At 63.1% G+C, this 97,088-nt stretch carries 66 protein-coding genes (1 of these 66 only partly in view); 40 read left to right on the top strand and 26 right to left on the bottom strand.

Annotated elements, in window-relative coordinates:
* Positions 1 to 196: 196 nt before the first annotated feature.
* From rpmH to ACERK3_06620, 3 genes are all read right to left on the bottom strand, one after another.
* On the bottom strand, positions 197 to 346 hold the full coding sequence (gene rpmH, locus ACERK3_06630) for a 50S ribosomal protein L34 (GenBank protein ID MFA9477972.1): 150 nt from the start codon (positions 344 to 346) through the stop codon (positions 197 to 199).
* A 60-nt stretch (positions 347 to 406) separates the two neighbouring features.
* Positions 407 to 3,031, bottom strand: coding sequence for a hypothetical protein (locus tag ACERK3_06625; protein MFA9477971.1), 2,625 nt, complete (start codon positions 3,029 to 3,031; stop codon positions 407 to 409).
* Positions 3,032 to 3,144: 113 nt separating this feature from the next.
* The gene (locus tag ACERK3_06620; GenBank protein MFA9477970.1) at positions 3,145 to 5,154 is read right to left on the bottom strand and encodes a hypothetical protein; all 2,010 of its coding nucleotides are present in this window, start codon (positions 5,152 to 5,154) and stop codon (positions 3,145 to 3,147) included.
* Positions 5,155 to 5,368: 214 nt separating this feature from the next.
* Between ACERK3_06620 and rnc the strand changes: the two genes are divergently transcribed.
* The 4 genes from rnc to ACERK3_06600 all read left to right on the top strand — a co-directional run bounded on the left by rnc (position 5,369) and on the right by ACERK3_06600 (position 8,928).
* On the top strand, positions 5,369 to 6,112 hold the full coding sequence (gene rnc, locus ACERK3_06615) for a ribonuclease III (GenBank protein ID MFA9477969.1): 744 nt from the start codon (positions 5,369 to 5,371) through the stop codon (positions 6,110 to 6,112).
* A gap of 235 nt (positions 6,113 to 6,347) precedes the next feature.
* A complete protein-coding gene (locus ACERK3_06610) occupies positions 6,348 to 7,160 on the top strand; it encodes an SRPBCC family protein (GenBank protein ID MFA9477968.1) in 813 nt (270 codons plus the stop codon).
* An 89-nt stretch (positions 7,161 to 7,249) separates the two neighbouring features.
* Positions 7,250 to 8,416, top strand: coding sequence for a zinc-dependent alcohol dehydrogenase (locus ACERK3_06605; GenBank protein ID MFA9477967.1), 1,167 nt, complete (start codon positions 7,250 to 7,252; stop codon positions 8,414 to 8,416).
* A gap of 20 nt (positions 8,417 to 8,436) precedes the next feature.
* On the top strand, positions 8,437 to 8,928 hold the full coding sequence (locus tag ACERK3_06600; protein MFA9477966.1) for a hypothetical protein: 492 nt from the start codon (positions 8,437 to 8,439) through the stop codon (positions 8,926 to 8,928).
* A gap of 10 nt (positions 8,929 to 8,938) precedes the next feature.
* Here ACERK3_06600 and ACERK3_06595 read toward each other — a convergent pair whose 3' ends face one another.
* The 9 genes from ACERK3_06595 to ACERK3_06555 all read right to left on the bottom strand — a co-directional run bounded on the left by ACERK3_06595 (position 8,939) and on the right by ACERK3_06555 (position 19,822).
* A complete protein-coding gene (locus ACERK3_06595; protein ID MFA9477965.1) occupies positions 8,939 to 9,181 on the bottom strand; it encodes a hypothetical protein in 243 nt (80 codons plus the stop codon).
* 240 nt (positions 9,182 to 9,421) lie between these two features.
* A complete protein-coding gene (truD, locus tag ACERK3_06590; GenBank protein MFA9477964.1) occupies positions 9,422 to 10,714 on the bottom strand; it encodes a tRNA pseudouridine(13) synthase TruD in 1,293 nt (430 codons plus the stop codon).
* A gap of 82 nt (positions 10,715 to 10,796) precedes the next feature.
* Positions 10,797 to 11,681, bottom strand: coding sequence for a branched-chain-amino-acid transaminase (gene ilvE, locus ACERK3_06585; GenBank protein MFA9477963.1), 885 nt, complete (start codon positions 11,679 to 11,681; stop codon positions 10,797 to 10,799).
* A gap of 136 nt (positions 11,682 to 11,817) precedes the next feature.
* Positions 11,818 to 12,750: a DUF58 domain-containing protein gene (locus ACERK3_06580; GenBank protein MFA9477962.1), complete on the bottom strand. Its 933-nt coding sequence runs from the start codon at positions 12,748 to 12,750 to the stop codon at positions 11,818 to 11,820.
* A complete protein-coding gene (locus ACERK3_06575) occupies positions 12,743 to 13,201 on the bottom strand; it encodes a GxxExxY protein (protein MFA9477961.1) in 459 nt (152 codons plus the stop codon). Before ACERK3_06575 ends, ACERK3_06580 begins: the two co-directional genes overlap by 8 nt.
* A 65-nt stretch (positions 13,202 to 13,266) precedes the next feature.
* Positions 13,267 to 13,494 carry a hypothetical protein gene (locus ACERK3_06570; GenBank protein ID MFA9477960.1) on the bottom strand — a complete coding sequence of 76 codons (228 nt, stop codon included), beginning with the start codon at positions 13,492 to 13,494 and terminating at the stop codon, positions 13,267 to 13,269.
* Positions 13,495 to 13,510: 16 nt separating this feature from the next.
* Positions 13,511 to 14,542 (bottom strand): AAA family ATPase, encoded by a 1,032-nt coding sequence (locus ACERK3_06565; GenBank protein ID MFA9477959.1) that lies wholly within the window; start codon positions 14,540 to 14,542, stop codon positions 13,511 to 13,513.
* A 29-nt stretch (positions 14,543 to 14,571) separates the two neighbouring features.
* Entirely contained in the window at positions 14,572 to 17,784 is a 3,213-nt protein-coding gene (locus ACERK3_06560) for a VWA domain-containing protein (GenBank protein ID MFA9477958.1), read from the bottom strand.
* A gap of 58 nt (positions 17,785 to 17,842) precedes the next feature.
* Positions 17,843 to 19,822 carry a hypothetical protein gene (locus ACERK3_06555; protein ID MFA9477957.1) on the bottom strand — a complete coding sequence of 660 codons (1,980 nt, stop codon included), beginning with the start codon at positions 19,820 to 19,822 and terminating at the stop codon, positions 17,843 to 17,845.
* Positions 19,823 to 19,965: 143 nt separating this feature from the next.
* On the opposite strand from ACERK3_06555, the gene ACERK3_06550 reads away from it, so the two are divergent.
* The gene (locus tag ACERK3_06550) at positions 19,966 to 21,057 is read left to right on the top strand and encodes a DUF6786 family protein (GenBank protein ID MFA9477956.1); all 1,092 of its coding nucleotides are present in this window, start codon (positions 19,966 to 19,968) and stop codon (positions 21,055 to 21,057) included.
* 156 nt (positions 21,058 to 21,213) lie between these two features.
* Here the strand turns inward: ACERK3_06550 and floA are convergent, their stop codons facing one another.
* The 3 genes from floA to ACERK3_06535 all read right to left on the bottom strand — a co-directional run bounded on the left by floA (position 21,214) and on the right by ACERK3_06535 (position 27,670).
* Complete coding sequence (floA, locus tag ACERK3_06545) at positions 21,214 to 22,200, bottom strand: flotillin-like protein FloA (GenBank protein MFA9477955.1); 987 nt, start codon at positions 22,198 to 22,200, stop codon at positions 21,214 to 21,216.
* Positions 22,201 to 22,507: 307 nt separating this feature from the next.
* Positions 22,508 to 27,016, bottom strand: a complete 4,509-nt coding sequence (locus ACERK3_06540) for a hypothetical protein (protein ID MFA9477954.1) — start codon at positions 27,014 to 27,016, stop codon at positions 22,508 to 22,510.
* Positions 27,017 to 27,088: 72 nt separating this feature from the next.
* Positions 27,089 to 27,670 (bottom strand): SIS domain-containing protein, encoded by a 582-nt coding sequence (locus ACERK3_06535; GenBank protein ID MFA9477953.1) that lies wholly within the window; start codon positions 27,668 to 27,670, stop codon positions 27,089 to 27,091.
* 286 nt (positions 27,671 to 27,956) lie between these two features.
* Here ACERK3_06535 and ACERK3_06530 point away from each other — a divergent pair, with 286 nt between their 5' ends.
* Both ACERK3_06530 and ACERK3_06525 read left to right on the top strand, forming a co-directional pair.
* Entirely contained in the window at positions 27,957 to 28,898 is a 942-nt protein-coding gene (locus tag ACERK3_06530) for an ROK family protein (GenBank protein ID MFA9477952.1), read from the top strand.
* A gap of 231 nt (positions 28,899 to 29,129) precedes the next feature.
* Entirely contained in the window at positions 29,130 to 31,337 is a 2,208-nt protein-coding gene (locus ACERK3_06525; GenBank protein ID MFA9477951.1) for a hypothetical protein, read from the top strand.
* Positions 31,338 to 31,587: 250 nt separating this feature from the next.
* Here ACERK3_06525 and ACERK3_06520 read toward each other — a convergent pair whose 3' ends face one another.
* On the bottom strand, positions 31,588 to 32,766 hold the full coding sequence (locus ACERK3_06520; protein MFA9477950.1) for a Gfo/Idh/MocA family protein: 1,179 nt from the start codon (positions 32,764 to 32,766) through the stop codon (positions 31,588 to 31,590).
* A gap of 290 nt (positions 32,767 to 33,056) precedes the next feature.
* Here ACERK3_06520 and ACERK3_06515 point away from each other — a divergent pair, with 290 nt between their 5' ends.
* Entirely contained in the window at positions 33,057 to 34,403 is a 1,347-nt protein-coding gene (locus tag ACERK3_06515) for a DUF4038 domain-containing protein (GenBank protein ID MFA9477949.1), read from the top strand.
* Between the two features lie 6 nt (positions 34,404 to 34,409).
* On the opposite strand, the gene ACERK3_06510 is transcribed toward ACERK3_06515, so the two are convergent.
* The gene (locus ACERK3_06510) at positions 34,410 to 35,750 is read right to left on the bottom strand and encodes a sulfatase (protein MFA9477948.1); all 1,341 of its coding nucleotides are present in this window, start codon (positions 35,748 to 35,750) and stop codon (positions 34,410 to 34,412) included.
* Positions 35,751 to 36,188: 438 nt separating this feature from the next.
* Here ACERK3_06510 and ACERK3_06505 point away from each other — a divergent pair, with 438 nt between their 5' ends.
* The 5 genes from ACERK3_06505 to ACERK3_06485 are packed head-to-tail and all read left to right on the top strand — an operon-like array spanning position 36,189 to position 45,036.
* Positions 36,189 to 38,615, top strand: a complete 2,427-nt coding sequence (locus ACERK3_06505) for a DUF6785 family protein (protein ID MFA9477947.1) — start codon at positions 36,189 to 36,191, stop codon at positions 38,613 to 38,615.
* 30 nt (positions 38,616 to 38,645) lie between these two features.
* Positions 38,646 to 39,650, top strand: coding sequence for an AraD1 family protein (araD1, locus tag ACERK3_06500; protein MFA9477946.1), 1,005 nt, complete (start codon positions 38,646 to 38,648; stop codon positions 39,648 to 39,650).
* 23 nt (positions 39,651 to 39,673) lie between these two features.
* Entirely contained in the window at positions 39,674 to 40,465 is a 792-nt protein-coding gene (locus tag ACERK3_06495) for a hypothetical protein (protein MFA9477945.1), read from the top strand.
* A 30-nt stretch (positions 40,466 to 40,495) separates the two neighbouring features.
* Entirely contained in the window at positions 40,496 to 44,095 is a 3,600-nt protein-coding gene (locus ACERK3_06490) for a glycosyl hydrolase (protein ID MFA9477944.1), read from the top strand.
* An 8-nt stretch (positions 44,096 to 44,103) separates the two neighbouring features.
* A complete protein-coding gene (locus ACERK3_06485; protein ID MFA9477943.1) occupies positions 44,104 to 45,036 on the top strand; it encodes a hypothetical protein in 933 nt (310 codons plus the stop codon).
* Positions 45,037 to 45,049: 13 nt separating this feature from the next.
* On the opposite strand, the gene ACERK3_06480 is transcribed toward ACERK3_06485, so the two are convergent.
* A complete protein-coding gene (locus ACERK3_06480; protein MFA9477942.1) occupies positions 45,050 to 45,688 on the bottom strand; it encodes an N-acetyltransferase family protein in 639 nt (212 codons plus the stop codon).
* Positions 45,689 to 45,903: 215 nt separating this feature from the next.
* Between ACERK3_06480 and ACERK3_06475 the strand changes: the two genes are divergently transcribed.
* The 7 genes from ACERK3_06475 to ACERK3_06445 all read left to right on the top strand — a co-directional run bounded on the left by ACERK3_06475 (position 45,904) and on the right by ACERK3_06445 (position 53,486).
* Positions 45,904 to 46,710 carry an SDR family NAD(P)-dependent oxidoreductase gene (locus tag ACERK3_06475; protein MFA9477941.1) on the top strand — a complete coding sequence of 269 codons (807 nt, stop codon included), beginning with the start codon at positions 45,904 to 45,906 and terminating at the stop codon, positions 46,708 to 46,710.
* Positions 46,711 to 46,735: 25 nt separating this feature from the next.
* Positions 46,736 to 47,881: a mandelate racemase/muconate lactonizing enzyme family protein gene (locus ACERK3_06470; GenBank protein ID MFA9477940.1), complete on the top strand. Its 1,146-nt coding sequence runs from the start codon at positions 46,736 to 46,738 to the stop codon at positions 47,879 to 47,881.
* A 9-nt stretch (positions 47,882 to 47,890) separates the two neighbouring features.
* Positions 47,891 to 48,733 carry an amidohydrolase family protein gene (locus ACERK3_06465; GenBank protein ID MFA9477939.1) on the top strand — a complete coding sequence of 281 codons (843 nt, stop codon included), beginning with the start codon at positions 47,891 to 47,893 and terminating at the stop codon, positions 48,731 to 48,733.
* Positions 48,734 to 48,774: 41 nt separating this feature from the next.
* Positions 48,775 to 49,695 (top strand): hypothetical protein, encoded by a 921-nt coding sequence (locus ACERK3_06460; protein MFA9477938.1) that lies wholly within the window; start codon positions 48,775 to 48,777, stop codon positions 49,693 to 49,695.
* A 342-nt stretch (positions 49,696 to 50,037) separates the two neighbouring features.
* The gene (locus ACERK3_06455) at positions 50,038 to 51,102 is read left to right on the top strand and encodes a PEP-CTERM sorting domain-containing protein (protein ID MFA9477937.1); all 1,065 of its coding nucleotides are present in this window, start codon (positions 50,038 to 50,040) and stop codon (positions 51,100 to 51,102) included.
* A 106-nt stretch (positions 51,103 to 51,208) separates the two neighbouring features.
* Entirely contained in the window at positions 51,209 to 52,192 is a 984-nt protein-coding gene (locus ACERK3_06450) for a PEP-CTERM sorting domain-containing protein (protein ID MFA9477936.1), read from the top strand.
* Between the two features lie 157 nt (positions 52,193 to 52,349).
* Entirely contained in the window at positions 52,350 to 53,486 is a 1,137-nt protein-coding gene (locus ACERK3_06445) for a Gfo/Idh/MocA family protein (protein ID MFA9477935.1), read from the top strand.
* Between the two features lie 16 nt (positions 53,487 to 53,502).
* On the opposite strand, the gene ACERK3_06440 is transcribed toward ACERK3_06445, so the two are convergent.
* Complete coding sequence (locus ACERK3_06440) at positions 53,503 to 54,393, bottom strand: helix-turn-helix domain-containing protein (protein MFA9477934.1); 891 nt, start codon at positions 54,391 to 54,393, stop codon at positions 53,503 to 53,505.
* Between the two features lie 334 nt (positions 54,394 to 54,727).
* Here ACERK3_06440 and ACERK3_06435 point away from each other — a divergent pair, with 334 nt between their 5' ends.
* Positions 54,728 to 55,483: a type II secretion system protein gene (locus ACERK3_06435; GenBank protein ID MFA9477933.1), complete on the top strand. Its 756-nt coding sequence runs from the start codon at positions 54,728 to 54,730 to the stop codon at positions 55,481 to 55,483.
* Positions 55,484 to 55,610: 127 nt separating this feature from the next.
* Positions 55,611 to 57,647 (top strand): hypothetical protein, encoded by a 2,037-nt coding sequence (locus ACERK3_06430; GenBank protein ID MFA9477932.1) that lies wholly within the window; start codon positions 55,611 to 55,613, stop codon positions 57,645 to 57,647.
* 235 nt (positions 57,648 to 57,882) lie between these two features.
* Here ACERK3_06430 and ACERK3_06425 read toward each other — a convergent pair whose 3' ends face one another.
* Entirely contained in the window at positions 57,883 to 59,001 is a 1,119-nt protein-coding gene (locus ACERK3_06425) for a glycoside hydrolase family 172 protein (protein ID MFA9477931.1), read from the bottom strand.
* Positions 59,002 to 59,324: 323 nt separating this feature from the next.
* Between ACERK3_06425 and ACERK3_06420 the strand changes: the two genes are divergently transcribed.
* The 4 genes from ACERK3_06420 to ACERK3_06405 are packed head-to-tail and all read left to right on the top strand — an operon-like array spanning position 59,325 to position 68,323.
* On the top strand, positions 59,325 to 61,640 hold the full coding sequence (locus tag ACERK3_06420; protein MFA9477930.1) for a beta-galactosidase trimerization domain-containing protein: 2,316 nt from the start codon (positions 59,325 to 59,327) through the stop codon (positions 61,638 to 61,640).
* A gap of 45 nt (positions 61,641 to 61,685) precedes the next feature.
* A complete protein-coding gene (locus ACERK3_06415; protein ID MFA9477929.1) occupies positions 61,686 to 64,028 on the top strand; it encodes a neutral/alkaline non-lysosomal ceramidase N-terminal domain-containing protein in 2,343 nt (780 codons plus the stop codon).
* A gap of 6 nt (positions 64,029 to 64,034) precedes the next feature.
* Complete coding sequence (locus ACERK3_06410) at positions 64,035 to 67,223, top strand: glycoside hydrolase family 2 protein (GenBank protein MFA9477928.1); 3,189 nt, start codon at positions 64,035 to 64,037, stop codon at positions 67,221 to 67,223.
* Complete coding sequence (locus tag ACERK3_06405) at positions 67,220 to 68,323, top strand: class I mannose-6-phosphate isomerase (protein MFA9477927.1); 1,104 nt, start codon at positions 67,220 to 67,222, stop codon at positions 68,321 to 68,323. The genes ACERK3_06410 and ACERK3_06405 overlap by 4 nt, the downstream gene beginning before the upstream one ends.
* 10 nt (positions 68,324 to 68,333) lie before the next feature.
* On the opposite strand, the gene ACERK3_06400 is transcribed toward ACERK3_06405, so the two are convergent.
* Positions 68,334 to 70,826, bottom strand: a complete 2,493-nt coding sequence (locus ACERK3_06400) for a GH116 family glycosyl hydrolase (GenBank protein ID MFA9477926.1) — start codon at positions 70,824 to 70,826, stop codon at positions 68,334 to 68,336.
* A 94-nt stretch (positions 70,827 to 70,920) separates the two neighbouring features.
* Complete coding sequence (locus ACERK3_06395) at positions 70,921 to 71,805, bottom strand: phytanoyl-CoA dioxygenase family protein (GenBank protein MFA9477925.1); 885 nt, start codon at positions 71,803 to 71,805, stop codon at positions 70,921 to 70,923.
* Positions 71,806 to 72,034: 229 nt separating this feature from the next.
* Here ACERK3_06395 and ACERK3_06390 point away from each other — a divergent pair, with 229 nt between their 5' ends.
* Positions 72,035 to 73,564 carry a CoA-acylating methylmalonate-semialdehyde dehydrogenase gene (locus tag ACERK3_06390; protein ID MFA9477924.1) on the top strand — a complete coding sequence of 510 codons (1,530 nt, stop codon included), beginning with the start codon at positions 72,035 to 72,037 and terminating at the stop codon, positions 73,562 to 73,564.
* Between the two features lies 1 nt (position 73,565).
* Complete coding sequence (locus ACERK3_06385) at positions 73,566 to 74,861, top strand: aspartate aminotransferase family protein (protein MFA9477923.1); 1,296 nt, start codon at positions 73,566 to 73,568, stop codon at positions 74,859 to 74,861.
* A gap of 26 nt (positions 74,862 to 74,887) precedes the next feature.
* Here the strand turns inward: ACERK3_06385 and ACERK3_06380 are convergent, their stop codons facing one another.
* Positions 74,888 to 75,970 carry a hypothetical protein gene (locus ACERK3_06380; GenBank protein ID MFA9477922.1) on the bottom strand — a complete coding sequence of 361 codons (1,083 nt, stop codon included), beginning with the start codon at positions 75,968 to 75,970 and terminating at the stop codon, positions 74,888 to 74,890.
* 297 nt (positions 75,971 to 76,267) lie between these two features.
* On the opposite strand from ACERK3_06380, the gene ACERK3_06375 reads away from it, so the two are divergent.
* Genes ACERK3_06375 through ACERK3_06365 form a run of 3 tightly spaced genes read left to right on the top strand, consistent with a single transcriptional unit; the run spans position 76,268 to position 80,473 of the window.
* Entirely contained in the window at positions 76,268 to 77,581 is a 1,314-nt protein-coding gene (locus ACERK3_06375) for a DegT/DnrJ/EryC1/StrS family aminotransferase (protein MFA9477921.1), read from the top strand.
* Between the two features lie 34 nt (positions 77,582 to 77,615).
* Positions 77,616 to 79,166: a trehalase family glycosidase gene (locus ACERK3_06370; GenBank protein ID MFA9477920.1), complete on the top strand. Its 1,551-nt coding sequence runs from the start codon at positions 77,616 to 77,618 to the stop codon at positions 79,164 to 79,166.
* The gene (locus tag ACERK3_06365) at positions 79,163 to 80,473 is read left to right on the top strand and encodes an acyltransferase domain-containing protein (protein ID MFA9477919.1); all 1,311 of its coding nucleotides are present in this window, start codon (positions 79,163 to 79,165) and stop codon (positions 80,471 to 80,473) included. The genes ACERK3_06370 and ACERK3_06365 overlap by 4 nt, the downstream gene beginning before the upstream one ends.
* Here the strand turns inward: ACERK3_06365 and ACERK3_06360 are convergent.
* Positions 80,439 to 81,665, bottom strand: a complete 1,227-nt coding sequence (locus ACERK3_06360; GenBank protein MFA9477918.1) for a XylR family transcriptional regulator — start codon at positions 81,663 to 81,665, stop codon at positions 80,439 to 80,441. The two genes, ACERK3_06365 and ACERK3_06360, sit on opposite strands and share 35 nt — an antisense overlap.
* Before the next feature lie 144 nt (positions 81,666 to 81,809).
* Between ACERK3_06360 and ACERK3_06355 the strand changes: the two genes are divergently transcribed.
* The 9 genes from ACERK3_06355 (at position 81,810) to ACERK3_06315 (ending at position 95,258) form a co-directional block, all read left to right on the top strand.
* On the top strand, positions 81,810 to 83,372 hold the full coding sequence (locus ACERK3_06355) for an L-fucose/L-arabinose isomerase family protein (protein ID MFA9477917.1): 1,563 nt from the start codon (positions 81,810 to 81,812) through the stop codon (positions 83,370 to 83,372).
* A 26-nt stretch (positions 83,373 to 83,398) separates the two neighbouring features.
* Positions 83,399 to 84,370 carry a carbohydrate kinase family protein gene (locus ACERK3_06350; GenBank protein ID MFA9477916.1) on the top strand — a complete coding sequence of 324 codons (972 nt, stop codon included), beginning with the start codon at positions 83,399 to 83,401 and terminating at the stop codon, positions 84,368 to 84,370.
* Positions 84,371 to 84,446: 76 nt separating this feature from the next.
* A complete protein-coding gene (locus ACERK3_06345; GenBank protein ID MFA9477915.1) occupies positions 84,447 to 85,490 on the top strand; it encodes a phosphotransferase family protein in 1,044 nt (347 codons plus the stop codon).
* Positions 85,471 to 86,775 carry a phosphopyruvate hydratase gene (gene eno / locus ACERK3_06340; GenBank protein ID MFA9477914.1) on the top strand — a complete coding sequence of 435 codons (1,305 nt, stop codon included), beginning with the start codon at positions 85,471 to 85,473 and terminating at the stop codon, positions 86,773 to 86,775. Before ACERK3_06345 ends, eno begins: the two co-directional genes overlap by 20 nt.
* 33 nt (positions 86,776 to 86,808) lie before the next feature.
* Entirely contained in the window at positions 86,809 to 88,290 is a 1,482-nt protein-coding gene (locus ACERK3_06335) for an aldehyde dehydrogenase (NADP(+)) (protein MFA9477913.1), read from the top strand.
* A gap of 372 nt (positions 88,291 to 88,662) precedes the next feature.
* Positions 88,663 to 90,852, top strand: coding sequence for a PEP-CTERM sorting domain-containing protein (locus ACERK3_06330; GenBank protein MFA9477912.1), 2,190 nt, complete (start codon positions 88,663 to 88,665; stop codon positions 90,850 to 90,852).
* A gap of 220 nt (positions 90,853 to 91,072) precedes the next feature.
* Positions 91,073 to 92,170 carry a Gfo/Idh/MocA family protein gene (locus ACERK3_06325; protein ID MFA9477911.1) on the top strand — a complete coding sequence of 366 codons (1,098 nt, stop codon included), beginning with the start codon at positions 91,073 to 91,075 and terminating at the stop codon, positions 92,168 to 92,170.
* Between the two features lie 59 nt (positions 92,171 to 92,229).
* Positions 92,230 to 92,616 (top strand): cupin domain-containing protein, encoded by a 387-nt coding sequence (locus tag ACERK3_06320; GenBank protein MFA9477910.1) that lies wholly within the window; start codon positions 92,230 to 92,232, stop codon positions 92,614 to 92,616.
* Between the two features lie 35 nt (positions 92,617 to 92,651).
* On the top strand, positions 92,652 to 95,258 hold the full coding sequence (locus ACERK3_06315; GenBank protein ID MFA9477909.1) for a PEP/pyruvate-binding domain-containing protein: 2,607 nt from the start codon (positions 92,652 to 92,654) through the stop codon (positions 95,256 to 95,258).
* Positions 95,259 to 95,272: 14 nt separating this feature from the next.
* Here the strand turns inward: ACERK3_06315 and gdhA are convergent, their stop codons facing one another.
* Both gdhA and ACERK3_06305 read right to left on the bottom strand, forming a co-directional pair.
* Complete coding sequence (gdhA, locus tag ACERK3_06310) at positions 95,273 to 96,631, bottom strand: NADP-specific glutamate dehydrogenase (GenBank protein MFA9477908.1); 1,359 nt, start codon at positions 96,629 to 96,631, stop codon at positions 95,273 to 95,275.
* 292 nt (positions 96,632 to 96,923) lie between these two features.
* On the bottom strand, positions 96,924 to 97,088 hold the 3' portion of the coding sequence (locus ACERK3_06305; GenBank protein ID MFA9477907.1) for a beta-galactosidase trimerization domain-containing protein. It continues 888 nt past the right edge of the window; 165 of the gene's 1,053 nt are visible here — the last part of the coding sequence; its start codon lies beyond the right edge, outside the window; the stop codon is at positions 96,924 to 96,926.

Below are 97,088 nucleotides of genomic sequence, written 5' to 3'. Positions count from 1 at the left end.
CAGCATGCTGCGTCGCGGATGGTACGGGGTCGTCCGACCCTCACCCTGACCCTCTCCCTGGAAGGGAGAGGGAACCGGACGCGCTGGGATTAACTTGAAGCCGTATAAACTTGTCACTGCGTGCCGGCGGCGCGCATGAAAAACGCCCGCGCGCGGGGCACGGGCGTTTTTGTGTTGTGTTGATGACGACGCGAGCTTAGAAGCGGCGACGTACTTCGAGCGTGCTGCCGATGCGGCGGCGACGGTTCAGCAGTTTGCGGCCGTTCTTCGTCTTCATGCGTGCTCGGAAACCAAACTTGCGGACGCGCTTTCTCAGGCTGCGTCGTTTGGGGTAGTGCGTGGACATTGCGTTCGCTCCTGCTGTCGTTCACCCCACGGAGTCATTCCGTGGGCCTTCATAATCGGGTCAATCCACATCGACCATCACGGCCTCGTGGCGGGTGTTGCCCCGTGCATCCCGCACGCGCAGCGTCACCACATGCTGCCCCGAGTCCAGATTCGGGATTGTAACGCTGAATCGCTCGCGTGTCGAATCGAAGATCAGGTCGTCCGGCAGCACAGGCGTGTACTCGTCCGTATTGTTCACCGCATACGCGATCGACTGGATCGGCGAGAGCGCATCTACCGCCAGGCCCGACACTTTCACGTCGCCGCCTTCCAAGGCCACGTCCAGTTCGTCGAGGGTCGGCGGCGTGTTGTCCACCAGCACGGCGTCGCTGCGGCGGGTGGTGGTTTTGGCCATGTCCGGCGGATTGCTCGGCCGATCGCTGGCGGTCACGCGGATGACATATCGGCCGTCCGGCACGCGACGCGTTTCCCACTCATAACTCGTCTCGCGGACGTCGTCGGCAATGAGAATGTACCGGCTCGAACCGGCGGGCTGATACTCCACCTTGTAGACCAGCTCGTCCTCGTTCGGATCGCTGGCGTCCCATTCGATGTTCATCCGCGTCGACGGCGGGTTGTCGCCCGAACCGCCTCGGCCACGCGCCGCGCCGGGGTACTGGGCCCGCACTGAACGCACACGCGGCGGCAGGTTGGGCATCACATACGCCGTCTCAATCTGGCTGATGACTGGCGTCGCGTCGCGGTTACCCAACAGCGTCAGGCGATACTGCAGGAACCGGGCCGGCGGCGCGTCCACCTTCACCTCGCGCGGCTGAAGCGACGAGGCGTCCGCGTTGTGGCGGAAGGTCTGGGCTTCGGTCCACTGGGCCCACGGCGCCTGGTCGGGGTCGCCGACGTTGCCGCTGCGGGTTTCGACGAGCACGCTCGTGCCCTCGGGGATGTCCGCGGTGAGGCGGAGCGTGCCGAAGAGACTGATCTGCGTGGCGTCGAGCACCTTGCTGGTGTATGTGCCGCGGTTGGCCATGGTGTCGTCGAGGCGGACGAGTTGCGCGGCGTTGGCCGTGCCGAGCAGCAGCTCGCCGTCGTCGGTGACGAGGATGCTGGTGATCTGCTCGGGGGTGAGGTCGGCGATGATGGTGGTCTCTTCGGTCCGCGGGTTGACGGAGTAGAGCTGCCCTTCATTGCCAGTCGCCACGAGCAGGCGGTCGCCGGCTTCGACGATTTTGAAAATCATCACCGACTCGCGGAACACTTCGTTGACGAAGCCTTGCGGGTCGATGCGGTAGATCGCATTGCCGGCCTGCGTGGCCCGACGCGCTTCGGCAGGGCGAGCACGCTGGCTGGTCGGGGCGCGGCGGGCCTGCTGCCTTGGGGCGGCACGCACGCCGGCCTGTAGCGTGCCGGTGTCGCGGGCGTCGCGAAGCTGGCCACGCACCTGCTCACGCATGCGGTCGCGCTGCTCGGCGGTTGGGGTGGCGTCGGGCGTCACCTCGGGGGCGGCAGCCGGGGCGTCGGAATCGGCCGGGGTTTCCGGGGCATCCGGTGCGTTGTTCGTATCGAGTCGGCTTGTCGAGGGCGATGCGGCCAGCGGGCCCGCCTGCCATCGGCGGATCATCGCACGCATCGGGTCCGGCTCGGGGTCGTCGACCACGCCGTCGACGTCGTCAATGGCTTCGTCGCCGTTTTGCGGTTCCGGCTCTCCGGGGGCCTCGACGCCGTCACCATCGGGGTCTTCGATCGGGTCGGCCTCCGGCGGAACGGCGGGGATGTCCTCCGGCTCGGGCATGTCGTCTTCCGCGGGCGGCGCGGGCTCGGGGCCGGCGGGCACGTCCGGTCGGCCGGCCGGGTCGGCGGCAGCGTCTTCGAGTCGGCCTGGACGGGCCTGTTCCGCGTCGGCGGTACCGGCGAAGACCGTGCCATCGTCGAGCACGAGCAATGCCGCCACCTCCGGCTCTGGTGCGTCGTACAGCACGAACGCCTCCCACTCGTCGCCGTTGCGCGGGGTGAGGCGGTAGATCAGGCCATCCGTATCCGTGCCGGCGTACAGCCGACCGTTGGCGTCGGCGGCGAGCGTGAGCACGTTGGTCTGGTTGGCGTCGAGCACCACGGTGGGCTCGCTGAACGTGCCGCCGCCTTCGCGTGCGACGCGGAGCACTTGCCCCTCTGTGCCGGTGGCGAGGTAGATCGCGTCATCGCGTACGACCGTGTCCCAGATGTACTGCACGTCGGGCAGCTCGACGAGCGTGACCAGTTCGCCGTCTGCGTCGAGTGTCGCCAGTCGGCTGCTGGCGCCGCTGACGGCGACAAGCAGCTCGCCGTCGATGCGGTCGAGGGTGAACACCTGTTCATTGGGCAGGGCGATCACCTCGTCGAACTCGCCGTCTGCGTTGAACCGCATGAGCTTCGCTTCGGGGCCGGCGGCGACGTAGATCGTGTCTCCGACGCGCTGGAGGTCGTAGGTGATGCTCGCCTGTTCGGGCATCTCGCCGATGATGTCCGAGCCGGTGGCGAGCATGATGTCGCCGAGGTTGGTGACGACGGTGTCGCGCACTTCGCCGTCGTTGAAGTCGGCTTCGGTGCGGTGGGTCCATCGCTGGGGCTGGACAGCCGAGGCGGTCGCGGTAACGGCCGCGAGGGTCAGTGCGGCGGTGAGCAGGTGTGTCGTCGTCTTTATTGAACGCATGAATCGTTCCGTTTCAAGTTGAAAGTTAGCCGTGAAGCGCAGCGGAGCGCGGTCGGGTGGGGTTCGGCCACGAGCGCGCTCCGCTGCGCTTCGCGGCTAAAGCGGGTTGCGTGTCATTCTTCCGTCGGGCGGTGGCCGTTGTTGCGAACGTGTACGGTAAAGGCGAGCTCGCCCTGAATGGCCATGTCCGTTTCGACGTGGCCTTCGACGGTTTCCATGAACGGCATGGCGACCGTGCTGGTCGGCGTGAAGATCATCGCCCGCCGACTGGAGGGCAGTTGCGGCAGCTCATGTCGGCCGACGGCGATGCCCTGTTCCGGCAGCAGCAGTGTTGCGTGGATGCGGTCCCGCCGAACGGACAGGATGCGCTGCATCATTTCCATCAGGTCGTCCACGGAGGAGGTCATGAACAGGTGCGGCCGGGTGGCGACCATCTGTCCGAGATACGTGTCCGCGCCGGAGACGATGAGTTGGTAGTCGCCTTCGGGCAGTGCCGGCGGTACGCGGACCTGGGTGCGGAACTGCTGCACGGACTGGCCGTACGGCCGCACCCACACCGTCACGCCGATCTGCTTGCCGGGGGCGACCTCGGCCTGGTCCAGTCGCGCGTTGACGATCGTGCCCATGCGCAGCTCGGGGACGACGCGGGTGTTGACTACGACCGATTCGAGCTTGAGCGCTTCGTGGGGGTTCTGCATTGCAGTCGCCAGCGGCGGCAGCAACTCGAACAGCGCGCCGAACGCGCCTTGGCCGGCCATCATGCTATCGAGGTGGATGACATGGCCGCCGGTGAAGCGAAGCTCGCCGTCGAGGTAGATGGTGTGCTCGACGGGCAGGTCCTGCGCGGCGGTGATGCTGCGGAGGGTCGCCAGCGCGGTGAGCGTGGGTGTGAGGCGGGGGTGGTCGACGACGTTGTAGTTGTAGGTCTGCTCGCCGTGGCCGGGCATGGCGACGTTGATGGTCAGCGGCGCGACGGAGAACTGCTGGTCGGGCGTGCCGGCGATGCCGGCGATTTCGTCCTGCAACAGCGTGCCGGCGACATCGAGGCTGCCGCTGACCTTGAAGCTCAGGCTCAGGCGGGGCACGATGAAGTGGACGAACCCGCTGGCCATGGGCAGGTTGATCGGCCCTTCGCCGAACATCCGGTGGCCGAAGGCGAGCACCGTGCCGTCGGGCAGCACGTCGGTGACGGTGCCCGAGGCGGAGAGATCGAGGTCGCCGAACACCAGGGGCACGCTGAGCACGCTGCCGGGTTCGAGCTTGACGCCTTCGACATCCATGCCCAGCGGCGGGGGGCCTGCGATCATGCCGCCGCCGCCCACGGTGGTGATGCCCATCGGTTCGAGCAGCGGCCGAAGCATCGACGCCACATCGGGCGATTCGACCGCCATCGGCAGCAGCATGGGCATGACATCGCCCCGGCCGGCGTGGTCGCGCGGCAGGTCGGGCAGGCGGTCGCGGGCCTGCTCGCCGTCGCGTTGGCTGGTCAGCAGCGGTTCGAGCAGGGCCTTGGCGGCGGTGAGCTGCATGCGGTCGATGTCGGCGACGTTGCGGGCGTCGGCGATGCGTTCGAGCCGCTGGAGCATCTGCATGGCGTCGCGGGCGAGGCCGGCGGTCGAGCCGGCGGCGCGGGCGGAGGGGGTTTCGCGGTCGACGCGGTCGCCGGTCTGCCGCATGTACTCGATGGGCTGGACGCCGACGAGCGGCTCTTTGACCTCGGAATAGCCGAAGGCGAACGCGCCGATGAGTCGGCCGCCCTGGCCGGGGGCCTGTTCCTCGCCATCGTCCCAGAGGAAGATCGGCGAGCCGGACATGCCCTGGACGGGCCCGGATTTTTCGATGCGTTCATCGAGCGCGCGGATCCAGATGATGCTGCGCTGCGGCCCGCTGTGGTTGATGACGCTGACGACTTCGATGGGGAACGGCTCGATGCGCGTACCGCTGAAGACGGTCAGGCCGTAGCCTTTCATGCCGACGCGGACTTCGTCGAGGCCCATGATAGGCGTCGGCTCGTCCGGTGGGCTGGCGAGGGCGGGGCGTGGCATGGCCAGCCCGGCCAAAGCGAAGCACAGCAGTGCGAGGAGTGGTAAACCGACGGCGGGCGGGCGTAGAATCAATCTCATGCTCCGGAGCAGCGTAATCGGCAAGTAGGGCATTGACAACCTTACGCCTGCCGCTGATACTCGGTTCGACGTTTGCCGCTGCCCCAGCGACGTGCTGGCCCGCCCCCAGAACGCCGCCAGGGCACCGGTTATGACCGCGAGCAGGTTGCGCCTCAACGGCAGCAACCGGCTCGCATTTTGCAAGCCACCGGGCGCGGGCTGCAGTAGCTGTTTCATGATCGACCAGATTGAAGACTGCCTTGGGTACCGTTTCAAAGACGAATCCCTGCTGACCGAGGCGCTGACCCATGCGTCGATCGCCGGCGATCGGCTCCAGTCCAACGAAAGGCTGGAGTTTCTCGGCGATGCGATCCTCGGGTTTGTCGTCTGTGAGTATCTTTTCAAAAATTTCCCCGAACTGCTCGAAGGCGAGCTGACCAAGATCAAAAGCTCGGTGGTCAGCCGACGCGTCTGCGCGAAGGTGAGCCTGAAGCTCAAGCTCGCCGAGATGCTCAACCTCGGCAAGGGCATGGCCGGCCGGGGCAACCTGCCCAGTTCCATCGCCGCCGCCGTGCTCGAATCGATCATCGGCGCGATCTATCTCGACGGCGGCCTCGAGCCGGCGAGCCGGTTCATCATCGAAACGATGCAAGAATATATCGACGAAGCCGCCAACAGCGCCCACCAGCATAATTTCAAAAGCGTCCTCCAGCAGCACGCGCAGAAGCACCTGCCCGCCAACCCCAGCTACGCGCTGCTGGATGAGAAGGGCCCGGACCACGCGAAGTGCTTTGAAGTCTGCGTCGAGCTCGCCGGCCGCCGCTTCAGCTCCGCCTGGGCCAACTCCAAGAAAGAGGCCGAGCAGAAGGCGGCGCTGCTGGCGTTGAATGAGCTTGGCCTGGCGGACATCGACGAGGAGGGGCATGTCGGCATGCTCGACACGGACTCCGACGCTTCCGTCGAGTCGACGGCCAGCTGAGGACGTCTAAGCACGTCGCTTCCGCCGCCACATCTCACCGCCGCCGCTACATCTCACCGACCTGCCATATCCCAGCGATGCGCCCGGAATATCGTCGGGGCGATGCTGAGTTTGCCCTTTTTAACCGGGTTACCCTCGGGCCGTTCGTCGGCCAACCGAACCCGGCGCTACACTTGCGTGGCTGGCGTGTGTGATATGGGCTCAAATCGCAACGCGAGGCGGCAGGAGTATCGACATGTCCCCACCTGAAACCGACACAGCGTCACGGCTACCCGGGCAAATCCATCCCACTGCACAGCAAGCGAAGCGCGACGCCGCAGCTCGCCGCGATCAGTCCGCCGACCGTATCAACGTCGGCACACTCGAACGCGTCGGGTCGGGGGTCGTCGGCACGACATTAACGCTGCTGGGCCTGTTGATGCTCGTCCGCCGTGGGTCCTTCCTCGGCGGCACGAGCCTCGCCGCGACCGGCGTCGGGCTGGCTTATCGCGGCGCGACGGGCCATTGCGCCGGCTACGAAGCCGTGGGCGTCACCCATAAGGACGCGTCGCTTACCAGCCATCCACTCGGCCGATCCATTGAGGTCTCGCGACGCACGCGAATCAACCGACCTGTCGACGAGTTGTACGCCTACTGGCGCGACCTGGGCAACCTGCCGCGCATCATGCGCCACGTCCAACGTATCGACACACTTGATGACGGACGATCGCACTGGGTCGTCACCGGCCCGCGCGGCACGGTCGAGTGGGACGCGCAGATCACCGACGACCGCCCCAACGAACTGATCGCCTGGCGCGCCGACCCGAATGCCGACGTGCCCAACCACGGCTACGTGCGATTTCAGTCGTCTGAAGCAAACGACCACGGCTCGATCGTTGAAGTCAGCTTCAGCTACCACCCCCCGGCCGGCGTCGTCGGCGCTGCCTTCGCGTACGCCCTCGGCGAAGCGCCCTCCCAGCAGCTTCACGAAGACCTTCGCCGATTCAAGCAACTGATGGAAGCCGGCGAAATCGCGACCAACCACGGCCAACCGCGCGGCCGATGCTGAGGGCCCAACCCCAGACCGGAAACAAGAAACCCTAAACGAGAAACCCGTTCCCCGCCCCGCCTTCGCCGGCTCGATCAGGAGCATCCGTCATGAAAGCAGTCACCTGGTGCGGCAAGCAGAACGTCAAGGTCGAACGCGTGGACGACCCGAAGATCATCAACTCCCGCGACGCCATCGTCCGCGTGACCAGCACCGCCATCTGCGGCAGCGATCTGCATCTCTACAACGGCTACATCCCCACCATGGGCAAGGGCGACATCCTCGGCCACGAGTTCATGGGCGAAATCGTTGAGCTCGGCCACGACGTTCACAACCTGGCCGTGGGCGACCGCGTCGTCGTGCCCTTTACCATCTCATGCGGCAAGTGCTGGTTCTGCGAACAAACCCTCTGGTCGTTGTGTGATAATTCCAACCCCTCGCCCGAAAAGGCCGAGGCGATGTACGGCTTCGCGCCCTCGGCGCTGTTCGGCTACTCGCACTTGTTCGGGGGCTACGCCGGCGGCCAGGCCGAGTACGTCCGCGTCCCCTTTGCCGACACCGGCCCCATCAAAGTGCCCGATGACCTCAGCGATGAGCAGGTGCTGTTTCTCTCCGACATCTTCCCCACCGGCTATCAGGCGGCGGAACAGTGCAATATTCATAAAGGCGACGTCGTCGCCATCTGGGGCGCGGGGCCGGTGGGGCAGTTTGCCATCCGCAGCGCGTTCATGCTCGGGGCGGCGCGCGTGATCGCGATTGATCATTACGTCTCTCGCCTGTCCATGGCCGAGCAGGCCGGCGCGGAGACGATCGACTTCAGCGACGAATATGTCTTCGACCGCATTATGGACATGACCGCCGGCCGCGGCGCCGACGCGGTGATCGACGCCGTCGGCCTCGAGTCGCATGGCATCACGCCCGACGCGCTGTACGACCGCCTCAAGGCCGCCGCCTACGCCGCCACCGACCGCCCGCACGCCCTACGCCAGGCCATCCACTGCTGCCGAAAGGGCGGCACGGTCTCCATCCCCGGCGTCTACGGCGGCCTGCTCGACAAGTTCCCCCTCGGCGCGGCCTTCGGCAAGGGCCTCACCTTCCGCATGGGCCAAACCCACATGCACCGCTACCTCCAGCCACTGCTCGATCGCATTCGCAACGGCGACATCGACCCGACCTTCGTCATCACCCACCGTTTCAAACTCGGCGAAGCGCCCAAGGCCTACGATCTGTTCAACGAAAACAAAACCGAATGCATCAAGGTCATACTCAAACCCTGACACCCACGGCGACAACCCCTATGCAAGGCAACCTCACAACCGCGGCATGGATCTTCGGCGGAGCAATGGTGGTCGCAAGCCTCGTGCTCGTGATCGGCATTTTCTTCAGCGTGAACATGGCGATGAACCGCGCCGACGCGACCGCCAGGCAGCACGCCCAGGCCATGGAACGCGCGGGCGTCACCGCTGGCGATAGCGCTCGGGCAACGACCGAAGCGGCCATTGAACGCATCGAAGCGCTCGTCACTGACGATGTGCTCGCCGCGGTCGAGGGGCACGCCAACTCCATCGAGACGGCCGGCCAGACGCTCCGCGAGGCGTTCGAATCGCCGCTGGCCGTCAGCGTCACGACCGATGAAGATACGCCGATGACGGTTAGCGTGACCACCGACGACGCCGCGCCGATGACGGTGCAGATGGGCCGACCGCTGGAGATCAATCAGCCTGTCGTGATCGAAGGCACGCATGGCGAAGATCGTGCGCTCTCCGTTCATACGAGCCTGTTTGAGTAATGGCGTCCGCTCACGCCGCCGAGGACGTTGCCGTCGGTGCAGCTATCGCCGACGGAATCGGCGCGGACACCAGCCCGACCTTGGAAGCGTTGTAGGTCACATACCATTGCACGCGCGTCCGCAGCAGCGCGGCGCTGAAGCGATGGCGTCGCGCGACCTCCACCAGGAAGCGGATGAAATCGACATCTCGCTCGGCCAGCACCCGCTGATGATCGCGTGCCACGCCGCGTGCGAATGTGAGAATGTCTTCCATGTCAATGTTCATACTTGAGCCCTCCATGCTGTGTAACCGCCGATTGGCAGGCCTTGCCGCATCACGCGGACAGGCATAACGCAACCGCCGTGCCACAACGCAGTCGGTCGGCTTTAACAGTGTTTAAAGTGTGTTTTGAGGGGTGGGGCGGCGTCCTGCTGCGCACCCACTGGGCAGCGAAAGGGCAAATGCGTTGGGATCAGGCAGAGCGATGCCCACGACATAGTGTCGTGAGGTCAGTCACGCCGTGTCATCGTCATCATCATCGGCCACGTTCTGTTTCATGATCTCGCGCAGCACCACGGTCGCGAACGCGCCGCGTGGCAGTTCGAACGCCAGTCGAATATACGAGCCATGCTCGTCCACGCCGCCGGACAGGTCCGGGTCGCGCAGCGGAATGCGCAGCGGTCGGCGGGCCCCCTCCACCGCCGCGAGGCGATGCCCTTGCAGGTCGGCTTCGCTCAGGCCGAACAACGCGAGCGCCTCACGCTCCATCCGCCCCGGCTCGCCCTCGGCCTGGGTCATGTCAGGCCCCCACATCGGCCCCGAAGGCGACACCGCCATCTGCGGCACGCGACCCGTCGGCCCGTTCTCCAACTCGGCTGTCGCTTCATCGACGCTGAACACCGCCCGGCTGTCATGCTTCCACGCCAGGTCGCCCGGCAGCAGGCGGTCGAACGTGCCCCCCGAGAGCCGTTCGTGCAGCACACGGTTGAACGCCGCGCTCTGCAACGCCGTGATCAAAAACGCGCGCTGGTTGCGATCGATCGCCGCAACCGCCTTCTCCGCGCTGCGACCCTGCCGCAGCGCGTCCAACGCCTGCCGATCAAACCGCAGATGCTTCGGCCAATGCGCCAGCGCTTCGGCATAATCGCCCCGGTCGTACGCAGCTCGGCCGAGTTGAACCGCTTCGCTTTCGTACGCCTCCGGCTTGCCGAGCATCGCATCGAGCACGGCCTGGTGCTCGCCCAGCAGCAGCAGGCGACCCACTTCGTGGTTGTTCTGTCGATAGCCGAACCGCTGCTCGCCGAGGTAGTTCGGCACGCCCGCTGCCGCGAGGCGGTCGAGCACGCGCTTGGCGATCAACGTGTCCCGTGTGGGCTCGATCTCGCGGATGCGAATCACAAACCGATTGCCCGCCAGATGCCCCCGCCGCAGCTTATTGCCATGCCGGTCCGCCCACAGCAGCGTCACCCGGTCATCGCGCGACAGGCTTTCGAGTGCTTCATCCTGCGATGCCTCCGCGTCGGTCATGCGGACGGAAAAGTGCTGCCGACTGATCGCATGCTTGTCTTTCATCCCGGCGAAGCCGACGTCCCGGCGACTTACGCGAAACGCTTTGACCAGTTGCCGAACGACATCGGTCGTGGCGATCTGTCGCTTCTCGATGAACAGGTAGAGGTGCTCGCCTTCGCCGGTCGGCTCATAGAGCGGTTGCTCTTCAACGAGAAAATCATCGGGGCGCAGTTTGATCCGCCCACCCACGCCGGGCAGGTCAGGCGTCAGGTAAGCAAGGTCGTGGATAGGGTTCATGGGGGCGTTTCTAGTTTCGAGTTTCTGGTTTCGAGTTACGAGTTGAGTTTCACAAAGCCAAACTCGAAACTAGAAACTGATTTCAGTCTTCCGGCGCGTTGTTCTGCACCAGCTTGTGGAAGGCGTCGAACAGGCTGAGCGTGACCTTGCCCGGCTTGCCGTCGCCGATGACTCGGCCGTCGACCTTGGTCACCGGGATCACCTCCGCCGCCGTGCCGGTGAGGAACATTTCGTCAGCGGTGTACAGGTCGTACCGCGTCAAATCCACCCGCTCCAAGCACAGGCCCGCGTCACGCGCCAAGCCCTCCACGGCCCGCATCGTGATGCCCTCCAGCACGCCGGCATGCAGCGGCGGACTGTACACCACCGGCTGGCCGTCACGCTTGCGCACGATGAAGATGTTGTCACCCGTGCACTCGGCCACGTAGCCGAGGTGGTTGAGCATCACCGCTTCCATCACCCCGGCATCCAGCGCCTCGATCTTGGCGAGGATGTTGTTGAGGTAATTCATGCTCTTGATCCGCGGCGAAAGGGCCATCGGATGATTGCGCACCGTCGAGGCGGTCACAATCTCCATGCCCTGCTCATACAGCTCGGCCGGGTAGAGCTTGATGCTGTCGACGATGATGAAAACGTTGGGCGCTTCGCAGGTGAACGGGTTCAGCCCCAGCGTGCCCACGCCGCGCGTGACGCAGAGGCGGATGTAGCCGTCCTGCCGATCGTTCGCGGCGATCGTCTCGCGCACCGCCTCGGCCAGCTCGTCGATCGTGTACGGGATCTCCAGCCGAATCGCCACAGCCGACTCGTACAGCCGACGAAGGTGGGTGCGCAGCTTGAACACCCGGCCGTTGTAGGCCCGAATGCCCTCAAATACGCCGTCGCCGTACAGCAGGCCGTGATCGTACACGTTCACCGTCGCCTGCTCAGGCGGGACGAGCTTTCCGTTTAACCAGATCCGTTTCGACAAGGGGCCGACTCCATGGGGCAAAGAGCCGGATTATACCGCCCCCCGCCAAGTGATGCAGTTGGGTTTCTCGTTTCTGGTTTCTGGTCTCTGGTTTTCAGAAAGGACCGCCTCTCCAACCAGAAACCAGAATCCAAAATTACCCCACCAGCCCGCGCTGCCGGAGGTATTTGAGCACGACGGTCTCGAATGGGACGCTCGTGTCGCTCATGAGGTACGCGATGCCTCGGCGAAGGCACTGGTCGCGGACGTGCTGGCAGTAGGCTTGCAGGTTGGCCTTGTATCGCTTGACCAGGGCGGGCGTGATGGAGACCTCCGCGATGTCGCCGTCTTCGACGTCTTTGAGTCGAAGGTCGCCGACGACCTGGCCCTTGACCGGGTCCAGCTCCTGTGGGCTGAGCAGTTGCAGCGCATACGTGTCATACCGATCGCTGGCCAGGTAGCGAAGCGCGTCGCCGAGTTCGCCCTTGTCGAAAAAGTCGCTGACGAGGATGACGATGCCCGGCTGCCGCTGCAGGAGCGCCAGTCGTTTGCAGACGGTTTCGAGATTGCCCGCGCTGCCGGGCGTCGTTTGTGGTTTTGCGATCTGCTGCTGCTGAAGGAAGTCGAGCATGCGCGGGACGGGCCGACGTCCGCGCAGGCCGGGCAGCTGGTCCACCACGGTATCGGTGAAACTGAATAGCGACACGCGGTTGTAGTTCACCAGTCCGATATAGCCGAGCGCCGCGGCGAGACGCTTGGCGTACATGAGCTTGTTGGGTTCGCCGTAGTCCATGCTGCCGGTGATGTCGATCGCGACGCTGACGGCGAGGTCTTCCTCTTCCATGAACAGGCGGAGGAACAGTTTGTCGAGCCGGGCGTAGAGGTTCCAGTCGATGAATCGCAGGTCGTCGCCGACGACGTAGTTGCGATAGTCGGCAAACTCGACGGATTGGCCTTTCTTCTTCGACCGCCGCTCGCCCTGAAGTTTGCCGGTGAGGATCTTGCGCGACATGACATCCAGCCGATCAAGCTGATGCATGAACTCGGGGGTGAGCAGGGTGTCGTCACGGCGGGTGTGCGTTTCACTCATTCGATTCACCGCGAAGGGGCGAAGGACGCGAAGTTCGCGAAGGGGATTGGGGAGTGTAGACCACGCGTTTCAGGCCATCCACGAGCCGAGGCTTCCGGAAATTAATCAGGAGGCCGAGGTTCAGGTTTGTCGCCTTCAGGTAGCTGATGACAGTTGCTTCATGGATCGGCTCGAACCGATCGATGCATTTCAGTTCGAGGATCAGACGCTCTGCAACGAGGATGTCAATGCGCCCTTCACCAACAACCGCACCTCGATAACAAACCTGTGTTGGATGTTGGCAAGCATGGGGGATATTGCGTGAACTCAATTCGATGGATAACGCCTTCTCGTACACGCTTTCCAGAAAGCCCGGCCCCAACTGCCGATGCACCTCAATTGCCGCCCCGATGACCGCTTGCGCAAGCGCTTCAAGCTCCGGGTCCAACTCCTGATACTTCTCTAATCCCATCCCCTTCGCTCCCTTCGTTTCTTCGCGCCTTCGCGGTTCATCGAAAACTCGTGGGCCTTTCCCGTTCAAGTCCACCAGCGCGGCCGTGTGCCGTAAAGCATGATCCACCCGAAGCCCGCAAAAAACAGCACCAATGTTGACGCACCAATCAAAAACATTGACCCTTCCATGTAGACCAACACAGCCAAACTGAAGGGAGCGATCAGCACGATCGGCAGGCATAGCAGCCGAAAGAAGGGCCGAACTTCTGTGCGGCGCTTTTCCACTTCACCCATCGGTTGGTGATCGTTCATGCGCTCGGGGCTCCTCTCACACCTTCGCCGTGGCCTCGGCGGGCAGGTGGTCGACGATGTCGTTCAGCACCATGTCCGGCGTGACGCCCTCGGCTTGCCCTTCAAAGTTCAACAGCAAACGGTGACGCAGCGCGGGCAGCAGCACGGCTCGCACGTCGTCGATGCTCACATGTGCCCGGTTATCGAGTAGCGCACGCACCTTGCCGCCGAGCACCAGCGACTGGGCCGCGCGGGGGGAGCCGCCGACGCGGACGAACTGTTTTGTCAACGCCCCGGCGAACTCAGCGTTCTCCGGGTGGGTCGCGAGCACGGCTCGGATCGCATAGTCCTGCACGTGTGGCGCGATGATGACCTGGCGGATCACCTTCTGGTAGCCGAGGATCTTGGCAGCATCCAGCACGGGCTCGATGTTGGGGTGGTCGGCTCGCGTGGTGCGGTTCATGATCTCATGCAACTCTTCGCGCGATGAGTAGCCTACATCGAGCTTGAAGAAGAAGCGGTCGAGCTGCGCTTCAGGCAGCGGATACGTGCCTTCCTGCTCCAGCGGGTTCTGCGTGGCCATGACGAAGAAGGGCGGGTCCATCTTGTACGTCGTGCCCGCCACGGTGACGGACTTTTCCTGCATCGCTTCGAGCATGGCGGACTGCGTCTTGGGCGTTGCGCGGTTGATTTCGTCGGCGAGCACGATCTGGGCGAAGATCGGGCCCTTCTGGAACTGGAACTGTCGGCTGACCGTGCCGTCATCATTACGCGCCTCGACGACAATCGTCGTGCCCGTGATGTCGGCGGGCATCAGGTCGGGCGTGAACTGCACACGGTTGAACCGCAGCGACAGCGCTTCGCTGAGCGAGCGGATGAGCAGCGTTTTGCCGAGGCCGGGCACGCCTTCGAGTAGGGCGTGGCCGCCGACGAAGAGGCAGGTGAGCACGCCGTCGACGATTTCGTCGTGGCCGACGATCATCTTGCCGATCTGATCGCGGACGGCCTTGTAGTCGCGGCGGAAGTGCTCGGCCTGTTCGAGGATCTGTTGTTCGTTAAGTTCGGACATGGGTGATCCTGTCTGAGAATGTAAGTCAGTCAACGGTTACGGTCGGCGTTCTGTCGAGCCCGACGTTTCGCGGCGAGCAGGCGGTTGGTGGTGTCGTGGGCGTCCGCGTCGGCCTGTTCGCGGTCGGCCTGCTCGCGGGCCATCTGGCTGGCGCCGGGGGTGGGCTGGTCGGTTGCGCCGCCGACGGATTCGTGCAAATCGGCGGCAGGTTTTGCATTCGGGTCGGCCTCGAATTTACGTTTGCGTGCGGGGGCGGGCGGCGCTGCTGAAGCAGCGTCGCCTTCGCTGGAAGCGGCACGGCCTTGCGTGGCGGCGGCGCGGCGGTGCTTGAGGGTTGCGAGGGTGGCTTCGGTCTGTTGATCGTCACGCGCCTGAAACAGGCCCAGCATGGCGTCGGCGCGCGTGCGGGTCCAGCCCCAGATGGCGGGCAGGTCCCAGGCGATGCGTCGGCAGGCGACGTCCAGCAGAAACAGCACGATCAACCAGACCAGCAGCACACGCCATAGCGGACGGATGGAACGCGACTCGAATTCGAACGTCCGCTCGAAGAGATTGGCGGCCTCGGCGTCGGCGGGATCGAACACACGGCCGCCGGTGAGTTCGGCGACTTGTTGCAGCAGGGCGGTATTGGACTCGAAGCGCCGCAACTCGCCGCCGGGCGGTCGATTCGCCCCGCCGTAGACGCTTCTGCGTTCGCCGTCGGGCCCGGGCGCGGTAAGTGAGACGATATAGCTGCCGGTCACGTCGGCTGCGGCGGTGGCTTCAAAAATGCCCGGCCCCGTTTGCTGGAGGTCGATGGTTTCGGTCGTGCCATCGGGGCGGAGGATGGTTCCAAAGACACGGGGTTGTTCACCGTCAGCATCACCGTTGTTCAATGTGAGGATGTCGCTACCGAGGTCGAGGCGGACGTTCAGCGACTGGCCGCGGATGCTGGTGACGAGGTCGGCCTCCTGGGTGACGGAGGGGCGGGCGATGTAGCGCATGGTGCGTGCCCAGAAGTCGGCGTAGCCGTCCCATTGCAGCCAGGGGGTCGCCCAGCGGTTGGTGGCGTCGGAGGTAAACGCAGCCGCCCGGCCGAGGCCGACCTGCCAGTGGGCAAAGACCGGCTCGCCGTCGGGGCCGAGGATGGGGGTGACAACGCGCGGGTCGTCTTTTTCACCGGTGAGCACGAGGCCATGCAGTTCCGGTACGCCGGTGACGTTGGCCATGATGGGCGAGCCGGTGTTCTGCAACTGCGGCGTGAAGGTTTGTTCCTTGACGAGGTTCTGGCGGATGGTGCGGGCTTCTTTGATGAAGATCTGCGGCAGGTCGGCCGGGTTGGTGACGTGGTAAAACTCACCGCCGCCGCGGTTGGCGAGGTCTTCGAGCAGGGCGCCGTCGATTTCGCTGGCTTCACCGATGCCGACGGTGGTGAGGCTGATGTCGTTGTCGAGCATGTCTCGGACGACGCCGGGGTAGTCGCTTTGCAGGCCGGGGTTGTCCATGCCGTCGGTCAGCAGGACGATGTGGCGGACAGCGGCGTCCTGGGGGCTGAGCTGCCGAAGGGCGTTGGTCGCTTCGACGAGGCCGGGGTAGATGTGCGTGCCGCCGCGCGGCTGGATGGAGCGGATACGGCTGGCGATGCGCTGCTGATCGCTGGCGGGTTGGACGTCGACCACCCAGTCGGCCTGGCGATCAAACACAACCACGCCGATGAGGTCTTGCGGGAACAGCGCCTGCAGCGCGAGCACCGCCGCTTCGTTGGCGATCTCCTGACGGTTGTAGCGCGTGCCGGCGACATTGGCGCTCATCGACCCGGAACGGTCGATCACCAGCACCAGCGCCCCGGAGGGCATGACACGCTGGCTGGGGATCTGCGACTCGACCGGCAGCACGCGGTCGACGTGCGTGTTCGCCCAGCCGCCTGCGCCGAAACTCTCCGGCCCGCCGACCATGACCAGCCCGCCGCCGAGGTCGTGCACGTACTCGGCGAGCATGCGATGCTGCGGTGTGGTGAACAGGTCAGCGGGCACGTTCTGCAACACGATGCCGTCATACCGCTGAAGCTGCGTCAACCTTGTCGGCAGGCTGCGCGGTGTGACGATGTCGAGCAAAATACCCCGGCTTTGCAACGCTCGCGGCAGCACCGTGCCGCTGTCGCCGCCGACGTTGTCCACGAACAGCACACGCCCTTCGCCCGCGACGAGGGTGAACGCCTCGGCGCGATTGTTGGCCGTGATCTGATCATGCCCCGATGCCGGGTCGAACACCGCTTCGAATCGGCTCACGCCTGCGTAGTGCAGCGGAATTTCCACGTTTGTCACGGCGACGTATCGGCCGGGCTGCGATGCGCCATTCGACGTGCCCGTATCGTCGACAGCATCACCGTCATCGCCCTCGGCGGTCCAGTCGTCGGGTGTGATGGGCACTCCCATACGATTGCCTTCGGGGTTGAGATTGACCGGCTCGTCATCGTGGAGCAGGTGCAGCGTGCCGCGAGCGCGATGCGTGGAACGCAATACGACGCGCAAAGCCACCGTCTGCCCTTCGCGCACCTCGGTGGGGGCGTAGATGCCTTCGACCATCACTTCGCGATCGAGGCGGTAGCTCAGTGGCACGACGTCGATGGCAATGCCCGCCGCCGCGGCTTCGCGTGCCGCGTCGAGCACTGCCGAGCCGTCGACGCGCCCGGTGGCATCGATCGTGCCATCATTGCCATCGCTCACCCAGAGCATGCGCTGGCCGGTATCGCCCGGGAACAGCGCCAGCGCCGTCCGCAGGCCGGCCGCGGCGTCCGTGCCCTCGACGGGCTGATCGATCGTGCCCGGTGTGATGTTGACGACCGGGCTCGGCAGCGACCGCACGGTGGGGCGACCGTCGTAGGTGATCATGCCGAAGCGGTCGTCCTGTCGTCGGCCGCGCGTTGCCTGGTAAAGCCATTGTTGCTGCCACTGTTCGATCGTGTGATGTTGCTCGGCGGTGGGGCCGGGCCGCTGCGCCGGCGTGGGCGGCTGAGCGAACCGCCGAACCGACTCGCTCTGATCGACCACCGCCATCACGGTCAGGTCGCTGTGTCGGCGTTCGAGTTGAAGCCCTGCCAGCATGAACACCAGCACAGCCAGCACCGCCAGCCGCAGCCCCACCGCCGTCCAGCGGCGCGTCGGGTCCAGCGATGCCAGGCTCCGCCTGCCCAGCCACACGATCGGCACTGCCAACAGCAGCAGCCAGAGCAGTTCAGGTTGATCAAACCGAAAATTCAGCAAGGTTGATGGTTCATCGTTCGATGCGAATCAGTTCGTGTCGGCCTGTAACTGATTCTCATCAAGGTGTGGCCGGCGCTCGTCGCGTTTCATCCGCCGACTCGGGCAGTTGCTTGAAGTATTCGCGGATCGCGCCGTGGTAGCGGCGCGGCACGCGGTCTTCGCTGACCGCTCGCTCGGCATCACTGCGCGCTTCGCTCACCGCCTGGTCGTATTCGATTGTCGGCGCGTCGGCAGTCATCTCACCTTCCTCATGCCACGACGCGATGATCCGCCCCTGGCCGTCGCGTGAGCGGTCGCGTGCTTGCGTTTGGTACTCGCCGATCCGCCTTTCTTCTCCCAACGGCGGGCCGGCCGACCCCGAGCCCGCGCCTTCGCCGACGCCTGCCTGCTGTTGTTGCGATTGATCTTGTTGCTGACCGCCCCCGCCGTCGTCGCCTTCCTGTTGCTGCTGTTGCGAAAGTTGTTGCATCGCATCCTGCAATTGCTGCTCGCTGACGCCCATGTCCTTCAGCGCCTGCTGCATCTGCGAAATCTGGTCCAGTTGCTGTTGGCCTTGCCACGAGCCTTGGTCGAAGCCCTGGCCTTGCTGACCGCTTTGCCCCTGCCCGCCGTCTTGCGCCTGCTGGCCGTTTTGAGCCTGCTGCTGACCTTGCTGCGGCTGGCCGTCCTCTCCCTGCTGGGCTTGTTGCTGTTGGCCGTCTTGTCCCTGTTGACCCTGCTGCTGCCCCTGCGGGTCGAGCGCGTCGGCCATCTGGCTCATCGAACCGCCAAGACCGTCGCACATCTCACCGGCCTGGCTGTCCTGCTGTGATTGTTGCTGTTGCTGCTGCGTCCGTTCGGCTTGCTCGCGGGCCTGCTGCTGCGCCTGCTCGCGGTCCATGTCCTGCTGTTCGTATTCTTCACGCAGCGCATCCTCGACGGCCTGCTGGTCGAAGTTCTGCTGTTGCAAATCGTCAATCTGCTCATCGCTCAGGCCTTGCTCGCGCAACTGCTCACGCATCTGCTCCTGCGTCTGTTCCTGCCGCTGGCGATGCTGCTCGGCGGACTGCTCAAGCTGGTCCGACATGTTCCGTAGCTGCTGCTGCAACGCCTGCTGCTCACTTTCGGAAAGCGAGCCTTCACGCACCGCGCGCGAAAGCTCATCCAACTCACGCTGGGCGCTGGCAAACTCACCGCGACGCAGTGCGTCGGCAAAGCGGTTCGCCGGGCCCGACTGCCCCGGATCGATACGGCTCATCGCGTTGCGCATCGTCCGCAACGTCCGCTCCTGCTGCTCGCGCTCGCTCGCGATTCGGTCCTGCAACCGCGACAACTGCGCTTGCGCATCCCGGCGGATGTCAGGGTTGCGCAGATCGCGCTGCGATAGCTCTGCAAGTTGATTGAGCAGGTCTTCCGCGCGGGCCGCCTCCGCCTCGTCGGTCATCCGACTCGGGTCAGGCATGTGAGCGCTTGCCTCGACGATCCGCTGCTGAGCTTCGTCGGCCTGCGCGTCGTCGGCGGCCTGCTGTGCCTGACGCTGATTCAACCCGAGCACGTCCACCTCCGCGGGCACGAGCAACGCAAGCAGTCCGAACACCGCCACCCCCACCGGCGTCCAGTTCCACGCCCGACCGCCTCGCACGGGCAACGCCTCACGCACCGACAGCCGATCCGCCGCCTGTTCCGCATCCACCATCACCTGCCGGGCGAACGGCTGGTCCGCCATCGCACGCACGTACAACGCCGTGCTCAGCCGATCCTTCAGATGAAGCCGATCGTCGAGCAACTCCGCCACCTGCGCCTGCCCCGGTAACCCTCGCCACGCCAGCACGGGCGTCGCCAACACCACCACGCCCGCCACTATCGCATAGGCCCACCATGCAATCGGCGCGAGGAACAGCCGTTCGGCCAGCAGCAGCGCCGCCGCCGCCGCCAGTCCCGCCAGCGTCAGCACACCCAGCCACCACACTGCTCGGCAAAGCAGCAGGCGTAGCCGGGCTCGTCCGAGGGCCTTGTCGATCGCATGCATCTCGCGTTCTCCCAGCTCAAACTTCAGCATAAAACCGTCTACCTAATCATATCGGCCCGATCAGGCCCGGCCCACCTTTTCGGAGATTTGGTCGGTGGGCGATTTGTGACCGCTCATCCGTTGCCGTACCGTGGTCGCCACTCGCAACGATTAAATAAATGAGGGAGCCCATCATGGCCGACTGGTTGAATCGCCTCGCCGCTTCGCTTGCCGACAACGGCCACGAACCACGAACCTTCACCGCGGGCAGCGGGCAGATCATCGTGCTCGACCACGGTGCACGCGTGCTCGGCTGCACACTGCCCGGTGTCGATGAAAACCTCTTCTGGCATAACCCCCGACTCGAAGACGCCAGCGACGCCGGCACGCCCCTGCACGAAGCCGGCGGACTCATCGGCGGCGACCGGATCTGGATCGCGCCCGAAAACGGCTACATGTGGCCCGACCTCGAAGCCGCCCGCACCGATCCGCAGGGCACGTACCAACTTCCCACACGCATGGACCCCTCCGAGTGGGGCCCCATCGAAGAGGGCGATGACCACGTCGTGCTCGGTACGACGATGGCCCTGACCGACCATCGCAGCGAGCGGTCTGTCTCGCTGAACCTCTCGCGCGAAATCACCATCATCGATCGCCCCCACGGCCTGCCCGACTCGCTCGCCTGCGCCAGCTTCGCCATCCGCAACGACCTGTCACTGATCGAAGGCGACCCCGAAGCCGTCGCCGGCGCGTGGGACATCCTCCAGCTACCGCCCACCGGCACACTCATCTGCCCGACCGTCATGCCCGTGCAGGGCCAACCGCGCAGCTACTACGACCCGTTCGGCGACAAGCATGTGCAGGTCGATCCGCACTGCGTTCGGTTCCTCATCGACAGCCGACGTCGTATCAAGATGGGCCTGCGTGCTGAACACACCAACGGCCGCATGGGTTACTACCGTGCCCTGCCCGACGGCCAGGCGTCGCTGATCGTCCGCGTCTTCCTCCCGCAGCCGGGCGAAGCCTACGTCGACATGCCGCGCATGACCGATGACACCTTCGGCGGCGACGCCTTGCAAGCCTACAACGACGATGGCACCGCCACCGGCGAAGGCCCCGGCCATTGCTTCGGCGAAATGGAATATCACGATCCCGCCATCGTCGTCGGCGCGGGCCCGGCGTTGCGCACCGGCTCATGTGTCACGCACGTGATCGCCGGCGCCGAGGGGCTTGTCCGGCAGGCCGGCCGAATGCTGCTGGGCGTTGACGTCCAACCGATTGCGTAAGTGAAACGGCCCTTATGAAACCAACCGCGTGCCGCGTCCTATGCTCGTCGGGCGCGGGGCGTGAGTTGTGACAGGGTGACAAGGTGACAGGGTGAGCGGGTAGCAAGGCTTCATCACCTTGTCACCCTGTCACCCCCTCACCTTGTCATGTCTTTCCTACTGCTTGCCTTCGTCGTCAGCGATCGAGTCGCGCATCGACGTGTCGGACTGGATGTTCCGCATGCGGTAGTAGTCCATGATGCCGAGGTTGCCCTGGCGGAACGCTTCGGCCATCGCCTTGGGCACTTCCGCCTCGGCAAGCACGACCAGTGCCCGGTTCTGCTGCACCTGTGCGGAATACTCCTGCTCTTGCGCGACAGCCATCGCGCGACGCTTTTCCGCCTCGGCCTGGAAGCGGTGCTTGTCGGCCTCGGCCTGGTCGCCCTGGATCTTCGCGCCGATGTTTTCACCCACGTCGATGTCGGCGATGTCGACGGAGAGAATCTCAAACGCAGTGCCTGAATCAAGACCGCGATCCAGCACCGTCTTTGAAATGCCGTCCGGGTTCTCCAGCACCGCCTTGTGGCTGGCCGCCGAGCCGATGGTGGTGACGATGCCTTCACCAACGCGGGCGATGATGGTTTCTTCCGTCGCACCACCGATCAGACGGGCGATGTTGGCTCGCACGGTCACGCGGGCGCGGGCCTTGATCTGAATGCCGTCCTGCGCCACGCCGTCAATCGTCGTCTTGCCGCTGCTGGCGCTGGGGCAGTCGATGACCTTGGGGTTCACGCTGGTTTGCACGGCGTCGAGAATGTCGCGGCCGGCGAGGTCGATGGCGCACGCGGTGTCCCACGGCAGTTCAATCTTCGCACGGTCAGCGGCGATCAACGCGTTGACCACGCGGGGCACATTGCCGCCGGCGAGGTAGTGCGTCTCAAGCTGGTTGGTGGTCACATTGAGCCCGGCCTTCAGCGCGCGAATGCGCGAGAGCACGATGGTTCGCGCATCAACCCGCCGAAACCGCATGCCGATGATGTCCAGAAAGCCCACCGGGGCCTTGGAGAGCACTGCCTGGAACCAGAGGTTGAAGTACTGAATGACGAACATCAGCACGACCAGTGCGATCAGTGCTGCGATGATCAACACGGCGATCAGCACCATCGTGACAGGGTCGGTCTGTTGCGCCAACGTGTAAAGCGAGGCGAGCGGTTGAATGGGAAGCTCCTTGCAAACCGGGGAGGGGCGAATGTCGGGGTGGCCGACTGCTGGAGGTATTGTACCGCGTTATGGCGCGGAGCGGGTCGAACGTGGCAGCGGGCTGTGGTGCACATCGTATGCGTTTAGCCTCGCCGCCTACGGCGACCCCCGGAAGAACCCCCACGTGGCCGCGGGGCGAAACATGGCACCCGAGCAAAGTAGTTCGCTGCCTGGCAGTGAATGATCGTGGTTGACGGTTCCGGCGCGTTGGCTATTCAAGTTCAAGATGGCCGAAGTCGTCCGGGTTATGCCAGCGGTTGGTCGACGACCAGGAGGCGGGCGGGACGATGTCGTCGCGCATCACGCGATGGAAGTTTACCCGCACGTCGGCGTCCGGCCCGATGCCGAAGACCGCTCGCGGGAGCACGACCTCGGCGGTCCAGACGTTGTCGAGCACTTGAACGCTGGCGTGCCAGTCGGGGATCGGCGTGTAATCACGATCGCCCCCGAGCACGCGTTGGTGGAACAGGAGCCCCTCGGTGTTGAACCCGAGTTGGTAGTAGAGCGGTTCGCCGGCCTGAGGTTGGAGGAAGATGACGATGGCGTCGTCCTTGGCCGGGAAAAACTCGTGCGGCGAGGTCGCGGTGGCCTTGATGTCGTCGACATTCACCTCCGCGGCGACGAAGGCGAGGTAGATATTTTGCTCGTCGTAGGCCGCCTGCACACCCACTTCGGCCAGGCCGGGCGAGCCCTCGGCGGTGGTGAAGTCGGCGGCGAAGGCGCCTTGCTGCCACACGGCTTTGTCGAGGTTGCCGTCGACGTTGATCGGCTGGTCGATGCGCGTGGCGGTGAGGGTCCGTTCTTCGCCGGGGCCGGGCGTCGGCGCGGTGCGGTATTGATCAGGCAGCAGGGCCATGCCGTCCGCGGCCTTTTCGAGCAGGTTCTTCCACAGGCTCCAGAAGCGATAATGCGTCATGCGATGCCACGCGAGCGCGTAACTCCCCTCATCGAGGGCGGTGTTGATCTCAGTCAACGTCGACTCGAGGTATTCCATGTCATCGCTGGGTACGGCCTGCTGAACGGTTGAATCGCCCAACAGTTCGCGTACGCGATCGGCGATGTCGCTCATGTGGGCCCGTTCGTGATCGGTGATCGCACCCGTGTCGAAACGGTCGACCTGCGCGCCAGTGCCGTCAACGACAAAGGCGAACAGGTCGTACGGCTCTAGCCGAATGGCTAGCTCATGCAGGCCGTTGCCCGCGTCGGTCAGTGGCAGCGATTGCGGACTTGCGCCGACTGTCTCGGCGGTGGCTGCGTCGGCGAGGTGCAGCGTGGCGTCGATGTGCCAGTAGCCCGGGTTGACGACGTAGAACCATGTCCTGCCATCGTGTTCGAGTCGGCGGATGGCCAGGTTGGTTTCAAAGCCGGTGTCGGCCACGGGCTCGAACCGCTGCTCGGGCAGGTGGGTGAAGCTGGCGAGCATCGAGCCGAGCTCCTGCTCGTAGCCGACGTTCAGCACCAGGTCGATGAAGGCGCCCATGAGGAGGTTTGGGTCTTTCGCGATGAGCACCTGCGCGAAGGCTTCGCGCGCGTGATAGCCCGAGGGTTGCGGGTGGGCGCGTATTTTCAATGCGTCGAAGATCCAGCCGTCGCGGATGAGTCGGCCCTGCCAGGAGAAGCCGATGACGGTTTCGCCGCCGGTGGTGGCGATGTTTTCGTCCCAACTGTTGCGCACCATGACGTAGCGCGGCTCGCCGTCGGCGAAGGCTTCGTGGATGTTCTCGGCGGTGCGGGGGATCCAGCGGTAAGGGTCTTGCGTGGCGAAGACGGGGAATGTTTCGCGCCAGCTTGTGACGTTCATGCCGAGCTTAAGGCCGTCGGTCTGGTTGATGCGCTTCAGGTCGTAGCCGTAGTCTTTGAGCAGATCGCTGAAGTCGCGATCGCTCTCGGCCCACATGCGAAGGAACTCGGGCTCTTCCAGCGGGACCATGCCGATCAATTCGAGATGATCGCCGTGCTGGCGGACGCCTTCCAGGCCGACCTTGAGCAGTTGGTGGAACTGTCGCGCCCGCCAGTCAACGAAGGTCTGCTTCACGTCATCCTGTTGAACGGCGCGGGCGCGCTGGCTGAAGCGGTCGGGGGCGTCGTCAGCGATGCCGAGGTCGACGCCTGTTTCTGCTTGGAACTGTTCGAACGTGATGTCGTCATAGCTCATCAGGAACGGGTTGTCGAAGTTTTCGCGGTTGGTGAAGCCGGGCGGGTAGTACTCCCATCGCTGTGCGACGGAGGTATAGAAGTGCAGGCCCTTGAAGTGTTCGAGGTGGGCATACTTGCCGGTGAGGTCGGCCATGAAATCCTGAAACTGAGCTTGATTGGTGGGATGCAGCCAGTTGGGAACGATGCTGAACAGCGCGTTGCCGTAGTATTGCTTGCCCTGCGCGTCGATCATCCAGATGGTGTCAGCGCCTTGGGCAACCTGGGCATTGTTGACCACCGTGGCGAGGTCGGCGAACTGGCTCCACTCGACGCCGGCGTGGAACGTGATGCCGTTGGCGTTGAAGGTCTCGGCGAGCACGGTTTCCAGCGAAGGCGACACGCGGGCAGTGTCGATCTCGTAAGGGCGCACGTAGGGCGTGTTGTTTTCGTGGTACTGGTAGACGCCCATGATGTGTGTGTTCTGGCCGACGTAGTTGAGGTACTGCGTGTAGCGGGCGGCGGTTTCGAGCGCCCATTGCAGATCTCGGATCGTGCGTGCCATGATCGAGACGTCGTTCGCCTCGTTCTCGCGGTAGACGCCGAAGCCGGTCGCGACGCCGGAGTTTGGCGCGGTGCGTTCGGAGAAGATGCCGTAGGCCCGGTTCGTGCCCGGCTGGGCGGTGGGGAGATCGCCCCTGATGCGATGGATGCGAAGCGTGCCGGCGGCGGCGCGTTTGCCGTCTTCGACGTTGACCACGTCGATCGAGTGCACGCCGGGGTCGGCCACGTGAATCCAGCGCAGCGTCTGCTCTTCGCCGGTCTGGTAGAACTTGCCGCCCGTTTCGGCTCCGACGCCGGAGCGGGCGTTGGTCCAGACGCTGTCGCGTTTCGTGCCGATCATGACTTCGACGTGGCGGGGGACGTCATCGGGGTAGGTCATCTCGATGAGGTAGAAGTCGCCGGGGTGTTCGAAGCGTTCCAGGCGATAGCTGAAAAACGCGCCGCGCAACGGCTCGGTTTCGCGATACCGCTTTCCGTTGACTTCGATGATGGTCGGGTCGGTGACTTCGATCGCCGGGTCGGAGCGCGTTCGGCCGGGGTAGGCCGCGATCCAGGGGCGGTCGGTGGTCAGGTCGGTGAAGTCGATTTCGGTTTCGAGTTCGGTATCGAGCGACCCGTACCAGTCGTTGTCTTCGATGGGCCGTTGATCGAGTTTGCCGATGACGAGCACGGGCTCGCGCGGGCGACGTTCGATGGTTTCGCCGTCGTTGGCGGTGAGGTCGGCGGCGAGCGTGTACACGCCTTTGTCGTGTTGGCCGACGTTGAAGGTGTAGACGAGCGAGCCGTCGCGACGGGTGAAATCGCTCACGGTCTCTTGTGCGATCGGCACGCTTTGGCCGTCGTTGTCCGTGCTCGCGAAATGCCACGTCAACGTTGGCTGTCGTTCTGCGAGGCCTTCGGGTACGACGACCTCGAACGACACGTCGCGGTCGCTGTTGTAGGTGAGGCGAGCGGCGTCGGGATTTTTGAAATGCAGGTAGCCCTCATATGAGGGGCGAAGCCATGTGCGGTCATTGGACCGGACGTGCACGTTCGGCGCTCGGCCGAGGGAGACAGGCTCCCAGTCGGCGTCGTCGTAGTCGGCGGTCGACCACGCGTCGTCGGCAGTGCGGGTGTAGGTCCATGAGTCGTCCGTGCCGACGCGGATGACTTCGCCGGTGGTCATGATGATGGTTGCCTGGACGAAGAGCATCGGGCTGCTGTTGATGCGATAGCCGTACATGCCGATGGCGTTGGCCTGGCCGGGCTTGAGGAAGGGCTTGATGTCGACGGGGCGGGTGTGTTCGATGTGCAGGGCGCCGGTGCGGTCGACGTATTCGCCGTTGACGTAGAGGTGGTTGAGGACTTTGGCCGAGCGGGACCAGCGATGCCGGGGCTGGCCGGCAACTTCGGCGGTAGCGCGCCAGATTTCGCCTTCCGGCAGGGTGAACTGCTTGCGGATGTAGCCTTCGCGTTCATCCTGTTGAACGTCAATCTGCTGGAGGGTGATGCGCGTGCCGGGCTCGCCGCGGATGACGAACTCAAGGCCGTCCGGCACGGGGATCACCGAGCCGGTGTGGAATGTGAGGGTTTGCTGGTTGCCGGGGGTGAGTGTGTCTTCGCCGAAGTCAGTGCCTCGCAGTTCGATGCGTTGGCCGTCGCCCCAGTAGTGCATCCGCCACTCGGTCGGCGGCGCGTCGTCCTGCGAGGCGATGACGCTGACGTGGTTCGTCTCTTGAAAGAGGCTGTCGATCTCGGCGACGGTTTGTCGGCCGCGATAGTTGCCCCAGCCGATGGTCGCCGACTCTGACGCGAGGGTGAAGTGCATGCGGCCGTCGTCGTAGGTGACGTCTTCGACGCCTTCCATGAAGGTGATGTCGTCGCGTGCGCCGTCGGTGAAGTCGAAGGTCCGCAGATTCGTCTCGGCGGGCAACTGAACGGAATGGGCCCAGAAGTAATCGTTCGGCTGGGGATCGGGCGCCGCGGCGGGCAGCAGTGTGGCGATCAACAACAGCGGCAGGGTGAAGGCGAGGAAATGAGTCATGGCGGCTCCTTGGAATGCGCCGGAAGCAGACGGCCCGGCCGTATTGTTGACGCGGTCGCGATCGGGCGAGGCTCAACGCGCGGGCGATGCGTCGTGTCCCAGTCGTTGTTCGATGCACTGGCAGATGGCATGAATCAGGAGGAGGTGGCCTTCCTGAATTCGGGCAGTGTCGGAAGCGTCGACGAGCAACTCGACGTCGGCGGCGTTTCGCAGCGTGCCGCCATCACGGCCGAGCAGGGTGACGATGCGAACGTTGCGCCGGCTGGCCGATTCGACGGCCCGTTGAACGTTTGTGCTGCGGCCGGACGTTGTGATTGCGACCAGGACATCGCCTGGCTGGGCGAAGGCGTCGACCTGCCGTGCGAAGACATCATCGAAGGCGTAGTCGTTTGCGATGGCGGTCAGATCGCCGCCGTGTGCATTGAGGCAGATGGCGGGGTATGGACGTCGATCACGGCGAAACCGGCTGACGAGTTCGGTGGTCAGGTGACCGGCCTCGGCGGCGCTGCCGCCATTGCCGCAGGCCAGCAACTTCTGGCCGGCGGCCAGGGCGTCGCTGATCAGCTTCGCGGCACGCTCGACAAGATCGTCCAATCCTCGCAACGAAACGAGCATGGCTTCGGCAGCGTCGATGTTCTGCTGTAAGGTGCCCAACCGGCTCTCCTTCGTGCTGCCGAGTGCGTCGCCGTAGGGGGTTCGGGGTATCCTGCTTACGCGTCGCCGTTGTACATGTGCACTATACCTGAGCCGGGTGGATCTGCAAGGGGTGAGCGGCGTAGGATTCATTATACGCGATATAACGTCCTTGTTGATATTCTGGTTCGTGTCGACGGCAGGTGGTTAGTTGTATATATGTACGCTCCTTTCCGGTGTGGCCGGGCCGGCGGTTCAAGGTTTGATTCGTGGTCTGATGTGTTTGAAAGGAAGAGGTGTGGTGGTGATGGAAGCGTACAGCTGTCTTGGGCTGGATATTGGGGGTACGAAATGTGCGGCCGTGGTGGGCGGCTCGGATGGGCGGGTGATCGACCGCGTCGAGTGGCCGTCGCGGGCGGAGCGCGGCCCCGAGGCGATGATGGCGGATCTGGTTCGGCAGGGGCAGTCGCTGCTTGCCCGGTGTGGGGGGGTGCAGGGTGTAGGGGTGTCGATCGGCGGACCGCTCGACGCGGAGCGGGGTGTGGTGCATGGTCCGCCGAACCTGCCGGGGTGGGATGCGGTGCCGCTGGCGGCGCGATTGAGGGAGGCGTTTGGTTTGCCGGTGCGGGTTGAGCATGATGGGTCGGCTTGTGCGCTTGCGGAGTATCGCTGGGGGGCGGGTCGCGGCGCGGAACGGCTTGCCTACCTGACGTCGGGCACGGGGTTTGGTGTCGGGCTGATCTTTGACGGTTTGATTTATCGTGGGGCGGGCGGTCGGCCGAGCGATTTCGGACATGTTCGCTATCGGCCGAGCGGGCCGATCGCCTATGGCGCCGCGGGCTCGCCTACCGCCAAGGCCGGCTGTTTCGAGGCCTACTGTGCGGCCTCGGCCTTGGGCGCGCTGGCGGCGTGGCGTTACCCGGACCGCTGGCCTGCGGCACCCGCGCCGTCCGACGTGGCGGCGCTGGCGGCGGCGGGGGACGAAGCGGCGTGTTCGATCGTCAACATGACCAGCGAAGCCACGGGCGCGGCGTGCGCGCTGTTGGCGGACCTGCTTCACCTCGACGTGATCCTGCTGGGCAGTCTCGCGCGGTATCTCGGGCAGGCGTGGGTTGAGCGGGTGCGAGCCGCCTTTCTTGCTGAGGCTCATCCGCTGGCTCGCGAAAACTGCCGTATTGATGCCGCGGGGCTCGGTAATCGGCTACAGGACTGTTCGGCGCTCGCAGTGGCGTGCATCGCCTTGGAGTGACGCTGGTGGGCGTGGCTGACGAAGGCGCGTTTGATGTGCGTTGAGTGTGTTGTAAAAATGACTTCGATTTTCTGGTAGTCCTTCAGGCGGCATATGGTGGCAGTTCGGCGGCGTTCGGGGTAATTGCCCGGGTAAAACTTTCGAAATTGTATTGATCTGGCTTCGCGCCAAAGTTATTCTGCAACAAAGTGGTTGTATTTTTGACTTTATCTGGTGCTCCAGGAGCTCTGTATGTTGAAGCTGAACGGAATGGGAATGACGGCTGTGGCGGTGGTTGCGCTGCTTGTGGTGACTGCTTCGCACCCGCGGGTGGCGGCGGCGGACGAGCGGAATCGCGACGGCATGGACCAGGGCGTCGAGGCGCTGGTGGAATTGAACTACTACGTCCATGAAGACGTGGCGAACGTGGTCTTCGACCTCGGGCACGAGCCGAGGCCGGCACGCGTGCGCGTACGGGCGGCCGTGGCGGATGCGGGCGTGGAGGTGGAAGAGGCGCTGGCCGAGTCGGGACCAACGGTGCTCGAACTGCCGTTGGCTGACTTGCCTGAGGGTGAGTCGCGCGTGGCGTTGAGTGTGCTGGTGGGCAATCGCGCCGTGTGGGAAGGTGAAGATCGGTTGGTGAAGTTGCCGCCGCCGAACGGCGACGTTCGCATTACGCAGATCGACCGTTACCGGCGCATCATGCTGGTCGACGGTGAGCCGTTGTTTCCGATGGGCGTGTTCGGCGTCTATCCGGAATACCTTCAGGACATCGCTGACGCGGGTTTCAACATGACGCTGCGATGGAAGGGTAAGACGACGGCGAATCGGTGGGATCTCGATCAACCCTGGGACAGCGACTACAATCGCTACTCGGCGGTGCGCGACTACCTTGATGCGATTCATGACGCGGGGCTGTTCGCGGTCGAGACGCCGACGAAGCTTGCGCCGGGTCAGCTGTATCACCGATATCGTGATATGGAGTGGCCGGAGAAATACCCGGTGCACAATGAGCAGATCACGCCGGGCGTCGTGCGGAACGCACGCGATCATCCAGCGGTGATCGGTTATTACAGTTACGACGAGCCGGACAACTTCTGGCAGGACAACCCGGAGCATCCGCACCACCTGATGATGCAGGAAGGTGTTGAAGAGTGGTATCAGATTGTGAAGGCGTTGGATCCGTACCACGCGGTCATGGTGCTGTTTGCGGTGGGGCTTTCGAAGAACGCGCACTGGGATGCGTGGGAAGTTCCGATGCGTGACTTTTACATCTATCGTCGGCAGCACATGAGCCGTGTGTACGACGTCGCGCGGAGTGACGTCAAGGTGTCGTGGGAGAAGAACGAGCCGTTCGTTTACACGCCGTTGTTTGAAAAGTCGTCGGGCCGACCCATACCGTTGAGTCCGGAAGAGCAGCGGGCGCAGACGTACCTGTCGCTGGCGGCGGATGTGAAGGGTTTGTTCTACTGGGACTGGCCCGCGGCGTACGGGCCGAACTGGGAGATGCTCAAGCAGATGGCGGGCGAGGTTGAGGCGTTGTCGCCGATCTTGCTGGAGCGCAGCCCTGCGCAGGACGTGCGTTACGAACGGCCGGACACTGAGAAGTCGGTGAAAGTGCTGGTGAAGAATCACGACGGCCGCAGCTATCTGCTGGTGGTCAGTGCCGAGCCGGCGCCGGTCGAGGTTGAGTATCGTCTTCCGTCACGGTTCCATGGAGAGGCGATGGCATGGTTCGACGATGATCAGGTGAGTTTGAGCCAGGGTGTGTTTCGCGAGCAGCTCGAGCCTTTCGCTCGGCGGGTGTATGAACTGCCCGGTGGTGAATGGGAGGCGGGCGAGGCATTGTCGCTGGCGATTGAGGTTGGCGAAGTGGAAGAGAAGCTCGACCCGATCTTTGAGCCGACGGTTGAGAACCTGATCGCCAACAGTCGTTTCGATTATGACTATGCACGGCTGCCGGGCTGGCCGGCGGCGTGGCATACGATTGACTCGCTGATGGAGTCGGGCTCGGCGGGCACGGAAGACGGCCGGTGGGCGCCGGTGACCGAGACGGCAGTGCATGGCGAACGGAGCATGCGGCTGATCAAGGACGCGCCGGGTATGGCGGGCAGTACGGAAGCGTTCAACCTGCTGGTGACGCCTGCGATTCATCAAAGTGTGCGGTATCCGGAAGGCGGCACGTACACGCTCTCGGTGTGGCTGCGGGCCGACCACCCGGCTCGCGTGTGGGTGATGCACGGCTGGGCGCATAAACAGATCGAGAATGTCGGCAATGACTGGCAGCGGTACGAAGTGACCTTCGAGCAAGGCTCGGAAGGGGGAAGCTTCATCCGCATCATGCTGATGTCTGAAGGCACGCTCTGGATTGATGGCGTGCAGTTGGAGAAGGGCGATCAGGCCAGCGAGTATAAGTATCTTGAGCCGACGGGGTATGAACACGTCGGCCCGGAAGAGTAAGGCCGACGTTTTGAAAGACGGAGTCGCACGAGCAGCGTCGTGGCCGTATTGCGGTCACGACGCTGTTGCTATTGGGGGATGATCTGTCGATGAGACTGGCGCCCACGGATTCAATCCGTGGGCTTCGAGTGCCCTCGAGATGATGTGCAATTCGATTACACGGCTTCAAGTTAATCCCAGCGCGTCCGGTTCCCTCTCCCTGGGAGGGAGAGGGGGTGGGAAAACGCGCTGGAAATAACTTGAAACCGTATTACACGCTTGTTGAGTGTGGGCTTGTTTCGTCGATCTGTTGCCATAGTGGCGTGAGGTCGACCACCTGGCTGTTGGTGCGGGCCTGGTCGATGGCGAGTGCCACGGCGGTGGCGACGATGCCCTCTTTAACACTGGCGAGTGGTGTCTGGCCGCGGAGCATGGTTTCGGCGAGGCTTTCGCCGAGGATGCGGTCGCCGCCGCCGTGGCCGCCTTCGTCGTTGGTGTCGATCTGTTCGCGTGTTGTGTTGTAGCCGAGCGGTTCGACTTCGATGAGGCCGGTGTTGAAGTCGGCGCGAAGGGTGCCGCGGTCGCCGCAGAGGTAGAGTCGGCGTTCGGGGATGGCGGTGGCGCAGTGTGTGTGAAAGGTGGCGCGGGCCTGGTTGTCGAATTCGAGGATGGCGACCTGGTGGTCGACGATGTCCTTTTTCATGGCGAACGGGTCGCCGTCGCGGCGCAGGCCCCAGCCCTGGAAGGCGGGTCGGCCGGATTCATGCTGGCCGATGCGTTCGGCGTGGTTGGCGTTGTCGGCGGTGAACAGGCGGAGGCCGCCGAAGCTGGCGACGCGCACGGGTCTTGCATCGAGCAGCCAGGAGATGAGGTCGATGTCGTGCGAACATTTTTCGAGCATATGGCCGCCGCCGATGCTCGTCAGTCGCCGCCAGGCGTTGCCGTGGATGTGTCCGCCGTGATCGAGCGGGAGCGTTTCGTTGAATTCGAGGCTGAGGATGTTGCCAAGCACGCCGGAGTCGATGATGCGGCGCAGTGCCTGGCCGTGGCGTGTGTAGCGGAGCACGAAACCGAGCGCCAGCGTTCGGCCGGAGGCCTGGTGAGCCTGGCGAATCCGCAGGGCATCGTCGACGGTGGTCGCCAGCGGCTTTTCGCAGAACACGTCCTTGCCGGCTTCGAGCGCGACGATGGCGTGTTCCGGGTGCAGTGCGTTTGGTGAGCCGACGAACACCCAGTCGACCGCAGGGTCGGCGGCGAGTTGTGCGGCGTCGGCGCTGGCCTTGGCGCGGGGTGCGATGTCGGCTTGGAATTCCTGAATCGCGAGCGGGTCGGGGTCGGCGAGTCGGCGGATTTCGATGTTGCCGCCGAGGCCGGGGATGTGTGGCAGCAGTGCCGCCATGCGGTGGCCGCAGCCGACGACGCCGATGCCGATCTGGGTTTTTGTGTTCATGTCTGGCACCTTATTCGATCCAGTGGCGGTTGCAAATATCCACCGATTTGGTTTGGTTGTGCGTTTGCTGGGACTCTCGAAGGCAATGAGAATCTACCGTAAATCGCTTAGGAATCAAGTGTGTCGCGTCAGGGCGGCAGGCGGCCGCATGCCGACGGTGAAGTAATTACTCTGGACAAACATACAACACTCACGTTACCCTGCGAACGCCAGCCGCGAAGGGGCGGTCGGCGGTGCCGGGCGGGGCGGTGCGCCGCGCGGCAATGAGGGACTCCGCAAGGATTTCGAGCATGATGCCTGAACATCATCGTTTGCGTGTGGCTTCCAATGGCCGATACCTCGAGCGGGCGGATGGGAGCCCGTTTTTCTACCTCGGCGATACGGCGTGGCATTTGTGTTACGCGCTGACGCGCGACGAGATGGATCAATATCTTCAGAACCGGGCGGCGAAGGGGTTCACTGTCGTCCAGACGATTCTGGTGCGCGGGTTCAAGGATGTCGACCGTCCAAATGCGCAAGGCGATATGCCGTTCGTTGACAATGACCCCACTCGGCCGAACGAGGCGTACTTCGAACATGTGGATCACCTGGTAGCGCGTGCGGCCGAGCTTGGCTTGTTTGTCGGGCTGCTGCCGTCGTGGGGCAATAAGTGGCGGTACAGCCCTTACAGCACGCCGGGCATTTTTCGGCCTGACTCTGCTGAGTCTTATGGGCAATTTCTGGCAGAGCGGTATCGCGGCAAGCCGGTGATCTGGATTCTCGGCGGCGATCGCAACGTGTTGAACGACGATGAAATGAAGATCATCGAAGGCTTTGCCCGGGGATTGCGCGACGGCGGTGCCGAAGGTGAGCAGTTGATCACGTTTCACCCTTATGGGCCGGGGCGATCATCCGATCGGCTTCATGCGGCCGAGTGGTTGGATTTCAACATGTGCCAGACATCCCACGCGGCGCATGATTACGACAACGGTCTGTTCATCGATCACGACTATGCGCTGAGCCCGGCCAAGCCGACGCTTGATGCCGAGCCGCGCTACGAAAATCTGCCGGTCGGCTTCTACAACAAGCACTGTGCCGGCTATGACCGGTTTGATGATTACGACGTTCGGCAGGCGGCGTACTGGGCGCTGCTGGCGGGCGCGTGCGGGCATGTCTACGGCGATAACAGCGTGTGGCAGATGTGCAAGCCGGGCGTCAATCCCGTTCATCTCGACGCCACGGTGCCGTGGCACGAGGCGGTGGATCACCCTGGCGCGTTTCAGATGCGCCACGTTCGCCGGCTGTTCGAGACTCGGCCGTTCCATCAACTCGTGCCGGAGCAGGGTTGCATCCTCGACGGGCCCGGCGGCGGCGGGGGCAAGGTGCGCGTGGCGCGGGCGGCGGATCGGTCGTTTGCAATCGCCTACTCGCCGCGCGGCGAACAGTTCACGCTCAAGATGGACATCGTTGAAGCGCGTCGCGTGCGAGCGTCGTGGTTCGATCCACGCTACGGCATGACGACGCCGTTCTGCACGTCGCTGCCGCTGCCGATGCAGACCTTCACGCCGCCGACGCATGGCCGGGGCCGGGACTGGGTGTTGCTGCTTGATGACGACGACAAGCAACTGCCGTTGCCCGGGCTGGAGGCGCAGGCGTAAGGCGGGTCAGTTGTGCGTCGCGGCTTCCTGTTTGTCGACGATCAGCCAGGGGTCGTTGGTGCGTTCGCGGAATGCGTGCAGGGTTTTGCGCATGCGGTCGGCCGTGTCGGCGAAGGCGGGGTTCGCCACGAGGTTGGTCGTTTCCGCTGGATCGTTGGCGAGGTCGTATAGCTCTTCGCGATCGTGGTGGAGCACGCGCTCGGTGAGGCGATCGCCCATGTGGGTCAGCGATTGTTTCAGCACGGCCTGCCAGGTCGGCGAGTTGAACAGGTCGCTGGGCATGGGCATGTCGCGGACGAGGTGGCGTACGAACTTGAATCGTTTCTCGCGCAGCACGCGATAGGGGAAATAGTTGGTGATCTCGTGAAACACATGCGAGTAGAAGGTCTGGTCCCAGCCGGGCGGGTCGGATTGGTCGAGGATCGGCAGCAGCGATCGGCCCGGCAGGTCGGCGGGCAGGTCGGCCTGCGGCAGGGCGAGGCTGTCGCAGATGGTGGGGTAGATGTCACACCAGTTGACGAGCGCCTGGCTGGCGTGGGGGCTGGCGTGGGGTGGGGCGATGATCAGGGGGCAGTGGTGGCCGCTGTCGTAGGCCGAGCCTTTAGCGCCGGGGAAGGGCATGCCGTGATCGCTGGTGAGGATGATGGTGGTTTCATCGGCCCGCCCGCTGCGTTGCAACTCTGCAAGCACTACGCCGACGAAGCGGTCGAAGCGGGTGACGAAGGTGTAGTAGTCGGCGAGGTCCTGCCGAACTTCGGGCGTGTCCGGCAGCCAGTTGGGAACGGGGAGGGTCTCTGGCGGATAGAGCACGTCGTCGTCGGACAGGCCGTCGCCTTCGTCATGCGAGCGGCGGAAGTCTCCGCCCGTGCGATGCGGGTAGGCGGAGGCGACGTGGAGGTAGAACGGCCGGTCGCCTGCCGCGGTGAGGAATCGGCGTACGCCCTCGGCCGGGCCGGAGAGGGACCGGGGCTGGCATCGCTCGTCGACGTGGAAGGGGTAGGCGGATTTGGGGGCGATGTGGTCCTTGCCGATCAGTCCGGTGAAGACGCCATGTTTTCGGAGCACAGCGGGGAGGGTCTGGTCGGCGAGGTGTTCGTGGGTGCGGAAGCCGTGGTAGCCGTGGCTGTGGCCGTATTGCCCATGCTGGTGTACGTATTGGCCGGTGAGCAGGTTGGCGCGGCTGGCGGCGCAGCTCGGTGTGGTGCAGAAGGCCTGGTCGAAGCGTGTGGCCCGGCGGGCGAGGGCGTCGATGTGAGGCGTGTGCACGACGGGGTCGTGATAGCAGCCGGCGATGGGTGACCAGTCGTCGGCGATCAGCAGCAGGACGCCGGGGTTTGCGGCTGGCATGGGCGGTGCCTCCTTGGGTGGTCAGGGGTCTTGGCCATTGTCTGTTCGTTCGTCGGCGACGTCGAGTCGCGGTTGGTGGTTTGTGACGTGTCGGTCATCTGGGTGAAAATACAACAAATTTCGCGCCCGTCCCGGGCAGCGGCCTGCAAATCGTGAGGTTTGTTCGAAATATATGTTACTTGTAGGTGATGCGGTCAATTCGACGATGGTTGAGCCGGTATGAAAAAGGACTTTGCGAGGCTCGTTTTTCGCTTGCTCACACGGCATAGAGAGTGTACAAGTACAACGGCAAAAACCGCCGGGACGGCAGTCGACGACGGCTGTCGAGGATAGGGCTGGCGAAGGCATGGTGAATGTGAGAGGCTTGGCACGGCCCCCGCGAGGGCGGTGAGTGTCGGGCGAGGATGATCCCGTGACGGTCCCTGAACAGGCACGTGCATGACGATCCGAGCGATTATCTTGGGATTGGGGCTGGGGATATTCATCTCCGGTTTCACGCACTTCAACGACCTGTTCATGCAGAGCAGTCTGTTCATCAACAACCACCTGCCCATTGCGGTGTTCGGGTTGCTGGTGGTGCTGATGCTCGGGGTGAACCCGTTGCTACGTCTGCTGGGGCCGCGCTGGTCGTTGGGTACAGCGGAGCTGGCGGTGATTGTCGCGTTGGGGCTAACTTCGTGCGGCTGGCCGAGCTTCAGTTTCTATCGGTACTTCATCACAATCACGGCGATGCCGAATCACTGGCAGGGGCCTAAGGCGGACTGGCAGGCGGTGGGTGTTATGCGTTACCTGCCGGGCGGCGACCCGCGGCTGGCGGAGGGGCACGTTCAGGACTGGGAGGCGCTGATCCTGGCGGTCGCCGAGCCGTTGCATCGGCAGGGCGAGCCAGTGCTCGAGCGGTTGTGGTCGCAGATGGACGCGCGGGGGCAGCGGGTGTTTCAGGAGCATCTCGGCGCGGAGGAGGTGCCGATCGGATCGCGTCGTGACGTGGTGCGGGCGGTGAATGTTGCGTTGGTGAGTGGGGATCTGACGCCGCAGCCGCCGCCGCCGACGATGAGCGAACTGCCGCGTCCGATGCGCTTGTTGTTGGGGGAGCATTTGGAGCAGCCGTTGACCGGCCGTGCGCAGGTTCAGCTGAACCGGTGGTGGCTGGTAAGCACGTTGCCGGGCGTGGTGCTGCCTGCGCCGCAGGGGCAGGGCGTGTTGCTGGATACGAGCGCCGGTGGCGGCGAGGTGCTGGACATGTTGCTGGTGGGCAGCTCGGAGCCGTTGGGCTTGACGGAGTTGCCATGGTCGGCGTGGTGGCCGGTGTTGCGTGTGTGGGGGGCGGCGGGGTTGTTGCTGGGGCTGGCGAGTCTTTGCCTGACGGTGATCGTGCATCCGCAATGGTCGCGCCGCGAGTTGCTGCCGTATCCGATCGCGCGATTTGTGAATGAGCTGACGGAGCGGGATGCGACATCTTGGCTGCCGAGCATTGCCCGTCATCAAGCGTTCTGGGTCGGGGTGATCGCGATGGCGGCGGTGCATGGCGTAAACGGGCTGCATGCCTGGTTCCCCGAATTACCGAACATTCCGTTGCGCATGGAGTTTGGGCCGCTGCGTGAGTTGTTCCCGAATTTCGGCCGAATCGGTGCGACGAACGACCTGTTTCGGCCGCATATTTATTTCTCGGTGATCGCCTTCTGTTTCTTCCTCGGTACGCCCGTATCGTTTTCGCTGGGGGCGGCGACGTTAGCGTACGGCATGCTCGGCGCGACCCTGCTCGCGGCAGGTGCGACCTTCCAGGAAGACCGGATGGGCGCGGGGGAAGGCAACCTGTTGCGCTTCGGCGCGTACGTCGGGATGGCGGGCATCATTGCTTACATCGGTCGGCGGTATTACGCGAGGTTGGCCATCGCCGCCGTGGGCGGAGCGCGCACGATTGACACGCCGACGTCGGCGGTGTGGGCGGCGCGCGGGCTGGCGGTGCTGTTTGCGCTGACGGTGTTCGTGCTCTACACGGCAGGGCTCGATTGGCTGATGGCGATCGTGCTCGTGCTGCTGGTGTTGCTGATTTATCTGGTGCTGACGCGGGTGGTGGTGGAAACAGGCATGTTCTTCGTGCAGGCGTGGTGGTTGCCTGCGGGCATTCTGACCGGTCTGCTTGGTTTCGAGGCGATCGGGCCGACGACGTTCCTTGTGTTGGCCGTGGGGAGCACGATGCTTGTGGGTGATCCGCGTACGCTGCTGATGCCTTACCTGGCCAACGCGATGCAGATGGCGGACCGCTCCGGGGCGGGCAAGCCGGGCAAGGTTGCGCCGTGGCTGGCGGTGATGCTTTTGGTGGGCTTTCTCGTGGCCGGCGCGGCGCTGTTCAGTTTGACGCACAATCACGGCGTCGGCGGCGCGGGCGCATGGGACACTGAGGTGCTACCGAACATGCCCTTTGACCAGGCGACGCGGCACATCAGCGAAAGTACCGTGCGCGACACGCTCACGCAGGCCACGGCCGTGGAGGGCCTCGACCGGCTTTGGAATGTGCAGCTTTCATTCGACGCGTGGGCGTGGATGTTCGGCGGGATGGTCTTGCTGATCGCCACGGCGGCTGCACGCTTGCGGTTGCCGTGGTGGCCCATTCATCCGGTGCTGTTCCTGGTCTGGGGGACAATGCCGTCGTATCGGCTCGCGGGCTCGTTCCTGATCGGCTGGATGATCAAACTCGCCGTGGTGCAATTGGGCGGCACGCGTGGGTATCGGCAGGTATTGCCGTTGATGGTCGGCGTCATCGCCGGCGAACTGTTAATGGGCCTGGTCTGGACCGGCGCGAGCGCGGCGTACTACGGCATCCACAACGTCGCGCCGCCGGTGTATCGCCTTTACCCCTGACCTCGTGCGAGGTGACTTGAGAACTGCCAAATGCGACTGATTCAGCTTCAACATCCCCGGCACGGCCGACGCGTTGCGATGGTTGAGGGCGACACGCTTCGCCTGTTCGACACCTTCAAAAGTGTTTACGCCATGGCTGCCGCCGCTATCGACAGCGACGTCACGCTGGCCGATCTTGTCCCGAATAATCTGGGCAAGGAGAGCCTGCCTTACGACGAGATCTATGAAGGGCAGAGCGAGTGGAAGCTGCTGCCGCCGTTCGATCATCCGGACGAGCCGGCGTTCTGCTTCATCACCGGGACGGGCCTGAGCCACAAGAAGAGCGCCGACAACCGCCAGGCCATGCACGTCGCGAACGTCGGCGACGACAGCGTGTCCGACAGTATGAAGATGTACCTCATGGGCATGGAAGGCGGCCGACCCGCGCCGGGCGTCGTCGGCGTCCAGCCCGAATGGTTTTACAAGTGCAACGGCACTCGGCTGCAGGCGCACAACGAGCCGTTGGAGATGCCGCCGTTCGCAATGGACGGCGGCGAGGAAGCCGAGCCGGTCGGCGCGTATCTCGTCGGGCCGAACGGGATGCCGTGGCGCGTCGGGTTTGCCGTCGGCAACGAATTCTCCGATCACGTGCTCGAACAGCAGAACTACCTCTACCTTTCCTCGTCCAAGCTGCGGGCCTGTTCGCTGGGCCCGGAACTGGTCGTCGGCGAACCGTTCGATGACATCGTCGGCGAGGTACGGGTCGAACGAGATGGCAACGTGATTTGGCGCACCGATGTCGCCACCGGCGAAGCCAACATGTGTCACAGCGTGCAGAACCTGGAGCACCATCATTTCAAGTACCCCGAGCATCGTCGGCCGGGCGATGTGCATCTGCACTTCTTCGGCGCTGACGCTTTCAGCTACGGCGACAAACTCAAGCTCCAAGACGGCGACGTGATGGTCATCCACTACCCGAAACTGGGCCGACCACTGCGCAACCCGATGAAAGTCGAGCCCGGGCCGCAGCCTTTCGTTCCCGTGAACGTGCTTTGAGCTTCCCAACGTTGAGCCTTGCCATGAACGCCAACACGCCCGTTTTCGCTGTGCACCTGCTGAACATGGGCATCATGCCCGAATGTCCGACCACCGGCGTGAAGATGCACACCGGCCTGGAAAGCTTTCAGCCTTGGGCTTACACCGGCCTTGTCGCGAAATCCGACGACACGACGGTGGTGATCAACACCGGCTTTCCGCTCGACATGCAGCCGGTACAGGCCTTTTTTGCCGCATGGCATAGCCGCTGCCACGTCGAGCGCAGCGAGGATCGCACGATGGACGGACATCTTCAGCGGTTGGGGATCGCCCCCGGCGATGTCGATCATCTGTTGCTGAGTTGCCTCGGCCCGTACAGCACCGGGCGAGTGGAATTGTTTGAAAGATGTCCGATCCACATCGGCCGGGCTGAGTGGGTTGACTATCACGCGCCGCCGCCGAACTTTCCGCCACAGCCGCGCGACACCATCATCCCGCCGCAGACGCTCAGTCGGCTGGTGTTCGAAGATTGGCCGCGCGTGAACCTGCTGGAAGACGAGGACGAAATCTGCCCGGGCATCCGTGTCTTCCGTACAGGCGGACATCACGCGGGCAGCCTGGCTGTGGCGATCAACACGCGCATGGGCACGTTGATTTACGCCGACACATTGTTCACCTACGAAAACTATGAGCAGAACATACCGATCGGCTTCTTTCGTGATCAGGACGCGTTTCACGCCGCGGTCCGTCGCATTCGCCGAGAGGCGGACCTGATCGTGCCGTTCTTCGATCCTGTCGCGTTCGAGCGATATCCCGATGGTGTGGTGACTCGATGATTCATCCGTCTGCCTTTTGGGAAAAACGAAATGAATACCCTCTCGCAGGAAGCATCGCAGTTCAAGGGCTTTCCGAAGCAGTTCAGTTTCGCTCCCTTGTGGTTCTGGAACGACGAGATGTACGAAGAGGAGATTCTTCGTCAGCTCAAGGAGATGAAGGCCCAGCACGTCAACGAGACGATGATCTGGTGCAACGCCGGCATGAACCAGCGATACCTCTCGGAGGACTATTTCGCGCTGTTCGTCTTCGCGGTGGAGCAGGCGAAGAAGCTGGGCATGCGTGTGTGGATCTACGACGACTGGTCGTGGCCGAGCGGGCTGGCGGGGGGCATCATCAACGAGGTGCACCCGGAGTACCTCATGACGGCCTGCCGGATGTATCGCTACGACGTGTCGGCCGACGGCCCGCGCGAACTGGTGCAACGTCTGCCGCTCGGCCGGGTGGTGCGTGCCGAGGCGGAGCGGGTCAGCGACGGCAAGCGCATCGACCTTGACACGTATTGTGATGACACGTCGCTTCGCTGGACGGCGCCCAGTGGGGCGTGGCGGGTTTATGTCGCGGTAGTGACGAAGCTGCAGAAGATTCTCGATCCGACATGTTCCTCGCGGTGGGGCAACTGGCTGCCGGGCTATCTCGACGTGATGAATCGTGACGCGGTGGCGAAGTTTATCGAGCTGTGTTACGAAGCCCATTACCAGCGCGTGTCCGAGCATTTCGGCAATACGATTCGTGGCTATTTCACCGACGAGCCGGGCATCCGCTACGACCACGACATCTTCGGCGGCGGCGATCATCTCGCCCTGCACCGCGTCGGGTTTCCGTGGAAGGACGAACCACGCGAGCACGCGCATGCCAACCTCCACGGCGTATGCGGGTCCGTGCCCTGGACGGCCGACCTCTTTCATCACTTCCGTGAACGGCGGGGGTATGACCTTCGGCCGCACCTGATCGACCTGCTGCGAGCCGGCGACGAACAACGGAAGGTCTGCTACGACTACTACAGCCTCGTGTCCGACCTGTTCGCAGAGAGCTGGTGCGAGCAGATCGGCCAGTGGTGTGGCGAGCGAAAGGTTGCTTATACCGGCCACTACTGCGAAGGCGTCAACGGCGGTGACTACTATCGGCAGGTCAAGCCGCAGCAAGTGCCCGGCATGGACATCCTCGGCGATCACGGCGTACAGATGAAGGATCTCATGGCGTTGCCGCGCAAGATCGCGTCCATCGGCCGTATGCAGAATCGCGATCGCATCCTGTCGGAAACCTACTCCGACACAAGCTGGGACTTCAATTTACACGACAAGATTCGCGACGCCGACCTGCTGACCGTGCTCGGCATCAACATTCATGCGTCCATCGACTACACCTACAGCTTCCGCAGCATCCGCAAGCACACCACGAACCCGGCCGGCTTCTTCCAGGCGTCGAACTGGAACTACAACAAGCACTTTGCCGACCACGTCACTCGCTTATGTCAGATGACCTGCGCCGGCGAATCGAGTGTGGATACCGCGATCGTCTACGGCAGCCACGCCGCCCTGTCCGACGCACTGATTGATCATGTCGCCAACGACCAGCTTGAAAAGGCGACGGACAAAGCGTTCCGCATGCTCATGGCTGCGCAGATCGAGTCCGACATCATCTACGATACCGGCTTGCCCGACGGCAAGGTCGAGGCGGGTGAGCTGGTCTACCCGAAGGCACGGTACAAGACGCTATTGCTCGCCAACCTGCCTTTCATGCGCAAGGAGCACGCGGAGCTACTCGTTGACTTCGTCCGGACGGGCGGCGAACTAGTCGTCCTCAGCCGATTCCCGCTTCGTGCGCCGGATGGCGAAGACATCACCGCCGTGTGGCAGCAGCTTGCCGATCCGGGCCGGATCGACACGGCCCGCGAGATTGAACGGCTCGACATGGGCAAGGGCAGGCTGACGCTCGTGCCCGATTTCATGCGGGATGTTACGTCTTCCGACGCGCCGCGCACCGGCGATGCGGAAGCGCTGTTCGACGGCACCAACTCGATGGTGGTCTACCCGCGCAGCCCGCAGTGGATCGCGATCGACTTCCGTGAGCCGCTTGAACTGACCCGCTTCAGCATGACGATTGAGGGGATCAAGAAGCATATTGAATATGCGTACACGCTTGAGGTGTCCGACGACGGCCGATCATGGAAGCCGATCGCCGACATTCGGCGGATCGACGAGGTGCATCGCGAGCCGTTGAACAACGTCAAGACGCGCTATTTCCGTCTGCATGTTACTGAGGCGGGCGGGCGATACCTCAGCCTGCACGACCTGTCGCTGCATTATCGCACGGCCGACGGCCAGGAAAAACGCTGGGCGCCGGCGGGCTGTGATCCGCTGCTGATGCAGCAGGTGTTGCCGAGCCATCAGCCGCGACTCGAACTGCTTGGCAAGGATGGCAAGCGTGTCCGCTCGTTCACCACCGCGTGGCGATCGGTCGACGGAGATGATCTTGTGGCGATCGCGAATCGTCACGGCGAAGAGCAACTCGTCACCGCTCGGCTAAACGACGACAAGGTCACCGTCGAAGCATGGGATCTGGATAGCGGCGAGCGGACAGTCGTGCCGGTTGATCACGGCGCGTTTCAGGTGACGTTCGCGCCTTATGAAAGTCATCTGTTCATGCTGCGCCGCAAGTCGACGGACAGCCTGCCTGTCCGCCCGATGAACCGCGAACGCGTGGCACTGACGGAATCGCAGGGGCCCTGGCCGTTCAAGCCGTTGCGACAGAACGCGTACCCGTTCGTGGCTGCCGGGCTGGAGATGTGCGATCCGGCCCACCCGGACAAGTGGTACCCCACGGAAGATGGCAGCATCCCCAAACCGTTGCGGCTGATACCAGCGGCGCAGTTTCGCTGTACGGTTCCGATCGAATCGATCACCGGTGACGAACGACTGCTGTTCGAAGAAGGGTTGATCGACAAGCTGAAGATCAATGGCCAACCCGTTACCGAGGCCGGCTCGCGCGATCGCTATCTGGACGCATTCGGGCTCAGCACCCCCATCGGTGATTTGCTTGTCAAGGGCGACAACGTCTTCACCGGACTGTTTCAGCCGGAGATGTACGAACGGTTGATGGAAGGAACGTGGTATCACTACGACAACATCCAGCCGACGCTGGACGCGTTCATCCTCGGCGACTTCGCGGTCCGTGACGACGCGCTCGTGGCAGCGCCCGCGTCGCTCGACAGCAAAGCGTGGGAGCATCAGGGGTTTAAGTATTTCAGCGGCACGGCGGCGTACACGGTGGCGTTTGACGTGCCGGGCGAAGTGCAAGGCCCCCTCTGGCTGGAAGCCGACGTGCGCGAGAACGTGCTTGAAGTATTTAAGGACGGCCAATCGCTTGGTGTGCGCGTGACTTACCCCTTTGTCATTGATGTGACCGCTCATATCGCGCCGGGGCGCAACGTCTTCGAGCTTCATGTCACCAACCCGGTGGGTTCGCTGCTGTCGGCCCAGAAACGGCACAGCTGGAAGGGGCGTATCGACTTGAACTTCATGTCCGGGTTGAGGTCCGCCCGCCTCGTGCAACCCCGCGACGAGCGGTTTTCGCAATGGGCAGAGCCGCAGTTGGCCGGGACGCGACGGCAGGGCGACGGTGGGAAGTGAGTGGACGCATGATCACACGAACAATCGCGATGTGGTGGCTTTGCGTGCTGGTGGCGGCAGGGCTCGGCTACGCAGACGAAGTCGCGCACGGCGAGGCCGTGGTTCTTCAGAACGAGACGTTGACCGTTGAGATCATGGTCGATGATGCGTCAATGCGCGAGCATCGCGGGCCCCGGTTTGATGAGACGGCGCGCGTGCGGTCGGTTCAGCGTGACGGGCGGGAATACCTGCACCCGTTCGGCCTGTGCGATGAGTTCGGCCTCGAAGGGCTCGGCGCGCTCGGCTTCGATGAGGCAGACGTCGGCGAGGCGTTCATCAAGGTCGGCGTCGGCCTGCTTGAGCGGCATGACCCTCGGCGATACGCGTTCAACCGTGGCTATCCGCTGGTCGAGCCGTTCGCAGTCGACACGGTTGAAGCCTCGGCTGACACGGTCACGGTCACGCAGGCCTCCCCCGAGCTGCGCGGGTATGCGTATCAGCTGACGAAACGGTATCGCATCGAAGGCGCAAAGCTTTACATTGCCTACGCGTTGACGAACGTCGGCGATCGGCCGTTCGCCTTCGAGCAGTACAACCACAACTGGTTTCAGTTCGACGAGCAGCCGATCGGTCGTCACACGTACATCGAGCCGGCGTTTACGTTGCCGCCGCTGCCGTTCACCTGGCTGGTGCCGGAGGGCGAGGCGTGGCGTTTTGACAGGCCGATCGTGCCCGGCGACAACCGGTACTGGGCCGTGTCCGGCGAGATTCCACGCGAGAAAGCCGGCGTTACGGTCGGCGATCGGCAGACCGGCCAGCGCGTGCATGTCAGCGGTGATTTTGCGATGAGCCGGTTTGCGCTCTACGCCGACGCGGACAGCGTCTGCCCCGAGCGGTTTGTGCGGTTTGATGTTGAGCCTGACGAGACGGTGCGTTGGACGCGCGCGTATACGTTCGAGTAGTCGGCTTGTTTCGTCAGAGATACTTGATCATGTAGACGAGGTCGGCACGATCGTCCCACTTTTCTTTGCCGTAGTTGCTCATCACGGCATGCGGGATTCGCCCGACTTCTTTGTAGCCGAGGCGCTCGTAGAGTTGGCATGCCCGGTTGGCCGACGCCATCGTGAGTTCGATCATGACGGCCCCGGCGTTCTTTGATTCGGCCTCGAGGATTTCGAACAGTTTCGTGCCGATGCCCATGCCGCGGGTGGCCTTGGTCAGTTCCAGGCCGAGGTAGCCGATGTCGGCGCCGAAGTTCGGTCCGCCGATCCAGACCCAGCCCTGGCCGACGATCTGGCCCTCGACTTCGACGAACAGGAAGGGGTGGCCTGCGACTTCGACCTTCTTGAGGTTCTCCGCCAGCCGACGCGAGGTCTGCGGCAGGTCGTGCGGCCGAGTGCTGAACCACATCGGCTCCTCAAGGCTTTCCTGGTGGACCTGGTTCAGGTAGGCGTGAAATTGCTTGAGATCTTCCCATCGCGGATAACGGATGACGACTTCGGCGCCGGTGTTCTTGGCCTTGAAGCGGGCCATCTCGCGGCCGTAGTTGCGCAGGGCGAACGCGTCGTCCTGCATCTGTCGCGTTTCGCTGGTGTCGGCGTTCGTGGTGGTCATGGTCGTGAATGCTCGCGAGGTTTACGGATCGCCACTGCCTTTTATTGAATCACATGTGCGCTCGGAATGCGAGCGTGAAATTATGGTTTTTGTACAATTTTTCAAAATCTCCAGTTCGCGTCAATTATCGTGTTGTAATGCGTTTTGGTCTCGATTAACCTGATGTCAGTTTGTGCAATGATACAACGGCTGTCCGGCGGCCGGGAAAGCAGGGAATGGGCATGACTGCAGACGGGACGATCAAAGGCCGGGTGGCGGTGGTTACCGGTGCTGCGACGGGAATCGGCCGGGCCATTGCGGTCGCTTACGCCGAGGCGGGGGCGAAGGTGGTTTGTGTCAGCCGACGGATGGAGACGCTGCGGCCGGCGGTGGACGCGATCACGAATGCGGGGCATTCCGCCCTGGCTGTGCAAGCGGATACGTCCGATGCCGAGCAGGTTGAGGCTGCTGTACAGCAGGCGGTCGACGCGTTCGGCCGAATCGACATCCTCGTCAACAACGCAGGCTTCCTTGATTTCAGTCCGATCATGGACGTCTCGGAAGAGCTGTTCGACCGCACGTTTGCCGTCAACGTCAAAGGCTACTTCCTCTTCTCGCAGGCGGCGGCACGGCAGATGATCCAGCAGGGCGTGGGTGGCAGCATCATCAACATCACCTCCATCTCCGCGGAACAGTGCGGCGAGTTGAAGGTGCATTACTGTGCTTCCAACGCGGCCCGTAAAATGCTGACCAAAGGCTTTGCGCTGGAGTTGGCCAAGCATCAGATTCGCGTCAACGCCGTCGCGCCGGGCGATATCGAAAGCGACATCGTCCGCGACCCGAACATTCAGCACGTATTGGACAGCGTCGACTTCGGCGCGTTCGCACCGCTCGGCCGACGTGGCAAGCCCGATGACATCGTCGGCGCCTGCATCTTCCTCGCCAGCGAGCAGGCAGGTTACATTACCGGCTCGACGTTGCTGATCGACGGCGGGGCGTTCAGCGGTGTCTACTTCCCCCGCGCAGCCGACGCGCCCGCGTAATGCGTTCAATCAGACAGGCCCACGCATGAAAATCACCAACGTTCGCTGCCATCTGCTCACCACGGACCTGCGCCAGGCGACCATCGTGTGGGCGGGCGGCTCGATTCCGTACTGGAATACCGCGCTGATTGAAGTTGAAACCGACGCGGGCGTGTCCGGTCTTGGTGAGGCGTACTACCCCGGCCTGAGTGCGCCAAGGCCGACGCAGGCGATGACGGACAATTTCGCCACGCTGCTGGTGGGCGAGAACCCGCTCGACATCGCACGCCTGTTTCACAAGATGCGGGCCAAGAGTTATGCGTGGGGCAAGGCGGGGCTTCCGCTGATGGTCGCGGGCACGATTGAGAACGCGCTTTGGGACATCCTCGGCCAGGTGCAGGGCGTGCCGGTCTGGCAACTGCTCGGCGGCCGATGTCATGACGGCATCATGGCCTACGCCAGCGGCGGCAACGACGCGCCTGATGCGTTGTTGCAAGACGAGATGCGAAGCTATGTCGAGCGGGGATTCAAGGCTGTGAAGATCCGCATCGGCCGATCGGTGAAAGAGGACGTGCACAAGGTCGCGTTATGTCGGGAGGCGCTCGGGCCTGATGTGCACTTGATGGTCGATGCGGTGATGGGGCACAACCCGCAGCCGCTGACGGCGAAGCAGGCGCTCGAGCGTGCCCGGGCTGTGGAGCCGTACGACATCACCTGGTTTGAAGATCCGGTGAACAATCGCGACTACGCCGGCTGCGCTTTCGTTCGGCAGCAGACGAGCATCCCGATCGCCGCGGGCGAGACGGCGGTGGGGGTGCACGAGTTTCTACCGTTCTTTGAAGCGGACGCGGTCGATTACATTCAGCCCGACCCGACACACTCCGGCGGCATCCTTGAATGCCTCGACATCCGTGCGCTGGCGCGGGCGCATGGCGTGCGGGTGATCTACCATTCGTGGGGCATGGCGCCTTGCCTCTCGGCCAACTACAACCTTGCCTTTGCCGACCCGTATTCGACGTTCGTGGAATATCCGACGCACGGCATGCCGCTGGTCGACGAACTCGCGATCGAGCCGTTTGAAATCGTGAACGGCATGCTCCAGGCGCCGACGCAGCCGGGTCTGGGCGTTCGGCTGACGCCCGAGATCCTTGAGAACTACGCCTATGTTGACGGGTCGATTTTCTGGCCCTGAGTGCACGCAATGATTGTCGACTGTCATACGCATCTGTGGCTGCCGCATGAACTGACGGACGAGCTGGCCATCGAGGCTGGCCTGATCCGCGGCGAGCCGTTGGACCTCAGCGTCACGCCCGAGCAGCACCGTGCCGCCACCGCGGGAGTGGATAAGGCGATCGTCTTCGGTCTGCGTGCGCCGCTGGTGGGCTTCCTGAGTGAGAACGACACGGTCGCCGACTATGTGAAGACCGACCCCGCGAAATACATCGGTTTCGCGGCGATCAATCCCGCGGAAGCCGGTGCGCTTGACGAGCTCGAACGGGCCGTGGCTGACCTTGGCCTGCGCGGGTTGAAGATGACGCCGATCTATTCAGGCTATCACCCGCATGATGAGCGGGCTTGGCCCATTTATGCCCGCGCCGAGAAGCTGGGCTTGCCCATTCTCTTTCACCAGGGCACGACGTTTCCGCGCAAGGCGCCGTTGAAGTATGCCCACCCCGAGCAGTTGGAAGACATTGCGCTGCGCCATCCCGACCTGAAGATGATCATCGCGCACATGGGCCATCCCTGGGAAAATGAAGCCATTGCGCTGATTCGAAAACAGCCCAACGTTTTTGCGGACATCTCCGCTCTCTACTATCGGCCGTGGCAGTTCTACAACATGCTCCGCCTGGCGTACGAGTACGGCGCAACGGGCAAGCTGCTGTTCGGCACGGACTACCCGATCGCCACGTTTGAGGACACGGTGGCCGGCCTGCGTGAGGTGGTGCGATGCTCGCGCGAGCAGTGGCAGGTGCCCGAGCTTCCCGCCGAGCTGCCTGACGAAATCCTTTACCGCGACACGCTCGGCCTGCTCGGGCTTGATTGAACCTGTCCGTGTCAAGCCTTCCTTATTTGGAGAAAAGACTCATGGAAACGCGTGTTCTCACCGTCATGCTCGCCCTTCTGGTTATGGGTGGCAATGCCGCCGCCGACGATGCCCCCCGAACGTCTGCCGACATGGGCCTTCCACAATTTCATACCACCGGCGGTGGCGACTGGCACACCGCGGAGAACTGGTTCGAGGAAAGCACGGGCGAAAGCCGTGTGCCCGGCGAATATGACATCGCCTACTTTGGATACCGGATGACGCCCGAGCCCGCCGTCGTCACCTTCTCCGACGACGCCATCGCCAACCGCATCAAAGTCGAGGGCGACCGCGCCCCCCAGCCGCTCACGCTCGAACTGAACGGCCACACGCTGACCCTCAACGCTCAGTGCGAGATCAAGTCGCCGCTCATCGTCGTCAATGGCACGATCACGAACACGAATCGCTACATCATCGACGGCGGCAGCCTGACCATCGGCAGTGATGCCACGATGACGGCCACGGGCGGCATCGACATGGTGACGCTCAAAGACGGCGGCCTGCTCGAAATCGCCGGCGGACGGCTCCGGCAGAACACCGGCCTGCGTGACGTCCGTGCGGAAGCCGGCACGACGATCCATTTCACCGGCGAGGGGGGTTCGATTCACGGCCGACACGCGGAACTGCAGCCCGACGCCACGCTTCGCTACACGCTGGCGAACGATGGCTATCGCGAAGCGCCGTTCGTCGTCGCCGGCATCCGCAGCCTGGGTACGCTCGAGCTGGCCGTCGCGGAAGATTATGAGCACAACCCCGGCGAGCGGTTCGTGCTGATCGCGTATGGCGACGCCGGCCGCGCGGTGGATGGTGTCGAGCAGACGTTCACCGACCTGCCCGAAGGGGCGGTGTTGGCTGTTAATGGGCACCAATTCCAACTCTCCTACGTCGACCGCGGCGTCATCGCCGTGACCGCCCAGGAATGAGCCGTGCCTTGGGTGGAAGGCTGTTGTATTTTTGAATGGCACATCGTTGCATATATTTTCGGGTCGTCTGGCTGGAAAATAGGCTTGCTTCTCCCCTCGCTGCGTAGGGCGGAAGCGATAGGTGTCGACTTCCCTGCTGTTAAGCCCATAAAAACTGATTTTATTTGCGGTACTGTCGTGCCGGCTCCCCTTTTGCGGTTGAGGAGAATTGTAAAAAAGAAGATGAAGGTGTTGAAGTTTTCTCTTGACATCGCTACTTGCCGTTGTAAATTGGTCAGAGACCTGTCTTTTTTATCTGTAGACCCTATCTCATTCGATAGGCACTCGAACTGGAGGATTACAATGGAAAATGCAATTGCTCGCGGGCTTACGATTTCAGCGTTTGCGCTAGCGCTCGGCGGTTTGGGCGTGTCGTCGGCGTCGGCGCAGTCCGGCTTCATGCACTGGCAGACGCCGGGCGGCGGTGACTACCACACGCCGTCGAACTGGAGCCAGAACGCAGTTCCGACGACCTCCAGCGACGTCTACTTCGGTGCGTTTGGACCGATGGGGACGGACCCGGCGGTGATTACATTTGATGAGGAAGGGTTCGCTCGGCAGATCGTGGTCGATCCGGGATACACCGTCACGTTTGACTTGGACGGCAACACGCTGAACTCGGTTAATCGCGTTCAGCGCATCCGCGGTGATTTCACGGCCATCAACGGCACGATCTGGACAGGCTCTCACTCATGGCTCGTTCACAGTGACAACACGACCGCTCAGCCCACGGCTGTGCTTACCATCGGAGCCGGTGCGAGCGTCGAGTCGCGGGCCAGTTCCGATGCGAGTGCGCAGGTCAACCTGTCGACCTCGGCGACGGTGGCTCTGACCAGTACGGGCAGGCTGGTGCTCGATGGCGGCATCCTGACCAACTCAGGCAGTGGTAGTGGTGACCTGGCTGCGAACGCCGGCGGTGCCGTCCACTTCACTGGCAATGGCGGTGGCATTGTGAACCTGCGAAATCTCGAGATGGAAGATGGCTCGACGATGCAGTTCACCCTGAACAACACCGACTACAACTCCGCCGTGTACCGGTTTGTCGGTGACGTCAACAACCTGGGCGACCTCCTGTTGGACGTGGCTCCGGGCTACACGCACAACCTCGGCGAAGTGCTCTACCTGGTCGGATTCAATAACTCGATCAACGACGAGTTCACCGGCCTTGGTGAGGGAAGCATTGTCTCGGCCGACGGGTACGACTTCGTCATCAGCTATGCTGACGCATGGCAGACTGGCGTGAATGATTTCGGCGACCCGACCTTCCAGAACGCCATCTCCCTGACCGCTGTACCCGAGCCGGCGAGCCTCGCGCTGCTGGGCCTCGGTGGGTTGGCGATGCTTGGCCGAGGTCGTCGGCAGGCCTGAGTCCATTGCGTAGGCAACCATGCTTGATCTTCTGCCCGCGGTAACTTTGCGTTGCCGCGGGCTTTCTTCACATGTTCCACAATTCATTATGGAAGGATGGAGAGTCATGGTGACGACTACGGCGCCCCCTATTCACTTGCGTCAATTGCTAATCGTGGCGGCGGCGTCAGCGGCCATGCTGGTCGGCGGCTCGCTGCACGCGGCTGACATCGAATGGACCGGTAACGGTGCCACCGACAACTGGAGCGACACCGGCAACTGGACGAACGGCGTGCTACCTGGTTACGACGACCGGGGGCTTTTCCCGGGAGGCGGCACGCCCGGTGGACCTAATTTCGCTTACATGGTGGAGTTTACCGAGGACGCTGACGGCGGCATCAACGTCGTTGGTGGCAACACCTGGCAGGGGGCCGACGTTGTCCTCAACATGAACACTTTCACCCTGACGAGTACCTCGCAGCAGTTGGTGGTCGGCGGTGGTGTTAACAGTCTTGGCAGTCTTACTGTAAATAACGGGACGCTGAATCAACGCAACTCCGGTTTCTGGGGCGGTCAAGTCTACGTCAACAACGCCGCGATCAACTTTACGCATGGTGGTTCGTGGAATGCTGGTACGGGGTTGTTCCTTGACAACGGGTCGGTTAACTGGGGGCCAGCCAGGAACTGGAACAGCAATAATGACAGCCAGATGAGCTTCAAAGGCGATTCGACGTTTGCCGCTCATTATGTGAACTTTGCCAATGGCAGCGGTCACGTCACATCGTTTGAACTGAACAACGATGACTACGGCACAGCTCGCATTACGGCCACGCAGACTGTCACGGCCGCCAATCTGATTTCGTTTTCCCTCGCCGCCGGATACACGCACGCCCTGAATGATGTGTTTCATCTCATCGCCACGGACACCTCGATCAGCGGTGAGTTCAATGATTTGGCTCACGGCCAGGTCATCACCGTCGGTGGGTATGACTTTCAGGCCGACTACGGTTCGAATTACCTCAACCTCGTCGCCGTTCCCGAACCCGCCAGCCTCGCGCTGCTGGGCCTCGGCGGGCTGGCGATGCTCGGCCGTCGGCGTCAGCGGGCCTGAGCCTGAGTCATGATGCGAAATGGCTTGATCTGAAACGAACGTTCCCCGCGGCGGCCCAATCGGTCGTCGCGGGGTTTTCTGTAAAATTCGTGACCCGGTCGGCGTCTGTATGGCAATCGTCGGCCTTTTCAATCTCAAAACGGAAGTGAGATCAACTGTGGACGACCTGAAAATCGGAGTGATCGCCGCCGGCGGACGCGGGCGACTGGCTAAGCATGCTCACAAGCCCGGCGAAGGCTCGCGCATCACCGCTATCTGCGACATCGATACCGAGAAGCTGGCGCAGCTCAAGGAAGACTACGGCAGCGACGTCCGTGCGACCACGGACTATCGCGAGATGCTCGAGGCCGACCTCGACGCCATCTTCGTCTGCTCGCCTGACTTTCTGCATGAAGAGCATGCGCTCGCGGCGCTGGACAAGGGCGTTCCCGTTTATCTTGAAAAGCCGATGGCGATCTCCGTCGAGTCATGCGATCGGATTCTGCGCAAGGCACGCGAGCACGGCGACCGCCTGTTCGTCGGCCACAACATGCGGTACATGAACATCATCCGCAAGATGAAAGAGCTGATCGACCACGACGAGATCGGCGAGGTCAAAGCCGTGTGGTGCCGACACTTCATTTCCTACGGCGGCGACGCCTACTTCCGCGACTGGCACGCCGACCGTCGCTACAGCACGGGCCTGCTCCTGCAAAAGGGGGCGCATGACATCGACCTGATCCACTGGTTCGCCGGCGCTTACACGAAGCGGGTCTCGGCGTTCGGCCGACTGAGCGTTTACGACCAGGTGCCTCGGCTCAAGCCCGGCGAGAATACCGATACGCGATGGGATAAGGCGCACTGGCCGCCACGCGATCTGCAGGGCTTTCACCCGGTGGTCGATGTGGAAGACCAGAACGTGGTCAACCTGGAGTTGGCCAACGGCGTGCTCGCGTCGTACCTGCAATGCCACTTCACGCCCGACGCCTGCCGAAACTACACCATCATTGGCACGAAGGGTCGGCTGGAGAACATCGGCGACCGGCCCGACTGCCCCATCTTCATCTGGAACCGCCGTACGGATACGTACAACATGGTCGGCGACAAGGTCTTTCGCGGCGAGAAAGTCGGCAACACCGGCCACGGCGGTGCGGATGGGTTGATCGTCGACAACTTCGTTCAGTTCGCTCGTGGCGGCGACGCGGTGGGAAGCTCGATGCACGATGCGCGCATGGCCGTCGCCGCCGGCTGCATGGCGACCGAGTCGCTTCGTGCGGGCGGCGCGCCGCGTGATGTGCCCGCCCTGCCGGTGTGACAAAAGGCGGCGTGGGTCAAACCACGGCGACGGGGCGAAGGTTGCTTCGCCGATAGTCGTGGGGGGTCTGGCCGAAGAGTCGGACGAACGAGCGATGCAGGTGGCTTTTGTCGGTGAACCCGAAGTGGGTGGCGATGGCCTTGAGGGGCAGGTCTGTTTCGCGCAGGGCGTGGGAGGCGAGATAGAGCCGATGCTTCAGTGAGAACTCGGCGAAGCTCATGCCCATCAGCTCCTGGAATTTCTCGGTAAAGACGTTGCGGTTCATGCCGGCCAAATCGGCCCCTTCGGTCACGCTGAGGCGGTGTGGGGTCTCAAAGACCGCGGCGATGGCCCGGCCGATGTGCTCGTACGTGCCCACGCGGATGGAAGACGTCGCTTCGAAGCCGGGCCAGACCCGGCCCAGCTCGGTGAGAAATCGCATCAGCAGCGGTCGCAGCAGAAGCTGGTCGAAGCGGTCCTGATCCGGGGTCAGGGCGAGGACCTGGCGGGCGATGTCCAGCCAGATGTCGCCGCGGTTGCTGAGTTGTTGCGGCCGTTCCTCGGGCGGGGCGGTGAAGAACGAGAGCCAGTTGCAGTCCGGGTACTCGGGGAACTTCCACTGCGCCAGCATGGGCGGGTAGATGTGGAACATGCACAGTTCGAGGGGCACTTCGGTGATTTCGGCGGAGTGTGGCTCCCAGATGCCGGTCAGCCAGACGTCGCCGGGGCCGAATTCCCCGACCCAGTGTCGGTTGCGATGGGCCATACGGCCGCGCATGACGATGCCGAGCTCGACCTCGTAGTGCATGTCCTGCATGCCGGGCCCGACTTCGGGCCAGAGGTCGTGCTTGGTGACGATGGGCCGATCGGCGGACAGGCCATGATCCAACCGTACCAGGGCGTCGTTGTTGAGTTCCAGTTTGCTCATCCCTCACTCCTGCTGCAACACTTCATTGCAATTGTACAACAAAACTGCTTGCGGTTTCGGCCTCGCATTCGTATTATAAAGACAGATGAAGCTTTCGGCCTGCAGTCACAAGCGTTTTGATGCAACGGGTCATTTTTTCGTGAACCACCGTGGCCAGCGAACCTCGAAGCATCGTAGCGCATCATTTATGCAACCCCCGGTTGCTGGCCGACAAGCTGAAAGTTATGTCACCTCGCTCCCTTATACCGTGCCCGTTCGTGGAGCAGCAAGTGGGAAGGCCTCTCTCAGTCAATTCGGCATAGTTTCGACATCATCTAGTTTAAGGAATGAAACGATGAGTCAATCACAGCAGCATGCATCCGAATGTGGAATGGATTCGTTTCGGCTGACGCGGCCGATGGCGCGTGGCCGGCGGGGATTCACCCTGATCGAGCTTCTGGTGGTAATTTCGATCATCGCTCTATTGATTGCCATTTTGCTGCCGGCACTGGCGGCCTCGCGCGAGACGGCCCGGGCAATCACCTGTGGCTCGAACCAGCGACAGTTGATGCTTGCGACGCACATGTATGCGGGCGATCACAAAGACGATCTCATGATTTCGATGACGCCGGATTTTCATTCATGGAACTATCACCTTATTCCTACGTATCTGGGGTGGGACACAGGAACCGATGCGTTTATGCCGGTGATGGAATGCCCCTCAGACGGCGAAGTCTGGACAGGAACCAACCCCATCACCCAGCCTTCCTATGGATACAACCAGCGTCTTGGCTGGCGGGGACTGGCCACGTTCCCGACCATTAACCTGTCGGAAGTCAAAACGCCTTCGGAACTCGTGGGCTTCGCCGACATGTTCCATCCGCAAGAGCGGGAGGCCCTTCCCGGTAGTGAGCCGTTCGCGTTCGGCATTGGCCCAAGCGCACCGATCATCAACGCTTGGGGCTATGGCAACTATTCCCAGTTCAACCCCTTCCGTCACACTGGCGGCTTGAACGTCACCTGGATCGACGGACACGTTTCGCGGTTGAACTACGACGAGGCGTGGGATCTGTCGCGGTTCAACCGCGGTAAGTGGAACGTTAACTGGTAAGCACCGGCCGTGCCGTGTGGTCGGGTCGGAGTGTGTGAGTCCCTCGATCGGCTGCCTTCGGTAAACTCTATCGCGACTCGCTCGTCCATGAGGGCGGGCGAGTCGCGTTTTTTGTTGAGAGCTTTGTATGGGTGATTTGCATTCGAGTTGCTATGCCGACCTGTCGGGCGGACTGCTTGTCATCGGCAATACGCTTTTCGAGCGTCGGTGGGCGCTGGCGGGCCGATCGCTGACGGTACGATCCGTGCTGGATAAGCGGCGCGGGGTTGAGTGGGCGCAGCCGGGGGCTGATCTGCCGGTGTGGCGTCATCCGCAGCTGGTTTTGCCGGCGGGCGATGATGCAACAGGCGGGGCAGGGTTGGAGACGGCGGTCGATGATCTGGCGGGCGCGGCCGAGCCGCACTTGCGGGCCGACCTGGTGCTGACGCGCGGGGGGGCGAAGCAGGTGTTTCGTTTCCGTGTGTGGGATGCGTTGCCGGTGGTGCTTTACAGCGTCTTCTGCGAAGGGGCGGATGGTGCGTGGGGGACGATTGATGAGCCGGAGCTGGTGGATGTGGCGGGTCGGCATTATCGGCCGACGGCCGATCGGCTGGACAGCTTCGACCTGGCGCAGCCGCAGGCGTCGTGGCAGGTGACGGCCCTGCTTGGGCGAACGGACTGGCGCGACACGCTGGTCGAGTCATGCGAGGGCGTGCTGTTTCCCAAGCAGACCGCGCGGCGGGCGGGCCATCTGCTGCATGTCCGGGCGTGGCATGGCGAGGCGGGGCTGGCGGCGATCAAGCTTGCGCCGCCCTTTGAGGAGCAAATCAACACCGACGACTGCGACTTCGCACTCTCCGCGAGCAACCTGTCGATCTGCGGCAGCGGCGTGTCGCGGCATGAACTGGCGGCGGGCGAGCCGACGGAGACGTACCGCGTGGCGGTGGGGGTGACCGACGGTCAGCCGACGAGTGGGGCGGCGCTGTTCAGGGCGTTGATGCGCCGGCTATCGCCGCCGCGCGTGCCTGCGGAGGGGGCGGTCTTCGCCAACAACTGGGGCGGCGGTGGCGGGACGCAGGTGCTCTCGCAGGCGTTTGTCGAAGCGGAGCTGAAAGCGGCGGGTCGGCTTGGTGTAACGCAATATCAGATCGACGCCGGCTGGCATCATGGCGACGCCCGGCAACTGCACGTCGAGCAGCTCGAGCCCGCGAGCACGTCAACGGTCTCCGATCGCTTCTGGGACGTCGACACGTCGCGATTTCCCGATGGGCTGAGCGAGGTGGCGAAGTATGCCGCGGCGAGGGGGGTTCGGCTTGGCCTGTGGTACTGCCTCGATCGGGCGAACGATTATGAGCACTGGCGGCGCGACCTGGCGACGATGCTCGACCTGTGGCGGAATTGCCAGGTCACGCAGTTTAAGATCGACGGGCTGTCGCTGGGCAGTCGGCTGGCTGAGCGGCGGGTGGCGGCGCTGTTTGCCGAGCTGTTCCGTGAGTCGCAGGGGCAGGTCGCCATCACGCTGGACGTCACGGGCGGGCGGGCCCGGCGGCTGGGGACGTGCTGCGCCAGCGAACACATTGCCGACTACTTTCTGGAAAACCGTTATCTCCGCAACGGCAGTTACCATCCGCATCGCACGCTGCGCAACGTATGGCAACTGGCGCGATTCATTCCAACCTACCGCTTGCAGGTCGAGTGGCTGGATACGGCGAGGTATGAAGAGACGTATGGCGATCACCCCCTCGCGCCCGCGCGGTTCGGCACGGCTTACAGCCTGGCGACGACGCTGTTCGCCCGGCCGCTCGCGTGGATGCACCTTCAGCACCTGCCGACGGACACGGCGGCCAGCGTGCAGCGTTTGCTGAGGGCGTACCTGCCACACCAGCATGACATCCTTGCCGGCGAGGTCGACCCCATCGGCGAAGAGCCCAGCGGCGCGGCGTGGACCGGGTTCTGCTCGCGACGCAATGACAGCGAAGGCTACCTGCTGGTGTTCCGTGAGGTCAACGATCGGCCGAGTTGTCGCATCGCGCTGCCGGGCATGGCTGGGGGGGTTGGCGTGACGCTGCACCGCATCGTCGGCGATGGCAGGCAGCGGAAGTTGTCGCTCGATAGTGAGGGGCGCGGGCTGTTCAAACTTGCCCAGCCGCGCAGCTTTGCGCTGTACCGTTACGTGTTGGCGTAGGAACGTGTATGAAAAGGCGCCACGCAGCATCCCGAAGGGTGCTGTGTGGCACGCCTTGGGGCGGCTTGTCATACACGTTCTAGCATGACAACGCGGCTTCTCATTTAGCCGCGGGCCTTGGCCCGCGTTCGTCCCTGCGGGCCGAAGAAGGCGGTGCAAGCACCGCCGCTAAATATCTCAAATGCGGAACCTGCGTTGTCGTACTAAGGCGGCGCGGGTGAAGCCTTGCGGCGAATCAGATGATTTCCAGCATGTCGCGTGCGGGCAGTTCGGGGAACGGGGCGGTGGGCAGCTGCTGATACCAGTAGGCGACCGAGGCGATGTCGTCCTGCAGGGCGAGGTAGCGTTGCTGACTTCGCCAGCCGAGTGCCTGGACGGTGACGGCGATGTCCTGTTCGAAGCGGATGGGGTCGGGGATGTGCCAGCGGTACATGCTGAAGCGTTGCTGCGACTGGTAAGCGCCGTCGGGCCGCAGGATCTGGGGCAGGCCCGCGTAGGGGGTGGAGAAGGTGAGGTACTGGCGGGTCTGTCGGTCTTCGAAGTTGTAAGCGCCGCAGAAGTAGTCTTCCGTGCCCGTGCCGCAGAGGGTGGGGTAGGCGTCGCCGCCGTGCTCGGCGACGTCCTGGCCTTCGCCGAGGTCGCCGTCGAGATAGAACTTCACCTCGCCTTCGCCCCACCAGCCGGAGTTGTTGACGCCCCAGGCCATGTATGTGCCGACGTAATGGCCCTTGCCTTTCACGCCATCGAGCACGGTGTACACCTGCTTGTAGGGGAGGGGGTTGACCCGGCGGAACTGGGCGTGGAAGTATGCGGTGTCGTCGGGCACGTCGTTGAGCGCGTAGTTCACCTGGTAGAAGAGGGTCATGGCTTCGAAGCCGATGTTTTCCATCGTGATTCGGCAGCGCTTGCGGAAGGGCATGGTCCAGTAGCAGTTGAAGCCTCGGCCGGGGTTGACGCATACCGCGAGCGACGTCACCTGTGCGAAGCGGTTCCAGCCGCACGCGAAAAAATCGCCCAGCGGGCATTCGACGCTCGGCTGCTGCTGGCCGTCCCAGTAGATGCGCAGGATGCTGAACCGCCACGGGCCGGTGGGGGTCATCCAGATCGACTGGACGGCGCCCGGGCCTTCGATGTCGGCGATGGTATGGGTTTCGCCCGGCTGGATGCGAACGTTCGGGCGTACCTTCCAGCCGCGCCCCAGTTCACGGGCGCAGGAGTCGGGGTCGGTGGGCTCGGCCATGCCGCCGCGGCCCTTGCTGCCGTCCGGGTTTTCGGGGGTGATCGAGCGGGTGCGGGCGTCGGACACGCGGTGGAGGTTGGACATGTCCACTGCCAGGCCGTTGAAAGGTGTCATCGCTGAGTCCTCGCCGGGTTGGAAGGTGAAGCCGACTGCCGCACTCGGGTGAGCACTATCGTACGTTATCTAGTCATAAATACAACGTCCTGGGGTGAAGCCGGCATTCACTGGCGGTGTACCGGAAGCAGGTCGTATCGCTGCCAATAGCTTTATTTCATTGATTTCGGGCTTGGCGGACAATCGGCCTGGTTTGTTGGATTCTGCTTGCATCCTCGCGGCCCGGAGTGTACAAGTACAACGGAGTGGCGCGGCGGTGTCCGTCTGAAAGCCGTGCCAGGACGCCGTATTTCCCCAGTCACATAATTGATGAAAGATAGCCGATGACATCAAGCATGCAGTCGACGGCCGCCTACACGCGGGAGCATTGGTCGAAATGGTTCTGCCGAGACCTGTTTCACATGTGCTACTGGCCGAAGTACATCCCCTCGCAAGGCAATTGGGTTAATACGCCGATCGATGAGCTGGTGAACCAGCTCGTCGAGGGCGGCATACAGGTGTTGAACTGGGGCGGGCCGGAGAACTGGTTTCCGATCAATGCCGGCATGCATCAACGACATCCGGCTCTGGAGGAGCGCGACAGTTTCTTTGACGAGTTGATCGCCGCCTGTCACGAAAAGGGCATCCGGTTCGTGATCGGGTTTTCCGGCAATGGCGGCCGGGAGGGCAAGGCCGAGTTCATCAAGCAGAATTGGGACGCGTTCAAACGGCAGGGGGCGCACTGGGAAATTGAAGGCGTGAAGCTTGGCGGGCATGAAGTCTGCCTGTTCAACCCGCTGTTCGTTAAAGGCGTGCAGGAGAGCGTGCAGGCGTTGTGTGAGCGATACCCGGTGGACGGGGTCGTGATCGACACGCCGGTGCATCGCGTGCCCGTCGACGCGGCGACGGGCGTTATCACCTGCGAATACTGCCAGGCGGAATGGGAGAAAGTCTCCGGCCTGAGCAAGGCGCCGCGCGAAGACTGGGACGACCCGCAGTGGCGGCAGTTCGTCGCCTGGCAGCAGCAGATTTCCGTGCCCCACCTGCAGATGCTGCGCGAGACGATCAAGCAGGTCGACGAGAAGCTGCTGGTGACCGCCAACATGGTCGCCCGGCCCGTGGACCAGGCCATCGCAAGCACGCCCAACCCGGCGTCGATGCGTGGCGTCATCGACAGCATGTGCTACGAGTCGGTCTTCCTCATTTACAACCTGTTGGACGTCTCGCTGAACCTGAAGTTCGGCCGAGCCATCACGGGATACAACCCCGGCTGCATCCTCAAGAATTTCGAGCTGATCTTCGGCGGCGGCTATGCCCACGCTGAGCCTTCCGCGATCGAAACGGAAACGCTTGCCTACCTGTCGTTGGCACACGGCAGTTGGGTCAACATTCACTCAACCATGGACGAGGACGGTCGGCCGCACGAGCGTCGCACACAGGTTTACATTGACACCTGCCGGAAGCTTCAGCCCGACCTGCCTTACTTTGCCGACTCCGAGCCGCTGGCCTCGGTGGGCGTGGTCTACAGTCGGCTGACGCGCGACAACTACGCCGGTCGAAACCCGGCGTCGTTCCTGACGTCCTACCAGGGCGCTGAGCAGGCGCTGACGTACATGCACGTGCCGTCCCGCCCGCTGCTGGATGAAGACCTGACGAAGGAGCAGCTTGCCAAGCACAAGGCGGTGCTGCTGCCGAACGTCGCCTGCATGTCCGACGCATCGGTGAAGGCGGTGCGCGACTATGTCGCCGACGGCGGCACGATCCTCGCCAGCTACGAGACATCGCTCTACGACGCCGACGAGCGATTCCGCGGCGACTTCGGCCTCGCGGACGTGTTCGGCGTATCGCTCAACGGCACGCTGCCGCTGGCGGAGAAGATCGTCACCGGCCGAGAGAAATGGAAGCGCCAGCCGTTCAAGCTCACCGGGCACCCGCTGCTGTCGGAACTGATCGACTCCGAGATTCTGCACGTGCCCTGGTTTTCCATACGGCCGGACTCGGCCGAGGTGATGGCGAACTGGCTGGAAGTGCGCGAGGGCACGGACCAGGGTTGCGTGAACATGGGCCGTGAGATCATCGGCGAGTATGACGAGCCTTGCATCACGGTCAACACGTTCGGCAAGGGACGGGCGATCTACTTCAGCGGCGACATGTTCTACAACTTTTCCATGCGGCCGTTGCGCTACTTCACGCAGATGTTGCGTTCGCTGCTGCTCGGCACGGACTCGCTGGAGGTGTACAGTGATGCGCCCAAGTCGCTTGAGCTGACGGTCATGAAGCAGGCGGCCGACGACCGAATCAACGTCCACCTGGTCAACATGACCAACACGAACCGTTGGTACAACGGCATGCTCTTCGCGCGACGGAACAACATCGAGCCGCTCACGCGTACGGGCGTGCGCGACGACTTTCCGGATGAGAAGATGCGGCGGATGGCGATGGCCTACCGAACCAAAGACACGGGCGATACGCAGGGCGCGATTGATGAATACCTGCCGATGCAGAACGTTCGCGTCTACCTCGATAAGGCGATGGTGAAGGATCGGACCGTGCTGGTCGATGGCGAGCCGACAACGCAGGTGAGCGAGACGAGCGACGGCTTCGTCTGCGTGACCGTGCCGGAACTGGCGATCTATGGTCGCATCACATTGCAGGCTTGAGTCGACTGATTCGACCGCAACGGTGCCCGAGCGTGAAGGGGAATCATGAGTATCTTTCTTTCAGGTTTTGCATCGATCGACATTACGCCGCCTGAGGGGTGTGAGTTGACCGGCTACGCCGTGCCGGATCGATTGGCGACCGGGGTGCACGACCCGCTTAAGGCGTATGCGGTCGTGTTCGACGATCGTCGGCAGAAGAGCATTTTCTGTGCTGTGGACGTGTGCGTGATTCACGAAGACGTTGCCCGCGTCGTCCGCAAGCGCGTGTCGGGGCGGACGGCGATCCCCGAGCATCGGATCGTCATCGCCGCGACGCATACGCACTCGGGTCCGAAGCTGATGAACAGCGACCTGCTGATCAACCAGCGCTGGGTGCGCGAACTGGAAGATCGACTGACGCAGGTGATGATGTTGGCCGACTATCACCGCGTGCCGGCGACCATCGCCACGGCCACCCGCGAGGCGCCGGGGGTCGGCGGTAATCGTCGTTCGAAAGACGGCCCCGTTGACGCTGCGGTAAGCGTGCTGCGCGTGGACGGCGTGCGCGAAGGTCGGCCGATTGGCGCGGTCGTCAACGTGGCCTGTCACCCGACGGTGCTCGGGCCGGACAATCGGCTGTACTCAGCGGACTACATCGGCCAGCTTCGTGAGGCGATGCAGGCCACGCTCGGCGACGATGTGCCCGTGGTCTGCTTCAATGGCGCGTGCGGCGATGTGAACCCCGGCGGCTACTCGGCCGAGGCGAGTCTGCGCGGCGAAACAGTACCGGGACGCACGTTTGAACGCGCAGCCGAGATCGGCCAGATCATGGGCAAAGCGGCGGCCGACGCGTTCGCTCACGCGACCGCTCAAGCTGAGCTTCGCATTGAAGCCGACAGCAGCACGTTTGATGTCAAGCTTCGACCGTTTCCCTTGCCCGCCGAGGCGCGTGAAGCGTACGACGCGGCTGTTCAGCGCTCACGTGCAGCGCCGCGCGGCTCGGAAGCGCACAAGCAGGCGATGGCTGAGGTCACGTATGCCCAGTGCCAGATGGCCAACGCGAAACGCTACGCCGAGTGTCCCGACGGCAAGATGAACGTGATGGTCCAGGCGTTTTCCATCGCAGACTGGTCGCTGGTGACGTTTCCGACCGAGGTGTTCGCGTCGCACGGGCTGGCGATCAAGCAGAACAGCCCGTTCGCCCAGACCATGATCGCGGCCTATGCCAATCAGTCGCTCGGCTATCTGCCCGATTACACCGACGACGACGCGGACAGCTATGAGCAGCGGGTGGCCTTGTTCGGCCCGTGGGCGGTGGACACCATCGTCGGCATGGCGGAGCTGCTGCTCAAGCAACTGCACAAGCGACAGCAGCAGTCGACCGTGCCCGCATCGCCGACCGATGAGGTGGAAGTCAAGCCCGAACTCGTGCTGGAACACACCGCCGCGGACCATACCTGCGTGCCCGCGATCGATTTCCACCTGCACTGGTGGACCTACTGGCATTCGTTCGAGGAAGTGCTCGAACGCATGGACAAGGCGAACATCCAGTATGGCGTGACGCTGGTTGGCGACGTGTTTCCCCAATGTGATCTGCGCCCGGTGTTGAAGCTGATGGAGCCGGTGAAGGACCGCTTTTTCTACTTCACCTCGGTTGACTTCAAGCGCATCGACGATGACGACTGGCCGAGCTATGTTCGCGAGAAGCTGCGGCAGGATGTCGAGCTCGGTGCGCGCGGCATCAAGTTGTATAAGGATCTCGGCCTCAGCTATGTCGATTCCACAGGCCGACTGCTGCGTGCGATGGACTCGCGGGTTCGCGTGCTGTGGGATGCAGCGGCGGAGTTGAACCTCCCCGTGCTGTATCACGTGGCCGACCCGCCGGCGTTTTTCGAGCCCACCATCGAACCCTGGAACGAGCGGTACGCCCCGCTACGCAGTCGGCCGTCGTGGTGGTGGGGTCGGCCGGGATATCCCAGCTATGACTCATTGATCGATGAAATGTACGAGCTGACCGCGGCCCATCGCGACACGACGTTTGTGTTTCCGCATTGTGCGTCGCTATCGAACGACCTTCGCCGATGCAGCGACCTGATCAGCAGCGGCGACAACATCTATGTCGATCTTTCCGCCCGACTGCCGCAGTTGGCTCGGCAGCCTTACCGTGCTCATGAGTTCTGTGTGAAGCATGCGGATCGCGTGCTGTTCGGCACGGATGATTCGCTGCCCGGCCGGAACGATGTTTACCAGTTGTGGATTCGTGTGCTCGAAACCAAGGACGAGTACTTTACGGCCGACTACTACGGCGCTCGTCAGCCCTGGCGTTTCTACGGCATGGGACTGCCGAAGGACGTGCTGAGCAAGATCTATCGCGAAAACGCGATGCGCCTGTTGAAACTTGAGAGCTGATTAATCGTGAGGACCATCGATCTCAACAGTCAGTGGCGGCTGGCCGACTATCCGCTGAATGCCGGGCTCGCCGGCAAGGCTTATCGTCGGGATCATGCCGTTGCCGCCGATGCGATGAACGTCGACCTGCCGAAGATCGCGCAGGCTGCTCTGTTCGAGCACGGCCGACTGCCCGACCCCTATGTGGACTTCAACAGCGATGCGTACAAGTGGGTTGAGGAGAAGGAGTGGTGGTACTTCCGCGACTTCGTTGTGCCGACGCGCGAGGAAGACGAGCGCGTGTTCGTGCGGTTCGAAGGCATTACTTACAGAGCCGACGTGTGGGTGAACGGCCACCTGGTCGGTCACATCGAAGGCATGTTCCGGCTTGATGAGTTTGACATCACCGATGCGCTGGATGCAACGGGCGACAATCGCCTGGCCGTGCGCGTGCGGACGCAGGAGAACGCGTGGCAGGATGATCGCGGCAGCTCGGTCCGCGGCAAGGTGCGCAGTCAGGGTGTCGTCGCGCAGGCGATGTATCGATGGAACTGGTGTCCGCACCTGGTCGGCGTGGGGATCTGGCAGCCGGTGAGCCTCGTCGTGCGCGAGCCGGTGGAGATCGAGCAGGTGCGCGTGCGGACGATCGCGGTGCAGACTGATCAGAACGAGGATGTTATTCCCGCGGAGGCGCCGGCCGAGATTGAGATCGCCTGGGATCTTGTAAACCGTGGCAACGCGCCCGCGACGGCCGAGGTGACGTATGACATCGACGGGGAAACGTTCGCGCTGTCGCAGTCGATGTCCGGCACCGTACAGCAGATGCTTGGCCCGGGCGAATCGACGACGGTGCGCAAACGGATCAAGCTCGACCACGCCCGACTGTGGTGGTGCAACGGGTTGGGCGATGCCCACCTCTATCGGCTGAACACGCGACTACGCGGTACGCGTGGCGATGATCAAACGGCCACGTTCGGCGTGCGTGAGATCCGCTTTGTCGAAAACGAAGATATGGCATGGGTCACGCAGGTCAGCGGCCACACCGCTCGGCCGTGGACGATGATCCACCCGCTGTACAACTGGGTGCTTTCACTCAACGGTCGTCGCGTTTTCCTGAAGGGAAGCAACTGGGTGCATGCCGACGTGCTGCTTCGCCTCGACCGTTCACGCTACGAACGACTGCTGCGGCCGGCGAAGGTAGGGGGGCTGAACTTCATGCGCGTCTGGGGCGGCTCGCTGGCCGAGACCGACGCGTTCTACGACGTCTGCGATCGCTTGGGCCTGCTGTGCTGGCAGGAGTTCTGGCTGGCCTGTGAAAACTATCCGGCGCTGGATCGGCAGTTGCTCGCCCGCTGCGCACGCGACACGGTGCGCCGGCTGTACAACCGCCCGAGCCTGGTGTTTTATTCAGGTGGCAATGAATTCGAGCCGGACAACATCGAGAATAAGTCGGCGGTGGACACGCTCGCGGCGGTCGTCGCGGAGACGGATGACAGTCGGCCGTTCCGTCGCAGTTCGCCTTACAAGGGTGACAAGCATGGCGGGCTCGTGCCCACGCCCACCGCCATACGGAACAAGTATCTCGACATCCTGCCCGGCGACAAACGGCAGGTGTTGTTTCGCAGCGAGGTGGCGGTGGGCCGTAGTGCGCCGATGTTCGCCTCGCTGGACAAGTTCATTACCCCGCAGTGGCCGTTGGATGAGAAACAGTTCCGGCACTTCTTCGGCGTGCCTTCCGAGTTCATCGGCTTCGCCAGTGAATACGCCGCGGACGACAGCTATACACATGCGGTGCTGGCGAATCACTTCGCTCATGTGCGTGTGCTTCAGGTCAACGTCGAGTATTGCCGGATGCAGATGTTCCGTTGCAGTGGTCATCTGAACTGGCAATACAGCGTGCCCTGGCCTTGCCTGCACCGCGAGATTGTCGACTGGTGGGGGCTGCCGAAGCCGGCGTTCTATCACTATGTCACGTCGAGCAAGCCGTTGGCGTTGCTGGTTGATCTGGAAAAGTACCTTTGGGACCCGGGCGAAACGCTCGACGTGCCGATCTGCCTGGTCAACGACGGCGTGTCTGCCTCGTCGCTTCAGTGCGAGGTCGACGTGATCGACACGCAAGGCAATGTCGTCCATCAGTGGCGTGCGTCGGCGGACATTGACGCCAACGCCGCGCGAACGCTGGATACGCTGGCATGGCAGATTCCCGAGCACCTGGCGGAGCGGACGCTGTTTCTGTTTACGCGCTTGCGCCGCGATGGTCAGACCTTCTTTCAGAATGCCTATTGGATTGCGGTGTCAAACCTCGTTCACACGCCTGACGCGCTACGGCTGGATGGCCCATGGACCGACGGCCGCGGCAATGAGATTTCGCTGCCGGGCAATGACATGCAACTGGGCGATGACGGTTTCGAGTCGATCGTGCAGAAGAATGTCGAGCGCGACTTCGAGCAGACTGCGGAAGACCGGTCGGGCGACGGTGCGACGGAAACGAGCGTTCGCTACTGCCGTACGTTCACGCTGCCCGAAGCTTTGCGTGGCAAGTCGCTGGCGTTTTTCTGTCCTGGCATCGAGGCGTCGTGGGAGGTCATCGTGAACGGGCAAAGCCTCGGTTCGCGCGAGTTGCGCGGGTCAAGCCTCGATCTAGGCGCGATGGCGCATGTTCCGTGGGGCGGGACGCAGCCGGATGCTCGTCTCGATTCGAAAACGGACTACAAGTTTTTCAGCGATCCGATCACACTACCCCGCCTAGAGCCGTGCTTCGTTGACATTCCCGACGGCCTGCTGAAGACGACTGGCGAAAACAAGATCGTGCTCCAGCTTAAGACCGACTGCCAGAAAGTGGTTTCGCAGTCGATGTTCATTCGGGAGCGTACGCCCAATCGCGAGGCGGTGGTGCAGCATCGCAAGCGGGGCGTTCTGTTTCGGGACATGAGGGACATGCCGTCGGCCGAGGTGAAGATTGAAGCCGACCAGTCGAGCATCACCGTACACAACTCGGGCGAGACGGTGGCGGTCATGTTGCTGCTCGACGTCGAGGTTGACGTAGATGGGACGAGCGAGGCGATCGCCACGGACGACAACGCGCTGATGCTCGTGCCCGGTGAACGGCGCGAGATTCGGCCGTTGGCTGGCGGGACTTTTCCCGCGCGGTATCGTCTGACGGTGCAGGGCTGGAACGTGTCGAAGACCGTGGCGGTGGTGGAGGCCTCGGGTTGACGGAACAGGCGATCTACAAGCTTCGGCCGAACCGCGTGCGTCGCAATTATCGCGGCGGTGCGATGCTCGCCCGGTGGGACGGGGTAGGCGACCCGGTGGACGGCGCCTGTCCCGAGGATTGGATTGCCTCGACGGTGGAAGCGCGAAACCCGGGCCTGCCGCCGATCGATCACGAGGGCTTGTCCACGGTTGAAACGTCGGTCGGCGTCATGCGATTGACCGACCTTATCGCCGCCGCGCCGCAGTACATGCTTGGCGAAGCTCACCTTCGCAGCATCGGGCAAAGCGTTGGCTTCCTGGCCAAGCTGCTCGACGCGGGCATGCGACTGCATATTCAGGCGCATCCGACCGCTGCATTCGCGCAGCAGCACCTCGGCAGCCGATGGGGCAAGCTGGAGGCGTATGTGATCCTCGACGTGCGGCCGTCGACCGCGGGCTCACTGCTGCTGGGCTTCCAGCATTGCCCGACGCCCGAGCAGTGGAAGCGCATCGTGCTTGAGCAGGACATGGAAGCGATGCTTGCGTGCTTCGAGGCGATCCCCGTTCAACCCGGCGAGTTGTGGTACGTGCCCGGCGGCGTGCCGCACGCGATCGGCGAGGGTCTGCTTGTGATGGAAATCATGGAGCCGAGCGATCTGGTCGTGCGCTGCGAGTTCGAGCGCGAGGGTATCGTCGTACCGCCCGAGGCGCGGTTCATGGGGCGCGATCCGGATTTCGCGCTTGGCATTTTCCATTATGAGCAATGGAGCCCGGCTGAGGTGCGCGATCGTCTGTGCGTGCAGCCCGAGTCGATTTCAGCGAGTGATGGATGCACGCATCAGCGGCTATTCGGCCAGGCGCACTCGAGTTGCTTTGAGGTGCATCGGCTTGCACTCGACGCCGGTGCGGCGTACACGTTCGCGTCCGACGAGCGAATGAGGGTTGCGATTGTCACCACCGGGGCGGGCCGCGCTGCCGCGGGTGATATGTCGCTGCCGGTGCACAAGGGCGAGCGTTTCATCGTGCCCGCCGGCGGAGGCGAACTGCGCCTGCAAGGCGGCGACGACGGCTTGCAGGTGATCATCTGCATGCCGCAGGTCGGGCCGACCGACGTTGCATGAGCGAACCGGCTCAGGCTTGTGTTGCCAGCAATTCAATGCGTTGGCAGGGAATCTCACCGTGGCGTACGTCGAGGAACGGCTCGCCGTTGCGCAGGCCGACGATGCCATAGCCTTGCGCGGTGCACAGGAACGCGCGGAAGTCGCCTTCAACCTGCGGCCGGAGGTACAGCACCTGGTCGACGGCGTCGTACCATTGGCCGGTCATCCCCTGGAGCAGACCGTAGCTGGCCATCGCGCGGGCGTACCAGTGGCCGCACTCGTATTCGTTGAAGGGATTGCGCGTCATCCCGTCGTAGCGGTCGCGTACCGCCCGCACGATCTTCAACGCGTTGACCACTTGCCCGGTCATCATCAGGTGTGACGCGACCTGGTACTCGATGCCCGTCCAGACCTCGTTGCTGTAGACGAACGGCAGGCTTGGTTCACCCTCCTTGGGCCAAGAGCACAGCAGCAGCCCGGCTTCGTCACCCAGCGCGTAGGTTGGCCGTTGCGGGTTCGCATGTTCGCGCAGGTTGGCGCGGAAGTTGTAGCGGACCACGGCGGTGAGATGGCTCGCGACCTTGCCGGGGTCGATTACCGTCGGCAGGCCGCATACGCGCGCGAACCAGTCGCCGATGATGCCGTCCGACAGGCAGCCCGTTCCATACTGATACTTTGGCCCTTCCGTTTCGATCAACGCGCGAGCCTCGGCCGAGTAGGAGAGGTTCATACTCTTCGCCGCCTGCGCCACAGGGTTGCCGGCTCGCAGATCCTGCCACTGGATCTTCTGGATGAAGTACTCGCCGTCGTACAACTGCGTTTCCAGAAACTGGCGAGCTCGATCGCGCAGCGTTTCGTATTCCGCGACATCGTCCGCGACCGCCTGACCCATCAATACGGCGGCGTGCAGCGCGGCGACATATATGCTGTTGCACATACCGTCCGGGCCCCAGAATTCAATGTCGTAGGTGTTGTGGTGTGGTTCGCGCAGCGCCCCCTCGCGGGCCGGGTCCCATCGCTTGATGCAGTAGTCCAGACTCTGGCGGAGGTCGGGCCATAGGCGTTTGAGCCACGCCGAGTCGCCACTGATGCGCCACTCGCGATAGACCTTGAGGATGCCGCCGAGCTGACCGTCCGCTGCGGCGTGGAAGTCGTGCGCGGCGGGGCGGATAGGCAGGGGGGCGCGGAAGGCCTGGTGGCCCTCGGTGTTCTGGGCTTCATGGAACTCGGTCTGGCGAAGCGTGCGCTCCAGTTCCGGAAAAAGATGCGATAGCGATTGGGCATAGTTCCAGACATGCGTACACGACCCGGGGCAACAGCCCCTGTCGTCACGGCAGCCTTCCCAAGCCCAGATGCGGCCGTCGGCCTGGCGGAGGATGGTGGGGGATTTCAGGATGGTCAGATTGGATGCGACCGCATCGACGACTTCGCTCGGCAGGCTCGTCTCATAGAAGCAGTCGGTGAAGCGCTGCGTGGCGCGGCGCAGCCGATCGTAATGATCATGCCAGTAGGTGGCGACCGCTTCCACGTTGTCGAAACGCGAAGCGTACCAGGGCTGATAGGTTGTCGATGTATCGCAGCCATTGTCGACGTCGGCGGAGGCTTCGGCCTCGTCGCCTTCCCGCAGGCCGGAGCAGGGCACGAACCAACTCAGGCGGATGCGAAGCGTCGTGCGCTCATCCGCCTCCAGCGTCATCGGCACATACAGGCTGCCGCCACGGCTGGGCGGGTCGTCGCCTGGCGGGCCTTGCTCGATCACTTCACCGTTCGCGATGGATCGCCACACCATCGTAAGCGGGTCGAACCAGCCGCCGCGAAACCAGTGGCAGTTCACCTGAGTTGCGCTCGCATCGCAGGTCACCGCCATTGCGCCGGCCGCATGGGGCACGGCATCGCTTCCGTCCTGTTCGAGCACGAAGCCGCCGCTGATCGGCCGTACGCGATGGGCCGAGCGTTGTGCGGCAGGCAGGTCTCCCCACTTAAGAAAACGCATGACGTTTTCCGCGTGGAAGGAGAACACCGCCTCGACGGGCTTGTCACTTGTGTTATGAAGCGCGTACTCCAACGAGGCGACCGGCAGGCTTGAATCGTCGGCTTCGCCTGGCAGGAACGGACTCCATCCGGTGACGGCGGCGGACACTGGCAAGGCGGGGTCGCGCAGCGTGCACGTGCCGAAGGGAAAGCGCGCTGCGAAGTCAGCCTCGGCGAATCGCGGCAGGCCGAGTATCAACCCCTGTCCGCCATTGCCGGAATTCTGGCCGAGCGCGCTCGACCACGGGAACATCACCTTCCAACTCGGCACGGGCCCCTGCAGCACGCGGGCGTGCGGCGTGTCGCCTTTCACGCAGACCGCGCCGAACATCATCGGCTGCGAGAAAATGTCGGGCTGGTGTCGGAACGACACATGCGACAACGCTCCCCCACCTTCGAGGCAGATCATCCCCGCTCCGATGCCGCCGAGCGGGTAGGCGATGCGGTCGAGCTGGCTTCCGGTATATCGGCCGTCGTACGTGCGGTGGCTCATGCCCGGTCCTGTTCGCCAGCGGGTGTCATCGACCGTCCAGCCGTGTCAGCGTCGGGCGGCGCGGCCGTGGGCTATTAGCGTAACGGCGCGCACGTCAGTCGTACCAGCTGTCGACGCCGAGCAGTTTCCGACCCAGCGGCGTGAGCTCGGCCGGCTTGTCGTAGTTCTTGGTTTCCCACTGTCGCGGGTCGGTACCGAGGCCGGAGTTGGTCTGCCATGCTTGAATGCGGGATTGTTGCCGGGCCTTCTGTTCGTCGGTCATGGATTCGGGCCGGGGGGCGGGTCGCATGGTGACGAACTGGGCGAAGCGGACTTCGTTCGAATGGTTTTCGCCGTTGCCGTGGGCGAGCAGCTTGTCCCAGATGACGAGGTCACCCGCTTCGCCGAGCACTTTGACGATCTCGTAGCCTTCGAGGTCTTCCGGGTTTTTAGGGTGCCGGTCGGCGGGCTGGCGGGCGAGCCAGTTTTCCATGTCGCGGTACAGGCTGGGCACGCAGCGGAAGCCGCCCGTGTCTTCGTGCGTGTCCGCGAGCATGATCAGGCCTTGCACGCCCATGGGTCGCACGAGCGGCGTGGGCAGGTCGAGCGTGTTCATGTCCCAGTGGATAAAGCTGTTGTTCAGGATTTCGTAGCCCTTGCGGTAGGGCAGCTTCGCGGCGACCTGGTCGATACTGACCATCAGCTTGTCTTCGTTGAGCAACTCGGCGAAGGCGCGGTAGACGTTGGGGTGTTGTCGGTTGTCCCAGAGCGACTGGTGGTGAAACATCGGCGCCCAGCCGCCGCGCTGGGTTTTCATATCGTAGTCGTCCATGCCTTTGGGCGGGGTGTACCACGCGTCGCGGTCGTTGGGGTCTTTGCCGAGGAACTCCCAGATGGCGGCGATGACCCGTTCGCAGTTCTCCTTGGGGATGACGTTTTTTACGACGACATAGCCGTTGTGCCGGAAGAATTCGCGATGCTCGTCGGTGATGATGGCCAAAGCGGTCTACTCCTTCGTGTCCCGGAAGCGGGGGCCGATGGGTCGTGTCGCTCTTGGGGGAAGGATACTCGAATGCGTGCAAAAATCCAACTACTTTTTAGCCTGCGGGCCAAGCGGGGAAATCAGGCTGTATCGGGTTTTAATACGGAAAAATCGGTGTCGAGTCGTATATGTCTTGACTTTTAGGGTCGGCTGTGTCATCCTGTCCCTCACTCTTTTGGAGGTAAAAATGCAATCAAGCAACACGATGGGCGAGGCCGCCAGCCCTGCTGCCGGCACGGCGACGGAACTGCGCAACCTGGTCGGCGGTTCATGGTCGGCCGGGCGCGGGCAGGCGGTGACGTTGTACAACCCCGCCGACGCGAAGGCGGAGGTCGCCCGCTTCACCTATAGCACGCAGGACGACGTACGTGACGCGGTGACGGCGGCGGAGCGAGCGTTCGTCGAGTGGCGCAGCACGCCGATCGTCAAGCGATGCCGCATCCTCGCGCACTGCAAGGAGCTGCTTGAGCAGCACCGCATGGAAATCGCCCGGCTGATCGTGATCGAGAACGGCAAGACGCTCGGCGAGGCGGAGGCAGAGGTGCGGCGCGGGCTGGAGGTGGTCGAGTTTGCCGCGGGCATGCCGTCACTCTCAAAGGGCGATTACATCCCCGACATCTCAGGGCGCATCGACGGCTACATGCTGCGCGAACCGTTGGGCGTGGTCGTCGGGGCGTGTCCGTTCAACTTTCCCGCGATGATTCCGATGTGGATGTTCCCCGTCGCGATCGCGTGCGGCAACACCTTCGTGCTCAAGCCGTCGGAGAAGTGCCCGATGACTGCCACTCGGCTGGTCGAGCTGTTCCAGGAGGGCGGCTTGCCAGCGGGTGTGCTGAATGTGCTGCAGGGCGATCGCGAAACGTTCGCTGCGATGATCGCCGCTGAGCCCGTGCGGGCCGTGTCGTTCGTGGGCTCGACGCCGGCGGCGGAGGCGGTGTGGAAGCTGGCCGGCTCGCATCACAAGCGCGTGCAGGCGCTGGGTGGAGCGAAGAATCACAACATCGTCATGCCGGACGCCGACCCGCAGGGGGCCGTCAATGCGGTCGTCGGCGCGGCTTATGGTTGTGCGGGTGAGCGGTGCATGGCCACGTCGACCGTGGTGCTCGTCGGCGAGGCGGGCAAGTTGCTGCCGGGCCTGATCGACGCGGCCCGGTCGCTTCGCATGGGCGACGGGCTTGAGACGGAAACGACGCTTGGCCCGCTGATCAGCGCGGCGCATCGCGATCGGGTACTGGAATATCTTGAGCTGGGCCAGCGCGAAGGCGCAAAGCTCGTGCTCGACGGCCGAGAGGCGAGCACGGACGGGCTGCCGGACGGCCACTTCCTTGGTGCGAGCATCTTCGACCAGGTGACGCCGGAGATGCGCATCGCGCGCGAAGAGATCTTCGGCCCGGTGCTGTGCGTGATGCGGGCGGCGGATCTCGACGAAGCGATCGCGCTCGCCAACCAGAGCGAGTTCGGCAATGGTGCATCGATCTTTACCAACTCCGGCGGCGCGGCGCAGCATTTCCGCACGAACATCGAAGTCGGCATGATCGGCATCAATGCGGGCGTGCCCGCGCCAATGGCCATGTTCTCCTTCGGCGGCCACAAGAACAGCATCTACGGCGACCTTCGTGCCCAAGGCCCGGACGCCATCGAGTTTTACACTCAAAAGAAGACCGTTATTGAACGCTGGTTCGGCACGGGGCCGACGGGCAGCATTTGGAGCAAATAAGTTGCAGGACCAACAAGATACGAAGGCGCTTTACGACGAGTACATGATCACCACGATGGTCGCGGGGTTCGAGCCCGTGACGGTGGATCAGGCCGGCGGCGTCGAGATGGTGGGCGAAGACGGCAAGCGATACCTTGACTGCTTCAGTGGTATCTCGGTCGTCAACTGCGGCCACAACCATCCGCGCATCGTCGAAGCGGCGAAGCAACAGCTCGACAAACTGGTGCACTGCTGCACCTACATCTATTACTCGCCGCTGCCCGCGCGCCTCGCGAAGCGACTGGCGGAAATTACGCCCGGCGAATTGCAAAAGTCGTTCTTCGGCAACAGCGGTGCGGAAGCGGTGGAAGGCGCGATTCGCCTTGCCAAGCAGCACACCGGTCGACAGGAACTGGTTTCGCTGACGCACAGCTTTCACGGGCGCACCGCCGCGACGCTGTCGATCACTGGCAATCGTGGGCGCAAGAAAAACAGTGGGCCTTACATGTCCGGCGTCGCGCACGCGCCGGCCCCGTATTGCTATCGGTGTCCGTTCGGCCTGAAGCCTGACAGTTGCGATCTGGCGTGTGCCCAGTACGTCGAAGAGGTACTTAAGTATCAGACGGCGGGCGATGTGGCGGCGTTTGTTGGCGAGGGGCTGCTTGGCGAAGGTGGCATCCTGCCGCCGCCGACTGGCTACTACGAAACGGTCGCGGAGATCATTCGCAGGGACGGCGCACTGTTTATAGCCGACGAAGTGCAGAGCGGTTTCGGTCGGACGGGCAAGATGTTTGCGATCGAGCACACCGATGTCGAGCCGGACCTGATGTGCATGGCCAAGGGCATTGCCAACGGTATGCCGTTGGGGGCTTTCATCTCCCGGCCGGAGATTGCCGACGCGTTTACGCCGGGCGATCACCTGTCGACGTTCGGCGGCAACCCGGTGAGTTGTGCCGCGTCGCTGGCGACCATTGACGTGCTCGAATCCGAGGGCCTGCTGGCCAACGCTGCGGAGCGCGGCGAGCAGATCATGGGTCGGCTCAAGACGTTCCAGGAAAAGTGTCCGTTGGTAGGCGACGTGCGTGGGCGTGGGCTGATGCTGGGATTGGAACTGGTCAGCGATAAGCAGAAGACGCCTGCGGCCAAGCAGGCGGGCGAAGTTCGACGACGCTGTCGAGAGGCCGGGGTGCTTGTGGGCGTGGGCGGTTCGCTGGGCAATGTGATTCGCCTTCAGCCGCCGTTGACGATCACGGCCGACCAGGCGGAGAAGGTCTGCGACGTGCTCACGTCGGCGCTGACTGAGGTGGCAAAGGGCTGAGCGTTCGTCGGTTTGGGCCAGCGGGCTTAGAGGTTGCCGCGTTCGCTTTGCCAGAGTCGGTCCATGTGTTGCTGCACGGCGTGTTGGATGTTTTCGTAAGGGCCGAACTGTGTGCCGATGACGTGGAGGAAGTGAACGAGTGAGGCCCAGTCGCGGGCGTCGATTACCTCGGCGCGGACGCGATCGGGGCCCCAGTTGTGGTAATTTTCCAGCGGCAGGGTCAAGCCGGTGGCGATACGGTTGCGAGCGACATACAGCGAGGCGTTGCACGTGCCCCGGCGTGGCAGCGGCGTCTGGAAGAGGAAGTCGTCGCGTTGCTTTGCCTCGGCGTCGGCCAGTTGGAGCAGGCGGGTGGTTGCCCAGTGGTTGTATGTGGTGGTCAGGTCGCCCGAGCGGACGACGAAGCCTCGGCTGCGGGGCATGCCGCTGCATTCGAGGCAGATGATGACCGCGTTTTCGGGCAGGTGATCGTCTTCGGTCGCGCCGTAAGCGCCAATGAAGCCGACCTCCTCGGCCCGGGTGAACAGGCCGATGACGTGAGCCTCGTCGCGCTGCCTTGCGAGTCGATCGAGGGTGCACAGCGTGGCGGCCACCTGGGCGAGATCGTCGTGGGCCCGCGCGTGCAGCCGATGGTTGCGCAACTGCCACGTGGTCAGGTCGAAGGTCGCGAAATCGCCGACTTGCACGCCGGGGTCGACCTCGGCCTCGGCGAACAGCGGACGATAGAAACCGTCTGCTTGTGTGCAGGAGACGATTGTTGCCGAGCGTGCCTCGGTGGGGTTGGTGTCGTTGTACACGAGCAGTGGTTCGCCGGTGAGGTCGATGCTGGGCCCTTTGCCAAGAAAGGCAAGCCGGGCCCTGCCGTCCTTGACGGATTCGACATGAAAGCCGGGGTGGTCCATGTGGGCTTCGAGCACGATGGGCTGGCTGCGCGGCTGGCCGTGATGGTAGCTGACGTAGAGGTTGCCGAATCGGTCGCGCTTGCACGGCAGGTCGCGTTCGCGGGCAAAGGCTTCCACGAACCGGGCGACGTGGGCTTCGTGAAACGGCGAGGTCGGCAGGGCGAGCACCTGGCGGAGGATCTCGGCGTCAGCGGGCGGTATTGGCATGTGGAAGCGTCTCGGCGGGTTGAGTGTTTCGCGGGTCACAGGCGTGTGAAATACCTGACGATCCTGGGTGAGATTTGCTGGTGTAGGCGTAGAGATGTTGTACAATTGAATGGGGCGGATCACAAGTTCGGGACATTTGAAGGCAAATGAAGCTGTTTTCAATTGCATATTTGAAACGTGTCGGTGACTTGGTCGGTCGTGTGATTATGGGTGTTTCTAAGGTGAGGCGTGCTGGCTTATTCAGCTCGTAATTGATGTTATCACTTATTGAAAAAGCGTTTAAATAAGGCTGGGCATATGTCGCACTTGGCCATAGATGGTGGTGAAAAGGTGGTGTGTCGGGAGAACCCCGACATGTTCGCCTGGCCGATCGTGAATCGGGAGATGGAAGCGGGCGTGTTGGACATTCTGCGCCGCGGCGCGATGTCACAGAACGACGTGACCAAGCGTTTCGAGCGCGGCTATGCCCGGTGGCATGGGGTGAAGTATGCGCTGGGCCACAACAACGGCACCGCTTCGCTGGAGGCGGCGATGTACGCCGTGGGCGTTCGGCGAGGCGACGAGATCATCGCCCCGTCTATGACCTACTGGGCCACCTGCGTGCAGGCGCTGGGCCTCGGCGCGAAGGTCGTGTTCGCTGACATCGATCCCGAGACGCTCTGCATCGATCCGGACGACATCGAGCATCGCATTACCGACAAGACCCGCGCGATCGTGCTGGTGCATTACCTGGGCATCGTCGCCGACATGGACCGCATCTGCGCGATCGCCCGCAAGCACAACCTCAAGATCATCGAAGACGCCTCCCACGCACACGGCTCGCTTTATCACGACAAGATGGCTGGCACGTTCGGCGACGTTGGTTGCTTTTCGCTGATGAGTTCCAAGGGCTTCGCCGTCGGGGAAGCGGGCATCCTCATCACCGATGATCGCGAGATCTATGAACGGGCGATTCTCTACGGCCACTACATCCGGCATGATGAACTCACCGACGAATCGATTCGCGCGATGGCCGGCCTGCCGGTGGGGGGATGCAAGTATCGCATGCACCAGATGTCCGCGGCGGTGGGCGTGGCGCAGTTGAAGAAATACCCCGCGGAGATGGCGGAGATCGACGCGGCCATGCGCTACTACTGGAGCCTGCTCAAAGATGTTCCCGGCATTCGGCCGATTCAGGCGACGGCGCCCGGCTCGTCGATGGGTGCGTGGTATTTCCCCCATGCTCATTATGATCGGGATTGTTTTGACGGCCTGTCCGTACAGCGGTTCTGCGAGGCTTTGCAGGCCGAGGGCAGCAAAGCCATCCCCGGCGTGAACGCCGCGCTGCACAAGCATCCACTTTTCTCAAAGATCGACATCTTCGGCGACGGCCATCCGACCAACCAACTGTCCGGCGGCCGGGACGTTTCCACAGACCCGTTGCCGGTGACGGAGGGTATTCAGGAACGCGTGTTCGGCGTACCGTGGTTCAAGCACTTGTGGAAGGATGAAATCGAACTGCATGCGGCCGCGGTGCGCAAGGTCGCTGCAAACTATCGTGACCTGCTCGCCGGCGACAAACACGTCACCGCGTTTAACGGCCACTGGGGGCTGAGCACGATCAAGACCTGAGCCCACGCGAACCCGACACGGCATGAGACTGGCCATGACAGGCACGAGCGACGCCGAAGCCATACGACACCCACGCCTCATCACTTTCGCGACCAGCCAGTCGGCCTGGCAGCGCACGTTCGACGCGGCGCTGGCTGAGTTGAAGGCCAATGTCCGTCGCGTGCCCGATGGTGATGAGCCGGTGTTGATCGAGGGCGGCCCCTACACCGGCATCTGGCTGGAAAGTGGGCCGATCGATGCCCGCGCCTACGCCCCGATCGACCCGGAACGTTACCTCGCGGCGCATCGTATTTTCTTCAATCAACAGCGGGACGATGGGCAGATCCCCTGCTTCGCCCGGCGAGGCGGTCTCGGCTGGAGTCAGGTGCAGACGGTCACGTCGCTCGCCGTGACGGCCTTGGATTGCGCGCTGCACTACGGCGATGACGCGTTCCTCGAACAGGCGTATCGCTGCTGCAGCCGATGGGATGACTGGCTGATCCGTTACCGCGACCGCAGAGGCCTCGGGCTCTGCGAAGCGTTCTGCGAATATGACACGGGGCATGACAAGAGCCCGCGTTGGCAGGGGCTGCCCAAGGTCTGCCAGGGCAAGGACGCTCGCTATTGTCCGCCGAACCCGCGGCTGCCTTACCTCGCGCCTGACCTGTCGGCGAGCCTGTACGGTGGGCGGGTGGCGCTGGCGAAGATGGCCCGCCGGCTCGGCCGAGCGACCGAAGCGCAGCAGTGGGAAGCCAAGGCGGCGCAGACGCGCGAGGCGATTATGGCGCATCTGTTCGATGAGGCCACGCTGTGCTTTTATGATCGCGATGACGAGGGGCGATTCGTCAACATCGTTGGCGATGTGCTGCTACGCGTGCTGGCGGAGGGCGTGGTGGAGCCGGCGCTGTTCGAGCAAATTTTTCAGCGATGGGTCGGCAACCCCGAAGCGTTCTGGACGGCGTGTCCCTTGCCGTCGATTGCGATCTGCGATCCGCATTTTGACTGGCAGATGCCCGACAACTCGTGGGGCGGGCCATGTCAGTCGCTGACAGCGTTGCGTGCGCCGCTGTTCATGGAGCGATACGGCAAGTTCGCGGCGATGACTGAGGTGATGATTCGCTGGGCTCGCTGCATCGCGGCGGCTGACGGATTCAGGCATCAGGTTCATCCGCTGACCGGTGTGTTTCAAGGCCCGGAAGGCTACACGCCCACGATGTGCGTGATGTTGGACTACATGCTTCGATTGCAGGGCATCAGTGTCTATCAGCACAACTGTCTTTCGTGGGGCTGCTGGTATGAGGACGAACAGCATGAACGCACGTGTGCGTTTTCATGTGAGCAGGGGGGGGCGAAGCTTGTCGGGCGTGGCGCGGTGAGCGAGTTGTACTGGCGCGGGCAGCGGCTGGCGGAGGTGCACGGCCGGGCGCGCGTGATCACCGATGGTCATGGCGTGATTCGCCAGCTCATCGGCATTCGCGACGCGGTTGAAACGGTGACGGTGACGCTCGCTTCAGGGGGTCGCTACCAGATGGCACTTGAGCCGGATGCCGTAGCGTCGTTTCCGGGTGATGCGGTTCGGTTACAGGCCGAGCAGGTGAGTCCATGAAGCTGCACGAACTGGCTGAGACGCTGGGGTTGAGTGTGCTGCCGACGTCGTGGGTGGTGCATTGGGATGAGTTCATCGCAGGCTATGACCCGGCCGGGCGTTCGTTGCGGATGAGTGCGGGCGTTGTGGACGAGCTTGGCGAACACCTGGCCATGCCGCCTCGCGTCCGCGACGCGTTGCACGCACATCTGCGCCTGTTCGACGAGCAGCCGGGGATGAACGCGCTATTTCAGTTCTGCTGCCATTTGCTTTACGACAAGCAGGTGCATCAGGGGGTGGGCAACTGGCCGATCTTCAAAGACAGTCACCTTCCCGGGGGGAACATGCTCTACGCTTACGTGTTCCTTGCCGGCCGACGGTATGCGTTGCAGCAGCATGGCCGACTTGGCATTCCCGCCCGCGTGACCGACGACACACTCAGCGACATCTTCACATGGATGGAAGATTATCACAGCAAGCACGGCCACTGGGGCCTCGCGATGGTGGGGTGGGTGGCCAACTATGTGCTGCGAACGAAGCTACTGCAACTGGGTCGGCTTCAGTTTGTGCAGGACACATTCAAGCCGCCGTTTCGGGGCTATCGTCATCGTTCGTCGAACGCGGTGGTCATGCTCGCGCGGGAAGGGCGGAAGTACCGCGCTGATGGTCAATTTGAAGGCGAGAATCAACGGCTGGACCCCAACGGGCCCTGGACGTCGACGCTTGAAGTTACTGACACGACGATTCGTGGTCATGTCGTGCATCCGGACGGATGCGTGCGCCGTGAGCCGAGCACATTGCCTGCCGACGCGTGGGAGATGGTATTCGACCAGGGGTCGCCGGCGGTGAGTGTGCACATCCCGGCGTGCGGGCCGTTGACGTTCGATGCCTGCCGTGCATCGATCGAGCAGGCGCTCGCGTTTTTCCCAAGGCATTTCCCCGAGCGACCGTTTGACGTGATCTACTGTTATTCGTGGATGATGGACGCCCAACTCAAGGCTTACCTGTCGGCGGATGCCAACCTTGTGCGGTTTCTCAACGAGTTCTACCTGTTCCCCTACCCGAACACGAGCGGCTGGCAGACGATCGAGCGGACGTTCGGCCGAGCCAACATCGACCTTGCCCGCGTCGAAGCCCGGACGTCGCTGCAACGGGCGGTGCTGGATCACATACGGAAGGGCGGGGCGTGGCGATGTTCCGGCGGCGTGATTTTCCCCAGCGCCTACGTGCCTGGCAATCAGCCGTATCGGGCCGACGCATGGGCGCAGCATGTGCACGCCGGGCCGCCGTCGATCACCGCATCCCCAACGATTGGCGGAACGCGGTGATGGTCATGCCCGTCTGACGTTTGAATACAGCACTGAGGTATTCGGGGTGCTTGAGGCCAGAGCGTTCCGCGATGCCTGCCAACGACAACTCGCTGGAGCTGAGCAGTTCCGTGACACGCTGCATGCGGATGCGAATGATCTCGTCGTGTATTGTGCGGTGCAGCACGTCGCGGAAACGCCGTTGCAGCGTACTTCGCGACACGTCGGTGTGTGCCAGCACGTCCTCCGTGGTGATGCCCAGGCAGGCGGACTCGCGGATGAACCGCAAGGCCTTCGCGACGAACGGGTCGTCGATGGCGATCAGGTCCGTCGACTGACGGTTGATCACTTGCAACGGCGGGACGTAGACCGCCTGCTCGTCCAGCGGTCGGCCGGCCATCATCTGGTCGAGCATGCCGGCGGCGAGGTAGCCCATGCGCGTGGCGTTGGGCACGACGGTGCTCAGCGGCGGGTAAGCCATCGCCTGCGCGACGGATTCGTCGTCCACGCCGATCACCGCCACCTGCTCCGGCACGGCGATGTTCTGTCGACGGCAGGCGTCGAGCACTTCCACGGCCCGGAAATCATTGGCGGCCAGTACGCCAACAGGCTTGGGCAGTTGTGCGAGCCACTGGCCGACGGTGGCGATTTCTTCGTCCCATGATTCGTGTTGATATCGCATCTGTGGTCGGCTTCGTGAGTGAAACCGATGTACCACGCCGCCGTCCTGCTCGACCGCCGCCGCGAAGCCGAGCAGTCGCTGATCCGACCAGTAGATGTCGGCGTAGCCCGCAAAGCCGAACTGCCGGTACCCACGCTGGAGCAAGGCGTCGGCGGCCATGGCGCCGATCGCGCGGTTGTCGTTGAACACCAGCGGTCGGCCGAGGCCGAGCACCTGCTCGTTGAGGTCGACGATGGGCATGGGCAGCGAGCGGATCGTATTGGCGACCTCCTCGTAGGCGGCCTTGGCGATGAGCCCGTCGCCGTCCCACCGTGCCAGCCAGGTGGGGGGCGGGTCGTAGATCGAGCGCTGTTCCACGTAGATCGACCACGGGCCATTCTCACGCACGAACTGGGCCACTCCTTCGATGAGTTGTCGCCCGAACGAGGTGGATGTCTCCACCAGCATCGCCACGCGCGGCGGCGTTCGCGCAAGCGATGCGTTAATCGCTCTCGGCCGACCGCGGCGACCTGTTGCCTTTGATCTGTTCATGGCGGCCGATTCCTGACGCCATCGCGACAGCGCCGAATCCTCAACAGGGGTGACCGAAAATCTCATTGTACGCGATGCGGCGGCGGTTACCCTTGAAGGGTCCCGATGTAATCTCCCGACAGCTCACTTCGTGGAAAACTGCCCATGACCGATCGCATGTTGACACAAGAAGGAGGCGGCACTCGGGCCACCGATGGCGTGGCTTCCGCTCGGCGCGACCAGGAAATCAACCTGCCTGCGAAGGGGGTGACAACCGAGGTGCTGCACGACCTGCTCGGCCCGCCGCCGACCACCAGGCCCGTACCCATTGCCGTGGTCGGCTGCTGCATCCGGGCGCACTTTCCCTACGAGACAGCGGTGGGCAATTATCGCGCGGCTTGCGATCGCGTCCGACAGGTGTTGGACGCGTCGCGGTTTGAAGTGCTGACGGCCGACGAACCGTTTGAAGATCCGGATGCGTTGCTCGCGTTCGCCGACGGGCTGCTGGAACGCGGCGTGGCGGGGGTGATATTCCTGCACGCGACCTACACGGCCGGCGAGATCGGGTCGCACTTCGGCCGATGGCTGGCGGACCATCGCATGCCCGTGCTCTCTTGGTCGCTGCCCGATGAGAAGGGGGGCAACCTCGAAGCGAACAGCCTCTGCTGTCAGAACTTTCTGCTGAATATGTGGCAGCGCATGAATGTGCGCTACGTCTGGCATCATACAGCGATCGACGCCACGGCCGACCCGTACATTCAACGCTTCGGCGCGAGTGTCCGTGCCAAGGCACGCTTACGTCATGGCAAGGCGTTGCACGTCGGCGGTTCGCGCGTGTCGGCGTTCTACGATGGGGAAACAGACGAGTTGGCGGTGATGCGGCGGTTCGGCCTTCGCTTCGATCGCATCGACCTTGAAGCGGCGCATCAGCATGGGAAGAAGTTCGCCGACGCGGATGTCAGCCGACTGTGGCAGGCGATCAAATCGCACGAGGCCTGCAACCGCGTCGCCCTGCCGGACGAGCAGGCGTTGCGCACGTTGCGCATGGGTTTGAGCATCTACGACTTGTCAGTGAGCGGCGGCTACATCGGCTGCACCGTGAAAAGCTGGCCGGAGCTATTCGACTGCTACGGCTTTGCAATCGACGGCGCGGTGTCGATGCTCAACGATGCGGGCTTGTGCACGGTTGAAGAAGGCGACATGAACGGGTTGATCTCGTCGTTGGCGATGCACCTGCTCACCGACGGCGCGGCTGTGCCCACGATGATGGACCTCTCCACGCTCGATGTCGACGCCAACCGGCTCGGCATATGGCATTGCGGCGCGTGCCCGACGCGATTGCTTCGCGCGGGCGCAACTTTCGACGCAACCCGTCACTCTATCCTTGAAAATGGTGATCCGGAAACGGCCGTCGGACTCATGCTTGAGTTCCCGCTCGTGACCGGGCCGGCCACGGTGGTGCGCTACCAATCGCCGGATGCGTCGACGATGTTCGCGTTTGAAGGTCGGCTGGAAGATTGCGAGCTGGCATTCCGCGGCAACTACACTGAGATGACACCCGAATCGCCTGCGACCGCCGAGAGCGTGATGGGCACGATCATGAACCGTGGGCTGGATCATCACTGGTCGCTGGGCATGGGCCATCTCGGCCGGGACCTGGAGATGCTCAACCACTGGCTGGGTGTGAAGGCGATCGGTGAGCAGACGAGCATGTACCTGAGTCGATGACCATGTCGCATACACACGGAACCACCATGGCTCACACTGCACCGGAAGTTGTCGTTGTCGGTCTGAACGTGGTCGACGTGCTGGTGAAGCTGCCGCCGCAGCGGAAGCAAGGCGACAAGCATGAGGTCAACGAACTCGTCATCCAGGGCGGGGCGCCGGCGGGCAACGCGGCGTGCCTGCTCGCGACGCTGGGCTGGCGGACAGCCTTTGTCGGGCGACTCGGCCAGGACACGCTCGCGACGATCGCCCGCGCCGAGTTCGCCCGGCATGGCGTGATGCTCGATTTTCTCATCGACGAGGTGGGCGCCCGGCCGGCCATCGCCGTGGTGGAAATCGACCCGGACACCGGCGAGCGAACGGTCTACTACACGCTGGCGGGTTATCGCCACCCCACGGCCGACGATGTGCCGGCGGAGGCGATCCGCAATGCCCGCCTCGTGTTCTGTGATGGATATGAAACCGAGGCGGGCCTGGCGGCGCTTCAGGCAGCGCACGAGGCGGGTGTGGCGTCGGTGATTGACATTGAGGCGGGCGAGCCGACGGTGCTGCGTCGCATGCTCGCGCTTGCTTCGCATGCGATACTCCCCGCCGCCGCGGGCCGGACGCTGACAGGCCATGACGCACCCGAAGCGGTGGTTGAAGCGCTGGGCGGGATGACCGACGGGCAGGTGTTGATCACCGACGGCGTCGAGGGTAGCTGGGCGTGGACCGCCGAGGGTGTGCGTCATCAGCCTGCCTTTGCTGTCGAGGTGGTGGATACGACCGGCTGTGGCGATGCGTACCACGCGGCGTACGCGTCGGCTTTGCTGGACGGCCTGCCGCTTGTGCGTCGCATGGAGTTCGCGGCGTTCGTGGCGAGTCGGGTGGCGACGGCGCTGGGCGGCAGAGGTGGCCTGCCGACGCGGCGGACGCTGGCGGAAGCGGATCTGTCTGAGCTCTCCAACCCCTTGCGACAGCACCTGCTGGCTTGGAAGGGTGACGAAGCAGCGGCGCGTTGATTGTCGCGGCCGCTCGGTGCGAACCGAACATTGACGGCGGCTGCGGTGTAAGTTGTGATGAAAGATGAGAGGCAACGTGCCTGAGATATCTCCGGATTCCGAAATGGCGGCGCTGATAGCGCAACTTCGCGCCGACAATGTCGTGCGTGGCGATCGCGTATCGGTCGAACCGCTGACCGGTGGCGTGTCGAGCGAGATCGTTCGCGTGCGCGACGGGGAGCGCGACTTCGTGGTCAAGCGCGCACTCGCCAAGCTGCGTGTGGCGGAGGACTGGTACGCGGATACAAATCGCAACCTTTTCGAGCGACAGTACATTGAGTACGTGCAGGACGTGATGCCAGAGGCGGTGCCGGCGATCATGCATGCGGGGGATGGCTACTTTGTGATGGAGCATCTCGGCGCGGGCTTCGTGAACTGGAAGCAGAAGCTGCTGCAGGGGAAGCTGGACGTCGCCGACGCGCGGCGGGCGGGACATACGCTGGCGGTTATTCATCGCACGTCGGCCGGGCGTGATGAGGTGGCGCGTCGGTTTGATACGACGTGCAACTTCAAGGCACTGCGCGTCGACCCGTACCTGCTGACCACGGCGAAGCGGCATTCGAAGTTGCGGGGCATAATCGAGGCTGAGGCCGAGCGGCTCGCAACGACACGGCTGGCCCTGGTCCATGGCGACTACAGCCCGAAGAACATCATGGTGTCGTCGGCTCGGCTTGTCGTGCTCGACTGCGAAGTCGCATGGTATGGCGATCCGGCGTTCGACCTGGCTTTCCTGCTCAACCACCTGTTTCTCAAAACGCTGCTTGAGCGAGCGAACCGTGCAGGCCTGCGACAGATGATCGATACTGCCCGCGGCGCGTACTTCGAAACGCTTGGCGATGCACTGGATGCGAAGGCGATGGATGCGCGTACGGCCCGGCTTCTGCTGATGCTGATGCTCGCCCGCATCGACGGTAAGAGTCCGGTGGAGTATCTCACGATCGACGCGACGCGCCAGTTCGTGCGGCGGTTCGTCACCGAGGCATTGCTGGAAGGCGACGATTGGACACTCGATGCCGTGGCGGCATTGTGGTTTACGAAGGTGGAAAAGGAGCATGGCCCTGATGCAAATCGCAACCGTTGATGCATGGCAGATTTTTGATTCGCGCGGCAATCCCACGGTCGAGGCGGAGGTGACGTTGCACAATGGCGTGCGCGGCCGAGGGCTCGTGCCATCCGGCGCGTCGACAGGCCAGTTTGAAGCGCTGGAACTGCGTGATGGCGATGCCCAGCGCTATCGAGGCAAGAGCGTCTTCAAAGCCATCGCAAACATTCGTGACGTGATCGGCCCGGCGGTGCGTGGCATGGACGTTAGCGAACAGCGGGCCATCGACGAGCGGATGATCGAACTCGACGGCACAGCGGAGAAGTCCCGGCTCGGGGCGAATGCAATCCTCGGCGTATCGATGGCCGTCGCGAACGCCGCCGCCAACGCCCGGCAAGTGCCGCTGTACGCGTCATTGGGCGACGGTACGCGATTGCCCTTGCCGATGATTCAGATCATCGGCGGCGGCAGCCATGCGGCCTGGCGAACGGACGTGCAAGATTACCTGGTCATGGCGATCGGCGCGACGAGCTACGAGCAGACGCTGGAGATGACGTTCAACGTTTACCATGCGGCGGGCGAGTTGCTTAAGGAGCGCGGCGTGCTGGCGGGCGTTGCGGACGAAGGCGGGTTCTGGCCTGAGTTTGCGACAAACGCCGAGGCGCTGGACACGTTGGTGGAAGTGATTCAACGCGCCGGCTATCGGCCGGGCGAAGACCTGGGCATCGCGCTGGACATCGCGGCGAGCGACCTGTTCGATGAACAGGCGGGCTGCTACCGGTTCCGGCTGGAAGACCGGCAGTTCAGCTGCGAAGCGTTTGCCGACCTGATGATTGACTGGTGTGAGCGGTATCCGATCGTCAGCATCGAAGACCCTGCGGCGGATGTCGATGAGGCCGGCTGGCGACGGGTGTGCGAGCGCGTGGGCGAACACGTGCAGGTGATCGGCGATGACCTGTTCACCACCAACCGCCAACGGATCGAGCGTGGCATCGAGCAGAAGCTCGCCAATTCCGTGCTGATCAAGTTGAACCAGATCGGCACGGTGACGGAGACGATCGACGCGATCCGCCTCACCCAGCAGGCCGGCTGGCGGCCGGTCGTGTCGGCTCGCTCGGGTGAAACGGAAGATGCGTTCATCAGCCACCTGGCTGTGGCGACGGATGCCGGCCAACTCAAGGTGGGGTCGTTCGCACGAAGCGAGCGGATGGCCAAGTGGAATGAAGTGCTTCGGATCGCGCGTGAACTGGGCGAGCGAAAGACGTTTGCCAGCGGCGGTTTGCTGGGGTTTCAGCCGACAACCGCTGGCCGTCGCGACGCGTGACTTGATTGAATGAATTAAACGGGAGTACAGACGATGACACAACGCAACAAGGTATCGGTTTCCGAGGCAGTGGAAGGCGCGGCGGCCTGTGCCGAGGGTGTTTTCGCGACGTTGCCTGCCGAGGATCGGGCCGCGTTGCTTGAAGCGATCGCGACGCGGGTCGACGCGCTTGGGCAAAAGCTGACGGACGTGGCCGGTCGAGAGACGCACTTGCCGGCCGGTCGACTTGAAACGGAGCGCGGCCGAACGGTCAACCAGTTGCGGATGTTTGCGGCGCTGGTGCGTGAAGGTTCGTGGGTGGATGCCCGCATTGATCGCGCTCAGCCGGAGCGTCAGCCGATGCCGAAGCCGGACATTCGTCGGATGCTCGTTCCGATCGGGCCGATCGTGGTGTTCGGGGCGAGCAACTTTCCGCTGGCATTCAGCGTGGCCGGCGGCGACACGGCGTCGGCGCTCGCGGCCGGCTGCCCGGTGGTCTGCAAAGCTCACCCGGCGCATCCACAGACGAGCGATCTCGTGGCCGACGCAATCGCCGAGGCGATTGGGGATGCGGGTCTGCCGGCGGGTGTTTTTACCTTGGTGCACACCGATCATCACGCGGAGAACCTCGACCTGGTGCGTCACCCGGCGGTGCGGGGGGTTGGCTTCACCGGTTCGCATAAGGCCGGGCGGGCGCTGTTCGACGCGGCGAACGAACGTGAACAGCCGATCCCCGTTTTCGCGGAGATGGGCAGTGTTAACCCGGTCGTTCTGTTGCCCGGAGCCGTTCGCGAGCGGGGTGACAAGATCGCTGACGGCTTACACCAGAGCTTTACGATGGGTGTGGGGCAGTTCTGCACGAAGCCTGGCATTGTGCTGACACTGAAGGGCGAAGCGACAAGCCGACTGATTGATCGGCTTGCCGAGTCTGTGGCAAAGACACCGACCGGGGCGATGCTGCATGAGCAGATTGCCGAGCAGTATGTGAAGTCGCTCGGTGGACTGCGCGCGATGGCGGGCGTGCAGACGGTTGCGGTGGTTGAGGCTGGGGAGGCGGGCGCTGGTGGTGCGGCGGTGCTGCGGACCGAGGCGTCGGAAGTGATCGCGAACGCGGCGTTGCTGGAGGAATGTTTCGGGCCGACGACGCTGGTGATCGAGGCGGAGGACATGGACGAACTGGAGCGTTTGATCGCGACGATCCCCGGCCAGTTGACTGCCACCATTCATATGGCCGACGCCGACCAGGCCGACGCGGCGCGTTTGTTGCCCAAGCTGCAACAGCGTGCAGGGCGCGTGTTGTTCAACGGCTTTCCGACGGGCGTGGACGTGTGCTCGTCGATGCAGCATGGCGGGCCGTACCCGGCCACGACGGACAGCCGATTCACCAGCGTCGGCACAGCCGCGATCTACCGCTGGGCTCGGCCGGTGTGCTATCAGGATGCGCCTGCCAGCCTGCTCCCACCGCCGCTGCAGGACGACAATCCGTGTGGCATCTGGCGGACAATCGACGGCACGTTCACCAAAGACGCGGTGTGAGTCCGCGGCCCTTGGGCACGCTGTTGCATCTTTGCCTTTCCGTTTGCTTCGGCCGGACGATCGACGCGATGGTCGCGGCGGTAGCATCCTTGCTTGCCGAGCCATGCAAGGCGATCGCACGCGCCGCGTACCGAATTCGGCACGATGAAATAGTTGTAAATTTGTTTGGCATATCGCGGATCGTACGCTAATCTACTATCTGTGCCACCGGTGCTGTTTACGCACGGGTAACGGGGTGGCCGCCTGAGCTGTCGTCGTATAAACCTATTATGCACAGTTTCTTGTGCGGAGAATGGCATGCTCGACAATCGAAGGATGGTGAAGAAAGCAATCGCAGCAGTGGCCGCATCGTTCATTGTGTCGGTTGTACAAATGTTTGGTGGTACTTCCGTTTATGGGAATGGTGCCGGCTTCGACGCACACGTGCAGGCGTTGTCGCAGATGGATTACTACGTCAACGAAGATGTCGCCAACATCATCTTCGACGTCAGGCCCAACCAGACGCTGAATGAGAATCTCACGCTCCGCGCCACACTGACGCACAACGGCACGCAGACGGTGGTCGACGGGCCGCTGACGGAGGCCGGCTTTAATCAGCTTCAACTCCCGCTGGCCGACCTGGCGGCGGGGACGTATTCGCTGTCGCTGGACATTCTGGATCAGGGCAGCGTCGTCTGGCAGGGGACCGACACGCTCGTCAAGCAGCCCCCGCCACCGGCAGGGACGACCATCACGCAGATCGATCGGTATCGCCGGGTGATGCACGTCGACGGCAACCCGTTTTTCCCCATGGGCGTCATGGGCGTGTTCGCCGGCCAGGCGCAGACGATGGCGGACGCCGGCTTCAACGTGACCCAGCGATGGAAGAGCGAGACCACTGCCAACCGATACAACCGCAGCCTCAGTCCCGATGATCCCTACAACGTCGCGGCGGTGCGCGACTATCTTGACGCGATCCACGCCAGCGGCATGTATGCCTTTGAGAACCCGGTGAAGCTGGCGGAACAGGCGCTGTACGTCCGCTTCAACGATGTGGAAGGGCGTTACACGAACGGGCCTTACTGGGACGACAAGTATCCGGTGATCAACGAGCAGGTCGTGCCCGGCGTGGTGCAGAATGCGATGGATCATCCCGCGGTCATCGGCTACTACAGCTATGACGAGCCGGACAACTTCTGGCAGAACAACCCGGAGCATAAGCACCACCTGATGATGCAGAAAGGCGTCGAGGAATTCTACGAGAAGGTCAAGAGCATCGATCCGTATCATCCGGTGGCTGTGCTTTTCTCGGTGGGGCTGTCCAAGAACATGCACTGGGATGCGTGGGACATTCCGATGCGCGACTTCTACGTGGGCGACAACCAGCACATGAGTTCGGTGTATGAAAACGCGCGGGCAGCGGTGCAGATCGCCAGCGAGCATGACCAGCCGTTCGTCTACACGCCGTTGTTCGACAACTCATCGGGACGCAGTCGGCCGTTAAGCCCGGAGGAACATCAGGCACAGGCTTATCTCTCACTGGCGGCGGACGTGAATGGCATTTTCTACTGGGACTTCGCCGCTGCGTATCTGCCGAGTTGGGAGATGCTCGACCAGACCGCGAGCGAGGTGGAAGCGCTCGCGCCTATTCTTCTGGATCGCTCGCCTGATCAGTCGGTGGCCTACCTGAACCCGGGCACGGAAAACAGTGTCAAGGTGCTCATCAAAAACCACAATGGCAAGACCTACCTGATCGCCGCCAACGCCGAGTCGGCCTACGTAGATCTGGAGTTTACGCTGCCCGAGCGATACCACGGCATGGGCAATGTGTGGTTCGAAGACGACACGGTCAGCGTTCAGAACGGCACGTTCAGCGCCACGCTCCAGCCCTACGGCCGAGGGGTGTATGAACTCGACGGCCAGTGGAATCACAACGAGGTGCTGAGCATGCTCGTGAACGTCGGCGAGTTCATCATCCCCGAGGACCCGACGTTCGAGGTGACGCGGAACCTCATCCGCAACGGCCACTTTGCCAAGGACTATGGGCGGCTACCAGGCTGGCCTGCGGAGTGGGGCGACGCAGACTCGCTGATGGAGGTCGGCGTCGCGGGACATGCAGACGGCCGATGGACACCGGTGACCGATGAGGCGGTCATCGGCAACCGCAGCATGCGGCTGACCAACGCCGCCGGCGACACGCGGAACATCTACACCAATGCTTGGGCCCCGGCGGTCAGCCAGGGGTTCAGCTTTGTCGAGGCAGGCGATCACACCCTTTCGCTGTACCTCAAGGCAGAGGGCGGCTCGCGCGTGTGGATCCTCGTCGGCTGGGATGAGCTATTCCAGTTCGATGTTACCGACGAATGGGAACGCTACGAATTCCTGCTGGAAGACATCGATCCCGGCGGCAGCTTTCTTCGTGTCTACATGATGGATAAAGGCACGCTGTGGGTCGATGGCGTGCAGATGGAGCTTGGAAGATACGCGACGGAATACATCCCCGAACCCACGACGGCTGCGATAATCGGCCTCGGCAGCTTCGCGCTGCTGCTTCGGCGACGGCGTTGTCAGCGAGAATCATAAACTCGCGATGATCCATGTGGCTCTGCCTGCCCTCGCGCGGCCTGACGTTGCGGCGTTAACGAAGGTAGACAGTCTCCGTGTGTCGACGTCGACGCGGATGCATCGTTACGCCTGACCCGATTTCGACATTTCGGGCTTCGTGGTGGGGGCCGCATCCCGGCGTGTCGGCTTGTGGTGGCATGAGCCCTCACGCGTAGCGATGAAAGGAAGCGGCCCCCCCATGAAAGTGCTTTACAATCACGAGTACCCACGTCGGGTTCGCCTTGCCGCCATCGGCTGCGGCGGCCACGCCATCCGCAATGTCTTTTCCACTCACCCGTACGCACCGATCGATCTCGTCGCCGTCTGCGATCTCGACCGCGAGCGAGCCGAGCATACCGGCTGCATGTTCGGCGCTAAGGCTGCCTACACCGACTACCACGAAATGCTCGAGCGCGAAAAGCCTGAAGCCGTCACCGTTGTGACCAACTACGACGAAGATGGTCGGCCTCGCTATCCTCAGATCGCCATCGACTGCATGCAAGCTGGCGCACATGTCTGGATCGAGAAGCCACCCGCCGCCAGTTCCGCCGAAGTACTCGACATGATGCGCGTCAGCGAAGCCACCGGGAAGTTCGTTGCCGTGGGTTTCAAGAAGATGTTTTTCCCCGCCAACGTCAAGGCTCGCGAGATCATCACCCGTCCCGCCTTCGGTTCCATCAGCACCATTACCGCTCGTTACCCTGAGGCGCTGCCTCCCCTCGAAGACCGCCAGGATCTTCACAAGATGTGGCGCTTCCTCGATCACATCGTCCATCCCTGGTCGGTCCTGCAATATCTTGCCGGCCCCGCCGAGTCCATCTTCGTCCAGCGCAGCCCAACCGGGGGCACGGTCACCGCCATCCAGTTTGCCAGCGGCGCTGTCGGATCGCTCCATCTCGATCGCGGTCAAGGCAGCAGCTCATTCCTCGAACGCACTGAAATCGTCGGCCCCGGCGGCAACGTCGTCATCCACAATAACACCAAACTCACCTTCTACAGCGACGGGCCAAAGCCCGCAGGCGGCTACGGACGATCCGGCGACTACTACGGCGGCGATGAACGCGCCGCCCTTCACTGGGAACCCGAATTCTCCCTCGGTCAGTTGTACAACAAGGGCATCTTCCTTCTCGGCTATGCTCCGGAAATCCGCTACTTTTGTCAGTGCGTCCTCGACGACACCCCGCCGGAAGTCGGCACGCTCGACAACGCGCTCGAAATGCTTCGCATCTATGAAGCCTACTGCCAGCCTGATGGCCAGCATATTCGAATCGATACCGAACCAGGCAAGGTATCCTGACGCGCCGATACCTTGACCATGACGCACGCCAGGCGTCCGGCCCATTCGTTTCAGGAGTGATGATGAAAGGCACTTATCGCAACGCGACCGACGCAGCCAACCATACCGTCGACGACGGCTGGGGCACGCTCACCTGGCTCGCCAACGAGCCGTTAACGGGCAACAAGGGCCTCACCCTCGGCCGTGTCGTCATCCGGCAGGGGAAAGCCAACCCCCGCCACTGTCACCCCACGTGCGAAGAGGTCCTCTACCTGCTCCGCGGCAAGCTCAGGCACACCCTCGGCGGCGACGCCGTTACGCTCAATCCCGGCGATACGCTGAGCATACCCGCCGGCGTCTTCCACAACGCCGTCAACATCGGTGATGAAGATGCCGATATGATTGTCGCCTACTCCACCGGCCGGCGCGACTTCCAACTCGAACATTCGAGCGTCGCCAATGAATGAGCCGTCACGCGGCGTGGTGGAAGTGAGGAGCCGGGATGTTGGAATCGAACAGCAGGTGGACCAGCACGGGGCTCGTCGCGCTGGACGAGGTGCTCGACGGTCTGCGCGTCGGCGACAACGTGGTCTGGCTTGCCGACGCGGTAACGGAGTACGCCCGCTTTGTTCGCCCGTTCGTTGAGCATACGCAGGCCGAGGGGCGGCGGGCGATCTACATGCGCTTCGGCCAGCACGCGCCGCTGGTAGCCGACGACAGCGGGGCGACGGTGTATGAGCTCAACGCGCATCACGGGTTCGAGTCGTTTACCGCGCGGGTCTACCAGATCATCACCGACGAAGGGCCGGACGCGTTTTACATCTTCGATTGCCTGACCGATCTGCTCGACGCGTGGGCGACGGATCGCATGATCGGCGATTTTTTCCGGGTCATCTGCCCTTACCTTTACAAGCTGGACACGGTGGCCTACTTCTGCCTGCTGCGGACACGGCATGCGTACCGCACGATTGCGCAGATTCGCGAAACAACGCAGCTGCTGCTGGGGCTGAACACCAGCCGAGGCCAACTGCACGTACATCCGATGAAGGTGTGGCGGCGTGCGTCGCCGACGATGTTTCTACCACATGTCTGCAAGGGCGATCGCTTCCTGCCGGTCGCCAACAGCGACGACGCGACTCGACTTTCCAGGGATCTGGTGTCGCGGGAGGTGTTGAGTGCCCACCGTCATCTGGACTCCTGGGATCGATTGTTCCTCGACGCCGAACGGCTATGTCGTCGGTCCACTGACGATCCGACACGCCATGACATGGTCGCGCAGCTTTGCCGGGTGATGATCGGTTGTGACGAGCGGATGCTCGCGCTGGCCCGCCGACACCTGAGCTTGGAGCAATTGCTTGAGATCAAGTCGCGGCTGATCGGCACAGGGTTCATTGGAGGCAAGGCGGTGGGTATGTTGCTCGCGCGGCAGATTCTGCTCGCCGAGCCGGACGCGGGGTGGACGGAGCAACTCGAGCCGCACGATTCGTTCTACGTCGGCTCGGATGTTTTCTACGGCTACCTGGTGCACAACGGCTGGTGGGACCTGTTCATGCAGCAGAAAACCGAGCGGGGCTATTACACCGCCGCGGCGCAGCTGCACGAGAAGATGCTGCATGGCAAATTCTCCGGGGACGTCAAAGATGCGCTGTTGCAGATGCTCGAATATTTCGGGCAGTACCCGTTGGTGATCCGATCGAGCAGTTTGCTTGAAGATGGGTTCGGCAACGCGTTTGCGGGCAAGTACGAAAGCTACTTCCGCGTCAACCGTGGCACGCCGGAGCAGCGCTATGCGCAGGTGGAAGAAGCGGTACGGCGGATCTTTGCCAGCGCGATGAGCGCCGATGCCCTGGCGTATCGACGACAGCGCGGGCTGGATCAATTGGAAGAGCCGATGGCGCTGCTGTGTCAGCGCGTGTCCGGCGCGTATCGCGATCACTATTACTTTCCAGACGTGGCGGGCGTGGGCATGTCGCGTAACCCGTTCGTGTGGCATCGGGAGATGGACCCGCAGGCGGGCATGTTGCGACTGGTTCTGGGGCTGGGCACGCGTGCGGTGGATCGTGTGGAAGGCGACTATGCGCGGACGGTAGCGCTCGATCAACCTGGCCGACAGCCGCACAAGGATGCGCAGGAGGCAAGGGCGTTTTCCCAACACGATGTTGATGTACTTGACCTGGAATCGAACGCGCTGCGCACCATATCGTTTCGGCAACTGTTGGACGAAGGCGTGGACATGCCGCTGGACCGGGTGGCTGCGCGCTGCGGCGACACGACCGCGGCGGGGGCAACGTCGGAACCGTTGGACGGGCAACCCCGGTTGCTCTCTTTCGAGCCGCTGCTGAAGCGCACCGGTTTTGCGGCGAGGATGCAGCGAATGCTCAAAACGCTTGAGCAGGTGTATGAGACGCCGGTGGACGTCGAGTTTACCGCGAACTTCACGCGTGAAGGCGTGACGCGGATCAACTTGGTGCAGTGTCGTCCGATGCAGACGCGAGGCGCTCACTCGGCCGTCGCAATGCCGAGCGAGCTACGGCCCGAGCAGGTGCTGTTTCGCAGCACGGGCGACTTCATGGGCGGCAACGTGGCGATGCCGATTCACCGGGTGATCGTGGTCGAGCCGGAGGGTTATGTGGCGTTGTCGCCGTCGGAACGATACGAGGTGGCGAGGCTGGTGGGTCGCCTGAATCGTGAAATTACCGATCGACAGCGTTGCACCGCCATGCTCATCGGGCCCGGCCGCTGGGGCACGAGCACGCCGGCGCTGGGCGTGCCGGTGCGCTTCAGCGAGATCAACATGGTCAGCGTGCTTGTGGAAGTGGCGTTTGAGGCAGGGGGGCTGATGCCGGACCTGAGTTTTGGCACGCACTTTTTTCAGGACCTGGTTGAGACGGACACGTTCTATGCTGCGCTGTTTCCCGAGAAAGCGCACTGCGACTATCGGCCGCAGTGGTTGAAGGGTGGGCCGACGGCGTCGACTGAAGCGTTGGCCGACGCCTCCGCGGAGGTGGCCGAGGTGGTGCGCGTGTACGAAACGGGCGCAGCGGGGCTGCGGCTGTTTGCCGATGTGGTTACGCAGGCTGTGGTCTGCTGCGACGACGTATGTGAATGAATCGTACTGCGCAATCAGACCAGGCCCATGGCGACCATGGCACGGGCGACCTTGAGGAAGCCGGCGACGTTCGCGCCGATCACGTAGTTGCCCGGCTGGCCGAACTCCTCGGCCGTGTCGTGGCAGGTCTTGTGGATGTCGACCATGATGTCCTGCAGGCGTTGCTCGGTCAGCCGAAAGCTCCACGAGTCGCGGCTGGCGTTCTGCTGCATCTCAAGTGCGCTGGTCGCGACACCGCCGGCGTTCGCCGCTTTGCCGGGCCCGAAGGCGATGCCCGCCTCGGCGAAGTGGTTCATCGCCTTCGGCGTCGTGGGCATGTTGGCGCCCTCGGCGACAACGATGCAGCCGTTGTCGATCAGCTTCTTCGCCGACTTGTCGTCAAGCTCGTTCTGCGTCGCGCAAGGCAGGGCGACCTGGCAGGGCAGATCCCAGATGTTCCCGTTGGCGAGGTATTTCGCATCTTTGTGATGGTCGGCGTAGACGCTGATGCGGCGGCGGTCGACTTCCTTGATCTGCTTGATGAGGTCAAGGTCGAGGCCGGCTTCATGCACGATGACGCCGTTGGAATCGGAACAGGCGATGACCTTGCCGCCGCTCTGGCGGATTTTCTCGATGGCGTAGATGGCGACGTTACCCGAGCCGGAGACAATGCAGGTTTTGCCTTCGAGCGAGTCGTTGCGGGCCTTGAGCATTTCGTTAACGAAGTAGACCGTGCCGTAGCCCGTGGCTTCCTTGCGTACGAGCGAGCCGCCCCAGTCCAGCCCCTTGCCGGTGAGCACGCCTGACTCGTAGCGATTGGTGATGCGCTTGTACTGGCCGAAGAGGAAGCCGATTTCGCGCTGGCCGACGCCGATGTCGCCGGCGGGCACGTCGGTGTATTCGCCGAGGTGACGGTACAACTCAGTCATGAAACTCTGGCAGAAGCGCATGATTTCATCATGGCTTTTGCCGCGAGGGTCGAAGTCCGAGCCACCCTTGCCGCCGCCGATGGGCATGCCGGTCAGGGCGTTCTTGAATATCTGCTCAAAGCCAAGGAACTTGATGATGCCCAGGTAGACGGAAGGGTGGAAGCGCAGGCCGCCCTTGTACGGGCCCAGGGCGCTGTTGAACTCCACGCGAAAACCGCGGTTGATCTGCACCTGATTGTTGTCGTCCATCCACGGCACGCGGAAGATAATCTGCCGCTCCGGTTCGCAGATACGCTGAATGATCTTCCGCTCGGCGAACTGCGGATACTTGCTGAGCACCGGACTCAGCACGGTCAGTACTTCGCGCACAGCCTGATGGAACTCGGTTTCGCCGGGATTGCGTTGAAGCACTTCTTCGTAAATGGGAGCAATTGTGGCGTCCAGACTCTCTGCTTGCGTTGGCATCGATGGTTCCTTGCTTGCCGAACTCGGCAATAAAAGCGTGCTGCCACAAAGCGAGACGCGGACGGATAGCCTGGCCGGGCTCGGCCTTGATCCGTGCGTCGGCGCAGGGCGTATGACAGAACGCTGATGATAGTTTCAGCGAAGCCTGGTGCAAAATGAACGATAGCGAAACCGTCGGCCACTCGCGGGTTACCAGCCGGTGGAACCAGTCCGCCCTCGAGCCCCTGACCGACCGAAACCGCAGACGCGGGCTCCTTGATCGCGTACTGGTGATGGGCCGTGACCAGCCGTGTTACTGCGATCCAGGTATGTCAGGCAACTCGGCTACGAACACAGCGCCGGGCGATAGGGTGAGTTGGCTCGCCGTCCGTTCAATCCCCATTTCATGCCAGACGGCCGTTGGCTCGGCAGGCAAGGTGCACAGTCTCCGTTCCGGCGCCACGTTGAAGACAAACCA

It is taken from the genome of Phycisphaerales bacterium AB-hyl4, from assembly GCA_041821185.1.
Taxonomy (GTDB): domain Bacteria; phylum Planctomycetota; class Phycisphaerae; order Phycisphaerales; family Phycisphaeraceae; genus Natronomicrosphaera; species Natronomicrosphaera hydrolytica.
This window is presented reverse-complemented; position numbering and strand designations above follow the sequence as displayed.

Coding starts and splice junctions, on each gene's coding strand:
- ACERK3_06510 (MFA9477948.1), bottom strand. CDS start 35,750: ATGCCAGCCGCAAACCCCGGCGTCCTGCTGCTGATCGCCGACGACTGG.
- ACERK3_06530 (MFA9477952.1), top strand. CDS start 27,957: ATGGAAGCGTACAGCTGTCTTGGGCTGGATATTGGGGGTACGAAATGT.
- ACERK3_06450 (MFA9477936.1), top strand. CDS start 51,209: ATGGTGACGACTACGGCGCCCCCTATTCACTTGCGTCAATTGCTAATC.
- ACERK3_06525 (MFA9477951.1), top strand. CDS start 29,130: ATGTTGAAGCTGAACGGAATGGGAATGACGGCTGTGGCGGTGGTTGCG.
- truD (MFA9477964.1), bottom strand. CDS start 10,714: ATGAACCCTATCCACGACCTTGCTTACCTGACGCCTGACCTGCCCGGC.
- floA (MFA9477955.1), bottom strand. CDS start 22,200: ATGGTGCTGATCGCCGTGTTGATCATCGCAGCACTGATCGCACTGGTC.
- ACERK3_06355 (MFA9477917.1), top strand. CDS start 81,810: ATGACCGATCGCATGTTGACACAAGAAGGAGGCGGCACTCGGGCCACC.
- ACERK3_06315 (MFA9477909.1), top strand. CDS start 92,652: ATGTTGGAATCGAACAGCAGGTGGACCAGCACGGGGCTCGTCGCGCTG.
- ACERK3_06555 (MFA9477957.1), bottom strand. CDS start 19,822: ATGCTGAAGTTTGAGCTGGGAGAACGCGAGATGCATGCGATCGACAAG.
- ACERK3_06435 (MFA9477933.1), top strand. CDS start 54,728: ATGAGTCAATCACAGCAGCATGCATCCGAATGTGGAATGGATTCGTTT.
- ACERK3_06420 (MFA9477930.1), top strand. CDS start 59,325: ATGACATCAAGCATGCAGTCGACGGCCGCCTACACGCGGGAGCATTGG.
- ACERK3_06465 (MFA9477939.1), top strand. CDS start 47,891: ATGATTGTCGACTGTCATACGCATCTGTGGCTGCCGCATGAACTGACG.
- ACERK3_06620 (MFA9477970.1), bottom strand. CDS start 5,154: ATGAGATTGATTCTACGCCCGCCCGCCGTCGGTTTACCACTCCTCGCA.
- ACERK3_06400 (MFA9477926.1), bottom strand. CDS start 70,826: ATGAGCCACCGCACGTACGACGGCCGATATACCGGAAGCCAGCTCGAC.
- ACERK3_06485 (MFA9477943.1), top strand. CDS start 44,104: ATGATCACACGAACAATCGCGATGTGGTGGCTTTGCGTGCTGGTGGCG.
- ACERK3_06360 (MFA9477918.1), bottom strand. CDS start 81,665: ATGAACAGATCAAAGGCAACAGGTCGCCGCGGTCGGCCGAGAGCGATT.
- ACERK3_06330 (MFA9477912.1), top strand. CDS start 88,663: ATGTTTGGTGGTACTTCCGTTTATGGGAATGGTGCCGGCTTCGACGCA.
- ACERK3_06455 (MFA9477937.1), top strand. CDS start 50,038: ATGGAAAATGCAATTGCTCGCGGGCTTACGATTTCAGCGTTTGCGCTA.
- ACERK3_06540 (MFA9477954.1), bottom strand. CDS start 27,016: ATGACTCATTTCCTCGCCTTCACCCTGCCGCTGTTGTTGATCGCCACA.
- ACERK3_06350 (MFA9477916.1), top strand. CDS start 83,399: ATGGCTCACACTGCACCGGAAGTTGTCGTTGTCGGTCTGAACGTGGTC.
- ACERK3_06580 (MFA9477962.1), bottom strand. CDS start 12,750: ATGAGTGAAACGCACACCCGCCGTGACGACACCCTGCTCACCCCCGAG.
- ACERK3_06370 (MFA9477920.1), top strand. CDS start 77,616: ATGACAGGCACGAGCGACGCCGAAGCCATACGACACCCACGCCTCATC.
- ACERK3_06475 (MFA9477941.1), top strand. CDS start 45,904: ATGGGCATGACTGCAGACGGGACGATCAAAGGCCGGGTGGCGGTGGTT.
- ACERK3_06460 (MFA9477938.1), top strand. CDS start 48,775: ATGGAAACGCGTGTTCTCACCGTCATGCTCGCCCTTCTGGTTATGGGT.
- ACERK3_06600 (MFA9477966.1), top strand. CDS start 8,437: ATGCAAGGCAACCTCACAACCGCGGCATGGATCTTCGGCGGAGCAATG.
- ACERK3_06495 (MFA9477945.1), top strand. CDS start 39,674: ATGAACGCCAACACGCCCGTTTTCGCTGTGCACCTGCTGAACATGGGC.
- ACERK3_06440 (MFA9477934.1), bottom strand. CDS start 54,393: ATGAGCAAACTGGAACTCAACAACGACGCCCTGGTACGGTTGGATCAT.
- ACERK3_06595 (MFA9477965.1), bottom strand. CDS start 9,181: ATGGAAGACATTCTCACATTCGCACGCGGCGTGGCACGCGATCATCAG.
- ACERK3_06515 (MFA9477949.1), top strand. CDS start 33,057: ATGATGCCTGAACATCATCGTTTGCGTGTGGCTTCCAATGGCCGATAC.
- ACERK3_06325 (MFA9477911.1), top strand. CDS start 91,073: ATGAAAGTGCTTTACAATCACGAGTACCCACGTCGGGTTCGCCTTGCC.
- ACERK3_06470 (MFA9477940.1), top strand. CDS start 46,736: ATGAAAATCACCAACGTTCGCTGCCATCTGCTCACCACGGACCTGCGC.
- ACERK3_06380 (MFA9477922.1), bottom strand. CDS start 75,970: ATGCCAATACCGCCCGCTGACGCCGAGATCCTCCGCCAGGTGCTCGCC.
- ACERK3_06625 (MFA9477971.1), bottom strand. CDS start 3,031: ATGCGTTCAATAAAGACGACGACACACCTGCTCACCGCCGCACTGACC.
- gdhA (MFA9477908.1), bottom strand. CDS start 96,631: ATGCCAACGCAAGCAGAGAGTCTGGACGCCACAATTGCTCCCATTTAC.
- ACERK3_06365 (MFA9477919.1), top strand. CDS start 79,163: ATGAAGCTGCACGAACTGGCTGAGACGCTGGGGTTGAGTGTGCTGCCG.
- ACERK3_06565 (MFA9477959.1), bottom strand. CDS start 14,542: ATGTCCGAACTTAACGAACAACAGATCCTCGAACAGGCCGAGCACTTC.
- ACERK3_06480 (MFA9477942.1), bottom strand. CDS start 45,688: ATGACCACCACGAACGCCGACACCAGCGAAACGCGACAGATGCAGGAC.
- ACERK3_06425 (MFA9477931.1), bottom strand. CDS start 59,001: ATGACACCTTTCAACGGCCTGGCAGTGGACATGTCCAACCTCCACCGC.
- ACERK3_06335 (MFA9477913.1), top strand. CDS start 86,809: ATGACACAACGCAACAAGGTATCGGTTTCCGAGGCAGTGGAAGGCGCG.
- ACERK3_06430 (MFA9477932.1), top strand. CDS start 55,611: ATGGGTGATTTGCATTCGAGTTGCTATGCCGACCTGTCGGGCGGACTG.
- rnc (MFA9477969.1), top strand. CDS start 5,369: ATGATCGACCAGATTGAAGACTGCCTTGGGTACCGTTTCAAAGACGAA.
- ACERK3_06550 (MFA9477956.1), top strand. CDS start 19,966: ATGGCCGACTGGTTGAATCGCCTCGCCGCTTCGCTTGCCGACAACGGC.
- araD1 (MFA9477946.1), top strand. CDS start 38,646: ATGCGACTGATTCAGCTTCAACATCCCCGGCACGGCCGACGCGTTGCG.
- eno (MFA9477914.1), top strand. CDS start 85,471: ATGCAAATCGCAACCGTTGATGCATGGCAGATTTTTGATTCGCGCGGC.
- ACERK3_06570 (MFA9477960.1), bottom strand. CDS start 13,494: ATGAACGATCACCAACCGATGGGTGAAGTGGAAAAGCGCCGCACAGAA.
- ACERK3_06390 (MFA9477924.1), top strand. CDS start 72,035: ATGCAATCAAGCAACACGATGGGCGAGGCCGCCAGCCCTGCTGCCGGC.
- ACERK3_06415 (MFA9477929.1), top strand. CDS start 61,686: ATGAGTATCTTTCTTTCAGGTTTTGCATCGATCGACATTACGCCGCCT.
- ACERK3_06490 (MFA9477944.1), top strand. CDS start 40,496: ATGAATACCCTCTCGCAGGAAGCATCGCAGTTCAAGGGCTTTCCGAAG.
- ACERK3_06605 (MFA9477967.1), top strand. CDS start 7,250: ATGAAAGCAGTCACCTGGTGCGGCAAGCAGAACGTCAAGGTCGAACGC.
- ACERK3_06505 (MFA9477947.1), top strand. CDS start 36,189: ATGACGATCCGAGCGATTATCTTGGGATTGGGGCTGGGGATATTCATC.
- ACERK3_06575 (MFA9477961.1), bottom strand. CDS start 13,201: ATGGGATTAGAGAAGTATCAGGAGTTGGACCCGGAGCTTGAAGCGCTT.
- ACERK3_06520 (MFA9477950.1), bottom strand. CDS start 32,766: ATGAACACAAAAACCCAGATCGGCATCGGCGTCGTCGGCTGCGGCCAC.
- ACERK3_06610 (MFA9477968.1), top strand. CDS start 6,348: ATGTCCCCACCTGAAACCGACACAGCGTCACGGCTACCCGGGCAAATC.
- rpmH (MFA9477972.1), bottom strand. CDS start 346: ATGTCCACGCACTACCCCAAACGACGCAGCCTGAGAAAGCGCGTCCGC.
- ACERK3_06320 (MFA9477910.1), top strand. CDS start 92,230: ATGATGAAAGGCACTTATCGCAACGCGACCGACGCAGCCAACCATACC.
- ACERK3_06375 (MFA9477921.1), top strand. CDS start 76,268: ATGTCGCACTTGGCCATAGATGGTGGTGAAAAGGTGGTGTGTCGGGAG.